Raw genomic sequence first — 115,343 nt, 5'->3', positions numbered from 1 at the left:
TTAATTTAAAAAGCCGATTTTTTGACATTATCGATACGGAGAACGGTTTCTTTCACTATGAAAAATTGCTGAATGAAATGCTCTCTGCCATTAAAGCCCTTACCGGAGCGGGTGATATAACTCTGTACGTCTTTAATGAATGGAAGCAGGAGTTTTTTGCAGAAGCTTCCACGAACCCGGATGCTTTGCTTTCACCTGCTTTTTCAAATGATTTAAAAAGATGGGCTAACAATAACAGAGAGTTGCAGAGTTTAAGCACGGAGATTAAGGAAGAACAAATAATGATTCCTCTTGTAAAGAGAGGCCAGCTGCTGGGATGCATGATTTTAACAGGTGAATCACGCTGTTTTCATTCCTATACAGAAAAAGTAATTCAGGAGCTTAGCGAAGAATGCGGGCAATTTCTTGATAAAGCTCAGAGTCTGGCCAAAATTGCATCAGAAGAAAAACGTTATAAACAGCTGTATAGAGTTACGGAGAAATTCCATTCCTCAATGGATATGGATATGGTGCTGGGGGAGATTATTTATACTCTGCAGGAAATGTACCCCACTTTTACCTATTATCTTCTGCTGTCTCAGGATAACAATAATCATGGGGATCTGCCCATCAGAGACCTTGAATATGACAGCGAAAACATCGCGGCCATGCAGGCATATGTCACAGGAGCTGTTCAATTTGAAGATTCCCTGCAGGAAATGCGCTCTATCTTATATGCCCCTTTAAAAGGGAAGCAGGGGGTTTATGGAGTGCTTCAGGTCATTGCGCCTAATACCATCATATTCCCTAAAAATGAAATTGAATTTATCACGCTTCTGGCCAATACTGCAGGCAGTGCACTGGAGAATGCGCAGCTTTATCAGCAATCCAAGCGATTGATAGCGGACCTTCAATTAATTAACGAAACTTCCCACCGCCTGAATTCGAATTTGCGCCTGACAGAAACCATGAACTTCATGGCAGATCAGATTCTGCATTCCTTTGATGCTGAAGAAGCGGGTTTCATCTTGATAACTTCTGATAGTGCGGATGTGAATATAATCCAGGGCAGTACTGAATTTTTTCAAACCAAAGAGGCAGAAGTCTATATTCAGTATATAAGGAAAAAGATCATCAAGGAGAAAGAGTCTCTTTTTATTGGGGATTTTTCTTTACAGTTCGAGGGTACGGCCAGCTTTTATAAATCGATCATGGCTGTTCCAATGACCCAATCTGGAGTATTAAAGGGATTTGCCCTTGTCATGCATACTTCACCTTATCATTTTTCATTTGAAACTTTCAAGCTTCTCCAGTCTTTGATTCATCATTCCACGCTCGCCTTTACCAATTCAATGCTTAGAGAAGAGCTTGAAAAGATGGTTGTAACGGATCACTTAACGAAGCTATATTCCCGAAATTATCTGGATGATCGGATTCATCAGTCCATGAATGAAGATCATGAAGGAACATTTATGCTTGTAGATATAGATGATTTTAAATTGGTAAATGATACATACGGACATCAGGTTGGCGATGAAATCATTATTCAAGTTGCCGATTTAATTAACAGAAATATCCGCAGCACTGATATTGGCGCAAGATGGGGCGGAGAGGAGCTGGCTCTTTACCTGCCCGGTGTTTCATTGCCTGCGGGAGCACTTATTGCTGAACGGCTTGTCAGAAAGGTATGTCAAATCACAGATCCCCAGGTAACCATTTCATGCGGTGTTTCGTATTGGAGCAGGGGGAAAAAAGATTCATATGCTGCGCTTTTTAAGAGGGCTGACAGGGCATTATATACCGCCAAAAATACAGGGAAAAATAAAGTGATCATTGAGTCGGCTGCAGATTCATATATCTAGGGACTGCCTTTGGAAAGGCAGTCTTTATTGATACTTTTCCAAAACAAAATACTTTCAAAAAATATACTATTATCATATGCTGAAAAGAGAAGTTTATTATAGATAATAATGTAAGCGTTTGCAACGAAAAGGAGAGGTAATATGGATAGGAAACATCGGTTTAACTTCGAGACGCAGGTCATCCATGAAGGATACGATGCTGAAAGGTTCAAGGGGAGCCTCGCACCGCCAATATTCCAGACGTCAACTTTTACATTTGAGACAGCACAGCAGGGGGAAAAACGTTTTTCCGGTGAAGAAGAAGGCTATATCTATTCCCGTCTGGGCAATCCAACAGTTAAAATGCTTGAAGAAAGAATGGCTGCACTGGAAAATGGGGAAGCAGCCCTTGCTTTTGGGTCTGGTATGGCTGCAGTCTCAGCTGTCCTGTTTGCTTTAACCAAAACAGGTGATCATATTTTATGTTCTCAGGGAGTTTATGGATGTACATTTGGACTCCTGGAGATGATGAAGGAAAAATTTCAAATCAGCCATGATTTTTCAGCTATGGAGTCAAAGCAGCAGCTGCTTGATGAAATTAAACCGGAGACTGCCTGTATATATGTTGAAACACCAATAAATCCGACAATGAAATTAGTGGATCTGAAAATGGTTGCAGAAGCAGCGAGAGAGAAAGGAATTCCAGTTGTAGTGGATAATACCTTCTGTTCGCCATATTTGCAGAATCCGATCGAACTGGGATGTGATATTGTCATTCATAGTGCGACAAAATACATTGGGGGCCATGGTGACGTAGTTGCCGGGCTTGTAATAGGCCCTAAAGAATTTTTGGATAAAGTCTCCATGACGACTCAAAAAGACATTGGAGGCATTATTTCACCTTTTGATGCCTGGCTGCTTCTGCGGGGATTGAAAACACTTGCAGTCAGGCTCGACAGGCATTGTGACAATGCGGAACGGCTTGCATCATACTTGCTGGCACATCCAAAAGTAGAAAAAGTTTATTTTCCTGGAGACAGCAATAATGCAGATTTTGAAATTGCGCAAAAACAAATGAGGAGACCTGGCGGGATGATTTCTTTTACTCTAAAGGGGGGGAAAGAGTCTGCCCAGGAATTTATGAACCGGCTGAATCTTATTAAAATTGCCGTGAGCCTTGGAGATGCTGAGACATTAATTCAGCACCCTGCTACTATGACTCATGCAGTGGTTCCAAAGGAATCACGTGAAAAAATGGGCATTGAAGATTCGCTGCTGAGGCTTTCAGTTGGGCTTGAGTCAGTTGAAGATATCAGGGATGACCTGTCCCAGGCACTCGAAGGAGTCTAATAGTAAAAGGAGATGGCCTCAGATACGGTCATCTCCTTTTTGCCATTCTGTTAAAGGAATGATATAAGCACTTCCGAGAAGTCTTCCAGGTATTTTTGGTCAAGTTCATCAAACCGGTTTTTTTCTGGAGAATCAATATCCAGCACACCAAGAAGATTGCCCTCTTTGACTAGCGGAATGACGATTTCAGACTGTGAAGCTGCGTCACAGGCGATATGTCCAGGAAATTGGTGGACATCTTCAACACGGACTGTTTCCATTTGCTTGGCAGCTGTCCCGCAAACGCCTTTACCAAGGGGGATTCTTACACATGCCGGCAGACCCTGAAATGGCCCGAGAACTAGCTCGCCTTCTTCCATCAGGTAAAATCCTACCCAGTTTGTACGGTCCAGGAATTGATTAAGAAGTGCTGATGCATTGCTTAGATTTGCAATGCTGTTCGTTTCTCCTTCAAGAAGAGCAGAGAGCTGTTTAATCAATAATTGATAATTTTCTTCACGGGTTCCCTTGTATGATTCGACACTAAACATCACAATTCACCTTACTTTCTCATAGATATATGAATTTCCTGGCAGATGAACAGGAAATTAGATAGACATTGTCGAGAACTTTAAAAAGGATAAGACGATTTTAGCAAGAATGTTTAATTATCACAACAAATCCGTTTTTGATTAAACCCATAATTTATTATTCGCTCATATGTGCAGGAACAGAGACGTTACAAAAGAAAGCGAGGCGGGAAAGATGAAAAAAAATTCAAAAGAGGCAATTGTGTCGGCCGCTATATCCTTATTTAATACGAAAGGTTTCTCAGGGACTTCCATCCGTGATATTGCAGGCAAAGCGCAGACGAATCCAGCGAATATCGCATACTATTTCGATAATAAACACGGGCTGCTTGAATATTGCTTTACTGAATTTTTTGAAGGGTATATTCAGGAGATAGAGAAGGGGTTTTCATTTCTTGAGCAGGGGGCGGCTTTTAGCCTGAAAAAAATTGCGCAAAATATCATGGTTTATCAATTTGAACATAGCCATTTAACAAGATTGATACTTCGGGAAATTTCTATAGATTCCCAAGTGGTAAGGGAAATCATGTCCACTTATTTAGCAAAGGAGAAGTTTTATTTTGGCAAGGTGCTGGAAAGGGGAATGAAAACAAAAGAGTTTCGTATCCATACAGCCAATTATATGATTGTCCAGCTGAAAGGACTCCTGTCCATGCCATTTTTGAACACACATTATATGGCTGAAGTTCTGCATGTATTTCCCCATGAAAAATATTTCGCAGACAAATACACGAAGGAGATCTTCAATTGGGTTGATGGAGTCCTGTGCAATCATGCCGGAAAACCTTATGCTGCTGTGCTCTAAAAGCATTTATAGGTGTTTCATCCAATCAAGGCCCTGACCCATTTCCTTTGCCTGATGAGAATCGGACCCATAAATCAGTGAAATGCCTTTTTGGGCCGCTGCTTCTGCAGCCCAATCGGGAGGATAGGACTCTTTGCATAACGGCTTGGAGAAACCGGCTCCGTTATAGTCGAGTTCATAGCCTTGATTTTGCACCTCATCAAGGATTTGGTATATTTCCTCTCTAAATTCCCGATCAGCGGGATATTTTTTTTGGAATTTTTTCACCAGGGTTATATGCCCAATCCTTCTTGGTTTATACGGCCCCAAATCTGCTTTTATAGATAAAAGCAGGGTGCGGAAATAATTCATATAAACTGCTTCAATAGAACCGTATTCTTCGATCATCTTTGCAAAAACATCGGGACTGTAGTCCAGGCATTCGTAGCGGCTTCCATGCTTTAGAAAGTGTACAGATAAAATAGAGTCATCCATATATCTCCCGTTCATTTCAAGAAATTTGCGGATCTCCTGTTCAAAGCCTTCAATATAATCCACTTCAAGCCCCGCATTAATCCTGATTTTCCCTTGATAAGCAGCTTTCACCCTTGATATATCAATAAAATATTTCTCAAGATGCTCCTTGCGCATCGCACTGTCGCAAGCAGGTGCGGGATCCTCAAAGCCCTCAGGGAGCGGAGCATGTTCAGTAAATGAAATTTCTTTAAAACCCAGATTTATTGCTTTTTCAACATAATCTTCCAATGCGTCCTTTGTCCCATGCGGACAATAGGGAGTGTGGATGTGTCCGTCTTTTAGCATATGGAGAACTTCCTTTCAGCAAATGTTTATCGCAGTCTAAAGGGCAGTTAAACTCTAAGGTATCTTAGAAGGAATCGAGAGAGTCAAACTGCCCGTAAAGGCCCGAAAGAAGTACAAACTAAGAACGCCATGTCCTGTGGCAAGGTCTTTGTGACACACTTCCTGAGGACCTCAACTAACAAACAGTTGGGAAGAAACCGCGCTGTTTGAAGTTTCATTTATCCAGTACTCAAGTCACTTTTTAACATATCTCTTAAATAAAGAAGGAAATCTTTTATAAAAAGCGAATTGTTTGTATTTGAACAGCTCATATAGTTCAATAAAAAAATACGGATGTTCCAAGTATTTTCCGAAAATAGCAATTTAGACAAGATATAAAAGAAGAAATTCATAAAAATATGAAATAAATAGTCAAAAAATGTCGTTTACATGGTATCATAAAAGCATTGAAAATAACATGTGAAAATGAAAAAACGCCCGCGGGCATTTGATATTTCTTAAATAAAAACTTTACATATACATATTGGCTCGGGAACAGAACAGGGGGCTTTAAAATGGAATACATCATTGGAGTTATAGTCATTCTTTTATGCCTATATCTCACGGGTTATTTTTTAAAGAAAAAACATTATAAGGAAATTGACAGGCTGGAAACATGGAAAATGGACATAACGGACCGCCCAGTCCTGGATGAGATGTCGAGAGTGAAAAAGCTTAATATGACGGGCCAGACAGAAGAATTATTTGAGCGCTGGAGAAATGAATGGGATGAGATCGTAACATCACAGCTCCCGGATGTGGAGGAATTGTTATTTGATGCTGAAGAGAGCATCGATAAATACCGCTTTAAGAATTCTCAGGAAATCCAGCAGAGAATAGAGAAGAGATTAACTGAGATTGAAGAAAGCATAAAAAATCTGCTGAGTGAATTAAATGAGCTGGTAGGCAGTGAAGAAAAAAATAGAGCGGAAATTGAAGAACTGAAAGAAATGTATCGCCAATGCAAAAAGTCTCTGCTTGCGCATCGCCATACATTCGGTAAATCAGAAAAAATTCTTGAAGAACAGCTGGATGAAGCATTGGCCAAATTTGAAGAATTCGATGAGAAAACCGAGAAGGGCAATTACCTTGAAGCTCGTGAAACCCTTTTAGTGATCAAAGCTCTGCTTGAGGATTCTCAGGCTAAAATGGAATCTATTCCCAACCTGATGGTTGAGTGTCAATCCAAGATCCCTTCCCAGCTGGAAGAGTTAAGGGATGGGTACAAGGAAATGCTGGATCAGGGGTATCTGCTTGATCACCTTCAACTAGATAAAGAACTTGAGAGGCTTGAAGAACAAGTAAAAGGATATGCCGGCTCCATTGATCAAGCGCAAATCGAGGAAGTTCAAAAAGGAGTCGAAGAGATTAAAGATAATATTGAACTTCTGTATGATCTGCTCGAAAAGGAAGTACATGCCAGACATTACTTGAGTCAGCAGGATGAGGCAACAAGAAACATGCTTTATAATAATAAAGATATGAATAATCAGCTTAAGACAGAGATAACGGCTATCAGGAATAGCTATCATGTTCCAGACAAGGATCTGGAAATTCAAATCCACCTGGAGAAAAAAATAACTCAGCTCTTCAAAAAGTTCGAAGTGCTGGAGCATAAGCTTAATAGCGGGAGTACTCCCCATACAGTCTTGAGAGAAGAACTTGCTGAAATCAAGGAACACATTGAGGAAATTTCAGATGAGCAGACAGCCTTTGCGGAAATGCTCCAGGCCTTAAGAAAAGACGAGATGTCTGCAAGGGAAAAGGTGAAAGAGTTAAGCAAGAAAGTGGCAGAAACGATAAGGCTTATCTCCAAAAACAATGTGCCCGGAGTTTCCCAGGAATATAAATATTTGATCCAGGATGCGAAAGAAAGCATAGATAATGTGCTGGCTAAACTCGATGAGAAACCATTGAATATTCCTGCGGTTCAGCAATATCTTGAAGTTGCTGTGCTTACTGTCGATAAGGCTGCTGATTCAGTGGGTGATATGATTGAGACGATCCTTTTAGCAGAGAAAGTCATTCAATATGGAAACCGATACAGAAGCAGATATCCATCTATTGATAAAGGGTTAAAGGAAGCAGAAGCTTCATTCAGAAGCTATGAATATAAATCAGCACTGGAGCAGGCTGCAGCTTCGATCGAAGAGGTCGAGCCGGGTGCGATCAAGAGAATAGAAGAAATGATTACTGAGCACTAAAAAACCAGATCCGGTTGGATCTGGTTTTTTGTTTAGTCATTTACTGCAATTGGCTTTTTAGATTCTCCGAAAGCCATTGCCAGGAAGTAACCTATAACAGCTCCTGCAATGGCAGGCACTATCCAGCCGATTCCTTCAGCAAAGAATGGCAGGAATTGCAGTGAGTCTGTGATAACGGATACATCCATTCCAGCAGTTTTTAGCCCATCCACAAAACTAATTAAGCCTGTGGGAATTAAAGCCCCTATATATACCGAAGAGTATCCATTAAATGCATTGTGCATAAAGGAAAGCAGGATCAGTACGATGGCCAGAGGATAAATTATGATTAAGATTGGCAATGAAAGTTGAATCAGCTGAGTTAAACCAATGTTTGCAACCACCATGCTGAACAGCGAAAGAATGATAACAATGATTTTATAAGGTACTTTTGGAAGCAGCTTATGAAAGTACTGCGCACAAGCGGAAACGAGTCCGACAGATGTTGTTAGGCATGCTACCGTAATGGCCAATCCAAGGATCAATGCTCCAGCAGGACCAAATAGGTACTGAGAAGCAGCGGATAGGATAGCGCCGCCATTATCAAGTTGACCTATAGCTTCCATACTTGATGCCCCAATATATGCAAGGGACAAGTATACTGCCGCAAGACCAGCAGCTGCTATAAGTCCGGCTGTAATGCATATTTTCATCAGTGAATGTTTATTTGTCACACCCATGCCCTGTATTGAACCAATAACAATAATACCAAATACTAAAGCTGCAATTGTATCCATAGTCAGGTAGCCTTCAATGAAGCCTTTAAAGAACGGCCCCTCTTCATATGCCCCCATTGGCGCTTTTAATTCGCCCATTGGAGTAATGAAGCTTTTAATCACCAGGACAGCAAGGATTATGAGGAGTGCAGGTGTGAAAATACTCCCGATTCTATCCACTAACTTCGATGGATTCAAAGAAAGCCATGCTGTAATGCAAAAGAAGACAATGGTATAAGCCAATAAAGTATAAGTACTATTGGAAGCGGTTTCAGACAAGAACGGAGTGATCCCTATTTCAAAAGCAACAGTTCCGGTACGCGGAATTCCGAAAAATGGCCCGATAGCTAAGTACATAATAATCGTAAAAATAATTCCATATAAAGGGTGTACCCGGCTTGCAATAGTCTGTAAATCGCCATTTTTGGCAATGGCAATAATGCCTAATAGAGGCAATCCGACCCCTGTAATTAAAAATCCGATAATAGCGGTCCATACATTCGTGCCGGCAGATTGTCCCAGGAATGGAGGGAAAATCATATTCCCCGCCCCAAAGAATAGAGCAAATAACATGAGTCCGACGGCGAGAATTTGTTTTGGTGCCAATGTTTTATTCTCCATATATATCCTCCTGAAAATGGTTCCATATCTTAATGTTTAGAACATTTTCATATTAGCACAGGTGCTAAAAAAAATGTCGAAAAAATTCGAAGTCTTAATATTAAGTATTTTATAATAATAAACTGGAGCTGTCCTTACTCACAGTGCAATGTTATCAGCTTTCCACTGGGGCAGCAATTCATTCATTTGGTTAAACTGTACAAACTTGAATAATTTAATAGTAAAGAAAAAAACAAAAGCTTTAATTACATTTCCAATTTTACGTGGTTATGATATGATTTACAGTTGGCTAAAGGGTTTTCTTAACGGAAAGGAGAAGTCCGTGATATATTTTGATAACAGTGCAACGACAAAACCATATAAAGAAGTGCTTGAATCTTTTATAAAGGTTTCTTCAGAATACTTTGGGAATCCCTCTTCCCTGCATGGATTCGGCGGAAAAGCTGAGAGGCTGCTGATGCAGGCACGTGAGCAAATTGCTCATCTGCTAAATGTTAAGCATAATGAGGTGTATTTTACATCCGGAGGGACAGAGAGCAATAATCTTGCAATAAAAGGAACGGCTCTAATGCATAGAAAAAGAGGCCGCCACATTATCACAACTGGATTGGAACATGCTTCAGTGAAGGAAGCGATGGATCAGCTGAAGGAATTGGGCTGCAGCATCTCCATCATTGCACCGGATAAAAACGGTATTGTCCATGCTGAAGACATTGAAAAGGAAATTACACCGGAAACTATTTTAGTCTCTGTCATGCATGTAAACAATGAAATTGGTTCCATTCAGCCAATAAAGGAAATTGGAGAGATGCTGAAGAAGCATTCGCGAGTGGTATTTCATGTAGATAATGTCCAGGGAATCGGCAAGGTTCCTCTTGATCTTTATCAAGCAAGCGTGGATCTGTGTACGATATCGGCTCATAAATTCCATGGTTTGAAGGGGAATGGGGTTTTGTTCATTCGTGATGGTCTTCGTCTTTCACCGTTATTATCCGGGGGCAATCAGGAATGGAAAATGAGAAGCGGCACAGAAAATGTAGCTGGCATTGTAGCAATGGCAAAGGCGCTAAGGCTGACAATAAATAATATGGAAAGGCGTTTGAGCCAAATTTTATCCATTAAAAGGTATATTTTTGAGGAAATGAATAAAATCGAGGGTATTACTGTCCATACTCCCGAAAAAAACTCTGCTCCTCATATTGTGAATTTTTCCATAGAAGGATTCAAAGCAGAGGTATTTGTCCACGCTTTAGGAGAGCGCGGGATATATATATCAACTACAAGTGCCTGCTCTTCAAAGAAAGCTGCTGCCAGCAGCACCTTGATGGCTATGGGAATCCCTGAAAAAGATGCAAAAAGTGCAGTCAGGATCAGCTTATCTTATGATAATACAATGGAAGAGGCAGAGGTTTTTATTGAGGCAGTAAAAGAGAACGTTATTAGGCTAAGAGAGGTTATGAAATCATGATAAATTATGATCGTATACTTATACGATATGGAGAAATCTCCACAAAAGGCAGAAACCGGAATATGTTTGTGGATAAATTAAGAAAAAGCATATTCGATGTGCTCAATGAATTTCCCGGGATCAAGATAGAATCTACAAGAGACCGGATGTACGTTGTTTTGAATGGTGCAGATGGCAGAGAGATTTCTGATCGCCTTAGGGGCATCTTTGGCATACAGTCTTTCAGTCCTGCTGTTAAAACCACTAAAGATATCGAAGAAATGAAGGCTGCCGCGTTAGGGTTGTTCTTAAAACATTTTGAAGAAGGAAAGACTTTCAAAATTACGGCTAAGAGAGCGGATAAAAGTTTCCCTTTAAATACAGATGAACTTAACCATGAATTTGGCGGACACCTCCTGCAGAATGTGCCGGGGCTAAAAGTGAACGTGAAAAAACCGGATATAAATCTGCAAATTGAAGTTCGCGAAGAGGCGGCTTACCTATCATGCGAAACTATTCAGGGGGCTGGCGGACTTCCTGCAGGTTCCAGCGGAAAGGCCATGCTTATGCTCTCTGGGGGAATTGACAGTCCGGTAGCTGGTTACTTGTCCATGAAGAGAGGATTGGAAATTGAAGCTGTCCATTTTCACAGCCCGCCTTTCACGAGTGAGCGTGCAAAGCAAAAAGTAATTGATTTAACTGAAAAACTTGCTAATATTGCTGGAACCGTTGTACTCCATATTGTCCCATTTACAGAGATTCAGCAGCTGATCCATCAGCAGGTACCGTCGAATTATACGATGACGGCTACAAGACGATTAATGCTCCGGATCACTGATGAAATACGCAATAAAAATGATGGTCTAGCCATCATCACTGGGGAAAGCCTAGGACAGGTAGCCAGCCAGACACTCGAGAGCATGTTTGCCATTAATGATGTGACTGCAACACCTATCCTTCGTCCTCTTATCACAATGGATAAATCAGAAATCATCGAGATTGCTCAAAGCATCGATACTCACGATATATCCATCAGGCCATTTGAAGATTGCTGTACCGTTTTTGTCCCATCATCCCCAAAAACAAAACCAAAGCGCGACAAAGTCCGTCGCTTCGAAAGCTTTGTTGACTTCGAACCGCTCATCGCAAAAGCAGTTGAGGATACCGAAAAGATGGTTATTAAACCTCAATCGCGCAATGAAGAGTCTTTTGGGGAGCTATTTTGATCTAAATGCAGGTTAATTGTTAAATGGCGGATACAGGTTTTATTTCGCTGAGTTAATTGTAGCGGAGCACCTGCGGGAGGAGAGGGAGCGGGAGACCCGGCAGGCGAAGCCGGGAAGCTTCCAGTTCCTCCCCGCGGAAAGCAAGTGACCGCCGCGGAAATCAACGGTCTTCATCTATATGCCAAAACAGCAATTGTTAAATTTAACTTCAAAAATAATACAACAATTACCAATTAATTAGTGTATATGGCCATGTGATTCTACACATTCTATACTCACAAGGAGGTGAAAATCACATGGCAAACAACAACAGCTCAAACCAACTTCTAGTTCCTGGAGTACAACAGGCTCTTGACCAAATGAAGTACGAAATCGCTACTGAATTCGGTGTAAACCTTGGTGCTGAAACTACTTCTCGCGCTAACGGTTCTGTAGGTGGAGAAATCACTAAGCGTTTAGTTCAAATGGCTGAACAGCAATTAGGCGGTTTCCAAAGATAATTAAATAATATGGCTACAAGGAGCAGGAATCATTCCTGCTCCTTATTTTTGCGCAAAAATTATTTTTCAAAAAATAAATAATTTAAAATTTTATAATAATTTAGTATAATAATTTCTATAGAGTTCACATCCAAGTTCAGACACCAGCATATGAAATTGTCAGGGGGAGATTTGATGAAACGGGAAGAATTAATTGCACCGGAGAAATACAATCTCGTATCAGAAATGGAGCGGTTTGCCGGAGATAAGGACAAACTTGCAATAAAGTGGGAAAATGAACTGGGAGAAAAGAAAGAGATTACATACAGTGAACTGATCCTAAATGCAAATAGAATTGGAAACGTTTTCTTGGAAAATGGTCTGAATAAAGGGGATGTTATTCTGATCATTGTTCCAAGACTGATTGAAGCGTATCAGGTTTACATTGCATCACTAAAAGCCGGAATTGTCGTCATACCAAGTTCAGAAATGCTTCGGTCAAAAGATCTGCAATACCGAATTAATCATGGGGATGTAAAAGGTATTGTAAGTTACTATCCATATGTTGATCAATTTAAAGATATTAAGGAAGCTGCAGCACTGCCGAAGTTTGTGATAGGCGGAAACGCAGATGGCTGGACTCAGCTGGATGAGGAAATGAAAAAGGCTTCCGATGACCTTTCATTGGCTGATACATCCCGGGATGACATGGCGTTCCTTTCATATACATCAGGAACAACAGGAAATCCTAAAGGTGTAGTACATACACATGGCTGGGCATTTGCTCACCTAAAAACAGCAGCACCGAACTGGCTATGCATTAATGAAGGCGATACAGTATGGGCAACAGCAGGCCCTGGCTGGCAAAAATGGATCTGGAGCCCATTCCTCTCTGTTCTGGGTTCTGGTGCTACCGGACTTGTCTACAATGGAAAGTTCGAGCCGAAGAAATACCTGCAGCTGTTAGAGGATTACCAGGTAAACGTACTTTGCTGTACGCCGACTGAATACAGGCTGATGGCAAAGGCAGATAATATTCATGAATACAAGCTGCCGGCGCTTCATAGTGCTGTTTCAGCCGGTGAACCGCTAAACCGCGAAGTGATTGATACATTCAAAAAACATTTTAACGTAAATGTCCGTGATGGGTATGGACAAACAGAAAATACCCTGCTTGTCGGCATTACGAAGGATATGGAGCTAAAAGCAGGTTCAATGGGCAAACCGACCCCAGGCAACAGAGTTGACATTATTAATGAAGAAGGTAAGGTATGTGCTGTTGGTGAGGTAGGAGATATCGCTGTCCATGTCGAAACTCCTGCGCTCTTCAAAAATTATTATAAAGATCCGGAAAGAACAGCTATGCAATTCCGCGGTGATTACTATATTACCGGAGATAAAGCAAAGAAAGATGAAGATGGCTATTTCTGGTTTGAGGGACGCGGGGATGATATTATTATCAGTTCAGGCTATACTATTGGACCTTTCGAGGTGGAAGATGCGCTTGTAAAGCATCCATATGTAGCTGAATGTGCAGTTGTGGGGAGTCCGGATGAAGTGCGCGGATTAATCGTTAAAGCATTCGTTGTATTAAGGGAAGGTGTGGACCAAAGCGAACCTAACCTTGTTTCCCAGCTGCAGGAACATGTAAAAGAGCTGACAGCTCCTTATAAATACCCTCGGAAAATTGAATTTCTGTCAGAGCTTCCTAAAACTACTTCAGGAAAAATCATGCGTGTGGAATTACGGAAAAAAGAAGCGGAAACTGCTTCCGCACAAAACTGAATGTGTAAAAAATGCAGGCGGGAATTCCGCCTGTATTTTTGTTATACTATGGTAAATGTGAACTTTTAGGTTATCGCAGTCTTAAGGGCAGTAAGACCCCCACTTTAACACTCAGTGTGATAAATGAGGTGGGGGGCAAACTCCCCGTAAAGGTCCGATAGAAGAACAAAGACCAAGAACGCCACGTCCTCCCAAAAGCTGCCGCATTCGGTCGTGCGATGTATCGCTGCCGCAGCTTTCCTTGGCCTGTGGCAACGTCTTTGTGACCCACTTCCTGTGGGCCTCAACTAACTATCAGTGGAAAAAGGACCCAAACTAATTGAAGTTTCACTCTATTAAAGGAGAAAAGATTTATGGGAACGCTTTGGCATGGGGGCTCAATTTATACCCTTCAGCAGGAAGGTCATCAGATAGAGGCCGTTTATACAGAAGGAAGCCAAATTATTGAAATTGGCGTCTTGAGAGATTTAAAAAGCAAATATAAAGAAGAGATTCAAAATGAGATAGATCTGCAGGGAAGCACCATGCTGCCGGGATTTGTGGATAGCCATATGCATCTAATCGGGCATGGTGAAAGGTTAATAAGGCTCGACTTATCTAAACACACATCAAAGCAGGAAGTTCTTATGGCTGTAAAGGAATTTTCAGAGACCATAGAAGAGGGAGAGTGGGTCATTGGGGAAGGCTGGAATGAAAATTTATGGGATCAGCCGGAGCCTATTTATGCTTCAGAGCTTGATCAATTTGTTCCGAAGCATCCTGTCATGCTGAAACGTGTGTGCAGACATGCCCTTGCAGTGAACTCCCTTGGATTAGAAAAAGCAAATATTACTGAAGATACTGAATGTCCCCCAGGAGGAGTAATCGATAAAGATGAATCTGGGAAACTAAATGGACTTTTGAAGGACCAGGCCCAGGAGCTTTTATTTAATGTGATGCCGACTGTATCAGATAGCTATTTAAGGAAGTCGCTTCATGCGGCTATTAAAGATGCCTATAAGCTTGGGCTGACAGGAGGACATACTGAGGATCTCAATTATTATGGAGGATTCAGCCAAACTTATCAGGCTTTCAAGCAGGTAATAGAGGAGGATGGTCTATCTTTCCGTGCACATCTGCTTGTTCATCATGAGGTTGCGGATGAAATGAAGGAATCAGGCGGAGGGTATTTAGAGGGAAGTAACTATATAGAGTTTGGAGCTATGAAGATATTCGCCGATGGAGCCCTGGGCGGAAGAACAGCTTTATTAAGCCATCCGTATGCAGATGACCCATCCACTTCGGGAGTTGCCATTTTTTCACAGGAGCAGCTTGATGGATTAGTGGAGAAAGCCCGCAAGCATGAATTGCCTGTTGCCGTCCATACGATTGGGGATTTGGCATTTGAAATAGCATTAAATGCGATAGAAAAGCACCCACTGGAAGGTTTGGGGCGAGACAGGCTCATTCATGCACAAATTCTGCGCAAAGATCTTATAGACAGGGCTAAAAAGCTGCCTTTAATTCTTGATATCCAGCCTAGATTTACAGCTTCAGATTTTCCATGGGTGATTGACCGGATTGGTGAAGAACATATGGAGTACTGTTACGCATGGAAGACACTTCTGAAAGAAGGGATACATTGTGCAGGAGGTTCTGATGCACCTATTGAGCCGGCCAATCCGTTTCTTGGAATTCATGCGGCTGTTACAAGAACAAATATAGATGATCCGCATAATACGGTCTTTTACCCAAGTGAAGCGTTAACTGTTTATGAAGCAGTAAGCTTATTCACAAAAGGCAGTGCATATGCTGCATCCCATGAAAATGATAGAGGTATTATAAAAGAAGGATATCTGGCAGATTTCACCATATTGAATGAAGACATCTTTAAAATGCCAATAGGGCAAATTGCCGCTATTTCAGTTAACAAAACCGTTATTGACGGAATAATAGTATACGAAGCATAAGTGAAAGTGCCAGGCGCCTATTCTGCAGGTGCCTGGCATCGTTTTGGCAGGAAAATGATTGCAAATACTTTTATGTCAGAAGTATAATATAAATATTTCGATACTAGAAGGAATTGAGGAAACGGCAATGAAAAATAATGAAGTGCAAACGGGAGCTCTATACGCAGGGTTTGCTTACTTTTTATGGGGCATTCTCCCGGTTTATTGGAAGTTTTTAGATCACGTTCAAGCAGATGAGATCTTGGCAAACAGGATTTTTTGGTCGTTTTTCTTTATGCTGATGATTTTGCTGGCATCGAAGAAATGGAATGATTTTGCTGCAACGCTGAAAGGATTTAAAACAAATAGAAAGCAGCTCTATGCCCTTATAATCGCCTCCCTTCTGATCAGCACCAACTGGTTTTTATATATTTGGGCGGTCAATACCGATCAGATGATTGAGGCTAGTCTTGGCTATTATATTAATCCGCTCGTAAGTGTGATTCTGGGCATGGTAGTTTTTAAAGAGAAACTATCAACGGCGCAATATATATCTTTTGGATTTGCGTTTGCAGGGGTTATGATTTTGACTGTCAGCTACGGGCGGTTTCCCTGGATAGCCATTGTCCTCGCTTTATCCTTTGGCCTTTATGGGCTTGCCAAAAAGCTTATAAAGGTAGATTCAGCAGTTGGTTTAACGCTTGAGACACTTGTAGTGACCCCAATAGCATTTATTTATATGGTTATTCTTTTCATGGATGGCAAACAGGCATTCCTGCATGTTTCGCTAAGCTCCGACTTGCTCCTAATAGGAGCAGGCGCAGCCACAGCAGTACCGCTATTGTACTTTGCTAAAGGGGCACAAAAGATACCGATGTCCATGCTTGGTTTTCTGCAGTATATTGCGCCGACAATTACTCTGATTCTGGGGATTTTCGTTTATCATGAGCACTTTACAAAACTTCACTTGCTTTCCTTTATGTTTATTTGGCTGGCCTTAACGATTTACTCTGTTTCTAGGACAAAACTCTTTGTCCATTGGGAAACAAAATTAAAGCGCGGAAAAGGCATAGGCATATAGAAAAAGAGTTTCGCACCACCATGCGAAACTCTTTCTTTATATATTAGAAGGTATAAGTTTTGAACGTCGAGCTGTCTAACTCCAGCGCCTACCCCTAGAGGTGTCGGGGGTGGGCAAGGCGCTTTCGCTTTTCTTATAAAAATGTCCTCTTAACCTTTTCCCAAAAGGAATTGTCTTTCAGTTTTACGGTTTTAATGATTTTGTCGCTAAGTTTAATATCAATCTTTTCTACATGCTGGATGCTGAGGGCTTCGTTATCCATTCCCATTGTAGGATGGTCGTTGCCATCTTGAACCACCTTTAGGGTAAGCTTTCTGTTTCCGCTCAGGAGAAAGGAAGATCCGAGTGTGCGATAGCGATTATTATTCAGTGAAGCGAGTTCGCTCACCTGCATGCAGGGAAGCAGCGGGTCAACAACAGCTCCATTTACAGATTTATTATAGGCTGTGCTTCCAGTTGGGGTGGCAACAATCATTCCGTCCCCGCGGAACGTTTCAAAATGAAAATCATCGATAAAGACATCGATTACTAAAGTTTTAATGATGGCAGAACGGATGCTGAATTCATTTAAGCACTGAAACGATGTCTGGTCATCAACCGTAACATCAATAGTGGGGTAGCGTCTTACTTCTACTTGTTCATTCGTCATTGCCTCTACCATCTTGGCAGTATCATCGAGATGGAAATCACAGTACAGGCTCAGGCTGCCAGTCGTTGAAATTCCGGCATACAAACAATCATCCCTATAGCCAGTTTTGCGGACAGCCTGCAAAAACGTTCCGTCTCCCCCGATGCTTACAATGATATTTGCTTGTTTGAAGTCATTCACTATGGTAAAGGCATGCTCCTCAGCCAGGCTATAAAGCGGTGCTACTTTTTCCATTGTTGCTTCATCTTTTTTATGATAAAAGTATATATTGCGTCTTTCAGGCATATTCATTCCTCCAAACAGTAATAAAGATTGTGGAATCCCAGGGGGGAAAATGTCCTTGATGATTTTCTTTCCCAAATAATTCATATTTTGCTATGATTATGGTTGCCTGAGTTCAGTTTACCTTTTTTTGAAACATTTTAAAAGTTTATACGTATGAAGAATATGTGACGAATCGGTTTTCTGGGAATCATAATCAGTCTAACAAGGCACAAGGCGGCTGATTATGTAAAGGAGAAAGCATATTAAAAGGAGGATTTCACAATGAATGGAAAACGTTGGGCTGCACTAGGAATAGCAGCAGGTCTGTTTGTTTTTTCCGTTGTGCTGAACTTTGTAACTGCATTTGCATTTACAGATTTTGAAAGCTCGGTAAATGAACTGTTTGCAGGAAGCAATGAAGCATTTTTGGAAGAAGTCATTGAAGAGGGAAATGCACAGAAAAAGATAGCCGTGCTTGATGTAAATGGAGTGATTCAGGATACAGGAGATGCAGCTTCGTTATTTGCAAGCCCGGGATATAATCACAAAGGATTCATGGATAATCTTGAATATGTGAAAGAAGACAGCACAGTAAAGGCGATTGTCATTAAGGTTAATTCTCCAGGCGGAGGGGTAGTGGAAAGCGCCGAAATTCATGATAAGATTGTGGAAATTCAAAAAGAAACAAAGAAGCCGGTATACATATCAATGGGGTCAATGGCTGCATCCGGAGGCTATTATATATCCGCTCCGGCTGACAAGATATTTGCGAGCCCCGAGACATTGACCGGTTCGCTGGGTGTTATCATGCAGGGCTATAATTATGCAGGGCTTGCAGAAAAGTATGGTGTCGAGTTTGTAACGATTAAGAGCGGGCCGTATAAAGATATTATGAGCCCTACCAGGGATATGACAGATGAGGAAAGAAAAATCCTTCAATCCATGATTGATAATTCATATGCAGGGTTTGTTAAAGTCATCTCGGAAGGCCGCGGACTAACTGAGGCACAGGTTAAAGAAATTGCTGATGGCCGTATTTATGACGGACGTCAGGCGAAAGAACTGAATTTAATCGACGGTTTTGGCTATGACGATGATGTAATTGACCAATTAAAGAAAGACCATAAATTAGATGGTGCCCAGGTTGTAAAGTACACTGAGAATTTTGGGTTCGGCTCCATGTTCAGCATGGGAGCACGAAAAATCATGGGTGATGACCTGGAAATGGCAGGGATGATGAAATTGTTATCTCAGCCAAACTCACCGCGTTTAATGTATCTTTATGCTGAATAGGGAGGTGGAGAGAAAATGACTTCAAATGAACAGAATGAAAGAGAGCTTGCCCGTCCTGTTTCATTACAGGGTGAAGGCAGGGATGAGCCAGCCCCTGATGAAGCAGATCCAGCTGTTAATGAAACGATCACACAAGCAGAAACCCTCCCCATTCAGAAAACTGAGAAACCATTCAGGTTTGCCGGGTTTTGGATGAGATTTTGGGCTTATCTTTTAGATTTAGTTGTGGTTGGCAGTGTTGACCGGATATTGATTAATCCAATTTTTAGAGCGCTTGATATTCCTCTGCATGAAAGCAATTTGTTTGCTCCAATTTCCATAGCTACTGCCATTACGTTTTATGCCTATTTTGTGCTGATGACAAAGTTTTTTGGCCAGACGCTCGGTAAAATGGTATTTGGTTTAAAGGTAGTAAATCTTAAAGGAAAGAAACTGACATGGAGCACAATTCTGTTCCGGGAATGGATCGGCCGTTTTATATCAGCGACCATTTTTGTCGGGTATGTGATTGTAGCATTCCTGCCGAAGAAACAGGGACTGCATGATCTTTTTGCAGATACCTCTGTAGTTCATGAAAGGCAAAATGAACAAGTCTATAACTGAGAAAAGGAAGCCTGTCACCGTTTGGTGGCAGGTTTATTTTTTTTCAGTTGGGCATAATACAATGCTGAAAGGGGATGAAAAAAGTGAAGTGGCTTCTGATTGCCGTAATTGTCCTCATACTTCTTTTAATTCTAATCATGGCAACAAAACTAAAGATATATATTCATTTTTATCATGGAAATGATAATGACCATTTAAAAATTCAATTCAAAGCCTGGTTCGGCCTGATCAGATACAAAATAGAAGTCCCTCTAATAAAAGTTGATGATAACTCGCCAACTATTGTTGTTAAGGATAAAACAGCGGCTGGACCACAGGATGATGCTCCTAAACAAGATACACAGCAATTCTCCGCGAGAGATCTTATTAATAGTTTGCATGATACGAAATCAATGATAAATCATATCGTGTCTCTTCACAAAATAATACGGAAATTTCTAAAGCGTGTGACCATCCGGAATCTTGAATGGCATACATTTGCTGGCCTTGGGGATGCAGCCCATACGGGGATGCTTACTGGAGCTCTCTGGGCGATAAAAGGGAGCATTCTTGGATTAATAAGTCATTATATGAAGCTGAAAACGCCTCCCAGTATCACTGTCACTCCCCATTTCCAATTTTCCGTCTCACAAACAGCCATTTCATGTATGATTCATTTTCGTGTCGGGCATGCTATGTTAGCAGGAATTAAACTGATCAAATATTGGAAAGGCGAACGGCCCGACTTCAGGACAAAGCCGCTTTCTGCCTTATCTGATGATGGTACTAAAACTGTATAAAAAAGGAGGAGCAATGAATGTCTGACCATCCTATTCAAGGTCTTATGACAACTGCCATGGAAAACCTGAAAGAGATGATTGATGTTAACACCATAATTGGGGATCCAGTAGAAACCCCTGATGGAAGTGTAATTTTAACCGTTTCAAAGGTCGGCTTTGGCTTTGCCGCAGGAGGAAGCGAGTTCATGCTTGATGGACAATCAGGCGAGGAAAAGGGCCACCCGTTTGGCGGCGGAAGCGGCGGCGGTGTCTCCATCACTCCAATCGCCTTTTTGATTGTCAATTCTCAAGGGGTGAAAATGGTTCATCTGGATGAAAGCACTCATTTATATGAGAAAATTCTTGATCTTGCTCCACAGGCCGTCGATAAAATTCAGCAAATGTTCAACAAGAAAGATGGAGGAAACGGCAATCAGCAAAGCCAGCCTCAGAATCAAAACAATGATGAGTACAGCGGCAAGAAACAAGACCTTGATATCTAAGAAAAGGAAGTTAACTTTCCCAGGGAGAGTTAACTTTTTTCTTGGAATACAGCCTTAATAATTGCAAAAAAGATTCTGAAAAGATATGATTTACACTGTACATAAGTGATTAAGGAGGACGATTTAAATGGCATCTATTACGTTCAAAGGAAATCCTGTAACATTGCTGGGCAATGAAGTAAAAGTTGGAGATAAAGCTCCTGAATTCAAGGTGCTGGCTAATGACCTTTCTGAAGTAACACTTGCTGATTCAAAAGGGCAGGTGCGTCTAATCAGCGTAGTTCCTTCTATTGACACGGGAGTTTGTGATGCGCAGACACGCCGTTTTAACGAAGAAGCTTCCAAGCTTGACAATGTTAAGATTCTTACGGTAAGCGTGGATCTTCCATTTGCTCAAAAACGCTGGTGTGCAGCAGCAGGCATTGAAAATGTTCAAACCGTTTCCGATCACCGTGACCTTTCTTTCGGAGAAGCTTATGGGGCTGCCATCCAGGAACTTCGCCTATTGGCTCGTGCTGTTTTTGTTGTCGATTCAAATGACACAGTTACATATGCGGAATATGTAAGTGAAGCAACAGATCATCCAAACTATGAAGCAGCCGTTGAAGCTGCTAAGCAAGCGAAATAATTATACGAATATTGAAAGCTCCGGATTTGTTCCGGAGCTTTATTTTTTATGCTGTTGGCCTCCTGATTGATTCAGATGTTATTCTAGCTGTTTTTCGTAAGAAATTAGCTGCAAACTAATTTTAACCAATTGATTGGAGCGGAGGGCACTTGATTCTCGAAAATGCTACCGCATTTTCTTCGTGCAGTGTAGTTCGAGGAAGCTTATTCAATGTTCTCCGGGATGAGAGGGAGTTGAGAGACCCTGCATGGGAAGCCGAGGAGGCTCTCATTCCTCCCCGCGGTAAGCAAGTGCCCAGTGCTGAAATCAGCGGGCATCATTTATAAGATAAACAACATTCTATAGGATTTTTCACTTCTTCACTCTGCACCAAACTTGTGAATGAAACAAAAGCCCGTTAAAATAGGAAAAAGAATAAGGACGGGAGGAATAAGCTGTGAAAATAACTCCGGTTGAGGATTTATTTACGATTTTAAATGAAACGGCTACAATTATGCAGGAAGAACTGCATTCTACATACCTGGAAGCTCTTGCTGAAACAGGAGAGAATTTATTCCATGAAAGCATTCTTCAGGATGAGCTTAGCGAATTAACAGTTAAAAGGCTTAGGAAGAGTTATGAATCCATTAACTTAAGCAGCTGCACAAAAGAAGAGATTAGAAAATCCTTTCAGCTTGCCATATTAAAAGGCATGAAAGAAAACGTCCAGCCAAATCATCAAATGACTCCTGATGCAGTAGGCATGCTAATGGGGTATCTGGTCGAAAAATTCATTCAGGAAAAAAGTTTTCGCCTGCTGGATCCTGCAGTAGGAACAGGAAATTTATTGACAACCGTTATGAATCACCAAAAGGATAAAACCGTTGAGGCAACTGGGATTGAGATTGACGATTTATTAATTAAGCTTGCTTATATAAATGCCAATTTACAGGAACATCCCATTCAATTTTTTAACCAGGATAGCCTTGAGCCCCTGTTTATAGAAGCTGCTGATGCTGTAGTGAGTGATCTGCCTATTGGCTATTATCCGAATGATGTCCGTTCAGCTGAGTATAAGTTAAAAGCAGATGAGGGACATTCCTATTCCCATCACTTATTTATTGAGCAGAGCATGAATCATGTCAAATCTGGAGGATATTTATTTTTTATCATTCCAAATGGGCTGTTTGAAAGTGAACAGGCACCAAAGCTGCATGAATTCATTAAGGAAAATGCCTATATTCAAGGTTTGGTCCAGCTTCCGCTTACCATGTTCAAAAATGAAAAAGCGGCCAAAAGCATATTTATCCTTCAGAAAAAAGGGGATGGAGTCACTCCGCCTAAGCAGGCTCTGCTGGTCAACTTGCCCAGCTTATCCAAAACAGCAGAAGCTGAAAAAATTCTCAAGAAAATTGATGTCTGGTTTAAAGAAAGCAAATAAGGATAAACGAAAAGAAGCCGAGCATTTTGCCGGCTTCTTTTTTAAATGTATTAATATAGGGAAGTATCAGAAAATATTTAATTTATCATGTAAACGATACCATTGCAAGGTGCTTCTTGAAATGTATTGCTTACAGTGTTTAAATGGAAAATTGAGAGATATTAATTGTGGACGATGCACAAAATAAAGTTGTATTACTTCTAGTGTCGTATCACACATTGTTATATAAAAGTATGGGTTTGGAGAGACAATGAAGTCTCTTTGAACATCTTCTAAAGGAGCGGTAGCTTTATGGCAAAAATCATAGCAATCAATGCCGGCAGTTCTTCGTTAAAATTTCAATTATTTGACATGCCGAATGAAGAAGTTATTACGAAAGGATTAATCGAGCGTATTGGGCTGGATAACGCAGTCTTCAATATTTCTGTAAATGGCGAAAAAATCAAGGAAGTAACTGATATTCCTGATCATGCAGTTGCGGTTAAAATCCTGCTTGATAAATTAACAAATCTTGGGATTATTAAATCTCTTGATGAAATTGAAGGCATTGGCCATCGTGTAGTACACGGCGGTGAGGCATTTAACGATTCTGTAGTCATTACGGAAGAAGTGCTTTCGAAAATAGATGAACTTTCTGAACTTGCACCCCTTCACAACCCGGCAAATATTACGGGAATTAAAGCATTCCAGCAGGTTCTTCCAAATGTGCCTGCAGTGGCCGTATTTGATACAGCATTTCATCAGACAATGCCTGAAAGCTCATTCCTATATAGCTTGCCATATGAGTATTATGAGAAATATGGCATCCGAAAGTATGGATTCCATGGCACTTCACATAAATATGTATCAGAGCGTGCTGCAGAAATGCTTGGCCGTCCGCTTGAACAGCTTCGCCTCATTTCCTGCCATTTAGGAAATGGAGCGAGTATTACTGCAATTGAAGGCGGAAAGTCAATCGATACTTCAATGGGATTCACTCCGTTAGCGGGTGTTACAATGGGTACGCGTTCAGGTAACATTGACCCTGCACTTATTCCATTCATTATGGAAAAGACGGGGAAGAATGCAGATGAAGTTCTTGACGTTCTTAATAAAAAGAGCGGTATGCTGGGTGTTTCCGGTTTCTCTAGTGATCTTCGCGATATTGAAGTTCAAGCTGTTGAAGGAAATGAAAGAGCAGAATTGGCTCTTGAAGTATTCGCAAACAGAATCCATAAATATATCGGATCCTATGCATCCCGAATGTATGGCGTAGATGCGATCATCTTCACAGCCGGAATCGGTGAAAATAGTGATGTCATCCGTGATCGTGTTCTGCAGGGGCTGGAATTCATGGGCGTATACTGGGATCCTGCATTAAATAAAGTACGCGGTGAAGAAGCGTTCATTAACTACCCTCATTCACCAGTTAAAGTCATGATTATCCCAACAAATGAAGAAGTCATGATTGCACGTGATGTATTAAGATTGTCTAAATAACAATCATAACAAAGCAAGGGCTTAACGCTCTTGCTTTTTTGTTTTATTGAGATTAAGTGCCCGCCAGGCGGAAGGAGAATTCATCATCTGACTTATGCTATACTGAGTCCAAGAAAAAATGTTTTGGGAGGTATTGCGATGCCATTGAACGAACGGGAAGAAAGTGTTTTGACCGGTATTCAGGAATGGGAGAACAATCTGTTGAATTATGAGCCCAATGATTTGGAAATGGTTTATGATAAATCATTGGAAAGGTCTTTCTCACTATTGCCTGAAGAAGTTCAGCAGCAGTTTTTTTCAGCAATGGATAGCTGGCTGTTTCATCTTCATGCGCTTATTCAAGGCTCACAGCTTCAAATGGATGCGAAAGAACGCATTTTGACGGCAGGCCGTGTTTTTCATTCTGATATTGAGACGATTGAAGACCTTAAGCAATTGACTATCGACCAGCTTCAATACATAGCTCAACAGCAGATTGCCCGGCATCGTCTTTATTCTTTTGCGCAAGGCGGCATTGCAGGTTCAGGCAGCTCACTCATGCTGGGTACAGATATTCCTGCTATGGCGGTTATTAATCTTCGTGCGGTCCAGCTGATTGCGATGACCTATGGTTTTGAAGTCAATACACCATTCGAAATGATGAGTTCTCTTAAGGTTTTTCACGCTGCAACACTGCCGCCGCGCATGCAGGGCAGCGCTTGGGAAGAATTAATGAACGAGCTGAAGAATCAGGAAGAATTCTATTTTTATGAAGGAAAAGAAGAATTGACTGATATAACCTGGATTGAGCAGCCAATGAAGCAGCTTTTTAAAGCGATGGCTATTTACTTTTTTCGGAGAAAATCCGTTCAAGGAATTCCTTTCATCAGCATGGCCATTGGAGCCGGAACTAATTATCAGCTGACAAGAAAGGTAACAGATTTCGCTCATAAGTATTATCAAATGAGATATTTGCATAGAAAAAATAATCAGCGGTAAACTCCCGGATAACTATGATTTTTAAGTAAAGGTGATGCCAAATGAGTACATTCGAGCATAAAAAAGAAGCGCCAAAAGAAATTAGGTGCAAAGTGGTCACCGTGAGTGATACGAGAGATAAGGAAACGGATAAAAGCGGAAAGCTGATGATCCGCCTGCTGGAAGAGGCAGGACATGTTATAGCTGACTATGAAATCGTCAAGGATGAAGGAAGTCTCATTCGCAAGGCCGTATTAAAAGGGTGTGGAAACCCCGGCATTGATGCTGTGCTTACAAATGGAGGCACTGGAATTGCGTTAAGAGACGTCACTATTGAGACAGTAAGAGAATTATTTGAAAAAGAAATTGACGGATTCGGCGAATTGTTCAGGATGCTAAGCTATACGGAAGATATCGGGTCTGCGGCCATTCTTTCACGAGCTGCTGCAGGCACAGTGCAAAATAAAGCCGTTTTCTCAACACCAGGATCATCCGGGGCAGTTCGCCTTGCGATGAATAAGCTGATTTTGCCTGAACTCGGGCATATTGTCAGGGAACTAAGAAAAGATTTATAAAGGGCAAAAAACCTTTCCGATGCGGAAAGGTTTTTTTTAAGAAGATAGGGAATTATAATTTTTGAACTTTGAGAACTGTCTAGCGCATGCAGCCTCCCCCTCAAGTTGAGGCCCCCAGGACAAAGAAGGCCTCGGCAGCATTAAACATTACACGACTGAAAGCGGCAGCTTCTTGGAGGACGAGGGGTTCTTAGTCTGCATTCCTTCTTGGGCAAGGCGCTTCCGCTTTTTTATGAATGCATTTTCCCTGTAATATCCTGATTCGTTCGATACCATAGCCACAGATCATTTATGACTGATGCCAGTTCTGAAATTTCACTGTTAAGTCTGCATGATCTTTCGAAATTACCCTCATCTGATAGCTCAGCCTGTTTCCTGTTGATACCCGCTTCAAGCTCAGCAATACGATCTGGAATCCTGCCTCTTATTTTTTCCCAATGAAACAGGATCAACTGCTGTGTTTTTGGTGAATATTCATCCCAATCCCGGTCAAAGGCGGGTATAGGAATGCCAAGACGGTGATTATGTGAAAAATGCTCCTCCATTATGAATCCCCCAAACGATAATCTTGTCTTTATTTTACTATAAAGGTGTTTATGGTGCATGGATGTTTTAGTATTGAATCTTTTTTTGCAGATACTACTATGGAACTAATGGAAATACGTGAACTTGGTTCACAAGTACTGATTTGATGGAAAAGCTATGGGCTTGGTTTACAGATTTAATAGAAATCGGATAACATATTAATTATTAAGAATATTTAAATAATTTAAAAGGGGGAGAATATGAAAAGGTTTATAACACGCTTAACAGTTTTTGGCCTGGTGTTGAGTTTGCTTTTGCCTTATCCCATTGCAGCCTTAGGAGAAGAATTGGGCATAACAGATAGCAGCAGCTCAGAAGAACATGTCTTTAAACATAAAAAACCATTAGAATATCCAACTTTGTCAAAAGCAAAGCGCCCCGAGGATGCAGGCTTTTCTTCCAAAAAGCTCAGCGAGGTTGATAAGCTGATCGAGGGAGAAATAGAAAATGGTTTTCCAGGAGCAGCTTTGGTCGTAATTAAAGATGGAAAGATAGTTAAAAACTCCGCATATGGTTCAGCCAAAACCTTTGATGAATCAGATCCATTAAATCATCCGCTGAAAATGAAGACAAAAACCATGTTTGATTTAGCATCAAACACGAAAATGTATGCCGTTAATTTTTCACTGCAGCATCTTGTCAGTGAAGGAAAGATCAATCTTGAAGAAAAAATTCAGCATTATTTTCCTTCATTTAAAGATTCAGCGGACGATGAAATAAAAGGGAAAGGTGAACTCCGGATAATCGACTTGCTTCATCATACTGCCGGATTTCCTTCAAGCATCCATTATCATAATCCTGAAAGGGCGGGAGAATTGTATTCCCAGGAACGCAGTAAAACGCTTTCCATGATTTTAAAAACTCCCCTTCAGTATGAACCTGGCACCAGACAGGTTTACAGTGACATTGACTATATGCTGCTGGGATTTATTATTGAAAATATAACGGGAATGCAGCTTGACGATTATACTGAGAATCATATCTATAAGCCTCTAGGGTTAAAGCAAACATTATTTAATCCGCTCCGCAAGGGATTCAAAGAAAAGGATTTCGCTGCAACTGAATTACACGGCAACACCAGGGATGGGGTCATTTCCTTCCCTAATATCCGGACCTATACTCTCCAGGGAGAGGTCCATGATGAGAAGTCTTTTTATTCAATGGATGGAATATCCGGGCATGCTGGCCTCTTTTCCACAACTTCAGATCTTGCTGTACTGATGCAGGTGATGCTTAATGATGGGGGCTATGGAAATGTAAAGTTATTTGATAAAAGAACAATTGATAAGTTTGTAGAACCATATGATATGAATCCTACATATGGGTTAGGCTGGCGTCTGAACGGAGATTCAAGTATGGAGTGGATGTTCAGCCAGTATGCCGGGAAAAAGGTATTTGGGCATACTGGCTGGACAGGAACGGTAACGGTGATAGACAGGGAAAATAATTTAGCTATCGCACTCCTGACAAATAAAAAACATTCTCCAGTCATCGATCCATTAAAAGATCCGCATAAGTTTCAAGGTGACATATACAGCATCAGTCAGTATGGAAGTGTAATTTCAGCGGTTTATGATGCATTAAATGACTAAACTATTACAGGCAAAAGCCAAAATGGGCCTTTTGCCTTTTTTTATTGGGGAAATTATATTTATTTTTATACATTTTTTAGAATAAGTATTGATTTTTAAAGAAAAGGTTGTTAAAGTAAGAGAATAATAAATGAATAAAAACATAATTTATCTGTATATTTATACGTATAATCTAAGGAGGAAATATAAATGTCACAAAATAAAGTTGTTCTTGCATACTCGGGCGGTTTGGATACATCAGTTGCGGTTAAATGGCTGCAGGATCAAGGTTATGCTGTTGTTGCCTGCTGCCTTGACGTTGGTGAAGGAAAAGATCTGAACTTTATCCAGAAAAAAGCTTTAACTGTTGGAGCTGTCCAATCATATGTGATTGATGCAAAAGAGGAATTTGCTAATGAATATGCATTAATAGCGCTGCAGGCACATGCCTTATATGAAAATAAGTATCCATTAGTCTCTGCACTTTCACGCCCGCTGATTGCCAAAAAGCTTGTTGAAGTAGCAGAAAAAGAAGGTGCAGTAGCAGTCGCGCATGGATGTACCGGCAAAGGAAATGACCAGGTTCGTTTTGAAGTGGCAATACAGGCCCTAAACCCTGATCTTCAGGTGTTAGCTCCGGTTCGTGAGTGGAGCTGGTCACGTGAGGAAGAAATTGAATATGCAAAACAAAACAATATCCCCATCCCAATTAATCTGGATTCTCCATACAGCATTGATCAAAACCTATGGGGCAGAAGCAATGAGTGCGGAGTCCTGGAAGATCCATGGGCAGCTCCTCCGGAAGATGCATACGATCTTACTGTTTCTCTTGAAAAAGCACCTGATACACCTGATACGGTTGAAATCGGCTTTGAAAAGGGTGTACCAGTCAGCTTGAATGGCAAAAGTATGAAGCTTTCCGAGCTTATTGCCGAACTGAATGAGGTTGCAGGCAAGCATGGAGTTGGGCGTATCGATCATGTGGAAAATCGGCTTGTCGGAATCAAGTCCCGTGAAGTTTACGAGTGTCCGGGAGCAATGACACTTCTTAAAGCACATAAAGAGCTTGAGGATTTAACGATGGTAAAAGAAATGGCCCACTTTAAACCGGTTATTGAGAAAAAAGTGGCTGAGCTTATATACGAGGGATTGTGGTTCTCTCAGCTTAACAATGCTTTAACAGCTTTCCTGAAAGAGACACAAACCTTTGTTACAGGAACAGTAAGAGTGAAGCTGTTTAAAGGCCATGCGATTGTTGAAGGAAGAAAATCGCCTTATTCCCTGTACGATGAAAAGTTAGCAACTTATACTTCTGATGATGAATTTGACCATAATGCGGCAGTGGGCTTTATTAAGCTTTGGGGATTGCCTACAAAGGTGCAGAGCATTGTTCAAAACAGCAAGAAGGTGACAGTGTGAAAAAATTATGGGGAGGCAGGTTTACAAAATCTGCTGAAGAATGGGTAGATGAGTTCGGAGCGTCGATTTCATTTGACCAGGAATTGGTTATGGAAGATATCGAAGGAAGCATGGCCCATGTTGCCATGCTTTCTAAAACAGGAATCATCACAGAAGACGAAGCTCAAAAAATCAAAACAGGCCTTCAGCAGCTTAAAGAGAAAGCAGCTAAGGATGAACTGGCTTACTCAGTAAAGCTTGAAGATATCCATTTAAATCTTGAGAGTCATTTGACCGAACTGTCTGGGCCTGTCGGCGGTAAACTTCATACCGCAAGGAGCCGAAATGACCAGGTGGCAACAGATATGCATTTATACTTGCGCAAGCAGGTGGAGCAGATTGTTGAATTGATCCAGGAAATGCAGGAAGAGTTAATCATCCAGGCTGAAAATAATGTGGAAACCATCATGCCCGGCTATACTCATCTGCAGCGGGCCCAGCCGATCTCTTTCGGCCACCATTTAATGGCCTATTTCTGGATGCTTGAGAGGGACAAAGAGCGTTTTTCTGAAAGCTTAAAGAGAATAAACTTATCTCCTCTTGGAGCAGGGGCTCTGGCTGGCACCACTTTCCCAATTGACCGTGAGTATACGGCTGAACTTCTAGGATTTGAAGGGATCTATGAGAACAGCCTGGATGCGGTCAGCGACAGAGACTTTATTCTTGAGTTTTTATCCTCAAGCTCAATCCTGATGATGCATCTGTCCCGTTTAAGTGAAGAATTCATCCTTTGGTCAAGCCAGGAGTTTCAATTCATTGAACTGGATGACAGCTTTGCAACCGGCAGCAGCATTATGCCGCAGAAGAAGAATCCGGATATGGCGGAACTCATCCGCGGTAAAACGGGACGTGTATACGGTAACCTCATGGGGCTGCTGACAGTACTGAAGGGTCTGCCGCTAGCATATAATAAAGATATGCAGGAAGATAAGGAAGGGATGTTTGACACTGTAAAGACAGTCACAGGTTCGCTGAAAATCTTTGCAGGGATGATCCGCACCATGAAGATTAAAACAGAGCAAATGGAAAAAGCAACTAAAAATGATTTTTCCAATGCTACTGAATTGGCGGATTATCTATCTGATAAAGGCATTCCATTCAGAGAAGCGCATGAGATTGTCGGGAAACTGGTTCTTGTCTGTGTACAAAAGGGATGCTTCCTTGGAGATTTGCCGCTTGATGATTTCAAGAACGCCCATTCATTGTTCGAAGAAGATATTTATGAAGTACTGAATCCTTATACAGCTGTCAAAAGAAGAAATAGTGCAGGCGGGACAGGATTCAAACAAGTAAGCATCGCGATTGATAAAGCGAAGGAATCTCTCGGCATTAAAGTGATTGCCAATAAATAATGAAAAAATGGCGCTGCAAAAGGCAGCGCCATTTTTTCTATTTTTCATCTTCTTTATCCGTTCTGACAACGAGGACATCACAGCGGGCATAGCGGGTAATATGTTCAGATACACTGCCGATGATGAAACGTTCAACTGCGTTCATGCCTGTTGCACCGCAAATGATCAGGTCGACGTTGTGCTTTCTTGCAATATCTTTTGGGATTTTCACTTTTGGGGAACCATAATCGACTTCATATGTTACATTCTCGATGCCTGCATCCATTGCCGTTCTTTTGTATTTTTCCATTAATTCAGTAGCGAAACGGTCAGCCCTTTCAGCTATTGTACGGTCATAGGCTTCAACAGTAGCAAAGGTGCGGGTATCAATGATATGTGCCAATACAAGAGAAGCGTTATTGCGCTTCGCAATTTCAATCGCTTTTTTAAAAGCCCATTCTGCTTCCGTTGAACCATCTACAGCGACTAATATGTTTTTATACTTCATGCCCATTTGTATCTCCTCCTTTACCTATATTATACAGCTGTTAAATCTGAATATCTGTAACAAAAAATCGAACAATAGTAAGGCTGATAAAAATATATTAAAGGAGCAGATGAGGATGGAAAAGCGAGAACCACAAGCAGGATCCGCATATTTTTTTGATGAGCAGGGTACAAATGAAGTTAGCGCACAAATCATGAATGCCTATAACAGCGGTGTTATTGATCAGCCGAATGCTGAGTTTGACATGGAGGCTCACGAACGGAATGAAGGCCATCTCCAATAAGTAAAAGAAGCAAAGCTCTCATAAATCATGAGAGCTTTTTAGCTGAGGATTAAGAATGCCGGAAAAAGAAAAAATGGGCAAAGCAATTGTATACTTTTCCATCAAATTGCCATATAAAGTTAATAGGTACATCACTTACAATACGGAGGTATGCAGCATGCGTATCGGAGTTCCAAAGGAAGTAAAAAACAATGAAAACAGGGTTGCTATGACCCCTGCTGGGGTTATGAATCTCATTCAATTTGGACATGAAGTCTACATCGAAGCAGATGCCGGGACAGGTTCCGGTTTTTCGGATAACGACTATATAAGTGCTGGTGCACATATTGTTCAAACTCCAGAAGAGGCATGGTCAATGGATATGGTCATGAAGGTAAAAGAGCCGATACCAGGCGAATATGTATATTTTCGGGAAGGGTTAATTCTCTTTACATATCTGCATTTGGCTGCTGAACCTGATTTGACAAGTGCTTTAATTGATAAGAAAGTAGCTGGCATCGCTTATGAAACAGTCCAGCTTCCCAACCGGAGTTTGCCTCTATTGACTCCAATGAGTGAAGTAGCCGGGAGAATGGCAGCTCAGGTAGGTGCCCAATTTTTAGAAAAAATACATGGAGGGAAAGGAATCCTGCTATCGGGGGTACCAGGTGTACAGCGTGGAAATGTTACCATTATCGGCGGCGGGGTTGCTGGAACCAATGCTGCAAAAATGGCAATAGGCCTTGGGGCAAAGGTCACAATGATTGACTTGAATCCCGACCGCCTTCGGCAGCTGGATGATATCTTCGGAATAGATGTAACAACTCTGATTTCTAACCCTTACAATATCGCTGAAGCTGTTAAGGATTCAGATCTCGTGATTGGAGCCGTACTTATTCCGGGAGCAAAAGCACCAAAGCTTGTCACAGAGGATATGATTAAATCGATGAACCCGGGCTCTGTAATCGTGGACATTGCGATCGATCAGGGTGGAATATTCGAAACAACTGATCGAATTACAACACATGATAATCCCACATATGAAAAGCATGGCGTAGTTCATTATGCAGTGGCTAATATGCCTGGAGCAGTTCCCAGAACATCCACTCTTGCACTGACCAACGTGACAGTGCCTTATGCAGTACAAATTGCGAATAAAGGCTACAAGCAGGCATGTCTGGATAATGAGGCTTTATTAAAGGGAGTTAATACATTAAATGGTTATGTGACATACAAAGCGGTAGCTGAAGCCCATAGCCTTGACTATTCAGATACGATTACGCAATTGGAACAGCAATAGAAAAAGCTTCAGGTGCCCGCTTATCGGCTCGAGATAGACACTTATCTGAATGCTGAATTTATACACTTATTTCATAAAAAATCCGGGGCTGAATAGCTCCGGATTTTCTGTGGGATTTTATAAATTTCTATTTAATAACCTGAAGCTCTTTCGGGAACTTGGTTAAAATTTCAACTCCGTCTGCTGTTACAGCAAGGTCATCTTCAATCCGCACTCCGGCAACGCCTGGGACATAGATTCCTGGCTCAATGGTGAATACCATACCTTCTTCAAGCAAAAGTGAGTTTGTTTCTGTTAATGAAGGATATTCATGAACGCTCACACCTAGTCCATGGCCCAATCGATGCGGGAAATATTCGCCGTAGCCGGCTTCTGCTATCAGGTTTCTAGCTGTCAGGTCAATATCTGCGCAAGTGACTCCCGGCTTGCTCGCTTCAACAGCTGCAAGCTGAGCTTTTAAGACGGTATCATAAATTTCTTTTTGTTTATCATTGATATCACCATAAGCTACAGTTCTAGTAATATCTGAGCAGTAGCCATTCCAGACAACTCCGAGGTCAAACAGGACTAAATCCCCTTTTTGAATCTTCGTCATTCCTGGTGTGCCATGAGGAGAAGCTCCGTTAGCCCCCGTCAGGACCATGGTAGAGAAAGACATTTCATTAACGCCTTTTTTCTTTAACGCATATTCTACTGCAGCCAGAACATCCAGTTCCGTTTTTCCTTCCTGGATCTCGGCACAGCCTGTTTCAATCGCAAAATCAGCCAGTTCACATGCTTCGCGAATGATTTCCAATTCTTTTTCATCTTTAACCATACGAAGCTGACGAAGCTTTTCTTCTGCCGAAGCGAATGAAGCGCCGCTGAACAGAGCAGAAATGGCTTCATACCGCTCTACATTCATATGCTCTTTTTCGATTGCTGCTTTATTTACCTTACCAACTCTTTTTTGTATGGATGTCTGGATAAATTCCCAAGGGTTCTGAATATCGCTGTAGCCAATAATTTCATGGCTCCATCCTGCTTTTTTGGCATCTTCTTTTTCCATGGCCGGACATACGAGGAAAGGCTCTTCTTCCTGGAAAACAGCCAGCCCAAGCAAGCGTTCATGTGGATCGCTTAAAAAGCCGCTTAAATAAAAAACATTATCCGGTGATGTTACAAAGGTGACCTGGATATCATTTTCCCTCATCCACTGTGACAATTTCTGCAATCTGTTATTCATAGTGAACCTCCTTATGTACTGATACTTTGAGAGTAGCAACTAAATAAGAAAATGTAAACTTTTTAAAGATTGCCAATTCGGGTATATATTATAAAGAAAGCAGGAATAACTTGTTTTTCGTTGAAGTAACTTACATAACTTAAATTAGAGAGGAGCATAAAATTGAAAGTATCATTTCATGGCCATGCCATAGTGAAAATCGAATCACAGGGAAAAACCATCTTAATAGATCCTTTTATTACCGGGAATGACTTGACAGACTTAAAAGCTGAGGATCAAAAGCCAGATGTCATCATTGTCACCCATGGACATGGTGACCATCTTGGGGACACGATTGAACTGGCAAAGCGCAATGACTGTCTTGTCATTGCCAACTTTGAGCTTGCCACCTATCTGGGCTGGCAGGGGGTTAACGCGCATGGAATGTCGATCGGCGGCGGATATGATTTTGACTTCGGAAGAGTAAAGCTGACACCAGCATTTCATGGAACAGGCCTCGAGACAGAGAATCAGGAAATCATTTATTTGGGAATGCCAGCTGGTGTTCTCATCACTTTAGAAGGAAAAACGATTTATCATGCAGGGGATACAGGGTTATTCTCTGACATGAAGTTAATTGGCGATCGGCATCCGATAGATTTGGCATTTCTGCCGATCGGAGACAATTTTACTATGGGTCCGGATGATGCAGCATACGCAGCAGAACTCCTTGGCGCCAAAAAGGTGGTTCCGATTCACTTCAACACGTTCCCGCCAATAAGGCAGGATCCGCATAAATTCATCAGCATGCTGGAAACAGGAGTCGGGCAGGTGCTGGAAGCAGGAGATTCAATCGAATTATAATATGAAAACGCAGCTTCTGAAGGAGGCTGCGTTTGTCTTTATGACTAAAAATCAATCATTTTCCCAGCCTGTCCGCATACATTTTAGGGAGGATAGGATAAAGGAGGAAGCTAGATTGAATAAAAATCGATATTTGCTATGTTTGCTGCTGTGCGGATTGATGCTTTATTATGCCGCTCCTAGAATGGGTGTGTTTAATGGAGGGACTGAAGGGGTCTTTGCCATCAGCTGGCTGGCCCTTGCCCTTTTTGTCATTGCCGGAAACCTGACTGCATTGCTGTTTGCCCCGAAAAAAGCGGCTGCTTCGGGAAAACAGGCGGGCAAAATGGCAGACAGGAAGCGGGTGCGTTCCTTCGGCAGATAAAGTGAAACTTCAATCAGTGGGGTTTTACTGCCCGTTAGACTGAGATAATTTAAGATTGGCGAAGTCAATTGTATCAAGGCCTCTTTACCCTTATAATGAAAAATAAGGAATAATTTGTAGAGGGTGAAAGTCTTGGCTACTAAGCATGAGCAAATATTACATTACATTGATGAACTGCCAATTGGAGAAAAGATATCGGTCAGACAGATCGCCAAGGCGCTCGCAGTGAGTGAAGGGACTGCATACAGAGCAATTAAGGATGCTGAAAATAAGGGATATGTCAGTACAATAGAACGTGTTGGGACAATAAGAATTGAGCGGAAAAAGAAAGAAAATATTGAGAAGCTTACTTTTGCCGAAGTTGTTAATATCGTTGACGGCCAGGTGCTCGGAGGAAGAGCCGGTCTCCATAAAACACTGAACAAGTTTGTTATTGGAGCGATGAAGCTTGAAGCGATGATGAGGTACACGGATGCCGGAAACCTGCTGATTGTCGGAAACCGGACCCAGGCACACGAATTAGCTTTGAAGGCTGGGGCTGCTGTGTTAATTACTGGGGGCTTTGATACAGAAGACCATGTCAAAAAGCTTGCTGACGACCTGCAGCTTCCTGTGATCTCAAGCAGCTATGACACCTTCACAGTGGCAACTATGATCAATCGGGCTATCTATGACCAGCTGATCAAAAAGGAGATTGTACTTGTTGAAGATATCCTGACTCCTCTGGAAGAAGCGATTTTCCTGAAAACAACCGATACAATTGCAGATTGGCTAACGTACAATCGTGAAACCGGCCATAGCCGATTCCCGGTTGTCGACAGTAATCTAAGAGTGCAGGGAGTTGTCACTTCAAAGGATATTATGGGACATGATAAAGAAACGCTTATTGAAAAAATTATGACCAAAAACCCTATGACGGTTGGCGGAAAAACGAGCGTTGCTTCTTCCTCGCATATGATGGTATGGGAAGGGATTGAATTGCTTCCTGTGATAGATGAAGCCAATAAGCTCGAAGGGATTGTTAGCCGTCAGGACGTGCTGAAGGCGCTGCAGATGATCCAAAGGCAGCCGCAGGTGGGTGAAACAATTGACGACATAGTCACCAACCAGCTGGTTATGACTCGGGGAAAAACAAAAGGGGATGACGTTTATCGCTGTGAGGTTACTCCCCAGATGACCAACCACCTTGGAACCATATCCTATGGAGTCTTTACAACCATTGTTTCGGAAGCTGCAAACAGAGTGTTAAGAAGCTATAAAAAAGGTGATCTCGTAGTTGAAAATATGACGGTCTACTTTATTAAGCCTGTTCAAATCGACAGTATGCTTGAAATCTATCCAAAAGTATTGGAAGTAGGACGGAAGTTCGGAAAAGTGGATGTGGAAGTTTTTAACGAAGGTGTCCTTGTAGGCAAGGCGATGATGATGTGCCAGCTTATTGACAGACATTAAAATAAGAAAAGCGGAAGCTCCTTGCACAAAGGCGCAGACTAAGAACCACATCCTCCCAAAAGCTGCCGCTTTCGGTCGTGCGATGTTTATGTGGACGAAGACTTCCTTGTCCTGGGGCCTCACCCCAAGGGGGCAGGCTGCTTGCGCTAGAAAGTAATCACGTTCAAGGATATCCTTTCTTACTAATGAAGAAAAAGCCGCTCACATTTTGAACGGCTTTTTTTGCAGAGCTCTTTCGGAAGTACGGTTTAAATTTAACTTTTCCTTGCTTGCTCAACTTCTTTTGCAGCATGAGGCATGTAAAACTTATATGCTTTTATGCCGCCCCATATGCTTAATACTCCAACAAGGATAAACACAATTCCCACAATGAGAGCTGTTGTTGTATTGTATAAAAACAGCTGATTAACGCCAAATATGGCGACGAATGTTCCAAGCGCAATCCTGGACTTGGCTGATATCCATTGTCTTTCAGCCGGCTGTCTGCTTCTGAAGAATTTCACTTTGTAGAAAATATAGAAAGAAAAAGAGAGAATAATCAGGATAACAAAGATAGGCATTTCATAACCTCCAAGTTTCGACAATCTCTTATTATTTTACCTTCATTATTAAAAAATTGCCATAAGCGTGCTGTGTTTTCTTTTTCTTTTCACGATGATGTGGTAAAAATAAAGTAGTATTCAGAAAAAAGGAGCGCGCCATGAAACAAAAGATACTTGATGAAATTAAAAAATATGAAACAATCATTATTCATAGGCATGTCCGTCCTGATCCGGATGCATATGGTTCACAGGGAGGCCTTGCTGAAATTCTGAAGGCTTCATTCCCTGAAAAATCAATTTTCACTGTGGGGAAGGAAGAAGAAACACTTCATTATATGAGAAGGCTGGATGAGATATCTGATGATACATATAATGGGGCGCTGGTCATTGTCTGTGATACAGCAAATGCGGAACGGATATGTGATGATAGATATGGAACGGGTAATAAACTGATCAAAATTGATCATCACCCGAATATGGATCCGTATGGAGATATGATGTGGGTTGATACGGATGCAAGCTCGACCAGTGAAATGATTTATGAGTTTTATCTTTTCGGCAAAGATCAGGGTCTGAAAATGTCTGATGAAGCTGCTAGATTGTTATTTGCCGGAATAGTAGGGGACACCGGCCGTTTCCTCTATCCAAGCACGACAGAAAAGACGTTTGCATATGCAGGTGAACTGATTCACTATAATTTTTCGCGGCCGGAACTGTTTGATAAGATGTACGAGCTGGACGCAAATATTGTTAAATTGAAGGGCTATGTGCTGCAGAACTTTGAAATGAGAGACAGCGGGGCAGCTGTCATGATCCTGAAAAAAGAGCTGCTCGAAGAATTTCAGGCAGTACCTTCTAAAGCTTCCCTGCTTGTAAGTATTCTTGGCGATGTGAAGGGAATAAAAGCTTGGGTTTTCTTTATTGAGGAGAGCGATCAAATCCGTGTGCGGTTCCGTTCGAAGGGTCCAATTATTAATGAAGTTGCAAGAAAGTATAATGGCGGAGGACATCCTCTTGCTGCCGGAGCTTCCATTTATTCATGGAAAGAGATGGAATCGGTTGTAAGAGATTTGGAGGATGTCTGCAAAGCTAACTAACATCTAATGCCCGGCAAAAGCCGGGCATTAATCCAGCATAATATTTAATTCAATTGAGACGGTTGTATAGATGACCAGTTCTTTAACTTCCACCCGGTATCTCTTTTCATTTACCCGATGTGTTTTATTTTCTATTATTTTCTTGATCAGTTCGCTGCTTTTGTAAACAGTATCGATGTCTTTGGCAACCATCATGCTAATATCCTCTTTTATTTCATCTTCCAGCTGAAAAACACTGAAGGAATCCAATTTATATTTTTCGCTGTTGACAATTTTAATGGATATATCCTGGACAGTCAGTTTTTTCTGGTTTTCTTTATTTAGTTTTTTGAATTCCTCCTGCCAGATTTCCTTATCTTTTTCCAATTCAAAAATAGCATCCTTTTGAAGCTTGATTTCTTTGCTGTATCTCTCCTGCCATTGTCCAAAAACAAATAAAAAAATAAACCAGCTGATGATGCCTCCTATGGCCATTCCTGCTAAAAAGCGCTGCCAGGATGGCAATCGGTAGTAAGGCGGTATCCTCATGCTGAAATGTTCTCCTGAGTCAGCCAGTTAATAAGCATGGCGCCTGTCTGGGCCCCTCCGAGAGCAGAAAGAATCAGCATGAACTGTTTAAATATATCCTTTGTCTGTCCGTCCATGACACCTCTTTCAAAGCTGTAAACTGTATCAAAGGTTCCTCCGATTGCTGCAATGATAGCCCAGATGCGTATCATATTAGAAATCTGGAAGATTTGATTTAAAGGAGGCTTTCCTGTCAGAAAAGCAGCCATACCTCCAATGATTGAACCTCCTATCAAAACACCGAAAGCAATAAAATAACTATCAATTAAAGTGGAAAAAAAGGGCTGGGTATTCATATCATCCATCCTCGCTGCAGGAATGGCCCTGCCAGAATTATCTTGATACTTCATCATATGGACAAACTTAGGAAAATATGTTTTTTAGCTGTAGTTAAAAAGAGAACATATTTTCTTTTTGGAAACGGGCGTTCTATAATGAAAATACAGAGAAAGTAAGGGTGTGAGAAACGTGTCATTTATTCACCTTCATGTATATAGCGCTTATAGCCTGCTATCGAGCACGGCAAGAGTAGAACAGCTTGTGTCAGGCGCCAGGGAAAACAGGTTTCCTGCCCTGGCTTTAACGGACCGGAATGTCATGTACGGAGCTGTTGCTTTTTATAAAGAATGTCTTAAGCAGTCCATAAAGCCAATCCTGGGACTCTCTGTGGATGTATTAAGCGAGGTATCCGAAGGGGAAGCTTATCCGATGGTCCTTTTGGCTAAAGACAGGCAGGGTTTTCAGAATCTATTAAAAATCACAAGCACAGTCCAGACAAAATCGCCTGAAGGCATCCCTGTTAAATGGCTTAAGCACTATGCAGGAGGATTGTTTGCTTTAACTCCCGGCCTTGATGGGGAAATAGAACACTATCTTGAGGCAGGTGAATACGGCCAGGCAAAAAGAACAGCTGAACTTTTCAGCAGTCTTTTCGATCCGCATTCCTTCTTTTTAGCTATACAGGATCATGGACTGCGTGAAGAGAAAAAAAACCATGAACTTCTGGTTCAGCTTTCCGGGGAAACCGGGATTGGCCTGGCGGCTTCAAATGGTGTCTGTTACATAAAGAAAGAAGATGCTTTTGCCCATGAGTGCCTGCTGGCCATTAAAAATGGAGAAAAGCTTCAGGATGAAGCGAGAGAGCGGCTGAAGAGTGATGAGTATTATTTAAAGTCATCCGGGGAAATGGCAGAATTGTTATCGGGTTATCCGGATGCTTTGGAAAATACGATTAAGATAGCAGAGCAATGCAATGTAATGCTTGAGCTGGATAAACAGAACCTCCCTAAATACCCTGCTGTAAAAGGGATGAGTGCCGATGAGCTATTGGCAGAAGTTTGCTGGAAGGGTTTTGCTGACAGATATCCGGATGCAGATGGTGAGCATAGGGAGCGTTTGCGGTATGAGCTGAATATAATTAATAACATGAAGTTCAGCGATTATTTTCTAATCGTTTGGGATTTTATGAAGTTTTCGAGAGAAAATGGGATTTTAACCGGTCCGGGGCGGGGATCTGCTGCCGGTTCGATGGTTGCTTATGTCTTATATATTACAGATGTGGATCCAATTGAGCATCAGTTATTATTTGAGCGGTTCCTTAATCCAGAAAGAATTTCCATGCCTGATATTGATATCGATTTCCCGGATCACAGAAGGGATGAGGTGATTCGGTATGTGTCCAGGAAATATGGAGAGCTCCATGTTGCTCAAATTCTTACGTTTGGAACATTGGCAGCTAAGGCGGCACTACGTGATGTCGGCAGGGCATTTGGGCTTAATCCGAAAGAGCTGGACATGCTTTCAAGAAAAGTACCTTCCAAATTGGGCATCAGTCTCAAAGAGGCTTACAAAGAATCAGAGCCTTTAAGAAGATTCACCGAGGAATCCGATTTAAATCGCAAACTTTTTGAAACGGCTATCAAACTGGAAGGTCTCCCAAGGCACACATCCACTCATGCTGCCGGTGTTGTAATCAGCGAGCACCCGCTGGTTGAGGCCATTCCCATTCAAAAGGGACATGAGAATGTTTATTTGACCCAATACTCAATGGAGCATCTTGAGGATGTCGGCCTATTAAAAATGGATTTTCTCGGTCTTAGGAACCTGACACTAATCGAGAATATCTTAAGCTCTATTCAGAGAAAGACAGGCACACAGATTGATATAAAAAACATTCCCCTGGATGATGAGGCAGTATACAGTCTTTTGGGAAGAGGAGATACTACAGGCATTTTCCAGCTTGAGTCTGAGGGGATGCGAAGTGTTCTGACAAGGCTTCAGCCAACACGCTTTGAAGATATTGTGGCTGTCAATGCCCTTTACCGCCCCGGCCCAATGGAAAATATCCCGCTGTTTATTGATAGAAAGCACGGGAGGAAGCCGATTATATATCCGCATCCTGATTTGAAGCCTATTCTTGAAAATACGTATGGTGTCATCGTGTATCAGGAACAAATTATGCAAATCGCTGCAAAAATGGCAGGGTTTTCACTGGGTGAAGCCGATTTGCTTCGGAGAGCAGTCAGCAAGAAGCAAAAAGAAGTGCTTGACCGTGAGCGTGTCCATTTTGTAGGGGGAGCGGTGAAGAAAGGCTATAGTGAACAAGCTGCTCATGATATATATGATCTGATTGTCCGGTTTGCAAACTATGGATTTAACCGGAGCCATGCGGTTGCATACAGTTTCATAGCTTATCAGCTGGCATATTTAAAAACTCATTATCCGCTTTACTTTATGGCTTCACTGCTGACTTCAGCAGTAGGCAATGAAGGCAGGATTGCCCAGTATATCGGAGAACTGAAACAGATGGGTTTGGCGCTCAGCCCGCCATCCATAAATAAAAGCGGCTATTCATTTCTGGTAGAGAAAGATTCAATCAGGTATAGTCTTGCAGCCATAAAAGGCGTAGGTGCTGCAGCTTTAAGGGATATTTTTCAGGCTAGGAAAAATAAGCGCTTTGAAGATCTGTTTGATTTTTGCATAAGGGTTTCAACAAAAGCTGTTAATCGCAAGGTCCTCGAATCCCTGGTTCATTCAGGCAGTTTTGATGAATTTGGGGAAGATAGAGCTGTTCTGCTTGCAAGTCTGGATGTGGCTGCGGAACATGCCCAGCTTGTTATGCCGGAAGACGATCAAGCTGATTTTTTTGAGGATGATGAATTTTTTCCTAAGCCTAAATATACCGAAGTAGATCCGATCCGTTCCGAGGACAAGCTGAGATTTGAAAAAGATGTGCTGGGCCTGTATTTATCAGATCATCCGGTTTCAATTTACGAATCATCTTTTCATCTGCTGGATGCCAGTCCGCTGCTTGAACTCGAAAGAAATGCAAATAAGGCAAAAACAGTTGCATATTTATCCGAGGTGAAAAAGATCCGTACGAAAAAAGGAGAGCCAATGGCATTTCTATCCTTGAGCGACCAGACGGGGGATATGGAGGCAGTTGTTTTTCCAAAGGTGTTTAACCGATTTTCAATGCTATGCTCCCAGGGAAGCATTGTCTTTGCGGAAGGAAGGATAGAGGAACGGGACGGAAAGAAGCAGCTGATTGTCCAGCATCTTGATGATGTGAAGGAAGCAATTGAAAAAATGCAAAACAAGGATCCGGTTTTATATTTAAGGATTACCGAGGATCGGGAAACATCTGAAAATCTTCGTTCGCTTAAAGAGTTATTTAAGAAAAATGAAGGCCGGGTTCAGGTGGTTTTATATTATGAAAGCTCCCGAAAAACCATCCGCCTGGGTGAAGAGGACCTGATCTCGCCATCAGAAGATTTCCTTCATTTGCTTATGAAAGTGCTTGGGCAGAATAACGTCATTTTAAAGTAATTAGCCTTTACAACAATAACAATTATGGTATATTTGTAAGAAGAAAAATAAACTGGTCTGACCACTGAAGCGAAAGATAAGCCCTGCGCCACCTGATAATCTGGCAGAGCGGCAGCAGATATTTGTCCGTCGATCTATGTTTATATATATAAATCCTATCCGGAATATGAGGAGTGAAAATTTTGACCTTACGCGAAGAAGCACTGCATATGCATAGAGCTAATAAAGGGAAATTGGAATCTAAATCAAAAGTACAGGTGCGAAATGCCAAAGACTTAAGCCTTGCATACTCCCCGGGGGTTGCTGAGCCCTGCAAGGAGATTTATGATAAGCCGGAAACGGTCTATGAATATACGATGAAAGGTAATATGGTCGCGGTTGTTTCAGATGGAACAGCTGTGCTGGGATTAGGAAATATCGGACCGGAAGCCGCCCTTCCTGTAATGGAAGGTAAGGCTGTACTATTCAAAAGTTTTGCAGGAGTGGATGCATTTCCAATTTGCCTCAATACGACCGATGTTGATAAAATCGTTGAGACTGTAAAACTTCTTGAACCTACATTTGGAGGCGTAAACCTTGAAGATATTGCTGCTCCAAATTGCTTTTATGTAGAGGAGCGGCTAAAAAAGGAAACAAATATTCCTGTTTTCCATGATGACCAGCATGGCACGGCCATTGTGACTGTTGCAGGTCTTGTGAATGCCTTGAAGCTTTCGGGAAAGAAAATGAATGAAATTAAGGTTGTGGCAAACGGTGCGGGTGCGGCCGGAATTGCCATCATTAAACTTCTTTACAGCTATGGTGTTCGCGATATTATTATGTGTGACACGAAGGGTGCCATCTATGAAGGCCGCCCACAGGGAATGAATGAGATAAAAAATGAAGTAGCGAAATATACGAATCGTGAGAATGCCAAGGGAAGCCTGGCTGATGTTATTAAAGGTGCAGACGTATTCATCGGGGTTTCTGTGGCTGGAGCGTTAACGGCAGAGATGATTGGTGCTATGAATCAGGCCCCGATTATTTTCGCTATGGCCAATCCAACTCCTGAAATTATGCCAGAAGAAGCGAAAGCTGCTGGAGCGATGGTAGTTGGTACAGGAAGATCCGACTTTCCGAACCAGGTCAATAATGTGCTGGCTTTCCCTGGAATTTTCAGAGGAGCTCTGGATGTCCGTGCAACTCATATCAATGAGAAAATGAAAGTAGCTGCTGTAGAAGCCATTGCCAATTTGGTTCATCAGGATGAACTGAATGCGGATTATGTCATCCCTGGGCCATTCGATCCCCGTGTCGCACCTGCAGTTGCGGCCGCTGTGGCAAAGGCAGCTATGGAAACAGGTGTTGCCCGCATTAAAGTGGATCCTGAAGAAGTAAAGGAAAAAACGAAGCAACTTGCTGTAATTGGAAAAGGTGAGTGACTCCATACGTGAATCCACCTCAAAATAACACGAAGGTATATATCGGCATTGTCAAACAGCTTAGGTCCATGATTGAACATGACGGACTTAAGCCTGGAGATCGATTGCCTTCTGAAAGAGAGCTGTCAGAGCGCCTGGGTGTCGGGCGCTCTTCCGTACGGGAAGCATTAAGAGCCCTTGAACTTCTTGGCTTAATAGAGACAAGGAGGGGCGAGGGGACTTTTATGAGGGATTTTAGAGGGCATCAGCTCGTACAGCTGCTCAGCACGTTTATTCTTCAGGATAAGAAATCCATAAGAGATGTTAAAGAAACCAAGTTTCTGATCGAACTTGATTGTTTATGGCTAATCATTCAAAAGGCTGGGGAAGATCAGCTTCTTAGGTTCAAAAAGTGGTCTCTTGAAGCAGACTACTCAGATGATGACTTTTTCCTGGAAATTGTCACACTTGCAGATAATCATCTTTTCCTCCGCATCTGGATTATCCTTAAAGATTATTATAATTCTTTGGATCTGGAGACAATGATGGTAACTAAGGAACAATATGCAAGGCTGATTGAGACATTGATTTCCAGAAATGAATCCGAAGTTATTCGTGTATATAGAAATCTGAGAAAATTGTCGAAAAGCTAACGACAATTTTTTGCAGATTTTATAGCTGATATCCTCTATATTTAAATAATCAGACAAGCATAAATGGAGCCTAGGAGAGTTAGGCATTCATTTTTAAATCGGTGGTCTGACCACTATTGAAATTAATGGAAATGATTCAGCGAATATCAGGGAGGTTTCATCTTGCTTAAAGATATTTTCACTAAGACGAAGAAGAAGAAATATGCAACCATTCCATCGGAAACGGCAAAGCAGGATGTGCCGGAAGGAATCATGACAAAGTGTCCGAACTGCAAGAAGATCATGTATACAAAAGAATTGGTTAAGAACCTTAAAGTGTGTTTCCATTGTCAATACCACCACACCATGAATTCAAAAGAGCGCTTGGAAAGCTTTTTGGATGCCAGTAGCTTTGAGGAAATTAACGCAAACATGATATCTGAAAATCCTCTTAATTTCCCGGATTATATTGAAAAGCTGGAAAAAGATCGGGAAAAAACAAAAATTAATGAAGCGGTAGTGACTGGGACAGGCACTGTAAATGGCCAAAAAATAGCAGTGGCCGTTATGGATTCTACATTCAGAATGGGAAGCATGGGCTCAGTAGTAGGAGAAAAAATTACCCGTGCCATTGAAAAAGCTGATGAATTGGGAGTTCCTTTTATTATATTTACCGCTTCAGGCGGAGCAAGAATGCAGGAAGGCGTTTTGAGCCTGATGCAAATGGCTAAGACAAGTGTAGCCTTAAAAAGATTCAGTGATAATGGAGGTCTGATTATCTCCATCATGACTCATCCGACAACAGGCGGTGTGTCTGCAAGCTTTGCTTCACTGGGAGATTACAATTTGGCGGAACCTGGTGCTTTGATTGGCTTTGCGGGGCGCAGAATCATAGAACAAACGATCCGTGAAGAACTGCCGGAAGACTTCCAGACAGCAGAATTCTTATTAAAACACGGTCAATTGGATGCAGTCATCCCCAGAACAGAGTTAAAGGACAAGATATCAGCCATTTTATCGATACATCAACCAGGAGGTGACTTCCAATGGCAGGAGAATTAGAATTTGAACGTCCGGTTATGGAGCTGAAAAAAAAGATTGCTGAATTAAAAGAGTTTACAAAAACAGCCGATGTAGACCTATCCTCTGAGATAGAGAAGCTGGAAGCGCGCTTGGAGAAATTAGAAACCGATATATATGAAAATATGAAACCGTGGGATCGTGTACAGATTGCAAGACATCCTGGAAGGCCAACCACCCAGGACTATATCTCCTATCTTTTTGAGGATTTTTTCGAGTGTCATGGAGATCGTGCTTTTGGGGATGACGAAGCCATTGTTGGAGGCATTGCAAAGTTTAGGGGCCTTCCGGTTACTGTCATTGGGCATCAGCGCGGAAAAGACACAAAAGAGAATATCCGCAGAAATTTTGGAATGCCGCATCCCGAAGGGTACCGCAAAGCATTAAGACTCATGAAGCAGGCAGATAAATTCCGAAGGCCGATCATTTGTTTCATTGATACAAAGGGTGCCTATCCTGGGAAAGCCGCAGAGGAACGCGGACAGAGCGAGGCAATCGCAAAAAACCTGTTTGAAATGGCCAGCCTTAGGGTGCCTGTTATCTGTATCGTCATCGGTGAAGGGGGAAGCGGCGGAGCGCTGGCTCTCGGTGTGGGAAACCATATTCATATGCTTGAAAACTCCACTTATTCGGTTATTTCTCCAGAAGGAGCTGCTGCCATTCTCTGGAAAGATGCCACGCAGGCCAAAAAGGCTGCAGAATCCATGAGAATTACTGCTCCGGATTTAAAAGAATTAGGTGTTGTAGATGAGATTATCGAAGAGGTAAAGGGCGGAGCCCACAAAGATGTAAAGGTGCAGGCTGCAGAAATCGGAGAGGTCCTTTATCAATCATTGAAGGATTTGATGAATCTTTCTGAAGATCAGCTTATCGACCACCGGTACAACAAGTTCAAATCCATTGGTGAATATTCGTTTTTAAAGGAATTTATTGGGGTAAAATAAAAGCGTGCCTTCGGGCACGCTTTTATTTTTTGCCTATTCCATTGCACAAGCCATCTATGTCAGCGGGAGGCTTATACTGCAGGCTTGTCAAAAGAAAAATGATGTAAATTCCGATGTGGAAAACTGTCAGCTCCAGCACCTGCCCCCTCCCAAAAGGCAAAAAACGCCTTTCCCTGAGGATCATCTTGTGCTTGAGGCCAACAGGATGAGGGTCATGCAGACATTGCCACAGGACGCGGAGTTCTTAGTCTGCCTTCCAAAAGTGGGCGAGGTGCTTCCGCTTTTCTTGTATAAAACGCTTTCAGTTACCCGACAATTCTGTATTTCCTTGAATTTGCCTGATTAAGTTGAGATGCTCCCTTCTTCATGGTATTTTAGAAATATTCAATAGCGTTTTGTTCAATAATAAGATAAGCAGACTATGCTCTGCTTTACATAAAGAGCCTATATTACATGTAAAATTCCTGGGCAGGCGAGTCCATGATTTATAGGCTGTTAAAAAACAGCGCAGCAGACAACACGCTTTCTTATTTTTATATAAATTACATTCGGGGTGATTATTGTGAAGAAAATAGGAGTATTAACAAGCGGCGGCGATTCTCCTGGCATGAATGCAGCTGTACGAGCAGTTGTCCGTAAAGCGATTTATCATAATATTGAAGTGTATGGTGTTTATGGCGGATATTCCGGCTTAATGTCAGGGAATATTAAGAAGCTTGACCTTGGTTCGGTTGGTGATATCATCCATCGCGGCGGCACAGTCCTTCATTCGGCAAGAAGCGAAGAGTTCAAAACAAGAGAAGGCCAGCAAAAAGGCATTGAACAGATGAATAAGCACGGCATTGAAGGTCTTGTGGTAATTGGAGGGGACGGTTCATACCGTGGAGCAAAAGCTTTGACAGAGCAGGGATTTCCCTGTGTGGGCGTACCTGGCACCATCGATAATGATATTCCGGGAACCCAATATACTATTGGCTTTGACACAGCTTTAAATACGGTTATTGATGCAATTGATAAAATCCGTGATACGGCTACTTCCCATGAAAGAACGTTTATCATTGAAGTAATGGGAAGAGATGCAGGAGACATCGCTTTATGTGCAGGATTAGCAGGCGGTGCGGAAACAATCCTCATTCCTGAAGCAGGCTATAGTATGGATGAAATTGCAGAGAGACTTAAAAAGGGACATGAACGCGGCAAAAAGCATAGTATCATTGTGGTAGCAGAAGGAGTCTGCAGCGGAGTGGAATTTGCCAAGCAAATAAAGGAAACAACAAACTTTGATACACGGGTGTCTGTACTTGGCCATATGCAGAGGGGCGGATCCCCAACTGCATTCGACCGGGTGCTGGCAAGCCGCCTTGGAGCACATGCAGTAGAACTTCTCCTTGAAGGCAAAGGCGGACGTGCAGTAGGAATTCAAAATAATAAACTTGTTGACCATGATATAATAGAAATATTGGATAGAGAGCATACACTTGACCTGGACCTATACAAACTTTCGAAAGAGCTGTCTATTTAATTTTGTCACATATAAACCAGCACGATGCGCCCAAAGGGCCCTGTGCTGACAAGATAACTGTCTAGCTCCAGCGCCTACCCCCTCGAGGTCACAAGCTTGTCTTGTTTCGGCTCCTGGGGACTCAGGGTCTTATGCCTGTCGTCTCTGGGCAGTCGCCTCCACATTTCGAGAAATCCTCTCAAAAAGGCAAAGAACGCCTTTCCGGGAGGCTCGTCTTGTGCTTGTCGGGGGTGGGCAAGGCGCTTCCGCTTTTCTTGTAATCAAGCTGCATCAAATCAGGAGGTAAATTAAAATGCGTAAAACGAAAATCGTTTGTACTATTGGACCTGCCAGTGAAAGTGTTGAAAAGTTAACACAGCTTATTGAAGCAGGCATGAATGTTGCCCGGTTAAATTTTTCTCATGGTGATTTCCAGGAGCATGGACAGCGAATTCAGAACATCCGTGAAGCTGCGGAAAAGACCGGCAAGACAGTAGCGATCCTCTTAGACACAAAAGGACCGGAGATCCGCACAAACAATATGCTTGAAGGTGCGATAGAACTGAGAGCTGGGGAAAACATTATTATCTCCATGAACGAGGTTGAAGGAACAGCAGAAAAGTTTTCTGTTACATACGCAGGGCTAATTGAAGATGTACACACAGGAAGCAAAATTCTGCTTGATGACGGTTTAATTGGACTTGAAGTGACAAAAATCGATAAAGCCAGCAGTGAAATTCACACAAAAATCTTAAATAGCGGAACACTTAAAAATAAAAAAGGCGTCAACGTTCCGGGTGTATCTGTGAATCTTCCTGGCATAACGGAGAAAGATGCTCAGGACATTATCTTCGGAATCGAACAGGGCGTAGATTTCATTGCTGCTTCTTTTGTCCGCAGAGCGTCTGATGTTTTGGAAATCAGACAGCTGCTTGAAGAGCACAACGCCTCTTATATCAACATCATTCCTAAGATTGAAAATCAGGAAGGTGTAGATAACATTGATGAAATTCTTGAAATTTCTGACGGTCTTATGGTAGCGCGCGGAGACCTTGGTGTCGAAATTCCAGCAGAAGAAGTTCCGCTTGTGCAAAAGAAATTAATTAAAAAGTGCAATGCACAGGGTAAACCTGTTATTACTGCAACACAAATGCTGGATTCCATGCAGCGCAACCCCCGTCCAACACGCGCAGAAGCGAGTGATGTAGCAAATGCCATTTTTGATGGTACTGATGCTATCATGTTATCCGGTGAAACGGCTGCAGGCTCTTATCCTGTCGAGGCTGTTCAGACGATGCACAACATTGCATCAAGAGCAGAATCTGCCTTAGATCATAAAGAAATTCTATCAAACCGCAGCAAAGATAATGAGCATAACATTACAGATGCCATTGGACAATCAGTGGCACATACAGCTCTAAACCTGGATGTTAACGCAATTATTACACCGACTGAGAGCGGCCATACAGCAAGAATGATTTCAAAGTACCGTCCAAAAGCTCCTATTGTTGCCGTTACTTCAAACGATTATGTATCACGGCGCTTATCTTTAACATGGGGTGTTTATCCTCAAATTGGCCAAAAAGCGTCTACTACAGATGATATGCTTGATATTGCAGTTGAGGAAAGTGTGAACAGCGGAATTGTTGCATCAGGAGATTTAGTGGTTATTACAGCTGGTGTGCCTGTTGGTGAAGCTGGTACCACCAATTTAATGAAAATTCATGTGGTGGGGGATATCCTGGCTAAGGCACAAGGAATCGGGCGCAAATCAGCCTTTGGAAAAGTCGTTGTGGCGAGAAATGCAGAGGAAGCATTGGCAAAAGTAACAGAAGGGTCTATTCTGGTTACAATCGGTTCTGACCGTGAAATGGTCCCTGCTATTGAAAAATGCAGTGCACTTATTACAGAAGAAGGCGGACTTACAAGCCATGCAGCTGTTGTAGGCCTTAATATTGGCATACCTGTCATTGTAGGGGTTGAAAAAGCAACAACCCTTCTCAAAGATGGACAGGAAGTTACAGTCGATTCTCAGCGCGGCGTAATTTATAACGGCCACGCAAGCGTGCTGTAAGGGTTAAAAAAGGAAGGGGCTGCCCTTCCTTTTTTTGATGCCTGGGCAGACAAATTGTTATATTATCAGTTCCATGTTTGGTATAATAAAGGTAAGTCTTATACAAAATAGAGGTGGCTTGATGCGCTACATTCTCTTGCTGATGATAATCGTTCCTGCTGCTGAAATTGGTGTTTTACTTCTATCAGGGAACACAATTGGGCTATGGCCTACTCTTGCGGTTATCTTGTTTACAGGCGTTCTCGGTGCTTATCTGGCCAAAAAACAGGGCCTTGATACAATCAGAAAAATACAGGATCAGCTTCGCTGCGGGCAAGTGCCTGGAGATGCCATTCTTGATGGGGCCTGCATCCTTATTGGAGGCACCCTGCTACTTGCACCGGGATTTATTACAGATGCATTAGGATTTGCATTGCTTCTCCCTTCTGCAAGAAAAGTATTTAAAAACATCCTGTATTTAGGTCTGAAAAAATGGATGAACAAGGGAACGATCACGATAATCAGGTGAAAATAGCTATATATAAAGCCGCTCCTTTAAATTGGAGCGGCTTGTTTCTTTTATTGGGCATTGTATTTTCCGACGCCTTCACATCTTTTGGTTAGGCAAGTGCCAAATAGGCAATCCATTACATAGCCTGATTGAAGGCGATGCTCACATTCAGGTTCTTCAGCTTAATCTGCTTCATCATTGCCTTTTATAAACAACCAGATATCCCTGAATACTCCAGCTTTATGAAGAGTTGTGATGAGTACAAGAGTAACCGGCCCGGCGATTAAGCCCAGAAATCCAATCAGTTTAAAACCGACAAATAAAGCAATCAGGGTAGCTAAAGGGTCAAGTCCAATGCTTGATGAAAGGATCTTTGGCTCCATAATCTGCCGCTGTACCAATACGATGATATAAAGAATGCCAAGTCCGATTGCCCTGCTCATTTCTCCGCCGATTGCCTCATAGATGATCCATGGCACAAAAATCAGCCCTGTTCCGAGATAGGGAATGATATCGACAAGGCCAGTCACAAGTGCAATTGTAATAGCGTAATCGACACGCAAAATCAGCAGTCCGGCAAGTATGATAACAGTCGTGATGGATACTAAGGTAGCCTGCGCTTTGACAAAGCCAAACAAGGCCTTCTGCAGATCGGCAAATACAGTTCTGCCGCTCTTTTTTGCACGGCTGGGCAGTATGCGGCTGAAGAGGCCTGAAAGCCTATGCCAATCCTTGCTGATGAAAAAAGTGGCCAGCAGCGAGAATATCAGGACAGTTGCTGCATTGGGAAACCAGGAAAGGATATTTGGGATTTTCTCGAAGAATGCCTGGATAAAATCTCCCAGGGTGGAGCCAAATTGCTTTCCGACATTTTCTATGTTTGTCATTATGGTATCCTGCTGGCCTGTGCCAAGATTATTAAATAAACTTGCAAGCTGGTTATAAAGAGGAATGATTTGCCCAGCAAAGAACTGCTCAATGAAGTCAATTAAAGTATCGAGGTGCTGCGGTACGACTTTTGCCAAATAATCTGCACCTGATACGATCTCTGCCACCAGTAATGTGATTAATCCAGCAAAAATGGCAAAGATAAGAATCAAAGCAATGAGGACTGCAAGAGCCCTTGGGATTTTCCATTTAACTTCCATCATGTTGACAAAGGGATTTATGAGAAAGGCAATGGCCAGTCCGATAATGAAAGGGTAAGTCACTTTGGATAAATATAAGAAAGCATAGAGACTTAAGATCACTACTCCAATGACAAAGAAAAATCTTACGGTCCGATAGATATATGCCGGGTTCAAGTAATAGCCTCCTTATTTAATTAGAACAGACTAAGTCATTGCAGCTGCCGTTTTTATGTAATGTTATTAGTCATATCATACATCAATTTTGATGAAGCTAAAAATAATTAGCTATTGTCTAGTAATACTTATTCTATTTATTAAAATCAGGTAAAGAACTCAGAAATTATTAAAATGAATTAAATTATGTTACGATAATATAGAAAGCTGGCAGGTGAATTAGCAAATGTTTTCCCAATCGCTCATTTTTTTGATTCTGTTGCTGGGTATTGGTGTAATAGCAAAAAATCAATCATTGATCATTGCTGTCTTTGTATTGATTGTCCTTAAAGCAGCCGGCCTCGATTCAAAAGCCTTTTCATTCCTGCAGTCCAAAGGGATTAACTGGGGCGTAACCATTATTACAATCGCTGTCCTGGCACCAATAGCAAGCGGTGAAATCGGCTTCCGGGATTTAGGCGGAGCGTTCAAATCCCCTTATGCATGGGTTGCCCTTATCTCAGGGGTTGCAGTTGCGCTTTTGGCAAAAGGCGGCATCGTTCTGCTGGCGGAAGACCCTCATATAACAACTGCTCTTGTTCTTGGGACCATTCTTGCTGTTTCCCTTTTTAAAGGTGTTGCCGTCGGTCCTCTAATAGGGGCAGGAATTGCGTATATGGCAATGAAAATCTTTGAACTCTTTAAATGATCGATACTGTGCTCATGATCGATTTTTTTAAGAAGAAAGAAAACTTGGAACTTTAATATCTGTCTAGCGCAAGCAGCCTATCCCCTCAAGTGTCGGGATGGGCAAGGCGCTTCCGCTTTTCTTATTGCCCTTGGGCATTATTGTAAATAAACTTTTTTTGGAAAATAATATTTTTTAACATTTTAAGTGCTTTTCGTTCACAAAAGTCAGATAATTGTTTATAATAGGACTTGTAAGCGTAACCTATTTTACGGTACCTATTATATTCAGTTAAGCTCTATTAAAATGTTATTAATATATTTTTATTTTTTCTATTCAGAAAAAATGTAAGCATTTTCTTTTTTTTAAAGAGTACCGAGCAACCGCTCGATGGAATGCACGCCAAAAGAAAGTTTATTTCTTCCGTATATCAGGGAGTGCCCTTTCACTAAATGGAAGTTTCACCTTTCATGGTTTTGGTCTGTAGATCGGCTAATACAGCCGGCTTTGCAATGGCTGTCCAGCAGCCCTATAAAAGTGTTCATAGTAAAGATAAAACAGAATGTGGACATGACAAGGAAGCTTTTCTGAAAAATGAAAAATCAGGTTCGGCTTACTTATGTTTAATGTACAGACAAAAATGGGTATGGGGAAATTTTATTATGTAAAGGAGAGATTCGGTATGACAGTAACACGCGGTCTTGAAGGGGTAGTAGCTACTACTTCGTCTATCAGCTCCATCATAGACGATACATTAACCTATGCAGGCTACAATATTGATGATTTGGCTGAAAATGCAAGCTTTGAAGAGGTTATTTATCTTTTATGGCACAGAAAGCTTCCTACTCAATCCCAGCTGGATGAGTTAAAGAGTCAGCTTGCAGCAAACTACTCTCTTCCAGAGGAAGTTCTGAACCATTTTAAAACATATCCAATCGACAAAGTGCATCCAATGGCTGCTCTGCGTTCTGCAGTGTCTCTTTTGGGACTTTATGATGAAGAAGCAGACCAGATGGATGTAGAAGCAAATTATAAAAAAGCAATTCGCCTTCAAGCTAAAATGCCTGCTATCGTAACGGCATTTGCTAGAGTAAGAAAAGGCCTTGAGCCAATTGCTCCTAGAACAGATCTTGGATTTGCAGCCAACTTCCTATACATGCTTACAGGCAAAGAGCCTGAGCCAATCGCAATTGAAGCATTTAATAAAGCGCTGGTTCTTCATGCTGACCATGAACTAAATGCTTCCACCTTTACTGCACGTGTATGTGTAGCCACATTGTCAGATATCTATTCCGGAGTTACAGCTGCAATTGGCGCTTTAAAAGGGCCGCTGCATGGCGGTGCCAATGAAGCCGTAATGAAAATGCTTACTGAAATAAGCACTCTTGAAAATGTGGAGCCATATATCCGTGAAAAGCTTGAAAAGAAAGAGAAAATCATGGGCTTTGGGCATCGTGTATACCGTCAGGGCGACCCTCGTGCCAAGCACTTAAGAGAAATGTCCAAAAAGCTTACAGAACTTACAGGGGAACCACACTGGTACGAAATGTCCACGCAAATTGAAGCGATTGTTACCGGAGAGAAAAAACTTCCGCCAAATGTCGACTTCTATTCTGCATCCGTATACCACAGCCTGGGAATCGACCACGACCTGTTTACGCCGATTTTCGCTGTAAGCCGCGTTTCCGGCTGGCTGGCTCATATTCTCGAACAATATGAAAATAATCGTCTGATCCGCCCGCGTGCTGACTATACTGGCCCGGGAATGCAAAAATACGTTCCAGTAGAGCAAAGAGGTCTTTAAAAAGCAGAAAAAGCAGATTAATAGAACTAAAATTACTACTCAGCATTTTACTTTTTATCAAAAAATTGCTGTAATAGAGAGAGCAGGAAAAAGGTTAGGGGCAAATGCCTTCTAACCTTTGATTCTGATATACTGATGCAGCATCGTGCCGTAAACTATATAAATAAAAAGGCTGATGCTCGCACTTTTCAAAATGGAGGGTATAACAATGCAAGGTGAAAAAATCACAGTTACTAATGGTGTATTAAACGTACCAAACAATCCAATCGTTCCTTTTATCGAAGGAGACGGAACAGGTCCTGATATTTGGGCAGCAGCTTCCCGTGTATTGGATGCATCTGTTGAAAAAGCATATAAAGGTGAGCGCAAGCTTGTCTGGAAAGAAGTGTTAGCAGGAGAAAAAGCTTTCAATCAGACTGGTGAGTGGCTTCCTTCGGAAACACTTGATTTGATCAATGAATATCTTATTGCGATTAAAGGACCATTAACTACGCCAATCGGCGGCGGCATCCGTTCCCTGAATGTTGCGCTTCGCCAGGAGCTTGACCTATTCGTGTGCCTGCGTCCGGTCCGCTGGTTTGAAGGAGTTCCTTCTCCAGTTAAGCGCCCTCAGGATACTGACATGGTTATTTTCCGTGAAAATACTGAAGATATCTATGCCGGCATCGAGTATGCAAAAGGCTCTGATGAGGTTAAAAAGCTAATTTCATTCCTTCAGGATGAAATGGGCGTTAATAAGATCCGCTTCCCGGAAACCTCAGGCATCGGCATTAAGCCTGTTTCAGAAGAAGGAACTAGCCGTCTTGTACGCGCTGCCATTGAGTATGCAATCAAAGAAGGCCGCAAATCTCTAACACTTGTACATAAAGGCAATATCATGAAATTTACTGAGGGTGCCTTTAAAAATTGGGGTTATGAGCTTGCTGAAAGGGAGTACGGAGAAAAAGTATTCACTTGGGCTCAATATGACCGCATTAAAGATGAGCAGGGTGTTGAAGCTGCGAACAAAGCACAGGCAGAAGCAGAAGCAGCCGGCAAAATTATCGTTAAAGATGCGATTGCTGATATTTTCCTTCAGCAGATCCTTACCCGTCCAAAAGAGTTTGATGTTGTTGCGACAATGAACTTGAACGGCGATTATATTTCTGACGCACTTGCTGCACAGGTTGGCGGCATCGGTATTGCTCCAGGAGCTAACATTAACTATGAAACTGGACATGCGATCTTCGAAGCAACTCATGGTACAGCTCCAAAGTATGCTGGCCTTGATAAGGTTAACCCTTCTTCTGTTATTCTTTCAGGTGTATTAATGCTTGAACACCTTGGATGGAACGAAGCTGCAAACATGATCGTTAAATCTATGGAAAAATCTATTGCTTCAAAAGTCGTAACATATGATTTTGCCCGTCTAATGGATGGAGCAACTGAAGTGAAATGCTCTGAATTTGCAGACGAATTAATTAAAAATATGGAGTAAAAAAACAAAAGCGCCTTTAATAAAAGGCGCTTTTGGCTAATATACTATTTCTGCAGTGTTATTTAGATTGCTTCTTAGGGAAACTTCTGCAGCTGGACAGCTGGCGATTTTTGTAAGTGATGAATGTGTAAAGCTAATAGGATGACTGTTTTAATAAAACAGCTCTTACATAAGGAATGCAAATTCCTGATACTTTCATTTCCTAAAGGAGGAACTGCTCATGTCATTGAAACGCAAAAAGATTTCTGTAATCGGTGGGGGATTTACTGGAGCAACAACCGCATTTTTGCTTGCCCAAAAGGAACTTGGAGACGTTGTACTGGTCGATATACCGCAAATGGAAAATCCGACAAAGGGTAAAGCTCTTGATATGCTTGAAGCAAGTCCTGTTCAAGGATTCGATGCGAACATCACGGGTACGTCCAGCTATGAAGATACAAAGGACTCTGACATTGTCGTTATTACAGCAGGCATAGCCAGGAAGCCAGGCATGAGCCGGGACGACCTTGTGCAAACGAACCAAAAGATTATGAAAAGTGTAGCTCAGGAGATTTTAAAACATTCCCCAAACAGCTATATTGTTGTTCTGACTAATCCAGTGGATGCGATGACCTATACAGTCTTCAAAGAATCAGGCTTCCCCAAAAACCGTGTAATTGGCCAATCGGGTGTTCTTGATACTGCCCGTTTCCGCACATTTGTGGCCCAGGAACTGAATTTGTCTGTTAAAGACATTACAGGATTCGTACTTGGCGGACACGGTGATGATATGGTTCCGCTAGTCCGCTATTCATATGCAGGCGGCATTCCTTTGGAAACATTAATTTCAAAAGATCGTCTTGATGCCATTGTTGAGCGCACGCGTAAAGGCGGCGGGGAAATCGTCAACTTATTAGGCAATGGAAGTGCATACTATGCTCCGGCTGCTTCCCTTGTGGAAATGTGTGAAGCTATCCTTAAAGATCAGCGACGCGTACTGCCTTCCATTGCTTACCTGGAAGGGGAATATGGCTACGAAGGAATCTATCTGGGTGTGCCTGCAATCCTTGGAGCAAACGGTATTGAAAAAGTAATCGAACTTGAACTGACAAGCGAGGAAAAAGCTGCCCTCGATAAATCGGCAGAGTCAGTTCGCAAGGTAATGGAAGTGTTAGCATACTAAGGAAAGATGGCTAGTGTTTTCAATTCAGCTGTCTCAGTTTAATCGCTGAGTTGATTGGAGCGGAAGTCACTTGATCCTCGAAAATGCTATCGCATTTCCTTCGTGCGGTGTTGATTCAAGGGAGATTATTCAATGTCCTGGTGAGAACCCACAGGCGCAAAGCGGCGAGGAGGCTCACCGCCCGCCCCGCAGAAAGCAAGTGACCCGTGCTGAATCAGCTTGCAGAATTCTTAAGCCAGTCAATGATTTCGGAAATAGATAGTAAAAAAATTCGGGGTCGACTCTCCGAATTTTTTTACTGGAAGCCCTTTTGGGAAATAGTATAAAATGATATCATATAAAAAATAGACTGAATAATTTAAAATATTTTACAGTCTATTTTTTACAGCAACTATGTAAACGGTTACAATACTTGGAGGTGCTAAGATATGCTGCTTGGAAAAAAAAGAAAACTGGGAAGAACCATTGATGAAATATCTGTTGGCGAAAAACTGACGCTTACAGAAAAAATAGAAGATAAGGACCTATTGCTGTACCTGGGCTTAACGAACGATGCAAACCCTTTATATATCCAGCATGACTATGCCTCACAAACACCTTATAAAAAACCGATTGTGCCAAGTGTTATGCTGAATGGCATCATTAACTCTGCCATATCAAAATATTTGCCGGGGCCAGGAAGTCATGTTTTAAAGCAGGAGATCGAGTATGTGAAGCCTGTCTTTCATTATGGCACAGTTCAATTTTTATTCGAGGTAATAGAAGTGAACACCTCAAGTCACACCGTACAAATTAAGGTACAGGGGACAAATGAAGAGGAGCAGACGGTTATTAACGGACAGCTCCTTATATGCCCGCCATACAAGCCTCAGCCGATGGATGGGAATGCTCTGGATAATTTCTGATAGTAAAAAGATGTGCAGAAAACGCACATCTTTTTTTTATGAATCCAGTCCTATCCCACAATTGATCCGAAAAAAAATCATGAAATATATTATAATAAAGGTATATGGTAAATAGGGGTTTGATAGGCAGGAGGGATACCTGCTTTTAAAAAGATCGCTGACACTCCAATGGTGCTGTTTCAGCTGAGGTTTCAAACAGGGGTAATTCATTCACTCGGAGGATCGTATGGATAAGAAAATTCTAGTTGTAGATGATGAACAATCTATCGTAACTTTACTTCAATATAACCTGCAGCAGGCGGGCTATGAAGTGATCACAGCCATGGATGGCCAGGAAGGAAAAGATCTGGCCATTTCTGAAAAGCCGGATCTAATTGTACTTGATCTTATGCTTCCAAAGCTTGATGGAATTGAAGTATGCAAACAGCTTAGACAGCAGAAAATTGGGACACCTATTTTGATGCTGACTGCCAAGGATGATGAATTTGATAAAGTACTTGGACTTGAACTTGGTGCGGATGATTACATGACAAAACCCTTCAGCCCCCGCGAAGTGGTTGCCAGAGTTAAAGCCATCTTAAGGAGAACTCAATTTGTGCCTGAGGCTGCTGAGGAGAAAACAGAAGATGGCGATTCTTTGAGGATTGGCGGCCTGAAGATATTTCCACAGCATTATGAAGCTTATTTTGAAGAAGAACTCCTTGAATTAACTCCGAAGGAATTTGAATTGCTATTATATCTTGCCAAGAATAAGAGCCGTGTTCTTACAAGGGATCAGCTTCTTAGCGCAGTCTGGAATTATGATTTTGCGGGAGATACAAGAATCGTTGATGTACATATTAGCCATTTAAGAGAGAAGATTGAAACAAACACTAAAAAACCTGTATATATAAAGACCATTCGCGGACTGGGCTACAAATTGGAGGAGCCTAAAGGAGAATGAACACCTTTCGCACCCGCCTGCTATTCGCATTGCTCACTTTAATTCTGGTTGTTTTAATTGCGTTAGGCCTTCTTTTAGGCCAGCTTTTTAAAAGCTATTATCTAAAAACATTTGATGCACGGCTGCAAAAAGAGTCTGAACTGGTATCGAGCTATGTTGAGGGCAACGGAGGCATTGGATCCCTTAGCCTTGATAAGGTCAATGAGTTCGGAGCCATTCTTGATTTGCGTGTAACTGCTACTGATGGCCAGGGCAGAATACTAATGGACAGCAGCGTCAAAAGTGAGACAACACAAAGCAGGCATCAGGAAATTATATTAGAAGTATTAAAAAAGGAATCTGCAAATGAATCAGGATTGGAAGTGGCCGGAGGGTTTAACCTGCACTATTATTGGCAGCCTGTCATGATAAATGGCGAGAAGGAGGGCTATATCTTCTTAAGCACAAAGATGGCTGAATTCCAAAAGGCTTACCAGCAGATTTGGTGGATTTTGACTATCAGCCTGGGCCTTTCTTTATTTGTTATTATTCTGCTTGGATCAAGAATTACGGCACGGTATACAAAACCTATCGAGTCAGCCACAAAGGTTGCAATTGAACTTACAAAGGGAAACTACCGGGCAAGAACATATGAAGATCAGGAAGACGAAACAGGTATGCTGAGTAAGTCTATCAATGTATTAGCAAGGAATCTTCAGGAAATGGTGAAGTCCCAGGAAATGCAGCAGGATCGGCTTGGGGCTCTCATTGAAAACATGGGAAGCGGCCTGATTCTTATTGACAGCAGAGGCTATATTAATTTAATGAACCGGCCATACAAAGAGGTTTTCAATGCAAATCCTTCTGAATATCTTTACAAACTCTATTATGAAGTGATTGAGCACAAAGGTATTACCGAAATGGTTGAAGAAATTTTCATGACTGAGCAGAAAGTAAAAAAACAGCTTATTATTCCCGTTAATATCGAAAGGCGTTACTTTGAAGTATATGGAGTCCCGATTATTGGCACGAATGATGAATGGAAAGGGATTTTACTTGTTTTTCATGATATTACAGAACTGAAAAAGCTTGAGCAGATGAGGAAGGATTTTGTAGCAAACGTTTCTCATGAATTGAAAACACCTATAACCTCTATAAAGGGTTTTTCGGAAACTCTTTTGGATGGAGCGATGGAAGACAAACAGGCTCTAAATGATTTCCTCAGTATCATTTTGAAGGAAAGTGATCGGCTTCAATCTCTTATTCAGGATTTGCTGGATCTATCGAAAATAGAAAAGCAAGGATTCAGCCTTTCCATTCAGCCGCTGGATCTGACTGATGTGCTCGAAGATGTAATGGCCATTATGAAAGGGAAAGCAGCAGAAAAGGAAATTGTTTTTGAATATCAGAGAGATGAAAAACCGGTATATATTGAAGGTGATGTTCACCGGCTTAAGCAGGTGTTTATAAATACCATATCAAATGCAATTTCATATACGCCGAATCAGGGGGTCATCTATATTTCGGCGGCAAAGACCGGAAGCACAGTTTTGACTGAAATAAAGGATACGGGGATTGGAATTGAAGCCAGTGAAATCCCTCGTATTTTTGAACGTTTTTATCGGGTGGATAAAGCTAGAAGCAGGAATTCCGGCGGTACAGGACTGGGCCTTGCCATCGTAAAGCATCTGGTTGAAGCACATAAAGGATCCATCTCAGTAAAGAGTGAGGTCGGCAAAGGCACCTCCTTTATAATTGAACTTCCTAAAATGAATAATGAAAAAAATGGATGAAGTGGCAGGTTTAACTTTACATTAATTTTACAGCAGATTTATGCCCCCTTTACATTCCGCTGATAAAATCATAATTGTTAAACCCCTTCATCCAAGGAGCCATAGAAAAAGGTGAAAGCTGACCCCGCTTTCGCCTTTTTCATTTTTGCTGATTTTCCTTCTTTCTTTAACTTTTGTCATATTTATGAAACCTTTACGTAAATAAATCGTATGAAAAGTTATAGAAAGAGTGCTAGGGAAGGGGAGAGGAAATGGTCAGCTTAAAGCGGATTTATACAATCGCAGGCCTAATTCTGGCAATTGTTATGTTAAGTATAGTTGCCTTTACAACATGGTACACCGTCGATGAATCGGATCAGGCAGTCATTTTAACATTTGGGAAAGTGGAGGAAGGCATTACGGAGCCGGGACTTCATTTCAAACTGCCATGGCCTGTCCAAAGCGTGGAGAAGCTTTCAAAAGAAACTTTTTCGCTGCAGTTTGGATATGAAGAAAAAGATGGACAAATAAAGGATTTTCCTGATGAGACAAAGATGATAACCGGTGATGAAAATATCGTTCTGGCAGATCTGGTTGTACAGTGGAAAATTACGGATCCGGAAAAATATCTTTATAATGCTGAAGACCCAGAAGAAATCCTATATGATGCTACTTCCTCATCCTTAAGAAGTATTATAGGCGGATCTAAAATTGATGATGCGCTAACTTCAGGAAAAGCAGAGATTGAAGCTGATGTCAGAGAGCTCCTAACCTCTTTAATTGAAAAATATGATATTGGCATATCCGTTCTTGCAGTCAAACTGCAGGATGTGGAACTGCCGAATGATGATGTCAGAAAAGCCTTTACGGATGTAACGGATGCGAGGGAAACCGCCAATACCAAAAAAAATGAAGCAGAAAAATATAAGAACCAGAGAATGAATGAAGCAGAAGGTGAGAAGGAGGCTCTTGCCTCCAAAGCGGAAGGTGAAAAAGCGGCGCGCCTGGAGAGAGCACGTGGAGATGTGGCGGTATTTAATAAATTGTATGGAGAATACAAGAATAATCCTGACATCACAAGAGAGCGGCTTGTCATTGAAACGCTGGAGCAAGTCCTTCCAGGTGCTGAAATTTACATTATGAATGACGATGGAAATACAATGAAATATTTCCCGATCAGGCCGCTTGAGAAAGAACAGACCAAACCGAAAGAGGAAGCTGGTGCGGATAATGAGTGATCAAAATGTCGTAAATATCAATGAGCGGGGCGGGAATTTCAAGTGGAGAAGTTATACCAAACTTGGACTCATCCTTGTGCTTGTCATTGCCGCACTCGCAATTCTTTTCAGCAACCTTTTTATTGTAAAGGAAGGGGAGTACAGGGTCATCCGGCAATTTGGTGAGGTGGTCAGGATTGAGAGCGAGCCTGGATTAACATACAAAATACCATTTATTCAAAGTGTTTCCACGCTCCCAAAATACCAAATGACTTATGACGTGTCCGAAGCTGAAATCAATACAAAGGATAAAAAGGTCATGATTATTGATAATTATGCAGTATGGAAAATTGATGACCCTAAGAAAATGATCTCAAACGCCAGATCATTGGAGGGGGCGGAGGCCAGAATGGAAGAGTTCATCTACTCCGTGACCCGCTCCGAATTGGGCCGGCTGAATTATGATGAAATAATTAATGATGAAAAGTCATCAAGGGGATCATTGAATGATCAGATTACTACTAAAGTGAATGAATTGCTTTCTAATGATAACTATGGAATCACAGTAACAGATGTCCGAATTAAACGAACAGATTTACCTTCTGAAAACGAACAGTCCGTGTACACCAGGATGATTTCAGAGCGCCAGTCAACAGCCCAGGAATACCTGTCCAAGGGTGATGCCCAGAAGAATATCATCATTGCTGAAACGGATAGGAATGTCAGGGAAATGCTGGCCAAGGCCCAGGCAGATGCTGAAACGATCCGCGCGGAAGGAGAAGCGGGAGCTGCGAAAGTCTACAACGAAGCCTTCTCAAAGGATCCTGAATTTTATTCCTTATACCGCACGCTTGAATCCTATAAAAAGACCATTAATGGCGAGACTGTAATTGTTCTCCCTTCGGACTCACCATATGCCCGACTGCTGATGGGGTATACGGATTAATTACTTTTAACCCCAAAGCCGTTATTTTTCTTTCTCTATCTGCTCATGATAGAATAAAGGAAAATGTCGGCTTTTTTATTGTGGGCAAGGCGCTTGCGCTTTTCTTAAGAGGAGGAGATATTAGTTGGATAAAAAAAAGCTTGTTCTGATTGATGGCAACAGCATCGCTTATCGGGCATTTTTTGCTTTGCCGCTTTTAAACAATGATAAAGGAATACATACAAATGCTGTCTACGGATTTACCATGATGCTGCAAAGGATTCTCGAGGATGAAAAACCAACTCATCTCCTTGTGGCATTTGATGCCGGAAAAACAACCTTCCGCCATAAAACCTTCAGCGAGTATAAAGGAGGAAGGCAGAAAACTCCGCCTGAGCTGTCCGAACAGTTCCCTTATATAAGAGAGCTGCTGGATGCTTACGGAATTTCCAGATATGAACTGGAAAACTATGAAGCTGATGATATCATCGGAACTTTGTCGCTTCAAGCTGAAAAAGATGGATGTGAAGTAAAAGTTATATCAGGGGATAAGGATTTGACACAGTTAAGTTCCGATGCTGTAACAGTCAGCATTACCCGTAAAGGAATTACTGATATTGAAGAATATACACCAGCTCATATAGAAGAAAAATACGGAATCACGGCTGACAGAATTATTGATATGAAAGGCCTAATGGGAGATAGTTCAGATAATATCCCAGGTGTTCCAGGAGTGGGAGAAAAAACAGCCCTTAAATTGCTCAAAGAGTTTGGAACCCTTGAAGAGCTCTTGGAGTCAGTTGATAAGGTGAGCGGAAAAAAACTGAAGGAAAAGCTGGAAGAATTCAGGGATCAAGCTTTAATGAGCAAAGAGCTTGCCACTATCACGAGAGAAGCCCCTGTTGAAATTAGAATTGAAGACATTGAATATGAAGGTTTTGAAAAAGAAAAAGTCATAAGCATCTTTAAAGAATTAGGCTTTAACTCTTTACTGGAAAAGCTTGGCGGTGACACAGAAGCGGTCGAAGAAAATCTTGAAGAAATTGAATTTATCATTGCAGATGAAATTAAGGAAGAGATGTTTACTGATGAAAATGCATTTTATGTCGAGCTTCTAGAAGATAATTACCATTATGCAGACATCATTGGTTTTTCCGTTGCGAATGCTAAGGGGAATTTCTTCTTCTCCAAAGATACGGCTTTAGAGTCAGATGTTTTTAAAAGATGGGCTGAAGATGAAACCAAAAAGAAGACAGTCTATGATGCCAAAAGATCGGAAGTCTCACTCCGGCATCATGGTGTTCATTTAAAAGGTGCTGATTTTGACCTTTATATTGCTTCTTATCTTATTAACCCGTCTCAGACTATTGAAGATATGGCCTCTATAGCAAAAAATCATGGCTATAACGCGATTCAATCTGATGAAGCTTTTTACGGAAAAGGAGCAAAAAGACGGATTCCGGAAGAAAAGGAACTTGCCGGGCATTTGGCAAGGAAAGCAGCGGCCTTGATGACATTGAAGGAAAAACTGGATAGTGAATTGAAGGAAAACCAGCAATCCGAGCTGTTTTATGACCTGGAAATGCCGCTGTCTCTGATATTGGCTGATATGGAATCAACCGGTATTAAAGTGGATCTTGAGCGCCTGAAAACAATGGGACAAGACCTGCTCTCCAAATTGGATGAAATCGAAAAGCGCATACATGAGCTTGCCGGGGAAGCCTTTAATATCAATTCTCCAAAACAGCTCGGAGTGATCCTTTTTGAAAAATTAGGGCTGCCCGCCATTAAAAAAACAAAAACAGGTTATTCCACATCTGCTGATGTCCTGGAGAAACTTGAGAACAGCCATGAAATTATCCGGGACATCCTGCATTACCGCCAGCTTGGCAAACTTCAATCCACTTATATTGAAGGCCTGCTTAAGGTGGTTAACTATGAAACAGGCAAAGTCCACACCAGATTTAATCAGGCTCTTACACAGACAGGTAGGTTAAGTTCAACAGATCCAAACCTGCAGAATATTCCGATCCGTCTGGAGGAAGGGCGAAAAATCAGGCAGGCATTTGTCCCTTCAGAACCTGGCTGGGCCATTTTTGCAGCAGACTACTCGCAGATTGAACTGAGAGTACTGGCTCATATTGCAGATGATGAAAAGCTGATTGAAGCATTTATTGAAGATATGGATATTCACACGAAAACGGCAATGGAAGTATTCCACGTTAATGCCGATGAAGTTACGTCCAATATGCGGCGCCATGCAAAGGCAGTTAACTTTGGAATTGTCTACGGAATCAGTGATTATGGCCTTTCCCAAAGCCTGGGCATCACACGGAAAGAAGCGGGTAAATTTATTGACCGCTATCTGGAAAGTTATCCTGGCGTTAAGCAGTATATGGATGATATTATCCATGATGCTAAACAAAAAGGATATGTCTCGACCCTTCTTCACAGAAGAAGGTATCTGCCTGAAATCACTAGCCGAAACTTCAACCTTCGAAGCTTTGCGGAACGAACCGCCATGAATACACCGATCCAGGGAAGCGCGGCAGATATAATTAAAAAAGCCATGATTGATATGGCTGACCGCCTAAGAAAAGAAGAACTCAAAGCCCGCCTTTTACTGCAGGTTCACGATGAACTGATCTTTGAAGTGCCAGAGGATGAAATAGAGACGCTCAAAAAAATCGTACCGGACGTTATGGAAAATGCAGTAGAATTAAAAGTTCCGCTTAAAGTGGATTATTCCTTTGGGCCAACGTGGTTTGATGCGAAATAAAAGTTGATCTTGAGGAATTTACTTTGCAAGTAATTCACCTAAAATGATTTTTCTTGTTGTGATATGCTAAGTGCTATTAAAGATCGTGTTAATTGGAGTGGAAGGTGCGAGACTCCTGCGGGAGTGGCGAACCCACGGAGACCCCACAGGCGCATAGCGCCGAGGAGGCTCCCGGAAGCCCCGCGGAAAGCGAGTGCCTGCAGCGGAAAGTTACACCCCAGCAAACAGGATTCAAAATATATCATAAAGCAAAGTCCCAAGCATTTTTAACTGATTTACAAAGGAGGGAGGACCATGCCGGAACTTCCAGAAGTTGAAACGGTCAGAAGAACATTGCAGGAATTGGTGATCGGCAAAACCATTGCACATGTTTCGGTTTTCTGGCCCAAAATGGTTAAGCATCCGGAAGAGGCTGGCCAATTCAAGGATGCTTTAGCAGGTCAAATTTTTCAGGACATTGGCAGGCGAGGAAAGTTTTTAATACTCTATACCAATGATTATGCCCTTGTGTCCCATCTGAGAATGGAAGGCAGGTACGGACTTTTTTTAGAAGAAGATCCTGTTGAAAAACACACTCATGTGATTTTTCATTTTACAGATGGCACTGAGCTCAGATATAAGGATGTCCGTAAATTTGGAACGATGCACTTATATGCAAAGGGCGAAGAATTTACGACTCTTCCGCTGGCACACCTTGGACCGGAACCATTTGCGGAAGAGTTTACAGCAGACGACCTTGCTGCGAGACTTGCACGGACCTCCCGCAATATCAAAACTGCACTTCTCGATCAGAAAACGATCGTAGGGTTAGGAAATATTTATGTCGATGAAGCATTATTCCGTTCACGAATACATCCTGAAAGAGCGGCAAATAGCTTAACAAGGAGTGAATTGGAGACACTTCACAAAGAGATTGCGGATACTTTGAGGGAAGCGGTTGAAAAGGGAGGGAGCACCATACGCTCCTATGTTAATTCCCAAGGGCAAATTGGCATGTTTCAGCTCGAACTTTTTGTGTATGGGCGAAAAGGGGAAGATTGCAAAGTCTGCGGAAGCACGCTTGAGCGGATCGTGACAGGAGGCAGGGGGACAGTTTACTGTCCGGCCTGCCAGAAAAAATAATAATGCAGAATAGAGCTGAAATGCGTTTCGAATAACATTGGATGGGCTTCTTCCATATACTATCTTAGCGATTGACAGGAAGGAGCTCTATTCTATGGCGAATACATTCTCTCTTTTGATACTTGCTTTTGCTGTCAGTCTTGACAGTTTTAGTGTCGGTTTAACCTATGGCTTAAGGAAAATGAGCATACCATTTAAATCGATCAGTATAATCGCTTGCTGTTCAGCTTTAATATTAATGGCTGCCATGACAATTGGCCATTTTATAGAAGCCTTTTTATCTCCGGCTTTAGCTGAAAGTTTAGGGGGAGTTATACTTATTTTTCTCGGTGCCTGGGTACTTTATCAATTTTTCAGGCCGGAAAAAGTTAAGGATGTCCTGCCGCATGAAAAAACGATTGTGAACCTGGAAATCAAATCTCTTGGGCTTGTCATTAATATCCTGAAAAAGCCGATGTCCGCTGATTTTGACAAATCCGGAACCATCACAGGAATTGAAGCACTTATGCTCGGGCTTGCTTTATCCCTTGATGCTTTCGGAGCTGGAATCGGTGCAGCCATGCTTGGATACTCACCTTTCTACCTGGCAATGACTGTCGCCGTTATGAGTTCTCTGTTTGTGTTTATGGGAATGCAAGTAGGATCCCTCTTCTCCAAAAGCGGATGGGTTCATAAGTTTTCATTCATCCCTGGAATTATTTTAATCGTAATCGGGATATTAAAAATCTAGCATTTTATATGAAAGGAACACACTATGTCACTGATTGTAGGTTTGACAGGCGGGATTGCAAGCGGGAAAAGCACCGTTTCATCTCTCCTAATCGAAAAAGAGTACACTGTAATCGACGCGGATATAGAAGCCAGATTAGCTGTTGAAAAAGGAGAAGAAGCTTATCAGGAAATTGTCCGTCATTTTGGGGAAAGCATTCTCCTCAAAGACGGTTCAATTGATCGTGCAGAACTGGGCTCCGTTATTTTTCATTATGAAAATGAGCGGAAAGCCTTAAATAGCATTGTACATCCTGCCGTCCGCAAAAGAATGACAGCCAAAAAGGAACAAGCAATCAGCCGTAATGAACAGCTGATTATTTTAGATATACCGCTTTTATTTGAAAGTAAATTACAATACATGTGCGACAAAACATTATTAGTTTATGCAGATGAAGGTATACAGCTGCAGAGGCTGATGCAAAGAAATCAGCTTTCCGAAAAAGAAGCAATGGCAAGAATCCGTTCCCAAATGCCTTTAAGGGAAAAGAAGGCATTGGCCGATGCTGTAATTGATAATAATGGCAGGATTGAAGAAACAGAGAAACAATTGTGGAGTATTTTAAGAAAATGGAATGCTATCTAAGGGCCTGTTACAGGCTCTTTTTTTTGTTGCATTTAATACCCAATTAGTATGACAAAAATAAACATTATGTTTCAGTATTTTTGCACATTCCCCCATAAAACCTGCTGAAAGTAAAGAGCTCATATTTCTGAATTGTTAAACATTAAAAAATCCGCATTTAATCCATCACAAATGATTTTTAATATGTTATACTAATTACATCTTAGGGAACAAAAGTATAACACTAATGCGGAAGGGGCCGTAACATGAAGGCGAGAATAGCGATTAACGGTTTTGGAAGAATTGGACGTATGGTTTTTAGAAAAGCCATCCTTGATGAAAATCTTGAAGTGGTTGCCATAAATGCAAGTTATCCAGCTGAAACTTTGGCACACTTGATTAAATATGATACAAACCACGGACAATTCGAAGGAAGTGTTGTTCCGGAAGACAATGCTATTGTAGTGAACGGCAAAAGTGTTCAGCTTGTCAGCAACAGGAATCCTGAAGAACTTCCGTGGAAAGAATTGAACATCGATATCGTCATTGAAGCTACAGGAAAGTTCAATTCACGTGATAAAGCAGCTCTTCACCTTGAAGCCGGGGCTAAAAAAGTAATACTTACTGCTCCTGGAAAAAATGAAGATGTGACTGTTGTTATGGGCGTAAATGAAAGCGCATTAAAAATTGAAGAACATGATATTATTTCAAATGCATCATGTACAACAAACTGCCTTGCACCTGTTGCAAAAGTCCTTGATGAACAATTTGGCATTGAAAACGGACTTATGACAACAGTTCATGCATATACTAACGACCAAAAAAATATTGATAACCCGCATAAGGATTTGCGCCGGGCCCGTGCTTGCGGACAGTCCATAATCCCGACTTCCACTGGTGCCGCAAAAGCATTGTCGCTGGTATTGCCTCACTTAAAGGGCAAATTGCATGGAATGGCACTCCGTGTCCCAACGCCTAACGTATCTTTAGTTGACCTCGTGGTGGACTTAAAGCGCGACGTTACAATAGAAGAAGTGAATGCGGCTTTTGCAGCTGCTTCACAGGGATCGCTGCACGGTATCCTTGATATTACTGACGAACCATTGGTTTCAATTGATTTCAACACAAATGAACACTCTGCCATCATTGATGGATTATCAACAATGGTAATCGGCACCAGCAAAGTGAAAGTACTTGCATGGTACGATAATGAGTGGGGCTATTCTTGCCGCGTTGTAGATTTAACAAAATTTGTTGCACAGGAACTTTTTCAGGCATCTGCAGTAAAAATTGGTTAATTGCCAGTTTCTCTTAATATAAAACTACCCATACCCTTAAGCCTGCCATTCCCCGGCAGGCTCCTTTTATTGGACAGAATTAAATCCTGAGAAGGACAAAGCCTTCAAGGATTTTGCCAAAAAAAATGTAAAACAATGTGTTGCAAAAAGAAATTAAACAAAGTATACTAATCCTCGTGAACTTCTCCGAGGTTTTGGTATGGTAGCTACTTAAAGGGTTAGGACCTCTCTGGACTAACTTTCCCCCGTGGTAGTTATGGACCAGTTTAAATCTGGAATTTCATTAATTAATAGCTTAAAAGTTTAAAGGGGGAAATTTGAATATGGAAACTATGGGTCGTCACGTAATCTCAGAACTTTGGGGATGCGATTTTGAAAAGTTAAATGATATGGATTTTATTGAGCAGACATTCGTAAATGCTGCATTAAAATCTGGTGCTGAAATTCGCGAGGTTGCATTTCATAAGTTTGCGCCACAGGGTGTAAGCGGAGTGGTTATCATCTCTGAATCTCATTTAACTATTCACAGCTTCCCGGAGCATGGCTATGCCAGCATTGATGTGTATACGTGTGGAGATCTTGACCCTAACATCGCTGCAGACTTTATTGCAGAATCGTTAGGAGCTCAAACGCGTGAGAATATCGAAATTCCTCGCGGTATGGGTCCAGTTCAAGTTAAACAAGCTCAGGTACTTTAATAACAGAATGATCTTAGGCAATCCAGAGGTGTATTTAATACACCTCTTTTTATTTTGCCCGGAGTATAAAACTTCAATTTGTTGTTTTTAATCTTCTAAATGAGTTATTCACTGAGTTGATTGGAGCGGAAGGTGCGAGATCCTCGAAAATGCTCATTCAAGGAAGTTTATTCAAATTCCTGAGGGAGTAGCGTACAATGGAATACCCCGCAGACGCAGAGCGTCGGGGGCGTCGGCAGTCCCGAGGGAAAGCTTGAGTGCCTGCAGCGGAAATTAACGGGCATAATATGTAAGATAAACAAGAATCTATGAGACATTTGTAAAAAATAGTACAATAAGGATACATAATAAATAACGGAGGAAAGAGGATGTCTATTTTCAGGCAGTTTGCCAGCCGCTATAAAAAGCAGTGTGAAACAAATGAAAACCACTCTGATCCTGAGCTCACTACAAGATATTATAGAACTAATACAGCTCAAATGATGCAAACGATCGAAGATTTATTTAAAGCAGACCAAAATGTGAACATTCTCAGCATTTCCAGAGAACGCGGCGAGATAGCAGCAGAAATTAAGAAAATTAAATCTTGTTTTGCCATTGTCACAGTCGTGACTGTCAGGCCTTTCGAAACGGCGGTAGATATCAATATCTCAACTGAGCAATCCTCTCCGGCAGGTGTCCACCCAATCCTTAAGAGAGAAGCTCTTTCCATTTATGAAAAGGTGAATAAACGGCATGATTTTCTCGGTTCTGCAAGAAACGCAGATAAATAGTAGTACTTGTACTGACAACTCCTTTTTTATAAGATAAGAGTAACAAATAAAATTCGGTAATTGGTCTAACGCCAGCAAAATAACTTACTTATAAAAGAATTCGGAGCTGATTGTATGAGATGCCCTTCATGCCAAAACAATAATACCCGTGTTCTCGATTCCCGTCCTGTTGATGACAGCAGGTCCATTCGGCGCAGAAGGGAATGCGAGAAATGCGGATACCGGTTTACGACTTTTGAAAAAGTGGAAGAAATTCCTTTAATCGTTGTGAAAAAAGAAGGCACCAGAGAGGAATTCAGCCGGGAAAAAATACTGAGAGGCCTTATTAAAGCATGTGAAAAGAGGCCGGTTGCCCTAAAGGACCTGGAGGACATTACTTTTGAAGTGGAAAAAGAGCTCCGCAGCAACGGTGTCTCCGAAATAAAAAGCGATGAAATTGGCGAAATGGTCATGGACAGGCTCGCAAATGTGGATGATGTGGCATATGTCCGTTTCGCATCGGTATACAGGCAATTTAAGGATATCAATGTTTTTATTGATGAACTCAAAGAATTAATCAAAAAAGAACAATCTTAAATCAGGTCAGCTGTCGCTGTCTCTGATTTCTAATGAAATAGTTTGATGGGCTGAAGGACTTCTTTGGCTCTTTTTTTACGGTATATGCTTTTGAGATTAATAAGTGTAATAAATATTCTTAATAGAAAAAGGTGAACACCATGGCCCAGCATTGGCAGGAGATGCTCCCCATTGATCGATATACAGTAGCAGCTAGCGGGCTTTTGCATGATTATGACCGAAAAGTGCTGACGCTGTTATACCAGCCGCTCATTGGCTCTGTATGCTTCAGTTTATATATGACATTATGGGCGGAACTTGAAGAAAATAGGCTATGGTCATCTTCTAATTCACACCATAGTTTAATGAATTTTATGGACATGGGGCTTAAGGATATATATGAAGCCCGCCTCAAGCTTGAAGGGATAGGACTTTTAAAGGTATACGTAAACAAAGATGAGGAGACAAGGTCATTTATTTATGAACTGCTCCCCCCGCTGACACCTGAACAATTTTTCCTTGATGGCATGCTCAATATTTATCTTTATAAGAAATTGGGCAGAAACCAATTTATGAGGCTGAAGCGCTTCTTCTCAGATCAGAAGGTGATGACAGCCACAGGGTATGAGGAAGTAACCAAGGCTTTTCAGGATGTATTTAAATCAGGACACCCAGGTACTTTTGAGGTTGGCGATGAAGTGGTGCAGCTGATGAATGAATCAGAGGGGGAAGGGTATATTGGAAGGCAGGAGCAGGAAGGCATTCAAATCGGGAATGAAGATTTTAATTTTGAACTGCTTCAGGCAGGGCTGAATGAATCGCTTGTACCGAAAAAGGCCATTACAGTTAAAGTAAAGGAATCCATCAGCAATCTTGCCTTTTTGTACGGAATCGACCCTATTCAAATGAAAAATATCGTCATCAGTGCTGTAAATGAAGATAATGAGATAGACATTGAGGAGTTAAGAAAATCTGCACGGGATTGGTATCAAATCCAAAATCAGGACCAGCTGCCTTCCCTGATTGACAGGGTTCATCCTGCCATCCATCAGACTCATAAAAAACAGCCTGAAACCCAGGAAGAAGAATTGATCCGTTATTTGGAGATCACCTCACCAAGGCAGCTTTTAAAGGATATATCCGGAGGGGCAGAGCCATCGAAAGGTGATCTGCAGATTATTGAAGATGTCATGTTCCAGCAAAAGCTTTTGCCCGGGGTAATTAATGTGCTGATTCAATATGTTATGCTCAAAACAGATATGAAATTGACCAAAGGCTACGTAGAAAAAATAGCTGGCCACTGGGCAAGAAAGAAAATAAAAACACCCCAGGAAGCTATTGATTTAGCTAAGAAAGAACACCGGCAATACCTGGATTGGGCGGAAGGAAAGAAAACAGCCAGCACAGCTGGAAACAAAAAGAAGCCGATCAGGACGGAGATGCTGCCGGACTGGTTTGATGAAAAAGGCAGTGCAGCCGCCAAAAAGAAAGAGTCTCAGAAGCAAAACAGCGAAAAGGAACAGTATGAGCTGGAAATGAAAAAGAGGGAGCTTAACGAAAAATTAAAAAAACTGCGATCACAGGAGGTGACTGATTGATGGAGAAAATCAATGAAACATTAAGACGCCTTGCGGGCAATGAAGGTTTTCAAAAAAGGTATGAGAAAATGAGAAACCAAACGCTTAATCACCCTGAAGTGAAGGCATTTATCCAAACTCATCGGGATGAATTGACATCTGAGATGGTTGAAAAGAGCCTTAGCAAACTCTTTGAATATACACAGCAGAGCAAGGAGTGCAATAAATGTCCTAGCTTGGAGGGCTGTGTGAACTTTATGCAGGGCTATCATCCGGAGCTTGTGATTCAAAGAGGGTCAGTCGATCTGAAATATGATAAGTGCCCGCGCAAGGTCATGCACGATGAGCAGCGGAGAAACGAAAAATTAATTCAGAGTTTATATGTACCATCTGATATCCTTCATGCCACTTTTGATTCCATATATGATGATGACGATCGCATTGAGGCCGTTGATAAAGCGGCATCTTTTGTTATGGACTACCAGCCGGGATCCAAGGGAAAAGGAATTTATTTTTATGGAAAATTCGGTGTAGGCAAATCTTATTTGCTTGGTGCTATCGCTAATAAGCTTGCAAGCCAGAAAGTATCCTCCATGATTGTATACGTTCCTGAACTATTCAGGGAATTGAAAAATTCAATTGGAGATCAAACTCTGAACAGTAAAATAGAAACCATTAAAAAAGCACCGGTTTTAATGTTCGATGACATTGGTGCAGAAACCATGTCCAGCTGGACAAGGGATGAGATTTTAGGGCCGATTCTGCAGTTCCGCATGCAGGAAAGCCTCCCAACCTTCTTTACTTCCAATTTCGACCTGCAGGGTCTCGAACATCATCTCTCCTACAGCCAGCGCGGAGAGGAAGAGAAAATGAAGGCAAGGAGAATCATGGAGCGTATTAAATACCTTGCTGAACCAGTGCTTGTGGAAGGACCGAACAGAAGAGCATAACATATTAAGCTGCCGATAAAACTTCCGGCAGCTTTTATTATAAAGTAAGAATCATACCTTGGGACTTTGATAACTGTCTAGCTCTACAGGGAAAGCTTCGGCAGAATATCCATCGCACGATTAAAAGCGTTATCCTTTAGCCCCCACGAGACGCCGGGGGTGGGCAAGGCGCTTCCGCTTTTCTTATAGTTTAATGCACTAAAAGGCTAATCCTACTTCTAACTTGGCCAAGTCCGCCATATACATAGAACAGAGATTTGTATAAAGGGGGGATTTGGTTGATCGAAATCATTTTCCAAAGCAGCACGGATGCGAGGAATTTTTATGAGCATCTTTATGAGCAGCTGCAGTCTTTTTGTCAATGTGATAATAATATTCTTCATTTTGAAGATCAACATATAGTCAGAGTCTCTGCAGAAAATAACGGCGATGTCCTGAATATTGTTAAGGAAGTATTTTTTCAATTTATAGTGAACCAGAAGCAGGATGATTGGTTTAAACGGATACTGATGGAGCATTATTATTATGAGGATGAAGGTGAACAGCAGCAGATTCTTGAAATTATTCACTCTATTTTGGAAGGAAGCCGGGAGGATCTTGCCGCGTTTGTCAGTGGCCTGGATGTAAAAGAAAGCTTGAAGAGTGCAATTGATCAGTTGTTCCAGAATAACATTTCCTTTTCTTTTGATTCTTTCGTAAAATTCCGAATGCGGCCGCTTATGAATGAAATGACCAAATACGTTGAAGTTTCCATCGATGAATATAAAATGGAGCAGGAATATCAGATGTTTATTCATACATTGAGAGATTTCCTGTCAGGAAAGCAGCCAAAGATTAATACGATTCATGTCGTTATGGATGAAGGTGTTTATTTTTATGATGAGCACTTGTGCGAAATTAAACGAGGAGAGCTATTAAGAATGATTGACCGCAAGCTATTATCCAATCATCCTGTATATGTGGATTCCGTTACGATTGCGCCTCTGCTTTCAATTGCACCTTCCGCCATTTATCTGTATTCAGATGATTTCGAGCAGCCGCTGGTCAGAACAATCCGCAATATTTTTGAAGAAAGACTTGAATTAAGCTCTATTGAAGCCTTCTATAACTTTCAAAACGCCCATTCTTATGCCAATGAAGAAAAATGTAAAAGATACCCTTGATTTTCCTGAAATAACAAACTATAATAACGTACATATTATAAAAATCGAGCAAAAGTTGCGATGAGGATATGGGTATTCTAATACGGTTTAAAGAGAGGGAAGGCAGGGCTGAAACCTTCCTAACACGATTCGAATGCTTACCGCCTCTGAACTCCAGCCAGGAAATGGGCTGGCGGGAAAAGACCGTTATCTTACTACAGAGTCGTTTTTCTTCTAAGAGAACGAGAAGTAGGGTGGAACCGCGTGTTAAATACAACTCGTCCCTTTTTTAGGGACGGGTTTTTTTATTTTTTTAAGTGTATAACGCGTTTTAGGAGGATTGGAGTTTCACTTTATAAATAAGGAGGAAATATCATGTCAGAAGTTGTTAAAGTTTCGTTTCCAGATGGAGCTGTAAAGGAGTTTCCAAAGGGAACGACAACAGAAGATATTGCAGCTTCAATCAGCCCGGGCCTGAAGAAAAAGGCAATGGCCGGCAAGCTGGATGGAGAAATGTATGATCTTCGCCGTCCAATCGAAAAGGATGGAGCTATTGAAATTGTAACACCGGACTCAAACGATGCGCTGGAGGTTCTTCGCCACAGTACTGCCCATCTAATGGCGCAGGCAATCAAGCGTTTATATAAAAATGTAAAGCTTGGGGTAGGTCCTGTCATTGAAGGCGGATTTTATTATGACATCGACCTGGAAGAATCACTTTCACCAGAAGACCTTCCTGTGATTGAAAAAGAAATGAAGAAAATCATTAATGAAAACCTTGACGTTGTCCGCAAGGAAGTCAGCCGTAATGAGGCGGTTCAGATGTACAAGGAAATTGGTGATGAATACAAGCTTGAACTGATTGAAGCCATTCCTGAAGATGAAACAGTGACAATCTATGAGCAGGGCGAGTTCTTTGATCTCTGCCGCGGAGTCCACGTTCCATCGACTGGCAAACTAAAAGAGTTTAAGTTATTAAGTATTGCTGGCGCCTACTGGAGAGGCGACAGTGACAATAAGATGCTTCAGCGCATTTATGGAACAGCTTTCTTTAAGAAAGAAGACCTGGCCGAGCATTTGCGTCTCCTTGAGGAAGCGAAAGAGCGTGACCACCGTAAAATCGGCAAAGAGCTTAACTTGTTCATGAATTCGCAAAAAGTTGGACAGGGCTTGCCGATGTGGCTTCCAAAAGGGGCAGCAATCCGCCGCAATATCGAGCGCTATATCGTTGATAAGGAAGAAAGACTGGGCTATGACCACGTATATACTCCGATCATGGGAAGTGTAGATCTTTATAAAACATCCGGGCACTGGGATCATTATCAGGAAGACATGTTCCCTGTCATGGAAATGGATAACGAGCAGCTTGTTCTTCGTCCTATGAATTGCCCGCATCACATGATGATCTATAAGAATGGCATCCACAGCTACCGTGAACTGCCAATCCGTATTGCTGAGCTTGGAACAATGCACCGTTATGAAATGTCAGGAGCACTATCGGGCCTTCAGCGTGTACGCGGCATGACTCTGAACGATGCTCATATCTTTGTCCGCCCTGATCAGATTAAGGAAGAGTTTAAGCGCGTAGTACACCTGATTCTTGAAGTATATAAAGACTTCGATATCAATGATTACTCATTCCGTCTTTCCTACAGAGATCCACAGGATACTGAGAAGTACTTTGATGACGATGAAATGTGGGAAAAAGCACAGGCCATGCTTAAAGAAGCCATGGATGAAATCGGTCTTGACTATTTTGAGGCAGAAGGAGAAGCAGCTTTCTACGGCCCGAAATTGGATGTTCAAGTTAAAACTGCGCTTGGCAAGGATGAGACATTATCCACTGTCCAGCTGGACTTCTTGCTTCCTGAACGTTTTGACTTGACTTATGTAGCTGAAGATGGAAAGCCTCATCGTCCCGTCGTTATCCACCGTGGTGTCGTTTCCACTATGGAGCGTTTTGTGGCATTCTTGATTGAAGAGTATAAGGGAGCGTTTCCAACTTGGCTTGCCCCGATTCAGGTCCAGGTCATTCCGGTTTCTCCTGATATTCACTTTGATTATGCAAAACAAGTCCAGGAGCAGCTTCAGGCAGAGGGCTTCCGCGTAGAACTGGATGACCGCAATGAAAAAATCGGCTATAAGATCCGCGAAGCGCAAATGCAAAAGACTCCATACATGCTTGTTGTTGGGGACAATGAAGTAGCTGAAAAAGCTGTAAATGTCCGTAAATATGGAGAGCAAAAATCAGAAACGGTTTCATTTGAAGATTTCATCTCAGCACTAAAAGCTGAAGTTAAACGATAACTATGAAAAAGGGCTGCATGACCTGCGGCCCTTTTTTTGTGAAGTCTTCGTGACAACATGCAGAATCTGTAATATCCAAGTCAGCTGGTGCAAACCAGAAATATGGCATTAAATTCATTTTGAAAAAATATTAAAATCATATTGCCAAAAGCGCTTAATTTTGTTATGCTTTTCTTCGTTGTGATAAAAGTTATTCGTTTGACACAAAATCATACTTTGTGATATAGTAGCTAAGGTAAATTGAATACAGTTTGAGGAAAAGAAGAAGCACCCGCTTCTCACCTGATTGACGCAAAGTGCAGTTGGCAGGTTTTACGTGAACATTTTCTGTTTATAAACGTAAGTGTGGGTGTTTTCATCCGCACTTTTTTATTTGGTTAAAACAGCTCTGCTTCCGCTCCGGAAGAGAAATGTTGTATAACTTGCGATTCAGCTTTGGTCCGGTGGAGCTGGCAGCTATAAAGCTGTCTGCTCCAGCAGGCGCTTGCGCTTTTCTTGACCCAAACGTTGTGTTCGCATTAAACCTTGGAGGTGTCTAGCTATTAGCAAAGATATGTTGTTAAACGAGGGCATTCGCGCCCGCGAAGTCCGTCTTATCGACCAAAACGGCGAGCAGTTAGGTATTAAATCAAAATTCGACGCACTTGAAATTGCTTCTCGTGCCAATCTGGATCTTGTTCTGGTTGCACCGAGTGCGAAACCTCCGGTAGCCCGTATCATGGACTACGGAAAGTTCAAATTCGAGCAGCAGAAGAAAGATAAAGAAGCTCGCAAAAACCAGAAGATTATCAGTATTAAAGAAGTTCGTCTTAGCCCGACTATTGAAGAGCATGACTTTAATACAAAGCTTCGCAATGCTATTAAATTCCTTGAAAAAGGCGATAAAGTAAAAGCATCGATCCGATTTAAAGGTCGTGCCATTACGCATAAGGAAATTGGCCAACGTGTTTTAATCCGATTTGCACAAGCATGCAATGAAGTTGCAGTAGTGGAATCACATCCAAAAATGGATGGCCGAAGCATGTTTATGGTCTTAGCACCGAAAAACGACAAGTAAGAGGAGGAATTCCCAATGCCAAAAATGAAAACTCACCGCGGCGCTGCTAAGCGTTTCAAAAGAACAGGTTCTGGTAAACTGAAGCGTTCTCACGCTTATAGAAGCCATATGTTCGCAAACAAATCTCAAAAGCAAAAGCGTAAGCTTCGCAAAGGAACTCTTGTTTCTTCAGGCGATTACAAGCGCATCCGTAACTTACTAGTAAATCTTAAGTAATATCTCGAAATTAGGAGGGAAATAATATGCCACGTGTAAAAGGCGGTACAGTTACTCGCAAACGTCGTAAAAAAGTCATTAAATTAGCTAAAGGTTATTTCGGTTCAAAACATACATTATATAAAGTTGCTAACCAGCAGGTTATGAAATCCCTAATGTATGCTTACCGCGATCGTCGCCAGAAAAAGCGCGACTTCCGCAAACTTTGGGTTACTCGCATCAACGCAGCAGCTCGCATGAACGGTCTTTCTTACAGCCGTTTAATGCATGGTTTAAAGCTTGCTGGCATCGAAGTTAACCGCAAAATGCTTGCTGAATTAGCAATCGCTGACGAAAAAGCATTTGCTGAATTAGCATCAGTTGCAAAGCAGCAGCTTAGCAAGTAAGTAATAATTTTTCATAAAATAGCCATTCCCTTAAATGCGGGAATGGCTTTTATTTTGCTCTAAATGGACAGATGCTTTCGTTTCATTTAAGCTCAATAAAGACTTAATACATAATAAAGGAGAAAGCTCATGGTCAAGACAATTGCTCTTATGTATCTGATTATGAATGTGGCTGGTTTTTATCTGATGAAGCTTGATAAGGAGAAGGCGAAACGGAATCAGTATCGAATCAGCGAAAAAAATCTCTGGATCACAGCCATTTTGAGCGGGGCTGCGGGAATGACTCTCGGAATGAAGACTTTCAGGCATAAAACAAAGCATGTGCAGTTTAAATGGGGACTGCCTATTCTGGCGATGCTTGAAGCAGGCTTGCTTGTGTACCTGGTTATTCTCTTGTCATAAACAATCAGGGCTATCCATAAGCTTTAGGGAACAGCAGGAAAGACATCGGGGAGAGGTGAAGGCATGAATGATCAATTGATTCTATTGTTTGCCATGGCTGAGACTGCTGGAATTCTTGCTCCCATTGTTTTTATCTTTTTTCATATCATCAGGCAGTTTCTATTCATTCCGGTACCGCTTGTCTGCATAACTGGAGGAGTTCTGTTCGGAAGTTTTTTTGGTTCTGTTTTCTCCGTTGCAGGTCTGATGATCAGCAGCATTCTTTTTTATTTTTTGATCACAAAAATGCCGAGGACACATGAAAAGCTTTCATTGCTAAAAACGAGGTGGTTCGGGGAATACCGGAATTTGACTGTCGGTCAGGTTGCGGTTTTAAGGCTCATCCCATTTATTCATTACCATTTATTGAACTTTTGTCTTATGGAAAGGAATAAGGGTTTTGATCAATATTTAAAAAATTCTTGGATCACCAATTTGCCGCTGGCTGTTTTTTATACCGTTTTTGGTGAATTCATCAGCCGATTCACTCCTTCAATGATTATTCTGATTTTGATTTCCCTTTCTGTTTTAGTATTTGTGCTGAGGGAAAAGGTGACTGTCATCAAATGGAAGGAATTCTTTAAAGCAGCATAAAAAAACGTTCGGGGCTGCCGAACGTTTTTTATTATAAATGGTCTTTAATTTCATCTCCTGGTGAAGCTGTTTTATGCATAAATTCCTTCACAGGGCTTTTCCAGTCAATTTTTGCAGTGGGATAAGCCTCGGTTATCTTTCTTTCTATAAAAAGAAAATCCTCCCTTACCATCCCTTTAAGGGCCGATGTATTATGCGGCCAGATGAAAATGGAGACCACATCAAAAGCATTGTCCGTGGTTCCCAGATATTTTTCGCCCTCAAATAAAACCCCTTTATACGTAATTAGGAAGTTTTTCCTGACATTATCCTGGTCATCCCAAAAATAATATCGTTTCTGTTCGTGGGCAAGCTCGAGCTTTCTCTTAGAATTCAGCAGATATTTTACCGCGGTGTATATAAGAAAAAGAATCAGAGCAAACAATAGCATACGCAGGAGCCACATATTAACCAGCCCTCCATTATTATTTTCCTTACTTTACGGATGAGATTAAAAAAAGTTTCAACTTTTTTGCGATTTGTTATAATTTTTTTGATAGGCTAATTTTGTATGTTAATCATTTATTTCATATAGGATGGTGGAAAATGAATTATCAGCTATTATTTCAAATGCAAAAAGGGCTGGACAGCCATATAGAATCAAATCACGGTTTAGAGGAAGAAGATTTATTTGAACGTAAGGTGCTTGCGCTGCTGGTTGAATTGGGAGAGCTTGCAAATGAGACAAGATGCTTCAAGTTTTGGAGCCATAAGCCATCCTCACCTCAGGAAACAGTATTGGAAGAGTTTGTAGACGGTATACATTTTATTTTATCACTTGGAATTGAATGCGGATTTGACGCTGAAAAGGAATATGCTGCTCCACTGGAAAAGGCGGAGTCAGTGAATGGCCAGTTTTTGTCTGTCTATACTGGAATCGGACAGTTTCGGACAAGCCGTTCCCTGGACGATTATAAAGAGCTTATTGCTGCCTATTTACAGCTAGGGGAAATGCTTGGTTTTAACTCTTCACATATAGAAAAAGCATATATAGATAAGAATGAAGTAAATTATAAAAGGCAGGCTGAAGGATACTAATCCTGCAGGTGGAGAAAATATCCGTCTGATAATTCTTTATATTAAATCGCATGTTCTGTATAATAGGGTTGAATAAATATTAAGGGAGTCGAAATGATGGCTAAATTAGATGAAACGCTAACCATGCTTAAAGACTTAACGGATGCCAAAGGAATTCCGGGAAATGAGCGCGAACCGCGCGAGGTTATGAAAAAATACATAACAGCATATGCTGATGAAGTGACAACAGATGGGCTGGGAAGCCTGATTGCTAAAAAATCCGGCAAAGAAGGCGGCCCTAAGATCATGGTTGCTGGCCACTTAGATGAAGTTGGATTTATGGTAACAAACATTGATGATAAAGGCTTCATCCGATTCCAGACAGTTGGGGGCTGGTGGTCACAGGTTATGCTTGCACAGCGTGTGACGATTGTAACGTCCAAGGGAGATATCACCGGGGTAATTGGTTCTAAGCCTCCGCATATCCTGTCACCGGATGCGCGGAAAAAGCCTGTTGAAATTAAAGACATGTTCATTGATATTGGTGCTTCCAGCCGGGAAGAAGCGAAAGAATGGGGAATAAAGCCTGGTGACATGGTGGTTCCATATTTCGAGTTTACGGTTATGAATAATGAAAAGATGCTATTGGCAAAGGCTTGGGATAACCGCATCGGCTGTGCAATTGCCATTGATGTGCTTAAGCAATTGAAAGATGCTGATCATCCAAATGAAGTATATGGTGTAGGAACGGTTCAGGAAGAGGTTGGACTTCGCGGAGCCCGCACTTCGGCCCAAAAAATCGAGCCGGATATCGCATTTGGTGTAGATGTGGGAATCGCAGGTGACACACCAGGGATTTCTGAAAAAGAAGCCATGAGCAAAATGGGCAAAGGGCCGCAAATTATCCTTTATGATGCATCAATGGTCTCGCACAAAGGTCTTCGTGATCTAGTAACAGATACTGCGGATGAACTGAATATCCCTTATCAATTTGATGCCATCGCTGGCGGCGGAACAGATTCAGGAGCCATTCATGTTACTCATAACGGAGTTCCATCACTTTCCATCACTATTGCAACACGCTATATCCATTCCCATGCAGCAATGCTTCACCGCGATGACTATGAAAATGCCGTTAAGCTTATTGCTGAAGTGATTAAGAAGCTTGATCGGGAAACAGTGGACAGAATTACTTTTGAATAAGAAAGCGGAAGGCGCCCGCTGATTGGCTTAGACCTGAGAGTGATGGTGCCTGAGCTGGACAGTTATCGAAGTTCAAAGTTTTTTCCTTTCTTATTAGCAGAATTAAAAAACTCCGGAGCTATACCGGAGTTTTTCCATTTTATTTAAGGCCGCTCTCCAAAGTTTGAAGCATTTCCAGCTTATCTTCCTCTGAAGAGTTTTTCCAAATTACTTCAAACAAAACACCTAATCCAGGCAGCATTTTCTCTTCCCCGTTTTGAATGGCATCTACGATCGTATCTTTCAGTTCGTCTTGAGAGTTCCCTGAAACATTGTGTAAAATGGCATTGCGCAGGTTTAAATTCACTTTAATGCACTCCTTCCAGATTTAATTCGTTATTATCTTCTCTAATTTCGCTTTTATTATGTATTTCAAATAGGCTATAATGAGAAAACTGTATAAGAAATTCCGGTTGTGCGGGATTTTCTATAAAAGGGGAGACCGTGTTGAAGCATATACAATCTGCAAAAAACCCAAAAATTAAAGAATGGAAGAAACTTTTAACCAAAAAAGAGCGGGACAAAACAGAAACCTTTTTGGTTGAAGGCTTTCATCTAGTGGAAGAAGCACTCAAAGCCAATCAAATAGCTGAAATAATCATTAGTGAAAATAAAGACATACCTCCCGGATGGGATTATGGCGACATCCCTGTAACAATGGTTACAGAAGAAATCATCGGACAGCTGGCGGATACGGAAACGCCGCAGGGAATCTTTGCTGTCTGCAGTCAGGAACGATCCTCTGAGGAAGTGAAAGGAAAACAGTTTTTATTAATTGATGCCGTGCAGGATCCAGGCAATCTGGGTACGATGATCAGGACGGCTGATGCTGCTGGTATCGATGCCGTTATTGTGGGTGAAGGAAGCGTTGACGCATATAACCCAAAGGTGCTCCGCTCTGCACAGGGCAGTCACTTCCATTTGCCGGTTTTAAGAGGGAATCTGTCTGACTGGATCAGCAGACTGAAAGAAAGTAAAGTCCCTGTCTATGGAACCGCTTTGGAAAATGCCCAGGAATACACGATGTATGAGTCCTCTGATTCCTTCGCGCTGCTCGTTGGAAATGAAGGAAATGGGGTGAATAAAGAGCTTCTGGCTAATACAGCAGCAAACCTTTATATACCGATATTCGGGAAAAGCGAATCACTAAATGTGGCGGTGGCTGCCGGAATTCTTCTTTATCACTTAAGAAAATAGAAAATGGGCGGCAATTTTTTGAAAACCGTTTGAAACAGCCTCAAGAATGTAATATAATTAACAGCAAAATTATAATAACAAAACGATGACGGAGACCATTACCTTGCAGTCAGCCTTTTCAGGGAGAAAATGCCTAAGACTGAAAGCATTTTTACAGGAAATGCAAGGGAACATTCACCTCCTGAGTTGGCATCGGGACCATTGAAAAGTATTGTTGGCGCTCTGGTGAGCTGTCCAGCTGCAGCGGCTAGCCCCTCAAGGTTTACTTGTGGGACATAGACAGGATGTGCTGACTTCAACGTTCGCCCCAGGAAGTGGCGGCTCTTAGTTGAAGTTCATCCTAAGCCACTTCTGCTTTTCCATGTAAAGATGTACCGGCATAAGCCGTTATCCCAATGAAGTGAACACGTGCATGAAGTACATATATGTGTTAAAAAGGGTGGTACCGCGAAACCTCGTCCCTTTATGGGGATAGAGGTTTTTTATTTTGGCTAAAAAAGTAAAAATATTCATTTCAAGGAGGATATTTAGATGCAAGAGCGTTTAAAGGAACTGCAAACTGAAGCGTTGGAAAAAATCAGCACTGCTGCTGATTTAAAAGAATTAAATGACATCCGTGTTTCTTACCTGGGCAAAAAGGGTCCAATAACGGAAGTTCTAAAAGGAATGGGGAAACTGTCTGCGGAAGAGCGCCCTAAAATGGGAGCACTTGCTAACGAAGTAAGAGACAGTATTGCTGCGGGAATTGAAGAAAAGCAGAAGCATCTTGAGGAAGCGGCAGTACAGGAAAAGCTGTCTGCTGAAAAGATAGATGTTACTCTTCCTGGACGTCCTGTCAAGTCAGGAAACCATCATCCGCTGACACGTATTATTGAAGAAATTGAAGACTTGTTCATTGGAATGGGCTATACAGTAGCTGAAGGCCCTGAAGTTGAAAAAGATTATTATAATTTTGAAGCATTGAACCTCCCTAAAGGCCACCCTGCCCGCGATATGCAGGATTCCTTCTATATTACAGAAGAGATTCTTCTTCGTACCCATACTTCGCCAGTACAGGCAAGAACAATGGAGAAACATGAAGGCAAAGGGCCGGTTAAAATCATCTGTCCGGGAAAAGTGTATCGCCGTGACAATGATGATGCTACACACTCCCACCAGTTCATGCAAATAGAAGGGCTTGTTGTAGATGAAAACATCCGAATGACCGATTTGAAAGGGACACTGGAAGTGTTTGCGAAGAAAATGTTCGGGGATGACAGGGAAATCCGTCTTCGTCCAAGTTTCTTTCCGTTTACAGAGCCATCTGTGGAAATGGATATTTCCTGTAAAATCTGCGGTGGAAAAGGCTGCAGTGTATGTAAAGGCACTGGCTGGATTGAAATTCTTGGCGCCGGAATGGTTCATCCCAATGTTCTTGAGATGGCAGGCTTCGACTCTAAGAAATACACAGGCTTTGCATTCGGGATGGGACCTGAGCGAATTGCCATGCTGAAGTATGGTGTGGATGATATTCGCCACTTCTATACAAATGATGTACGTTTCTTAAAGCAATTTTCAATTCACGAGTATTAGAAAAGCGGAGGCGACTGTTCAACCCCGACAAGCATAAGGCAAGCTGACAGGAAGGTTGTTCTTTAACCTTCACGGCAGAATGACTTATGACCTCGAGGGGTTAGGAGTCGGAGCTGGACAATAAAAGAGGAGGATCATAAATGTTCGTTTCATATAAATGGCTGCAGGAATATGTTGATTTATCAGGCGTTACACCTGCAGAGCTTGCAGAAAAGATTACAAAAAGCGGTATTGAAGTTGAAGGCGTAGAGGTTTTGAATGAAGGAATCAAAGGTGTTGTTGTAGGGCATGTCCTTGAAAGAGAACAGCACCCAAATGCTGATAAGCTGAATAAATGCTTAGTTGATACAGGAGCTGATGAGCCTGTACAAATCATATGCGGTGCCCCAAATGTGGATAAGGGACAGAAAGTGGCCGTGGCTACCGTTGGAGCTGTGCTTCCAGGCAATTTCAAGATTAAGCGTGCGAAGCTCCGAGGCGAAGAATCAAATGGAATGATCTGTTCGCTTCAAGAGCTGGGCATTGAAAGCAAGCTGATTGCAAAGGAATACTCTGAAGGCATTTATGTTTTCCCTAATGATACAGAAGTTGGCAAGGATGCTCTTGAGCAGCTTAATCGTGACGACCAGATCCTTGAGCTTGGGCTGACTCCGAACCGTTCTGACTGCTTAAGCATGTTGGGTGTTGCCTATGAAGTAGCAGCCATTTTAGGAAGAGAAGTAAAGATTCCTGAGCCGCAGGCTGATACTTCTTCTGAAAAGGCTTCTGATTATATTGAAGTTCAGGTTGAAGCAAAAGAAGATAATCCTCTTTACGTTGCGAAGGTTGTAAAAAATGTAGAAATAGGTCCATCTCCTGTATGGATGCAGGCTCGTTTAATGGCGGCGGGCATTCGTCCTCACAATAACGTGGTGGACATCACAAACTACATTCTGCTTGAATACGGCCAGCCGCTTCATGCTTTTGATTATGACCGGCTGGAATCAAAGCAAATCCTTATCCGCAAAGCAAGAGATGGTGAAGTGATTGTCACTCTTGATGATGCCAAGCGTGAGTTAAACTCAGATCACCTTTTAATAACAAATGGGGCAGAACCCATTGCACTTGCCGGTGTCATGGGCGGGGCAAATTCTGAAGTACAGTCGGATACTAAAAATGTACTTATCGAATCAGCTTATTTTAAAGGGGCAACGGTTAGAAAAGCTTCAAAAGATCATGGCTTAAGAAGCGAAGCAAGTGCCCGTTTTGAAAAAGGTGTAGATCCGAACAGAGTTAGAGCTGCTGCAGAAAGAGCTGTTCAATTACTTGCACAATATGCTGGCGGGGAAGTGCTTGAAGGATCTGTGGAAGCAGATGCACTGCAGGTGGAACCTGCTGTAGTGTCTGTAACGCTTGAAAAAATCAATCGTGTACTTGGCACTGAATTATCCATGAAAGAAGTAGAGGATATATTTGCCCGTCTTCAATTTGAAACAAATACTGATAACGATACGATTACTGTTACAGTTCCAACACGCAGAGGCGACATTACGATTGAAGAAGACCTTATTGAAGAAGTTGGCCGCTTATTTGGCTACGACAATCTGGCATCCACTTTACCGGTTGGATCTTCTACACCAGGGCATCTAACTGAATACCAGAACAAACGCAGAATGGTCCGCCGCTACCTTGAAGGTGCAGGACTTTACCAGGCAGTAACCTATTCTCTAACAAATGAAGCAAAAGCGACTCAATATGCACTGGAAGAGCGCAAACCTGTGCAGCTGGCAATGCCTATGAGTGAAGATCGAAGCCTGCTCCGATTAAGTATTGTTCCGCAGCTTCTAGAAGTATTAAAATATAACTCTGCACGCCAGAACGACAGTCTGGCTGTTTATGAAACAGGAGCGGTGTTCCTCTCCAATAATGGAGAAGAGGATCTGCCAGAAGAGCGTGAGCACCTTGCTGGAGCGGTTACTGGCTTATGGCACAGCCACCCATGGCAGGGAGAAAAGAAGCCGGTTGATTTTTACGCTGTAAAAGGAATTCTTGAGGGATTATTTGATAAGCTGGGACTATCCGATAAGGCTGAATTCCATCAGGCACAAAAGGATGGGATGCACCCTGGAAGAACAGCAGAAGTATTGCTTTCCGGGGAATCAGTGGGATTTGTCGGCCAAATCCATCCGACTGTGGAAAAAGAGCTTGATTTGAAAGAAACATATGCGTTTGAGCTTTCCTTAAAAGCAATCCTCGAAGAAGAAGTTTCACCTTTGCAGTATGAAGCTATCCCGCGTTTCCCTTCCATCACAAGGGATATTGCCCTTGTAGTAGATAAGGGAACAGCAGCGGGCGAGCTTAAAGGAATCATTAAAGAAGCTGGCGGCAAGTTATTAAAAGACGTTCATGTTTTTGACCTGTACGAAGGCGAACGGATGGAGCCGGGCAAAAAGTCAATTGCTTTCTCCCTTAAATACTTCGATCCTGAACGTACACTAACGGATGAAGATGTTACAAAAGCACATGATAAAGTGTTGGATGCTGTGAAGGAAAAAGCCGGAGCGGTATTGAGAGGATAAAATGAAGAAGGCAGCCCGAGGGCTGCCTTTTCATTTTTCATTATTTGGCCGTTAAAAGAGCTCATTTGGCAATAAAACTCTCATTTTGGCTGATAAATATATATTCCAAATAGGTTATGGTTCTCTTAAACAGTAAAACAGCAGCCAATCTCCTTAAATTGGCTGCTTCATTATCAATTATACTTCCTGCTATAAAGCTTCATCGCCTTTTCAGTATTTGCAAAGTGCAGTTTTACAAAAGAAGGCAATGCTTCACGCCCTTTTTCTCTGATCAGCCGGGCTGCTGCTTCATCAACCTTCGGACCTGCGCCTTTAGTGAGCCGGAAACCGGCCCTTGTGCTAAGATTTTCAAAGTGGCGCACAAACGCATAGCGGGCCAGGATAGATGCTGCTGCAACTGCCAGGTGGATTCCTTCCGCTTTTGTGCTGAAAAAGACTCGCTCCCTTTGAATGGTCTGCTGGTTTTTCAAATAGTTGAAGTAAACCTCTTCCTTTGCAAACTGGTCAATCAAAATGGCTTCAGGCTTTTCAGGAGCAATTTTCCCTAAAACATGCCCGATTGCCTGATTGTGCAGTAATGCTTTGATCTTACCCTGTGACATCCCTGATTGCTGAAGCTTATTGTATTTTTCATTATGCAGGGTTAACAGGCTGTGGGGAACGATATCCTTTATCTGTTTTGCGATTTCAATGATTTTCTCATCTCCCAGATTTTTGGAGTCCTTAACTCCGAGCTCCTTCAGCAAAGGGATTTGATCTTTTTTTACGTAAGCTGCAACAACCGTGATGGGGCCAAAATAATCGCCGGTACCCACTTCGTCTGATCCTATTACAGAAAGGGAACTGATATTTTCCGGCAAGTTGGCAGCTGCAGGGCTGTTTTTTTTGCTCGGCTGTGCACTGCGTGCGGTATCTCCCCATTTTTTTGCCTCTGTTTCACTTCCGCTGCCCTGAAAGAGGACTTTCCCTGATTTATAGGCAGTGATTGAACATCCTGGCACCTTTGCAGCAAATACGCTTCCAGGAGGCTGCTTGTCATTTAGTCTGCCTGAATAATAGACCATCATTTCTGAGATTTCATTTGCTTTTTTTAAAAGTACTACTTGGCTCATATTAATTCTCCTCATCTTTGTTAACTGTTTGAATCTGCTGCTTTTTTGGGGGGGAGTAATACAAAGATTCCGCATAATCTTGAACTTGGATAACTGTCTTTCGCAAGCAGCCTACCCCCTCGAGGTCACAAGCCAAACCTCCCAAAGAGACAGAGAACGCCTTTCCGGGCGGCTCGTCTTGTGCTTGTCGGGGGTGGGCAAGGTGCTTCCGCTTTTCTTAAGAACTGAGCTCTTTTGACATGCTTTGACTTCCCACCAATATACGTTCATGTTATGATATTGATTAGGATTCTTTAAAAAAGGAGGGCATGGACGTTGTCAGAGATACAAAGAAATCGCACAAGTGTAGATATTTATGGACAGCAATATGTAATAGTAGGCTCAGAGAGCTCCAGCCATGTTCGCCTTGTCGCTTCGCTGGTTGACGATAAAATGCGTGAGATCAGTTCGAAGAATCCTTCACTCGACGTTAGTAAGTTAGCCGTGCTAACCGCAGTCAATGCTGTTAATGATTATATAAAGCTAACAGACCGTCTGGAACGGCTGGAAAACGAATTAAATAGAGTAAAGGACGGAAAGTAGTCATGCTGGATCTTGCAATTATCATTATTTTGGTTTTGGGCTTTTTTATAGGATTGAAAAGAGGATTTATCCTCCAATTAATTCATTTGACTGGATTCATTATTGCTTTCATTGTAGCCCGTATGTATTACGGCGAGCTAGCACCTAAGCTTACCTTATGGGTGCCATATCCCAGCTTTAGCAGTGACTCGGCGATTCAGACGTTATTTGAGAATGCAGATCTTGAAGATGCTTACTATCGCGCCATTGCATTTGTCGTGATTTTTTTTGCGGTAAGAATTTTACTGCAGATTATTGGAAGCATGCTTGATTTTGTTGCCCATCTTCCTGTCCTAAAACAGCTGAATGTTTGGGCTGGCGGCATTCTTGGATTTATCGAAGTCTATCTTATCATGTTTATTCTATTATACATAGCCGCACTGGTTCCAATAGAAGTGCTGCAGGGGCCGATCAATAATTCCTTTATGGCAGAATTAATGGTTAAGAATACGCCTGTTCTCTCTAACCAGCTCAAAGAAATGTGGGTTGAATATATGGCTGCGTAACTTCTCTATTTCTAGAGAAGTTTTCTTTTTGAAAGGCTGTTAATATAAGTTTTGTGGATTTAAGCCGCAAACTAACTAAATCCACTGTACTGCGGGAGGAGAGGGAGCAGGAGACCCCATTGGCGAAGCCGGGGAGCTCTGTGCCTCCCCGCGGAAACAACGGGCAATATTTAAAAGTTAAACTTAGCAAGAGGCTTTTAGAGATAGCCATAATTTGAAGTTCCAACGCAAAATAAGAGATAATACGGATACGAATACAGATACAGGCAGGTGGTTTTCGTGAGTATAAATAAAAAAGATGTTGTGAGGCTTTTAGAAACAATCGCTGTTTATATGGAATTAAAAGGAGAAAACCCTTTCAAAACAGCTGCGTTCCGAAAAGCGGCACTGGCCCTTGAATCAAACGATGAAAGCTTGACTGAAATAAAAGACTTTACAAAGCTATCCGGCATCGGGAAAGGAACCGCTGCTGTTATTGAGGAGTATATAAAAGAAGGAAAGTCCTCTGTTCTGGATGAATTAAAAGAAGAAGTGCCTTCTGGATTAATTCCTCTTCTTCAGCTCCCTGGACTGGGCGGCAAGAAAATTGCCAAGCTATATAAAGAGCTGGGCGTCGAAAATGCCGCAGATCTTGAGGATGCGTGCCGCAATAAAAAGGTCCGCGGACTTGCAGGCTTTGGGGAAAAATCGGAAGAAAAAATACTCGCTGCCCTTGAAAACGCAGGAACAAGACCAGAGCGGCTGCCGCTTGCATACATGCTGCCTATAGCAGAAGGCATAGAAGCGGCCCTGGAGGAAATGAAGGATATAGAAAAATACTCAAGGGCAGGAAGCTTAAGGAGAATGAGGGAAACAATAAAAGACCTCGACTTTATTATAGCTACAGACAATCCTGCTTCAGTCAAAGAGCAGTTATTAAGTTTATCCGGGATTAAAGAAGTGATTGCCGCAGGAGATACAAAGGTTTCCGTTGTTTTTGAACATTCCTATGATATATCGGCTGATTTCCGTTTAGTTCAGCCGCATGAATTTGCCACAACACTCCATCATTTTACTGGATCAAAGGATCATAATGTCAGAATGCGCCAGCTTGCAAAAGAGCGCGGGGAAAAAATCAGTGAATACGGAGTTGAAAACACAGAAACAGGTGAAATCCTTACTTTTAAAAATGAAGAGGAATTTTACGCCCATTTTGGACTGCTATTCTTCCCTCCTGAAATCAGAGAAGATGGGAAAGAAGTGGATGAATATAAGCAAGACATGGAATTAATATCTCTTGAAGATATTAAGGGTGACCTACATATGCACTCAACCTGGAGTGATGGCGCCTATTCTATTGAGGAAATGATTGAAGCATGCCGGGCCCGCGGCTATAAATATATGGCTATAACAGACCATTCTCAGTATTTGAAAGTGGCGAACGGTTTGACTGCTGAAAGACTTCGCAGTCAAAAAGAAGAAATAAAGCGGCTTAATGAGCAATTCGATGATTTCACGATTCTGTCAGGAGTGGAAATGGATATTCTGCCCGATGGATCACTTGATTATGATGATGAACTTCTAGAAGAATTGGACATTGTCATTGCTTCCATTCATTCTTCTTTTTCACAGCCGAAGGAAAAAATCATGGCTCGCTTGAAAACAGCGCTGAAGAATGCCCATGTTGACATAATTGCCCACCCTACGGGAAGATTGATCGGCCGCAGGGAAGGCTATGAAGTAGACATGGAATTGCTCATTGAGCTTGCAAAGGAAACAAATACAGCCCTTGAGCTGAATGCAAATCCGAACCGGCTGGACCTTGCTTCCGAGCATATCAGACAAGCTCAGGAAGCCGGTGTGAAAATAGTGATTAATACGGATGCACATAAAATAGACACTTTAAATCACATGGAAATCGGCGTTTCTGCGGCAAAGAAGGGATGGATCAAGAAGGAATCCGTTCTAAATGCCATGGAAACAGAAGATTTGCTCAAATTTCTGAAAGAACGCCAGTAGGAAATTGGGCATGAAAGGGGAAAATCCTCATGCAAGAAAGAGTATTGAAGATACTTGAGTTCAATAAAGTGAAGGAACAGCTGCTTGAGCACGTTTCTTCATCCTTGGGAAGAAAAAAGGCCTTAAATATTCGTCCCTCCACTGACTATGAAGAAGTTATCCGCAGGCAGGAAGAGACAGATGAAGCCGTGACAGTTCTTAGAATTAAGGGGAATGTACCGCTTGGAGGCATTTTCGATATTCGCCCTCATGTGAAGAGAGCGGTCATTGGAGGGATGCTTAGTCCCCAGGAACTTAACCAGATATCCAGCACGATTCATGCAAGCAGGCAGATGAAAAGATTCATCGAGGAATTTGCCGAAGAAGAAAGCAGCCTGCCGATCCTGCTGGGATATACAGATAAAATTATTGTACTGGCTGACCTGGAAACGTCTATCCGCAATGCGGTTGACGACAATGGAGAAGTGCTTGACAGTGCAAGCGAGTCTCTCCGTTCTCTGCGAAATCAGCTGCGCACGAAAGAATCACGTGTTAGAGAGCGCCTGGAGAGCATGATTCGCTCCTCCAGTGCCCAAAAGATGCTTTCTGATGCGATTATTACAATCCGCAATGACCGTTTTGTCATACCTGTAAAGCAGGAGTACCGGGGACATTACGGCGGCATTATCCATGACCAAAGCTCATCTGGCCAGACATTATTTATTGAGCCCGCGTCCATTGTCCAGCTGAACAATGAATTGCAGGGAATCAGGGTAAAAGAACAGCAGGAGATCGAACGGATTCTCATTGCTCTGTCAGTACAGGCCGCTGAAAACAGCAGTGAACTGGAGACCATTGTAGATGTGCTTGGGGAAATAGATTTTATGTTTGCTAAAGCCAGGTACAGTAAACGCATAAAGGCCTCCAAGCCGAAAATTAATAATGAAGGGAAAATTTCATTATTTAAAGCCCGGCATCCGCTTATTCCTATTGATGAGGTAGTGGCAAATGATATTAAGCTCGGAGCTGAATATTCTACCATTGTCATTACGGGACCAAATACCGGCGGTAAAACAGTTACATTAAAAACAGTGGGGCTTTGTACATTGATGGCTCAGGCAGGTCTGCAGATCCCGGCGCTGGATGGTTCTGAAACGGCTGTTTTCGGAAATGTTTATGCTGATATCGGGGATGAACAGTCAATTGAACAAAGTTTGAGTACTTTCTCTTCGCATATGGTTAATATCGTGGATATTCTTGACCAGGTTGACTTCAATAGTCTGGTATTATTCGATGAGCTTGGTGCAGGTACAGATCCGCAGGAAGGTGCTGCCCTGGCGATTTCTATTCTTGACGAAGTATACAAGCGGGGGGCAAGAGTTATCGCCACAACTCATTATCCTGAACTGAAAGCCTATGGCTATAACAGAGAAGGAGTTATCAATGCCAGTGTTGAATTTGATATTGAAACGCTTAGTCCAACCTATAAGCTGCTGATTGGGGTTCCAGGCCGAAGCAACGCCTTTGAAATATCAAAACGGCTTGGGCTCAAGGATCAAGTGATTGAGACCGCAAGATCCTATATTGGAGCAGATACAAATCAGGTTGAAAATATGATTGCATCCCTTGAAGAAAGCCGAAGACAAGCAGAGGCTGACATGGAAGAAGCCAATGACTTTTTGAAAAGTGCAGAAAAACTTCATAAAGATCTGCAAAAGCAAATGGCAGAATTTTATGAGGAAAAAGATGCAATGCATGAGAAAGCAGCAGAGAGAGCCGAGGATATCGTTGAGAAAGCCAAGGCAGAAGCAGAAGAAATTATCCGCGATTTAAGAAAAATGCGCATGGAGAAGCATGCTGAAGTGAAGGAACATGAGCTGATAGAAGCAAAGAAACGCCTGTCCGAAGCTGCACCGCAGATGAGCTCAGCCAAGAATAAATTAAAGCCAAAGAATAATAAACATGTGTTTGAAGCAGGCGACGAGGTAAAAGTTCTGAGTTTTGGACAAAAAGGGCATTTGCTTGAAAAGGTGTCTGACAATGAATGGCAGGTTCAAATCGGCATCTTGAAAATGAAAGTTGCTGAAAGGGATTTAGAATATGTTAAGAGTCCAAAACCTGTTGAAACAAAACCGGTGGCAACAGTTAAAGGCAAAGATTTTCATGTGAGCCTTGAACTTGATTTACGGGGTGAACGGTATGAAAACGCACTTTTAAGAGTGGAGAAATATATAGATGATGCCCTTTTGGCTGGATATCCCCGTGTCTCCATCATTCATGGTAAAGGGACTGGTGCTTTAAGGCAGGGTGTTCAGGAATATCTAAAAAATCACAGGTCAGTTAAAAAAATTCGATTTGGTGAAGCAGGAGAAGGCGGCACAGGGGTTACTGTCGTTGAATTTAAATAAGCTTTGACACCCGCTCCCCTTTGTTTTTTATTAGGGGGGAGGGTACTTAAATTCCAGCGGGGAGAATGGAAATGAAAGAATTTTGGGAAAATGAATTTATTCAGACAGCTGCTTATTATAGTGTAGTCATTTTATGTATGATTGTTTTTTTAGCTATTTTTGAATTAGTTACCAAGTATCGCAATTGGGAAGAAATCAAAAATGGAAATATCGCTGTAGCAATGGCGACCGGCGGAAAAATTTTTGGGATTGCCAATATCTTCAGGCATTCCATCATGCATAATGATACCTTGCTGACAATGATTACCTGGGGAGTTTTTGGATTTTTTCTTTTATTGATCGGCTATTTCATTTTTGAATTTTTAACACCTAAGTTTAGAATTGACGAAGAAATTGAAAATAATAATAGAGCAGTCGGTTTTATTTCCATGGTGCTGTCTATCGGATTGTCTTATGTCATCGGTGCAGGTTTATCATAAGGAGAGAATTAACATTGGAAAAGTTAGCAAAGGTTCTGCTGGTTCTTAGCGGAGTGTTTCTTCTTATAGGAGCCATTTATATATTTTTCATAGCATAATATTTTTGTGATATAGAGATATGGAAAAATCGCCAGTATATATGGCGATTTTTTTATTATGTCCATTAAAAAGAATATCCCCGATAGGCTGGACAGCCCTCTGAAAAAATATCTTCCTGAGTGTAAGGTCTTATTCTAATTGTCATAGAACCAGCATTATATTATAATAAGGTTGAACAATTAGAATCTTCTAAAAGTTCAGAGGATGTCCATCGTTTTTCTAAAAGTTAGCAAGTATAACTTTGAACTTCGATAACTGTCTAGCTCCAGCGCTTACCCCTTCGAGGTCACAAGCTTGTCTTGTTTCGGCTCCTAGGGACTCGGGGTCATACAGACGCTGCCACAGTACGTGGCGTTCTTAGTGTGTGTTCCTTTTGTGGGCAAGGCGCTTGCGCTTTTCTTATGGGCATGAAACAAAGGAGGGACAAAATGGCAGAAGCAAACCCATGGCTTAAGCAATATCCGGCAGAAATCCCCTCAACCTTGTCATATCCCAAACAGCCGGTACAGGATTATTTGAAGAGTGCTGCAGAAGAATTTCCGGAGAAAATAGCCATCCACTTTATGGGAAAGGAATTCACATATAAATATATATATGAATCTTCCCTGAAGCTTGCTGCATATTTGCAGAATCTTGGAATTGAAAAGGGGGACCGCGTAGCGATCATGCTTCCGAATACTCCTCAGTCCGTTATCAGCTATTATGGAATTTTGATGGCAGGCGGGGTTGTTGTCCAGACAAATCCGCTGTATATGGAACGGGAATTGGAATATCAAATGAAAGATTCGGGAGCAAAAGCAATCATTACAATGGATATATTATATCCGAAAGTGAGCAAAGTGGTGCCGCAGACAGAATTGAATCATATAATTGTAACCGCTGTCAAAGAGGTTCTTCCATTCCCTAAAAATCTAATATATCCTTTTATCCAGAAAAAACAGTATGGCATTGTCGTAAATGTAAAACATGAAGGGCATAACCATTTGCTGACGGAAATTTTAAAGTGGCCGGCTGAACCGATGAAAATGCATGACTTCGATTTTGAAGAAGACTTGGCATTATTGCAATACACAGGCGGCACAACAGGTTTTCCAAAGGGTGTCATGCTTTCGCACAGCAATCTTGTATCCAATACAGCTATGTGTAAAGCCTGGCTTTATAAGTGCAGGCGCGGCGAGGAAACAGTGCTGGGCATACTTCCGTTCTTTCACGTGTATGGAATGACAACAGTTATGATCTTATCTGTTATGGATGCTCACAAAATGGTCCTCCTTCCGAAATTTGATCCGGAAACGACCCTGAAAACTATTCATAAGCAGAGACCAACCTTATTCCCCGGTGCCCCAACGATTTACATTGGGTTATTGAACCATCCGGATATAAAAAAATATGATTTATCTTCCATAGACTCTTGCATCAGCGGATCTGCTGCCCTGCCCGTTGAAGTCCAGCAGAAATTTGAAGAAATAACAGGAGGAAAACTTGTCGAGGGCTATGGTTTGACGGAATCTTCACCTGTTACACATGCGAATTTCTTATGGGATCGCCCCCGTGTCAAAGGCAGTATAGGTGTCCCGTGGCCTGATACAGATGCAGCCATTTTTTCACTGGAAACGGGAGAAGCGCTTCCGGCAGGAGAAGTTGGCGAAATTGCAGTTAAAGGTCCTCAGGTAATGAAAGGATATTGGAACCGCCCGGAAGAAACAGCACAGGCTTTAAGAGATGGCTGGCTGCTTACAGGTGACTTGGGCTATATGGATGAGAATGGATACTTCTATGTAGTGGACAGGAAGAAAGATATGATTATTGCAGGGGGATTCAATATTTATCCTCGTGAAATAGAGGAAGTGCTATACGAGCATCCAGCCGTACAGGAAGTGATTGCTGCAGGTATACCTGACCCATATCGCGGAGAAACAGTAAAAGCATATATTGTGCTGAAAGAGGGCAAAGAAGCAACGGAAGAAGAGCTGGATGAGTTTGCAAGAAAGCATCTTGCAGCATATAAGGTTCCAAGGCTATATGAATTCCGCAAGGAGCTTCCTAAGACAGCTGTTGGAAAAATACTGAGAAGGGCATTAGTAGATGAAGAAAAAAAGAAATTCAAAGAAGAAGAGGAAAAGCGGGCTTAACTTCAGAGACCGATTTTCAATCGGCTCTTTATTTTTGAGCCATTAAGCTTGTCCAGACATAAAAGAAATGTAATAATAAAATATATTTCTAGGGATAATTTCTTGACACAAATGAATTGTCCTACTATTATAAAAATATGAATGATGATTCATTCATTTTAGATTGATTTTTAAAATTAAAAATAAACGAAGCTGATTGGCCAATCCCGGCAGCAGGAATGATATTACTCCAGCCCTGCTGCTTCTAAAAAATCAATGCACCAGTTTATTCTGAAAGGAGGGAACCGCTTGAAAAAAACAAAGCCTAAATACCGGCAAATTATTGATGCGGCTGTAATCGTGATCGCTGAAAATGGATATCACCAGGCACAGGTATCAAAAATTGCCAAACAGGCTGGTGTCGCTGATGGCACCATATACTTATATTTTAAAAACAAAGAAGATATATTAATATCCCTCTTTCAGGATAAAATGGGCTACTTTGTTGAGAAAATTGAAGAAAAAATTGCAGGAAAAGAAAAAGCTGCAGAGAAATTATTAATGATGGTAGAATCACACTTTAGAATGCTCTCGGAAGACAGGCATCTGGCAATTGTTACCCAGCTCGAATTGAGGCAGTCCAATAAAGACCTTCGCCATAAAATTAATGAGGTGCTCAAAGGATACCTTGCTTTAGTGGAAAGAATTCTTGCTGATGGCAGGGAGAGCGGTGAGTTTCCAGCTGATCTGGACATTAGGCTGGCGCGCCAGATGATTTTTGGCACCATGGATGAAACAGTGACCACATGGGTAATGAATGAGCAAAAATATGATCTTACTGCATTGGCAAAGCCTGTTCATAAACTTTTGATCGGAGGGTGCGGAAAACTTTGAGGCAGATAAAGTGCTCCATAATATAATCAGGAGGGATAAGATGGAATATCTAAAATGGTCCCATCAGGACTTCGTGGCGACGATTACTATTGAACGTCCGCCCGCGAATGCTCTTTCGTCAGGTCTATTGAAAGAGCTTTCAGCTGTCCTGGATGAAGTTGAAGATAATGAAGAAATTAGGGTAATCCTTATTCATGGAGAAGGCAGATTCTTCTCAGCAGGTGCTGATATTAAAGAATTTACAACCATTGAAAGCGGTGAAGATTTTTCAAGCTTGGCGACTTATGGACAGGATCTCTTTGAAAGAATGGAAAAATTCCCTAAACCAATTATTGCAGCGATTCATGGAGCGGCATTGGGCGGCGGCTTGGAGCTTGCCATGGGCTGCCATTTCCGTCTCGTAGCTGAAAACGCAAAGCTGGGCCTTCCAGAGCTTCAGCTTGGATTAATTCCTGGTTTTGCCGGAACTCAGCGCCTTCCCCGATATGTAGGTGCTGCGCGTGCAGCAGAAATGCTTTTCACAAGTGACCCAATTACCGGGCTTGAGGCCGTGCAATATGGTCTGGCTAACCATTCCTATCCTGAGGAGCGGCTGTTGGACAATGCGTATAATATGGCGAAAAAGATTGCCAAGAAGAGCCCTGGTTCGATCAAGGCGGCCATTGAGCTCTTAAACTACGGAAAGACGGGGCAATTCTACGAAGGTGTTAAAAAAGAAGCAGAATTGTTTGGAGAAGTATTTGTTTCTGAAGATGGCAAGGAAGGCATATCTGCGTTTATTGAGAAGCGTGAACCAAGCTTTACCGGAAAATAGTGTTTTAAAAAGTTTTGTGCCGAAAGATTACATTCATCCTCATAATCTATTATAATAAACTTGTATGAGGATGATTTAATCTTCAGAAGATTCATTGGTTAAATTATGGTCTGTGAGCGAGCGCCCGCTCAATTCTAAAAAGCGGGCTGATCCAAGCAGATTAGCCTTTCTGTATGCGTTAAATATTTTCAATCTTTCGAAGTGAAGAAATGTTTTAATTAATGGCTTTGTTTTATAGACAATGCTTAATTACTAGGAGGGAAATCATGAACATCTACGTATTAATGAAGAGAACATTTGATACTGAAGAAAAAATTACAATCTCCGGCGGCAAAATCAATGAAGATGGCGCTGAATTTATCATTAATCCATATGATGAATATGCAATTGAAGAAGCAATCCAGGTTCGGGATGCGAATGGCGGAGAAGTGACGGTTGTTTCCGTGGGAACAGAAGAAGCTGAAAAGCAGCTCCGTACCGCTCTTGCGATGGGTGCCGATAAAGCTGTATTAATTAATACAGAAGATGATCTTGAAGATGGAGATCAGTACACGACTGCAAAAATCTTATCCGAATACTTGAAAGACAAAGATGCTGATTTAATCATTGCAGGAAATGTAGCAATTGATGGGGGTTCGGGACAGGTTGGACCTCGTGTAGCAGAAATTTTGGGCATTTCTTATGTAACAACTATTACAAAGCTTGATATCAATGGCAGCTCTGCGACAGTAGTGCGCGATGTTGAAGGGGATTCGGAAGTAATTGAGACATCACTTCCATTATTGGTTACTGCCCAGCAGGGTTTAAATGAGCCGCGCTATCCATCTTTGCCGGGAATTATGAAGGCAAAAAAGAAGCCGCTTGATGAGCTTGAGCTTGACGATCTTGATCTTGATGAGGACGATGTTGAAGCCAAAACAAAAACAATTGAGATCTATTTGCCGCCTAAGAAGGAAGCAGGAAAAGTTCTTGAAGGCGAGTTGGAAGATCAAGTTAAGGAACTAGTAAAACTTCTTCATACTGAAGCCAAAGTTGTCTGATCATCAATAACTGATAATAATAACGCAGGGGGTAAAACATATGGCTAGAAAAGTATTAGTGTTAGGTGAAGTCCGTGACGGTTCATTGCGTAATGTATCCTTCGAAGCTGTTGCAGCTGGTAAGACTGCGTCAGAAGGCGGAGAAGTTGTAGGTGTTTTAATTGGTGATTCTGTAAGCGCTTTAGCTAATGAAATGATTCACTATGGTGCTGACCGTGTTGTAACTGTTGAAGATGAAAAGCTGAAGCAATATACTCCTGACGGTTTTTCACAGGCTTTAATGGCTGTAATTGATTCCGAAAGTCCCGAAGGCCTGATTTTTGGACATACAGCATTAGGGAAAGATCTTGCTCCTAAAATCGCTGCCAAGCTGGAGTCAGGTTTAATCTCTGATGTAACGAGCCTTGAAGAGGCAGGCGGCAACCTGGTGTTCACACGTCCGATTTATTCAGGCAAAGCATTTGAAAAGAAAATTGTTACAGATGGCCTCCTCTTTGCAACAATTCGTCCAAACAACATAGCTCCATTGGAGAAAGATGAATCAAGATCAGGAGATGTTGCTTCTGTTGCCGCAGAAATCAAAGATCTTCGCACAATCATAAAGGAAATTGTCCGCAAAGCCAGTGAAGGCGTTGATTTATCCGAAGCTAAGGTTATTATTGCCGGAGGCCGCGGCGTTAAGAGCGAGGAAGGCTTTGAGCCATTAAAAGAACTTGCTTCGGTTCTAAATGGAGCAGTGGGTGCATCACGCGGAGCTTGTGATGCTGATTATTGCGACTACTCTCTGCAAATTGGCCAAACCGGTAAAGTTGTAACACCTGATCTATATATTGCATGCGGTATCTCCGGCGCTATTCAGCATTTAGCTGGGATGTCCAACTCAAAAGTAATCGTAGCCATTAACAAAGATCCGGAAGCCAATATTTTTAAAGTAGCTGATTACGGTATTGTTGGAGATCTGTTTGAGGTTGTTCCGCTGTTAACTGAAGAATTCAAAAAGCTTAAAGTAAACGCATAAGATAGTATAAATAATGGGCGGCTGATGGCCGCCCATTATACATAGAGCCAACAGGGAAAGAAAGAGAATAATCTGCTCCAAATAGGGTAAATTACGATCGAGCAGATTGTTCGCAACATATAATAAACGATGATATACTGTCGTTAGTATTTGAGTTAAATTTTAGGAGGCATATCAAATGGCTATTACACACGCAACTGACCAAAACTTCACTGCTGAGACTGGTTCGGGATTAGTATTGGCAGATTTCTGGGCTCCTTGGTGCGGCCCTTGTAAAATGATCGCTCCTGTTTTAGAAGAGCTTGATTCTGAAATGGGCGATAAAGTGAAAATTGTAAAATTAGATGTTGATGAAAACCAGGAAACTGCTGGCAAGTTTGGCGTAATGAGCATTCCGACATTAATCGTTCTAAAAGACGGTGAAGTTGTAGATAAAGTGGTTGGTTTCCAGCCGAAAGAAGCTCTTGCTGAATTACTTTCAAAACACGCTTAATTTATAAGGAATTTTCCCGGTGTCCCCAGAGGACATCGGGATTTTTTTTGTCATATGTGTTTTGTTGTTATGCTGCAGGTTTCCAGGCTGATATAATAAGATGGTAATAATGTGCCATCTGCATTTTAGAGGCTAAATAATATTGGTTTGCTGCCAGAGCAAACTAGCTTTATTTCTAGCTTGCACCCCAAAATGAGCAGATCAAATAATGTATAAATAGAACTTCAGTAAAAAGTTTTAACCGGGGAGGTGAAGTGCCATGAATGATACGATAAAAAATAAACTGATGCTGCTTCCTGCCCAGCCGGGCTGTTATTTGATGAAAGACAGGCAGGGAACCATTATATACGTGGGGAAGGCAAAAATCCTGAAAAACCGTGTAAGATCCTATTTCACAGGCTCACATGACGGAAAAACATTAAGACTTGTTAATGAGATCGTAGATTTTGAGTACATTGTCACTTCTTCAGATATGGAAGCATTGATCCTTGAGATGAATCTGATCAAGAAATATGATCCGAAATATAATGTAATGCTGAAAGACGATAAAAGTTACCCTTTTATCAAATTGACGGCCGAACGCCATCCCCGTCTGATTACAACCAGAAAAGTAAAAAAGGACAGGGGAAAATACTTCGGACCTTATCCCAATGTGCAGGCTGCCAATGAAACAAAAAAGCTGCTCGACCGAATTTATCCTCTCCGCAAATGTTCAACTCTTCCGGACAGAGTTTGCCTTTATTATCATTTAGGCCAATGTCTTGCGCCATGCGTGAAGGCCGTAAGTGAAGACCAGTATAAGCAAATGACAGATGAGATTGCAAAATTCTTGAATGGCGGATACAAAGAGATTAAAAAAGACCTGACTGCAAAAATGACAGCAGCTGCAGAAGAATTGGACTTTGAAAGGGCGAAGGAGCTCAGGGATAAAATTGCCCATATCGATGCAACGATGGAAAAGCAAAAAATGACAATGACAGACTTTACAGACCGGGATGTATTTGGATATGCGGTTGATAAAGGATGGATGTGTGTTCAGGTATTTTTCATCAGACAGGGTAAACTCATTGAACGGGATGTATCAATGTTCCCTATTTATAATGAGCCGGAAGAAGAAATCTTAACTTTCCTCGGCCAGTTTTATATAAAAACAAACCACTTTAAACCGCGTGAAATATTGGCACCGGATTCGGTTGATGCTGTAATGGCAGAACAGCTTCTGGATGTTAAAGTGCTAAAACCGCAGCGCGGACAAAAAAAGGACCTGGTGAAGCTTGCTTATAAAAATGCAAAAATTGCTCTCCAGGAGAAGTTTTCTTTAATTGAGCGTGATGAAGAACGGACAATTAAGGCTGTAGAAAATCTGGGGGATCAGCTTGGAATCTATACTCCTCACCGGATAGAAGCATTTGATAATTCAAATATCCAGGGAACGGACCCTGTTTCAGCCATGATCGTCTTTATTGATGGCAAACCAGAGAAAAGAGAATACCGTAAATATAAAATTAAGTCCGTTAAAGGCCCTGATGACTATGAATCCATGAGAGAAGTGGTCCGGCGCAGATATACAAGGGTATTGAAAGAAGAGCTGCCGCTTCCGGATTTAATTATGATTGATGGGGGAAAAGGGCATGTTGAAGCTGTACGGGATGTGCTTGAAAATGAGCTCGGACTGGATATTCCGATTTCAGGCCTGGTGAAGGATGAAAAGCACAGGACTTCTCAGCTCTTATTTGGTAATCCTCTTCAAATTATTCCGCTTGCAAGGAACAGCCAGGAATTTTATCTGCTTCAGAGAATTCAGGACGAGGTGCATCGTTTTGCGATTACTTTTCATCGCCAGCTTCGTGGAAAAAGTGCCTTTCAATCTATTCTTGATGATATTCCCGGAATAGGAGAAAAACGAAAGAAACAGCTGCTGAAAGCATTTGGATCTGTAAAGAAAATGAAAGAAGCACCAATTGAGGAGTTTAGGAAAATAGGCATTCCTGAGAATGTTGCTGATGAATTGAAGTTGAGGCTTGAGGAACAAAGTGGAAATCCTAAGTCATAAATGGATATAGACAGAAAATTTCAGATATGTTATACTAATTCAAACTTTATATCAATATCACTTTATAGCGATAAAGCGTATGTTCATTTAGTTCAAACAAAGTTTCTGGACTGTGAACCGAATCGTTAAGTGAAGGTAGAGGTGCGAACTTCATCAGTAAAAGCTTGGAGAAGAATGAGCTTCCATGAAAAGCTTTGAAAGGGTACGTTCGCCGAAGTGGAGAAAATCTCATCATTTTTTCTGCTGGTTCTGCATTGAACAAATGCAGGATTGTCAGGACAATGCCGTCCTGGAGAGCTATCTCACTGTGTTTGCTCATTTTTATACTTTGGCTGCACAGCAATGGGATAGTAAACTATTCCATTGCTTTTTTTATTGCCCAAAAGGGTATTTTAAAGTTAAGGCCATTGTCAAATACAGCAGAGTGAACTGTCATGCTTCACTTACATAGGACGGCAAATCACAAAGTTACTAGTTCTTTAGAAAGAAGGGAAAGCTGTGGGAATCATTGTGCAGAAATTCGGGGGCACCTCCGTGGGGACTGTAGACAGAATTCAAAATGTTGCCAATCGGGTAATTGAAGAAAAAAATCGGGGAAATGATGTTGTTGTGGTTGTTTCGGCAATGGGCAAAACAACTGATCAGCTGGTAGGCATGGCCAGGGAAATCTCCCCCTCACCTAATAAAAGGGAAATGGACATGCTGCTAACAACCGGCGAACAGGTGACCATCTCTTTATTGGCGATGGCTTTAAATGCGAAAGGTCATCCCGCCGTTTCTTTTACAGGGGGGCAGGCAGGTATTAAAACAGAAGCAGTCCATGGCAATGCGAGGATAGTGAATATTGATCCGGGCACCATTCAAGGTGAATTAAACAAGGGGAAAATTGTGATTGTGGCAGGCTTCCAGGGGATGACAGAAGATGGTTCCATCACCACACTTGGACGAGGCGGTTCTGATACAACGGCTGTTGCACTGGCTGCAGCACTTAAAGCTGATAAATGTGATATTTATACTGATGTTACCGGGGTATTTACATCAGATCCCCGCTATATAAAGAATGCCAGAAAATTGTATTCAGTATCTTATGATGAAATGCTTGAACTGGCCAATTTGGGGGCAGGTGTGCTCCATCCAAGAGCAGTCGAATTTGCTAAAAATTATGGACTTCCCCTTGAAGTGCGTTCAAGCCTTGAGAAGGAAGCCGGAACAATCATTGAGGAGGAAGTAAAAATGGAACAAAACTTAGTCGTGCGCGGTGTGGCTTTTGAGGATGATATAACAAGGGTGACGATTCTTGGCCTTCCTAATTCACTGACTGGATTGTCTACTATTTTCTCGGCGCTTGCCAAAAATCGCATTAACGTTGATATCATTATCCAGAGCATGACAGAGGCTCAGACGACAAACCTTTCATTTTCAATAAAGAATGAAGATCTCACAGATACAGTAAAAGTGCTGGAAAAGCATAGAGAACAATTAAATTATGACAGAATTGAGTGGGAATCCGGCCTTGCTAAAGTTTCGATTGTTGGCTCAGGCATGATTTCCAATCCGGGTGTGGCTGCAGAAATGTTCGAAGTACTTTCCGCGAATGAAATAACGGTGAAAATGGTAAGCACATCAGAAATTAAAGTATCGGCGGTTGTTGAAAACAGCAAAATGATTGATGCAGTTGATGCTTTACATGATGCATTCAAGCTGTCGGTTTCTCCGGTTAAGGCTTAATTCCAGGAATATCAAACAATAAGCTATCAAAATTGATAGCTTATTGTTTGTACATATGATATTACTCAGCAGGATCCTTTTTGTCCCACTTCACTGTAATAAGGATTTTGCCAGTTTTTTTGCGGGGATGTTCGAATGCCTCACAAATGACTTCTTTTTGAAGTTCAATCTGCTGGGCTATAAATCCGGCTTCAAGCTGAAAGGAGCAGTTATGGTTCTTTTTGCAGCGTTCTGCAATCAGCTGGCTTGATAATTCCATTTCAATTTCATGTTTCGATTCGTTTGCGATGGAAAGATTTCCCCAGCCGGCATTTATAAAAAACTCGGCAATCTGGCCGGCTGTTTCCAGAGGATACATGCGTGCGATCCTTTTGCCGGCCCAATATAAAATTTCCGGTGCTTCATTTCCCAAAAGGTCATGCAGCAGCACTTCCCGGATTAGTTCATAGCCAAAAACCGGAACTGACTGTATGTGATTTTCATTAGTGGATTTCGCAGATGCTAATTCGCTCAATAGTCTCCCCTCTTTCTATGATTCTATTATATACAATATGCTGAGGGAGTTAATATCAATTCGGGAAAAAATAGAACGATTTGCATAGAAATAATTACTATTTCAGTATACTGGAGAGCAGCAACTAGGTCAGATTGAACCACAGAATAATATATGTTTTTTAGCCGTAAATATTTTTTAAAAATTTTATTAATATGGAACATTTTATGTATCCGTTTTCTTGACGCTCTATTATCTTGGGAGTAAAATGGACATGTCACATAATTGTAAGAAAATGAATAACATTTTCGAGATGATGTCCTGAGCGGGGGCTCAGCATCATTTTTTTAAAATCAGGGGGGGAAAGTTTATGGCAGGTAATCGTGAGTTTTTTAATCGCAGATTGCATTCATTACTTGGGGTTATACCGGTTGGTTTGTTTTTGGTGCAGCACCTTGTAGTGAACCATTTTGCAACAGGGGGAGAGGAATCTTTTAATAATGCAGCGCATTTCATGGAAAGTCTTCCATTCAGAATATTCCTTGAAACGTTTGTAATCTATCTACCTTTGCTGTTCCATGCAATCTATGGACTTTATATTGCTTTTACTGCAAAAAATAACGCAAGCAGATATGGATACTTCCGCAACTGGATGTTTATGCTGCAGCGTGTTTCAGGTGTCATTACACTGGTTTTTGTTGCATGGCATGTTTGGGAAACACGTGTACAGGCTGCATTTGGAGCAGAAGTTAACTTTCAGATGATGGAGAACATCCTATCTAATCCATTTATGTTCTGGTTCTATATTATTGGAGTCATTTCTGCGATTTTCCACTTTGCTAATGGGCTTTGGTCATTCCTTGTCAGCTGGGGAATTACAGTATCTCCTCGTTCACAGGTTATTTCCACTTATGTAACGATCGGAATTTTCATTGCATTATCTATTGTTGGTGTACGTGCTCTTACAGCATTTATTTAAAGCCAATAAAAGACTATTAGACTTCGGGTTTATAACGTGCCAATAATATTGCAGCTTTGAGAGCGGTCTGGCTTTAAGCGCGATAGGCAGGCGCTCTGCGCTTTTCAAAGTTGTATTAGTAATTAGGGAGTGAGTCACTATGGGTAAAGGAAAGGTTATAGTTGTCGGCGGCGGTTTAGCCGGTTTAATGGCGACAATTAAAGTTGCAGAATCCGGGACTCCGGTTGAATTATTTTCTTTAGTGCCGGTTAAACGTTCTCACTCTGTTTGTGCCCAGGGCGGCATCAACGGAGCGGTAAATACAAAAGGGGAAGGCGATTCTCCTTGGATTCATTTTGACGATACAATTTATGGCGGAGACTTCCTGGCAAACCAGCCGCCTGTTAAAGCGATGGCAGAGGCAGCACCAGGAATTATTCACTTATTTGATCGTATGGGTGTTATGTTCAACCGTACACCTGAAGGGCTGCTTGACTTCCGCCGCTTTGGTGGAACACAGCATCACCGTACAGCATTCGCTGGTGCTACAACAGGTCAGCAGCTTCTTTACGCGATGGACGAGCAGGTCCGCCGCCATGAAGTTGCAGGATTAGTAACAAAGTACGAAGGCTGGGAATTCTTAGGGGTAGTAATCGACGATGATGGAGCTTGTAAGGGTGTCGTTGCCCAGAATCTGACTTCTATGGAGATTAAGTCTTTTGCTGCTGACGCCGTTATTATGGCATCCGGCGGACCGGGAATTATCTTCGGTAAATCCACTAACTCTGTTATTAACACAGGCTCAGCTGCCTCGATTGTTTATCAGCAGGGTGCTTATTATGCAAATGGAGAATTTATTCAAATTCACCCAACCGCTATTCCTGGAGACGATAAGCTTCGCCTAATGAGTGAATCTGCACGTGGTGAAGGCGGACGAGTTTGGACATATAAAGATGGAAAACCATGGTATTTCCTTGAGGAGAAATATCCTGCTTATGGAAACCTGGTGCCACGTGATATTGCAACCCGTGAAATTTTTGACGTGTGTGTTAACCAGAAGCTTGGCATTAATGGGGAAAACATGGTCTATCTTGATCTTTCCCATAAAGATCCTAAAGAGCTTGATATTAAGCTTGGCGGAATTATTGAAATCTATGAAAAATTCCAGGGTGAAGACCCTCGTAAAGTGCCAATGAAAATCTTCCCTGCTGTCCACTATTCAATGGGCGGACTATGGGTTGACTATGATCAGATGACGAATATTCCTGGCTTATTTGCTGCAGGTGAATGTGATTATTCACAGCACGGTGCCAACCGTTTGGGTGCTAACTCCCTTCTATCAGCCATTTACGGCGGTATGGTAGCAGGTCCGAATGCTGTCAAATATATCAGCGGTCTTGATAAGAGTGCTGAAGATCTGCCATCATCATTATTTGACCGCCACGTAAAACAGGAAGAAGAAAAATGGAATAATATCATGTCTCTTGATGGCACAGAGAATGCATATGTCCTTCATAAAGAGCTTGGTGAATGGATGACAGACAATGTTACGGTTGTCCGCCACAATGACAGGCTTTTGAAAACAGATGAAAAAATTGTTGAACTTATGGAGCGCTATAAAAACATCAATATTAATGACACTGCGAAATGGAGCAATCAGGGTGCCAGCTTTACGCGCCAATTGCAGAATATGCTTCAATTGGCTCGTGTTATTACTATTGGTGCCTACAACCGTAATGAAAGCCGCGGTGCACACTATAAGCCGGATTTCCCGGAGCGTAACGATGAGGAATTCATGAAAACAACAATGGCGAAGTTTGTCGATGCAAATTCCGCTCCTGCATTCCATTACGATGACATTGATGTAAGCTTAATTAAACCGCGTAAGCGAGACTATTCCAAAAAGAAAGGGGAGAATTAATCCATGCAAGAAACAAAAACAAAAACAGTCCGTTTTGTAATCAGCCGCCAGGATACTCCTGATTCAGCCCCTTATCAGGAAGAGTTTGAAATAGATTACCGTCCAAATATGAATGTTATTTCTGCCCTTATGGAGATTCGCCGTAATCCGGTCAACGTGAAGGGTGAACATACTACTCCAATAGCATGGGATATGAACTGCCTGGAAGAAGTCTGCGGTGCATGTTCAATGATTATTAATGGAAAACCCCGCCAGTCCTGCACGGCACTTGTAGATCAGCTGGAACAGCCGATTCGTCTTGAGCCGATGCGCACGTTCCCTGTAGTCCGTGACCTGCAGGTCGACAGAAGCCGTATGTTCGACTCCCTGAAAAAGGTTAAAGCGTGGATCCCGATCGATGGTACTTATGATTTGGGACCTGGACCGCGTATGCCTGAGAGAAAGCGCCAATGGGCATATGAATTATCAAAGTGCATGACATGCGGTGTTTGTCTGGAAGCATGCCCGAATGTAAACAGCAAATCTGACTTTATTGGGCCAGCTCCTTTATCACAGGTTCGTTTGTTCAATGCTCACCCAACTGGTGAAATGAATAAAGCAGAACGCCTGGAGCAAATCATGGGTGATGGCGGACTAGCCAACTGCGGAAACTCTCAAAACTGTGTACAGTCCTGTCCGAAAGGCATTCCTTTAACAACATCCATTGCGGCACTTAACCGCGATACAACATTCCAGTCTTTCAAAAACTTCTTTGGAAGCGACCAGATCTAAAAATCTTAAAACCCCTTTCCTTTTTGGAGAGGGGTTTTTTAGGCTATATTCGTATAATTTGTTTCTTTGAGCAGCTAATTAAATTTAACCACTGAGTTGATTGGAGTGGGAGGCGCGAGATCCTCGAAAATGCATCCGTATTTTCTTCATGCGGTGTGGATTCAAGGAAGTTTATTCGACGTTCTGCGGGAGTAGAGTACCAAGGGAGACTCCGCGGATGCTAAGCGACGAGGAGCGTCGGCAGCCCCGTGGGAAAGCTCGAGTGCCTGCAGCGGAAATCAACGGGCAGAATGAATTTTTCATAATTTGAGTAGAGGCATTATATTTTAACACATGCGGAATGGTTTTCAAATAATTCAAAAAACACTATAATGGAATACAACAGAGTGAGCGCTCATTCATAAATAGCCGGGAGGAACCAACATGAAAAAATTGAGCTATATTGACGATTTTAAAAAATGGGAAGCAGAATTTATTTTCTTCCATCCAGTAAAAGTCAGATTTTCTGAAACAGATATGTTTGGACATTTGAACAATACCGTTCCATTTACATATTATGAAGAAGCACGGATAGAATTCTTCAAAAGCAAAGGCTTTATGCAGGACTGGGTAAAACATGATAATGAAACCATACCAGTCGTAGCAGACCTCCAATGCGATTTTATCTGCCAGGTTTTCTTTGATGAAGAGATACAAATTTATGTAAAAGCTGCTTCGATAGGTAATTCTTCTGTTGATCTTCATTATATGGGCAAGAAATCAGACGGTTCAGTTTGCTTCACCGGCAGGGGCACGATGGTGCACATATCAAAGGTGACAGGCAAGGGTGTGCCTTGGACCGCAGAGATGAAAGAAATGCTGAAAAGCGGGGTTAAAGTACGAGCCTAGCGGCACAAATGGCACATTTTTGAAAATAACTTTCTCCTTTCACTAAATATAGTCACTTCGGCTGTTTTGCTGACATATGATATGGTGACTAAATATATACCCATCCCGCGGTTCATAGCTGGCGAAAGGCAAGGAGGGTTACAATACTTGAAGGAGAATGAATATACTCACAAGCCGTTACTCACCAAACGAGAAAGAGAAGTATTCGAATTGTTAGTACAAGATAAAACAACAAGGGAAATCGCTGGTGAATTGTTTATAAGTGAAAAAACGGTTCGGAACCACATTTCCAATGCCATGCAAAAGCTTGGTGTAAAGGGGCGATCACAAGCTGTTGTAGAGCTCCTTCGAATGGGAGAGCTAGAACTTTAATTTAGACCGGCTATCCTTCTGGGAAGCCGGTTATCACATTTATAAAGGGATTTTTTCATTATTTGGTTTTATTTCTATCTTGAAATTTATACGGAAAAAGGTGAAAATAAATGCACAAGGGCAGAAAACGTCGTAAAAGCTTAAATGGGAGTGTTTAAGAATGAAGCTTGAAGATCCTAAAACAAATGAAATAAATGATGTTGTAGCTGAAATTGAGAAAGACTTAAGATACATATCCGGCATTATCAAGCAGAAGGGAAGGGAAATTCTAAGTGATTTCACCATTACCCCTCCTCAGTTTGTTGCATTGCAATGGCTTTTTGAAGAAGGCGATATGACCATCGGTGAACTATCAAACAAAATGTATCTTGCATGCAGCACGACAACAGATCTTGTTGACCGAATGGAGAAAAACACCCTTGTGAAGAGGGTTAAAGACCCAAATGACCGAAGAGTGGTCAGGATCCACCTGCTTGAAGAGGGAGAACGGATTATTGAAGAAGTTATAAAAAAACGCCAGGATTATCTAAAAGAAGTTCTGAAAAATTCATCACATAATGAGGTCTTGTTCTTAAAAGATAACTTAATGAAATTACACCATGATATGCGAGGAGAATGAGGCGGTACTTGTGAAACAACCTATAGGAATTATTGACTCCGGAGTCGGAGGCTTAACAGTCGCAAAAGAAATCATGCGGCAGCTGCCAAATGAAGATATTGTTTACCTTGGAGATACAGCCCGATGCCCCTATGGCCCCCGGCCTGGTGACGAGGTAAAATCTTTTACCTGGCAAATGACGAAATACTTGCTTGACAGAAATATTAAAATGCTGATCATTGCCTGTAATACTGCTACTGCTGTAGCCCTGGAAGAAATACGCAGGGAACTCACGATACCGGTTATCGGTGTCATTTTTCCTGGGGCCAGAACAGCTATAAAAGTAACAAAAAATCATAAAATTGGTGTCATTGGCACAGAAGGCACAGTCAAAAGCAAGGCATATGAAAATGCGCTGATACAGTTAAACAGGAAATCTGATGTGCATAGTCTGGCATGCCCTAAATTCGTTCCTCTTGTAGAGAGCGGTGAGTATGAAGGATCTGTTGCCAAAAAAATCGTGGCTGAGACTCTTCAGCCTATTAAAGGCAAAGGAATGGATACACTTATTCTCGGATGTACCCATTATCCTTTATTAGAACCAATTATAAAAAATGTAATGGGAAAAGACGTAAATGTCATCAGTTCCGGTGAAGAAACAGCAAGGGAAGCAAGTACCATTCTGCATCACTATGGAATGCTAAAAGCTGCTGCAGAGAACCCTGAATATAAATTTTGCACAACGGGCTCAACAGCCATTTTTTCTAAAATTGCTTCAAAGTGGCTGGGGTTTCCTGTAAATACCGTAGAAAAAATATCGCTTTAATAACTGCAGACATCTTCTGAACTTTTTCAGAAGGTGTTTTTTTCTTTTAGGATTACATTTTAAAAAAGCTTTGGTATCATGAGAATGAAAGACAAAATATATTAGTTGAGTTGGTGATCAATTTGCTGGCACAAGCCGAAAACTATCTTAAAAAATATTTTGGATATACCTCTTTCCGCCCTGGTCAACAGGAGATTATTCAAAATATCCTTTCTCAAACCAATACTCTTGGCATTCTCCCAACTGGAGGCGGAAAGTCAATCTGCTTCCAAATACCCGCTCTTGTACTCCCCGGAACGGCCATTGTAATTTCTCCATTAATTTCCCTGATGAAAGATCAAGTAGATGCTCTTAGCCTTGCCGGCATCCCGGCTGCTTTTATCAACAGCACGCTGTCTTCTGCCGAGTATCAGCATGTTGTGGCCGGAATACGCAATGGTGAATATAAGCTCGTGTATGTGGCCCCGGAACGATTTGGTTCCAAGGCCTTTTTGGAATTATTAAATGGTATTTCAATTAGTGCTATCGTCTTTGATGAGGCGCACTGCATCTCTCAATGGGGCCATGATTTTAGACCAAGTTATCGTTCTGTTGTCGCAGAGCTTAACAGCTTGAACCAGAAACCTGTAATCGCTGCTTTGACAGCAACAGCAACCCGTGACGTCGCAGATGATATTCGCAGGCTTTTAAATATCGGAGAGGAACATACGTTCATTACCGGTTTTGCAAGAGAGAATTTATCTTTCCACGTTTTGAAAGGTGTTAACAAAAGAGACTTTTTATTGCAGACCATCAAGAAACATAAAAACGAAGCGGGAATTATATATACTTCAAGCCGCAAGGAAACGGACCAGCTGTACCAATTTTTAAAAAGCAAGGACTGCTCACCTGCCAAGTATCATGCAGGCTTAAAGGAAGAAGAACGAAAAGAAGCACAGGATGCCTTTGTATACGATGAATCAGACATTATGATCGCCACGAATGCTTTTGGAATGGGGATTGATAAATCCAATGTCAGATATGTCATCCACTATAATCTTCCGCGGAACATTGAAGCCTATTATCAGGAAGCAGGAAGGGCTGGCAGAGATGGCGTGGATAGCACATGCTACCTGTTGTTTGCCCCTCAGGATATCCAGCTGCAGAAGTTTTTGATAGATGAAAGCAGCCTGAATCAACAAAAAATGGAGCAGGAATACAGCAAGCTTAAGGATATGGTTAATTACTGCCATACAGAAAAATGCCTCCAGTCCTATATCATTGAATATTTTGATGAGAATGCTGATCCCCTTCGATGCGGCAAATGCAGCAGCTGTCTGGATGAACGGACAAGCATGGATATTACTCAGGAAGCTTTAATGATTTTCTCATGCATTAAGCGGATGGGAGAAAGATTTGGCATTACTTTGACAGCCCAGGTTTTGAAAGGCTCCAATAACAAGAGAATCCGCGAAATGAACTTTAATAAACTTTCAACATTTGGCTTGCTGAAAAACCGCAAAGAAAAAGAGATTGCTGATATGATAAACTATCTGCTGGCTGAGGATTATCTGGTTTTAACAGATGGAAAATATCCGACAGTAAGGCTGTCTGCCAGTGTGGTTCCTGTGTTGAAGGGGCAGAAAAAGTTATTTATGAAAATAAGTGAGCCGGTGCCTGTTCAGGAGACAGAGGAAAACAATGAGCTGTTCGAGATGCTGAGAAAGCTCAGGAAAAAGATTGCAGATGAGGAAAATGTCCCTCCTTTCGTAGTATTTACTGATGCATCATTAAAAGACATGAGCCGCTATTTTCCCGTCAGCAAGGACATGATGTTAAATATTAAAGGTGTAGGGCAAATGAAGTTTGAAAAGTATGGGGAAGACTTTATCCAGGCTATCAGAGAATATGCCGAAGTGCATGATATTTCGCCCAAGCAGGCTGCAGAAGCACCTTCAAAAACAGAGGAACCAATAGATGATCGCCCAAGCTATCAGATTTCCTTTGACTATTACAAGGATGGAGACTCAATAAAAGAAATAGCAAAAAAGCGAAATTTCTCACCGATAACAATTCAAGAGCATATATTTCGCTCTATCAGAGAAGGCAATGTAATTGATTGGTCAGATATTTTCAATGAAACGGAAGAAAAGCTGGTTTTAGAGGCTGCTGAAAAAGCTGGAAGAGACAAACTTAAACCAATCAAAGAAGAACTTCCGGAAGAAATAGATTATTTTAAAATCAAAGCCGTACTGGTAAAAGATGAACTGCTGAAACAAATATGACAGAGAAGCTCCTTATGGGGCTTCTTTTTTTAATGGATGCCATTTTACACCTCTCTTTCGGTTGTGTCCAAATTTGTCAAAAATCTATTAACACTTTTATCCCAAAAGCCGGTCTAAATTTCAGATAGGCTCGTATACATGTAGTACAAACTGTCTCAGGGGGGATTATGTATGTCTATAAATAAAAAAACGTCAATAGTGTCAGCTGTGCTGGTATCATCTGTTCTATTATCAGGCTGCGGATTGTTTGGAAGCCAGGGGAAGGAAAAAGTCGATCCGCCAAAAGCAGTATCTTATACTGATGAAGGCGAGAGTGTTGCCGAAGAAACAGCTGGAAAAGAAACAGCCGAAAATGAAGAGGGGGTTACGGCAAATCTTAAAACAGAGCTTTACTTGATTGATAAGAACGGGTATGTCGTTCCCCAGACTATTGACCTGCCAAAAACTAATTCAGTTGCAACACAGGCGTTAGAGTACCTGGTAGAAAACGGACCCGTTACAGAGCTTCTTCCTAATGATTTCCGTGCAGTCCTTCCGGCTGATACAAAAGTTTCTGTAAATATTAAAGATAAAGTTGCAACCGTCGATTTTTCAAAAGAATTTAAGGAATATGCTAAGGAAGATGAAAAGAATATTCTCCAATCAATTACTTGGACACTTACACAATTTGATTCCATTGATAAAGTTAAGCTGACATTAAACGGACATGAATTAAAGGAGATGCCTGTGAATGGCACTCCAGTCAGTTCGGCGTTGAGCAGAGCCAATGGAATAAACATGGATACAACGGAAGTAGTG

Annotated in this window: 104 protein-coding genes, 1 riboswitch and 1 other annotated feature (2 of these 106 only partly in view); of the genes, 89 read left to right on the top strand and 15 right to left on the bottom strand. The window is 41.8% G+C overall.

Features of this window, described 5'->3' with window-relative positions; translation table 11 throughout:
* Nucleotides 1-1,841: the 3' portion of a sensor domain-containing diguanylate cyclase gene (locus ACR42H_RS22020; protein ID WP_113882576.1), read on the top strand. Its footprint begins 28 nt before the window's first position; 1,841 of the gene's 1,869 nt are visible here — the last part of the coding sequence; its start codon lies beyond the left edge, outside the window; it ends in the stop codon at nt 1,839-1,841.
* Between the two features lie 141 nt (nt 1,842-1,982).
* A complete protein-coding gene (gene megL, locus ACR42H_RS22015) occupies nt 1,983-3,170 on the top strand; it encodes a methionine gamma-lyase (RefSeq protein ID WP_436373251.1) in 1,188 nt (395 codons plus the stop codon).
* Between the two features lie 50 nt (nt 3,171-3,220).
* Here megL and ACR42H_RS22010 read toward each other — a convergent pair whose 3' ends face one another.
* Nucleotides 3,221-3,700, bottom strand: coding sequence for a GAF domain-containing protein (locus ACR42H_RS22010; protein ID WP_436373249.1), 480 nt, complete (start codon nt 3,698-3,700; stop codon nt 3,221-3,223).
* Nucleotides 3,701-3,914: 214 nt separating this feature from the next.
* Between ACR42H_RS22010 and refZ the strand changes: the two genes are divergently transcribed.
* Nucleotides 3,915-4,544, top strand: coding sequence for a forespore capture DNA-binding protein RefZ (gene refZ / locus ACR42H_RS22005; protein ID WP_113882579.1), 630 nt, complete (start codon nt 3,915-3,917; stop codon nt 4,542-4,544).
* Between the two features lie 6 nt (nt 4,545-4,550).
* Here the strand turns inward: refZ and hisJ are convergent, their stop codons facing one another.
* The gene (gene hisJ, locus ACR42H_RS22000) at nt 4,551-5,345 is read right to left on the bottom strand and encodes a histidinol-phosphatase HisJ (protein ID WP_436373247.1); all 795 of its coding nucleotides are present in this window, start codon (nt 5,343-5,345) and stop codon (nt 4,551-4,553) included.
* Between the two features lie 554 nt (nt 5,346-5,899).
* Here hisJ and ezrA point away from each other — a divergent pair.
* Nucleotides 5,900-7,588 carry a septation ring formation regulator EzrA gene (gene ezrA, locus ACR42H_RS21995; RefSeq protein WP_436373245.1) on the top strand — a complete coding sequence of 563 codons (1,689 nt, stop codon included), beginning with the start codon at nt 5,900-5,902 and terminating at the stop codon, nt 7,586-7,588.
* Nucleotides 7,589-7,620: 32 nt separating this feature from the next.
* Here the strand turns inward: ezrA and brnQ are convergent, their stop codons facing one another.
* Nucleotides 7,621-8,964 carry a branched-chain amino acid transport system II carrier protein gene (gene brnQ, locus ACR42H_RS21990; RefSeq protein WP_436373243.1) on the bottom strand — a complete coding sequence of 448 codons (1,344 nt, stop codon included), beginning with the start codon at nt 8,962-8,964 and terminating at the stop codon, nt 7,621-7,623.
* Between the two features lie 322 nt (nt 8,965-9,286).
* On the opposite strand from brnQ, the gene ACR42H_RS21985 reads away from it, so the two are divergent.
* The 6 genes from ACR42H_RS21985 to rarD all read left to right on the top strand — a co-directional run bounded on the left by ACR42H_RS21985 (nt 9,287) and on the right by rarD (nt 16,910).
* Complete coding sequence (locus ACR42H_RS21985) at nt 9,287-10,432, top strand: cysteine desulfurase family protein (RefSeq protein WP_113882852.1); 1,146 nt, start codon at nt 9,287-9,289, stop codon at nt 10,430-10,432.
* A complete protein-coding gene (thiI, locus tag ACR42H_RS21980; protein WP_436373240.1) occupies nt 10,429-11,637 on the top strand; it encodes a tRNA uracil 4-sulfurtransferase ThiI in 1,209 nt (402 codons plus the stop codon). Before ACR42H_RS21985 ends, thiI begins: the two co-directional genes overlap by 4 nt.
* Before the next feature lie 296 nt (nt 11,638-11,933).
* Nucleotides 11,934-12,137 (top strand): alpha/beta-type small acid-soluble spore protein, encoded by a 204-nt coding sequence (locus tag ACR42H_RS21975; RefSeq protein WP_035330326.1) that lies wholly within the window; start codon nt 11,934-11,936, stop codon nt 12,135-12,137.
* 174 nt (nt 12,138-12,311) lie between these two features.
* On the top strand, nt 12,312-13,901 hold the full coding sequence (mbcS, locus tag ACR42H_RS21970; protein ID WP_436373238.1) for an acyl-CoA synthetase MbcS: 1,590 nt from the start codon (nt 12,312-12,314) through the stop codon (nt 13,899-13,901).
* 353 nt (nt 13,902-14,254) lie between these two features.
* Entirely contained in the window at nt 14,255-15,850 is a 1,596-nt protein-coding gene (locus tag ACR42H_RS21965; RefSeq protein ID WP_436373236.1) for an amidohydrolase, read from the top strand.
* Between the two features lie 127 nt (nt 15,851-15,977).
* The gene (rarD, locus tag ACR42H_RS21960; protein WP_113882586.1) at nt 15,978-16,910 is read left to right on the top strand and encodes an EamA family transporter RarD; all 933 of its coding nucleotides are present in this window, start codon (nt 15,978-15,980) and stop codon (nt 16,908-16,910) included.
* 133 nt (nt 16,911-17,043) lie between these two features.
* Here the strand turns inward: rarD and ACR42H_RS21955 are convergent, their stop codons facing one another.
* The gene (locus ACR42H_RS21955) at nt 17,044-17,844 is read right to left on the bottom strand and encodes an NAD kinase (RefSeq protein ID WP_113882587.1); all 801 of its coding nucleotides are present in this window, start codon (nt 17,842-17,844) and stop codon (nt 17,044-17,046) included.
* A 261-nt stretch (nt 17,845-18,105) separates the two neighbouring features.
* Here ACR42H_RS21955 and sppA point away from each other — a divergent pair, with 261 nt between their 5' ends.
* From sppA to ACR42H_RS21910, 9 genes are all read left to right on the top strand, one after another.
* Nucleotides 18,106-19,116: a signal peptide peptidase SppA gene (gene sppA / locus ACR42H_RS21950; RefSeq protein ID WP_113882588.1), complete on the top strand. Its 1,011-nt coding sequence runs from the start codon at nt 18,106-18,108 to the stop codon at nt 19,114-19,116.
* Nucleotides 19,117-19,131: 15 nt separating this feature from the next.
* Nucleotides 19,132-19,719, top strand: a complete 588-nt coding sequence (locus ACR42H_RS21945; protein WP_113882589.1) for an RDD family protein — start codon at nt 19,132-19,134, stop codon at nt 19,717-19,719.
* 83 nt (nt 19,720-19,802) lie between these two features.
* Nucleotides 19,803-20,498: a DUF2953 domain-containing protein gene (locus ACR42H_RS21940; RefSeq protein WP_113882590.1), complete on the top strand. Its 696-nt coding sequence runs from the start codon at nt 19,803-19,805 to the stop codon at nt 20,496-20,498.
* Between the two features lie 17 nt (nt 20,499-20,515).
* Entirely contained in the window at nt 20,516-20,980 is a 465-nt protein-coding gene (gene ytfJ / locus ACR42H_RS21935) for a GerW family sporulation protein (RefSeq protein ID WP_113882591.1), read from the top strand.
* A 127-nt stretch (nt 20,981-21,107) separates the two neighbouring features.
* A complete protein-coding gene (gene tpx / locus ACR42H_RS21930) occupies nt 21,108-21,608 on the top strand; it encodes a thiol peroxidase (protein WP_436373232.1) in 501 nt (166 codons plus the stop codon).
* 436 nt (nt 21,609-22,044) lie between these two features.
* Nucleotides 22,045-23,028 (top strand): class I SAM-dependent methyltransferase, encoded by a 984-nt coding sequence (locus tag ACR42H_RS21925; RefSeq protein ID WP_258746013.1) that lies wholly within the window; start codon nt 22,045-22,047, stop codon nt 23,026-23,028.
* A 291-nt stretch (nt 23,029-23,319) separates the two neighbouring features.
* Entirely contained in the window at nt 23,320-24,507 is a 1,188-nt protein-coding gene (locus ACR42H_RS21920) for an acetate kinase (protein ID WP_436373230.1), read from the top strand.
* Nucleotides 24,508-24,645: 138 nt separating this feature from the next.
* A complete protein-coding gene (locus tag ACR42H_RS21915; protein ID WP_113882595.1) occupies nt 24,646-25,485 on the top strand; it encodes an EcsC family protein in 840 nt (279 codons plus the stop codon).
* 41 nt (nt 25,486-25,526) lie between these two features.
* Nucleotides 25,527-26,039 (top strand): MogA/MoaB family molybdenum cofactor biosynthesis protein, encoded by a 513-nt coding sequence (locus ACR42H_RS21910; protein WP_436373228.1) that lies wholly within the window; start codon nt 25,527-25,529, stop codon nt 26,037-26,039.
* A 230-nt stretch (nt 26,040-26,269) separates the two neighbouring features.
* Here the strand turns inward: ACR42H_RS21910 and ACR42H_RS21905 are convergent, their stop codons facing one another.
* On the bottom strand, nt 26,270-26,584 hold the full coding sequence (locus tag ACR42H_RS21905; RefSeq protein WP_113882597.1) for a hypothetical protein: 315 nt from the start codon (nt 26,582-26,584) through the stop codon (nt 26,270-26,272).
* Nucleotides 26,585-26,824: 240 nt separating this feature from the next.
* Between ACR42H_RS21905 and pbp4b the strand changes: the two genes are divergently transcribed.
* The 3 genes from pbp4b to argH all read left to right on the top strand — a co-directional run bounded on the left by pbp4b (nt 26,825) and on the right by argH (nt 31,005).
* The gene (gene pbp4b / locus ACR42H_RS21900; RefSeq protein ID WP_436373225.1) at nt 26,825-28,216 is read left to right on the top strand and encodes a penicillin binding protein PBP4B; all 1,392 of its coding nucleotides are present in this window, start codon (nt 26,825-26,827) and stop codon (nt 28,214-28,216) included.
* Nucleotides 28,217-28,405: 189 nt separating this feature from the next.
* A complete protein-coding gene (locus ACR42H_RS21895) occupies nt 28,406-29,614 on the top strand; it encodes an argininosuccinate synthase (protein WP_113882599.1) in 1,209 nt (402 codons plus the stop codon).
* A complete protein-coding gene (gene argH / locus ACR42H_RS21890; protein WP_436373223.1) occupies nt 29,611-31,005 on the top strand; it encodes an argininosuccinate lyase in 1,395 nt (464 codons plus the stop codon). Before ACR42H_RS21895 ends, argH begins: the two co-directional genes overlap by 4 nt.
* A gap of 37 nt (nt 31,006-31,042) precedes the next feature.
* Here argH and ACR42H_RS21885 read toward each other — a convergent pair whose 3' ends face one another.
* Nucleotides 31,043-31,498 carry a universal stress protein gene (locus tag ACR42H_RS21885; RefSeq protein ID WP_113882601.1) on the bottom strand — a complete coding sequence of 152 codons (456 nt, stop codon included), beginning with the start codon at nt 31,496-31,498 and terminating at the stop codon, nt 31,043-31,045.
* Nucleotides 31,499-31,607: 109 nt separating this feature from the next.
* Between ACR42H_RS21885 and ACR42H_RS21880 the strand changes: the two genes are divergently transcribed.
* Complete coding sequence (locus tag ACR42H_RS21880) at nt 31,608-31,775, top strand: hypothetical protein (protein WP_436373221.1); 168 nt, start codon at nt 31,608-31,610, stop codon at nt 31,773-31,775.
* Nucleotides 31,776-31,932: 157 nt separating this feature from the next.
* On the top strand, nt 31,933-33,054 hold the full coding sequence (ald, locus tag ACR42H_RS21875) for an alanine dehydrogenase (RefSeq protein ID WP_113882602.1): 1,122 nt from the start codon (nt 31,933-31,935) through the stop codon (nt 33,052-33,054).
* A gap of 127 nt (nt 33,055-33,181) precedes the next feature.
* On the opposite strand, the gene ACR42H_RS21870 is transcribed toward ald, so the two are convergent.
* Nucleotides 33,182-34,279, bottom strand: a complete 1,098-nt coding sequence (locus ACR42H_RS21870) for a M24 family metallopeptidase (protein WP_113882603.1) — start codon at nt 34,277-34,279, stop codon at nt 33,182-33,184.
* Nucleotides 34,280-34,441: 162 nt separating this feature from the next.
* On the opposite strand from ACR42H_RS21870, the gene ACR42H_RS21865 reads away from it, so the two are divergent.
* From ACR42H_RS21865 to ACR42H_RS21855, 3 genes are all read left to right on the top strand, one after another.
* A complete protein-coding gene (locus tag ACR42H_RS21865; protein ID WP_113882604.1) occupies nt 34,442-35,122 on the top strand; it encodes a metal-dependent hydrolase in 681 nt (226 codons plus the stop codon).
* 115 nt (nt 35,123-35,237) lie between these two features.
* Complete coding sequence (locus ACR42H_RS21860; protein ID WP_113882853.1) at nt 35,238-35,486, top strand: hypothetical protein; 249 nt, start codon at nt 35,238-35,240, stop codon at nt 35,484-35,486.
* 132 nt (nt 35,487-35,618) lie between these two features.
* Nucleotides 35,619-36,938, top strand: coding sequence for a CBS domain-containing protein (locus tag ACR42H_RS21855; protein ID WP_113882605.1), 1,320 nt, complete (start codon nt 35,619-35,621; stop codon nt 36,936-36,938).
* Between the two features lie 254 nt (nt 36,939-37,192).
* On the opposite strand, the gene ACR42H_RS21850 is transcribed toward ACR42H_RS21855, so the two are convergent.
* On the bottom strand, nt 37,193-37,498 hold the full coding sequence (locus tag ACR42H_RS21850; protein ID WP_113882606.1) for a YtpI family protein: 306 nt from the start codon (nt 37,496-37,498) through the stop codon (nt 37,193-37,195).
* Nucleotides 37,499-37,638: 140 nt separating this feature from the next.
* On the opposite strand from ACR42H_RS21850, the gene ACR42H_RS21845 reads away from it, so the two are divergent.
* Nucleotides 37,639-38,577 carry a DHH family phosphoesterase gene (locus ACR42H_RS21845; RefSeq protein WP_436373218.1) on the top strand — a complete coding sequence of 313 codons (939 nt, stop codon included), beginning with the start codon at nt 37,639-37,641 and terminating at the stop codon, nt 38,575-38,577.
* A gap of 27 nt (nt 38,578-38,604) precedes the next feature.
* On the opposite strand, the gene ytrI is transcribed toward ACR42H_RS21845, so the two are convergent.
* Together ytrI and ACR42H_RS21835 are read right to left on the bottom strand one after the other, a co-directional pair.
* Entirely contained in the window at nt 38,605-39,105 is a 501-nt protein-coding gene (gene ytrI, locus ACR42H_RS21840) for a sporulation membrane protein YtrI (protein WP_113882608.1), read from the bottom strand.
* Nucleotides 39,102-39,497, bottom strand: coding sequence for a YtrH family sporulation protein (locus tag ACR42H_RS21835; RefSeq protein WP_019383072.1), 396 nt, complete (start codon nt 39,495-39,497; stop codon nt 39,102-39,104). Before ACR42H_RS21835 ends, ytrI begins: the two co-directional genes overlap by 4 nt.
* Nucleotides 39,498-39,612: 115 nt before the next feature.
* Between ACR42H_RS21835 and dnaE the strand changes: the two genes are divergently transcribed.
* From dnaE to ACR42H_RS21795, 8 genes are all read left to right on the top strand, one after another.
* The gene (gene dnaE / locus ACR42H_RS21830; RefSeq protein ID WP_436373215.1) at nt 39,613-42,972 is read left to right on the top strand and encodes a DNA polymerase III subunit alpha; all 3,360 of its coding nucleotides are present in this window, start codon (nt 39,613-39,615) and stop codon (nt 42,970-42,972) included.
* A gap of 182 nt (nt 42,973-43,154) precedes the next feature.
* Nucleotides 43,155-44,393: an NAD(P)-dependent malic enzyme gene (locus tag ACR42H_RS21825; RefSeq protein ID WP_436373213.1), complete on the top strand. Its 1,239-nt coding sequence runs from the start codon at nt 43,155-43,157 to the stop codon at nt 44,391-44,393.
* Nucleotides 44,394-44,461: 68 nt separating this feature from the next.
* Nucleotides 44,462-45,025: a FadR/GntR family transcriptional regulator gene (locus ACR42H_RS21820; RefSeq protein ID WP_436377043.1), complete on the top strand. Its 564-nt coding sequence runs from the start codon at nt 44,462-44,464 to the stop codon at nt 45,023-45,025.
* A gap of 162 nt (nt 45,026-45,187) precedes the next feature.
* Nucleotides 45,188-46,066 carry an acetyl-CoA carboxylase, carboxyltransferase subunit beta gene (accD, locus tag ACR42H_RS21815; protein WP_113882612.1) on the top strand — a complete coding sequence of 293 codons (879 nt, stop codon included), beginning with the start codon at nt 45,188-45,190 and terminating at the stop codon, nt 46,064-46,066.
* A complete protein-coding gene (gene accA / locus ACR42H_RS21810; RefSeq protein WP_436373210.1) occupies nt 46,051-47,028 on the top strand; it encodes an acetyl-CoA carboxylase carboxyl transferase subunit alpha in 978 nt (325 codons plus the stop codon). Before accD ends, accA begins: the two co-directional genes overlap by 16 nt.
* 562 nt (nt 47,029-47,590) lie before the next feature.
* The gene (pfkA, locus tag ACR42H_RS21805; RefSeq protein WP_113882615.1) at nt 47,591-48,550 is read left to right on the top strand and encodes a 6-phosphofructokinase; all 960 of its coding nucleotides are present in this window, start codon (nt 47,591-47,593) and stop codon (nt 48,548-48,550) included.
* 292 nt (nt 48,551-48,842) lie between these two features.
* Nucleotides 48,843-50,603: a pyruvate kinase gene (gene pyk, locus ACR42H_RS21800; RefSeq protein WP_113882616.1), complete on the top strand. Its 1,761-nt coding sequence runs from the start codon at nt 48,843-48,845 to the stop codon at nt 50,601-50,603.
* Between the two features lie 121 nt (nt 50,604-50,724).
* Nucleotides 50,725-51,111, top strand: coding sequence for an FxsA family protein (locus ACR42H_RS21795; RefSeq protein WP_113882617.1), 387 nt, complete (start codon nt 50,725-50,727; stop codon nt 51,109-51,111).
* A 164-nt stretch (nt 51,112-51,275) separates the two neighbouring features.
* On the opposite strand, the gene ytvI is transcribed toward ACR42H_RS21795, so the two are convergent.
* The gene (gene ytvI, locus ACR42H_RS21790; protein WP_113882618.1) at nt 51,276-52,397 is read right to left on the bottom strand and encodes a sporulation integral membrane protein YtvI; all 1,122 of its coding nucleotides are present in this window, start codon (nt 52,395-52,397) and stop codon (nt 51,276-51,278) included.
* Between the two features lie 226 nt (nt 52,398-52,623).
* On the opposite strand from ytvI, the gene ACR42H_RS21785 reads away from it, so the two are divergent.
* The 26 genes from ACR42H_RS21785 to ACR42H_RS21660 all read left to right on the top strand — a co-directional run bounded on the left by ACR42H_RS21785 (nt 52,624) and on the right by ACR42H_RS21660 (nt 80,476).
* Nucleotides 52,624-53,085, top strand: coding sequence for a DUF441 domain-containing protein (locus ACR42H_RS21785; protein ID WP_113882619.1), 462 nt, complete (start codon nt 52,624-52,626; stop codon nt 53,083-53,085).
* 661 nt (nt 53,086-53,746) lie between these two features.
* Complete coding sequence (citZ, locus tag ACR42H_RS21780) at nt 53,747-54,868, top strand: citrate synthase (RefSeq protein WP_113882621.1); 1,122 nt, start codon at nt 53,747-53,749, stop codon at nt 54,866-54,868.
* A 208-nt stretch (nt 54,869-55,076) separates the two neighbouring features.
* On the top strand, nt 55,077-56,345 hold the full coding sequence (gene icd / locus ACR42H_RS21775; protein ID WP_113882622.1) for an NADP-dependent isocitrate dehydrogenase: 1,269 nt from the start codon (nt 55,077-55,079) through the stop codon (nt 56,343-56,345).
* A gap of 220 nt (nt 56,346-56,565) precedes the next feature.
* Entirely contained in the window at nt 56,566-57,507 is a 942-nt protein-coding gene (mdh, locus tag ACR42H_RS21770) for a malate dehydrogenase (protein ID WP_113882623.1), read from the top strand.
* 428 nt (nt 57,508-57,935) lie between these two features.
* Nucleotides 57,936-58,412 (top strand): MaoC/PaaZ C-terminal domain-containing protein, encoded by a 477-nt coding sequence (locus ACR42H_RS21765; RefSeq protein ID WP_113882625.1) that lies wholly within the window; start codon nt 57,936-57,938, stop codon nt 58,410-58,412.
* Between the two features lie 226 nt (nt 58,413-58,638).
* Complete coding sequence (locus tag ACR42H_RS21760; RefSeq protein ID WP_113882626.1) at nt 58,639-59,355, top strand: response regulator transcription factor; 717 nt, start codon at nt 58,639-58,641, stop codon at nt 59,353-59,355.
* Nucleotides 59,352-61,127, top strand: a complete 1,776-nt coding sequence (gene pnpS / locus ACR42H_RS21755) for a two-component system histidine kinase PnpS (protein WP_436373206.1) — start codon at nt 59,352-59,354, stop codon at nt 61,125-61,127. Before ACR42H_RS21760 ends, pnpS begins: the two co-directional genes overlap by 4 nt.
* 251 nt (nt 61,128-61,378) lie before the next feature.
* Entirely contained in the window at nt 61,379-62,344 is a 966-nt protein-coding gene (hflK, locus tag ACR42H_RS21750; RefSeq protein ID WP_113882628.1) for an FtsH protease activity modulator HflK, read from the top strand.
* Nucleotides 62,337-63,269, top strand: coding sequence for a protease modulator HflC (gene hflC / locus ACR42H_RS21745; protein ID WP_113882629.1), 933 nt, complete (start codon nt 62,337-62,339; stop codon nt 63,267-63,269). The genes hflK and hflC overlap by 8 nt, the downstream gene beginning before the upstream one ends.
* 124 nt (nt 63,270-63,393) lie before the next feature.
* Nucleotides 63,394-66,027: a DNA polymerase I gene (gene polA / locus ACR42H_RS21740; protein WP_436373203.1), complete on the top strand. Its 2,634-nt coding sequence runs from the start codon at nt 63,394-63,396 to the stop codon at nt 66,025-66,027.
* A 294-nt stretch (nt 66,028-66,321) separates the two neighbouring features.
* Nucleotides 66,322-67,149, top strand: coding sequence for a DNA-formamidopyrimidine glycosylase (gene mutM, locus ACR42H_RS21735; RefSeq protein ID WP_113882631.1), 828 nt, complete (start codon nt 66,322-66,324; stop codon nt 67,147-67,149).
* Nucleotides 67,150-67,243: 94 nt separating this feature from the next.
* Entirely contained in the window at nt 67,244-67,879 is a 636-nt protein-coding gene (gene ytaF, locus ACR42H_RS21730) for a sporulation membrane protein YtaF (RefSeq protein ID WP_436373201.1), read from the top strand.
* Nucleotides 67,880-67,903: 24 nt separating this feature from the next.
* Nucleotides 67,904-68,503: a dephospho-CoA kinase gene (gene coaE / locus ACR42H_RS21725; protein ID WP_436373199.1), complete on the top strand. Its 600-nt coding sequence runs from the start codon at nt 67,904-67,906 to the stop codon at nt 68,501-68,503.
* A gap of 245 nt (nt 68,504-68,748) precedes the next feature.
* Nucleotides 68,749-69,780 carry a glyceraldehyde-3-phosphate dehydrogenase gene (locus ACR42H_RS21720; RefSeq protein ID WP_113882634.1) on the top strand — a complete coding sequence of 344 codons (1,032 nt, stop codon included), beginning with the start codon at nt 68,749-68,751 and terminating at the stop codon, nt 69,778-69,780.
* 323 nt (nt 69,781-70,103) lie between these two features.
* Entirely contained in the window at nt 70,104-70,478 is a 375-nt protein-coding gene (gene speD, locus ACR42H_RS21715) for an adenosylmethionine decarboxylase (RefSeq protein ID WP_009333223.1), read from the top strand.
* 368 nt (nt 70,479-70,846) lie between these two features.
* On the top strand, nt 70,847-71,251 hold the full coding sequence (locus ACR42H_RS21710) for a hypothetical protein (RefSeq protein ID WP_113882635.1): 405 nt from the start codon (nt 70,847-70,849) through the stop codon (nt 71,249-71,251).
* A gap of 114 nt (nt 71,252-71,365) precedes the next feature.
* On the top strand, nt 71,366-71,827 hold the full coding sequence (nrdR, locus tag ACR42H_RS21705; protein WP_113882636.1) for a transcriptional regulator NrdR: 462 nt from the start codon (nt 71,366-71,368) through the stop codon (nt 71,825-71,827).
* A 140-nt stretch (nt 71,828-71,967) separates the two neighbouring features.
* A complete protein-coding gene (locus tag ACR42H_RS21700; protein ID WP_436373196.1) occupies nt 71,968-73,404 on the top strand; it encodes a replication initiation and membrane attachment family protein in 1,437 nt (478 codons plus the stop codon).
* Nucleotides 73,404-74,333, top strand: coding sequence for a primosomal protein DnaI (dnaI, locus tag ACR42H_RS21695; protein ID WP_436377041.1), 930 nt, complete (start codon nt 73,404-73,406; stop codon nt 74,331-74,333). The genes ACR42H_RS21700 and dnaI overlap by 1 nt, the downstream gene beginning before the upstream one ends.
* 278 nt (nt 74,334-74,611) lie before the next feature.
* Nucleotides 74,612-75,496 carry a putative sporulation protein YtxC gene (gene ytxC / locus ACR42H_RS21690; protein WP_436373194.1) on the top strand — a complete coding sequence of 295 codons (885 nt, stop codon included), beginning with the start codon at nt 74,612-74,614 and terminating at the stop codon, nt 75,494-75,496.
* A gap of 354 nt (nt 75,497-75,850) precedes the next feature.
* Nucleotides 75,851-77,782 carry a threonine--tRNA ligase gene (gene thrS, locus ACR42H_RS21685; RefSeq protein WP_113882640.1) on the top strand — a complete coding sequence of 644 codons (1,932 nt, stop codon included), beginning with the start codon at nt 75,851-75,853 and terminating at the stop codon, nt 77,780-77,782.
* A 253-nt stretch (nt 77,783-78,035) separates the two neighbouring features.
* Nucleotides 78,036-78,159 (top strand) — a sequence feature (ribosomal protein L20 leader region).
* A gap of 176 nt (nt 78,160-78,335) precedes the next feature.
* Nucleotides 78,336-78,839: a translation initiation factor IF-3 gene (gene infC, locus ACR42H_RS21680; protein WP_113882641.1), complete on the top strand. Its 504-nt coding sequence runs from the start codon at nt 78,336-78,338 to the stop codon at nt 78,837-78,839.
* 15 nt (nt 78,840-78,854) lie between these two features.
* On the top strand, nt 78,855-79,055 hold the full coding sequence (rpmI, locus tag ACR42H_RS21675) for a 50S ribosomal protein L35 (protein ID WP_009333215.1): 201 nt from the start codon (nt 78,855-78,857) through the stop codon (nt 79,053-79,055).
* A 26-nt stretch (nt 79,056-79,081) separates the two neighbouring features.
* Nucleotides 79,082-79,441, top strand: coding sequence for a 50S ribosomal protein L20 (rplT, locus tag ACR42H_RS21670; protein WP_009333214.1), 360 nt, complete (start codon nt 79,082-79,084; stop codon nt 79,439-79,441).
* Between the two features lie 129 nt (nt 79,442-79,570).
* Entirely contained in the window at nt 79,571-79,843 is a 273-nt protein-coding gene (locus ACR42H_RS21665; protein ID WP_436373190.1) for a DUF1294 domain-containing protein, read from the top strand.
* 63 nt (nt 79,844-79,906) lie between these two features.
* Nucleotides 79,907-80,476 (top strand): TVP38/TMEM64 family protein, encoded by a 570-nt coding sequence (locus ACR42H_RS21660; RefSeq protein WP_113882643.1) that lies wholly within the window; start codon nt 79,907-79,909, stop codon nt 80,474-80,476.
* Nucleotides 80,477-80,507: 31 nt separating this feature from the next.
* Here ACR42H_RS21660 and ACR42H_RS21655 read toward each other — a convergent pair whose 3' ends face one another.
* Complete coding sequence (locus tag ACR42H_RS21655; RefSeq protein ID WP_113882644.1) at nt 80,508-80,921, bottom strand: sigma-w pathway protein ysdB; 414 nt, start codon at nt 80,919-80,921, stop codon at nt 80,508-80,510.
* 140 nt (nt 80,922-81,061) lie between these two features.
* Between ACR42H_RS21655 and ACR42H_RS21650 the strand changes: the two genes are divergently transcribed.
* Together ACR42H_RS21650 and ACR42H_RS21645 are read left to right on the top strand one after the other, a co-directional pair.
* A complete protein-coding gene (locus ACR42H_RS21650; protein ID WP_436373188.1) occupies nt 81,062-81,553 on the top strand; it encodes a dUTP diphosphatase in 492 nt (163 codons plus the stop codon).
* A gap of 96 nt (nt 81,554-81,649) precedes the next feature.
* Nucleotides 81,650-82,735, top strand: coding sequence for a M42 family metallopeptidase (locus tag ACR42H_RS21645; RefSeq protein WP_113882646.1), 1,086 nt, complete (start codon nt 81,650-81,652; stop codon nt 82,733-82,735).
* Between the two features lie 139 nt (nt 82,736-82,874).
* Here ACR42H_RS21645 and sspI read toward each other — a convergent pair whose 3' ends face one another.
* Nucleotides 82,875-83,081: a small acid-soluble spore protein SspI gene (sspI, locus tag ACR42H_RS21640; RefSeq protein ID WP_009333207.1), complete on the bottom strand. Its 207-nt coding sequence runs from the start codon at nt 83,079-83,081 to the stop codon at nt 82,875-82,877.
* Between the two features lie 140 nt (nt 83,082-83,221).
* On the opposite strand from sspI, the gene ACR42H_RS21635 reads away from it, so the two are divergent.
* From ACR42H_RS21635 to pheT, 3 genes are all read left to right on the top strand, one after another.
* On the top strand, nt 83,222-83,971 hold the full coding sequence (locus ACR42H_RS21635) for a TrmH family RNA methyltransferase (protein WP_436373185.1): 750 nt from the start codon (nt 83,222-83,224) through the stop codon (nt 83,969-83,971).
* A 531-nt stretch (nt 83,972-84,502) separates the two neighbouring features.
* Complete coding sequence (gene pheS, locus ACR42H_RS21630; protein WP_436373183.1) at nt 84,503-85,543, top strand: phenylalanine--tRNA ligase subunit alpha; 1,041 nt, start codon at nt 84,503-84,505, stop codon at nt 85,541-85,543.
* Between the two features lie 140 nt (nt 85,544-85,683).
* Nucleotides 85,684-88,101 (top strand): phenylalanine--tRNA ligase subunit beta, encoded by a 2,418-nt coding sequence (gene pheT / locus ACR42H_RS21625; RefSeq protein WP_436373181.1) that lies wholly within the window; start codon nt 85,684-85,686, stop codon nt 88,099-88,101.
* Between the two features lie 173 nt (nt 88,102-88,274).
* Here the strand turns inward: pheT and rnhC are convergent, their stop codons facing one another.
* The gene (gene rnhC, locus ACR42H_RS21620; RefSeq protein ID WP_436373179.1) at nt 88,275-89,213 is read right to left on the bottom strand and encodes a ribonuclease HIII; all 939 of its coding nucleotides are present in this window, start codon (nt 89,211-89,213) and stop codon (nt 88,275-88,277) included.
* 315 nt (nt 89,214-89,528) lie between these two features.
* Between rnhC and zapA the strand changes: the two genes are divergently transcribed.
* The 13 genes from zapA to ACR42H_RS21555 all read left to right on the top strand — a co-directional run bounded on the left by zapA (nt 89,529) and on the right by ACR42H_RS21555 (nt 105,454).
* Nucleotides 89,529-89,795 carry a cell division protein ZapA gene (gene zapA, locus ACR42H_RS21615; RefSeq protein ID WP_113882650.1) on the top strand — a complete coding sequence of 89 codons (267 nt, stop codon included), beginning with the start codon at nt 89,529-89,531 and terminating at the stop codon, nt 89,793-89,795.
* Nucleotides 89,796-89,797: 2 nt separating this feature from the next.
* Nucleotides 89,798-90,340, top strand: a complete 543-nt coding sequence (locus tag ACR42H_RS21610; RefSeq protein ID WP_113882651.1) for a CvpA family protein — start codon at nt 89,798-89,800, stop codon at nt 90,338-90,340.
* Nucleotides 90,341-90,619: 279 nt separating this feature from the next.
* Nucleotides 90,620-92,338: a DNA polymerase/3'-5' exonuclease PolX gene (gene polX, locus ACR42H_RS21605; protein ID WP_436373176.1), complete on the top strand. Its 1,719-nt coding sequence runs from the start codon at nt 90,620-90,622 to the stop codon at nt 92,336-92,338.
* A gap of 29 nt (nt 92,339-92,367) precedes the next feature.
* Nucleotides 92,368-94,725: an endonuclease MutS2 gene (locus tag ACR42H_RS21600; protein ID WP_436373174.1), complete on the top strand. Its 2,358-nt coding sequence runs from the start codon at nt 92,368-92,370 to the stop codon at nt 94,723-94,725.
* Between the two features lie 71 nt (nt 94,726-94,796).
* The gene (locus ACR42H_RS21595; RefSeq protein WP_113882855.1) at nt 94,797-95,204 is read left to right on the top strand and encodes a DUF350 domain-containing protein; all 408 of its coding nucleotides are present in this window, start codon (nt 94,797-94,799) and stop codon (nt 95,202-95,204) included.
* A gap of 527 nt (nt 95,205-95,731) precedes the next feature.
* Nucleotides 95,732-97,435 carry a long-chain-fatty-acid--CoA ligase gene (locus ACR42H_RS21590; protein WP_436373172.1) on the top strand — a complete coding sequence of 568 codons (1,704 nt, stop codon included), beginning with the start codon at nt 95,732-95,734 and terminating at the stop codon, nt 97,433-97,435.
* A 288-nt stretch (nt 97,436-97,723) separates the two neighbouring features.
* Complete coding sequence (locus tag ACR42H_RS21585) at nt 97,724-98,308, top strand: TetR/AcrR family transcriptional regulator (protein ID WP_436373170.1); 585 nt, start codon at nt 97,724-97,726, stop codon at nt 98,306-98,308.
* A gap of 40 nt (nt 98,309-98,348) precedes the next feature.
* A complete protein-coding gene (locus ACR42H_RS21580) occupies nt 98,349-99,122 on the top strand; it encodes an enoyl-CoA hydratase (RefSeq protein WP_436373168.1) in 774 nt (257 codons plus the stop codon).
* A 266-nt stretch (nt 99,123-99,388) separates the two neighbouring features.
* Nucleotides 99,389-100,162, top strand: a complete 774-nt coding sequence (locus tag ACR42H_RS21575) for an electron transfer flavoprotein subunit beta/FixA family protein (protein ID WP_113882657.1) — start codon at nt 99,389-99,391, stop codon at nt 100,160-100,162.
* A gap of 40 nt (nt 100,163-100,202) precedes the next feature.
* Entirely contained in the window at nt 100,203-101,180 is a 978-nt protein-coding gene (locus ACR42H_RS21570; protein ID WP_113882658.1) for an electron transfer flavoprotein subunit alpha/FixB family protein, read from the top strand.
* A 178-nt stretch (nt 101,181-101,358) separates the two neighbouring features.
* Nucleotides 101,359-101,673 (top strand): thioredoxin, encoded by a 315-nt coding sequence (gene trxA / locus ACR42H_RS21565; RefSeq protein ID WP_113882659.1) that lies wholly within the window; start codon nt 101,359-101,361, stop codon nt 101,671-101,673.
* Nucleotides 101,674-101,932: 259 nt separating this feature from the next.
* Nucleotides 101,933-103,726: an excinuclease ABC subunit UvrC gene (gene uvrC / locus ACR42H_RS21560; RefSeq protein ID WP_436373165.1), complete on the top strand. Its 1,794-nt coding sequence runs from the start codon at nt 101,933-101,935 to the stop codon at nt 103,724-103,726.
* Nucleotides 103,727-103,854: 128 nt separating this feature from the next.
* A riboswitch (Lysine riboswitch) is annotated at nt 103,855-104,034 on the top strand.
* Nucleotides 104,035-104,224: 190 nt separating this feature from the next.
* On the top strand, nt 104,225-105,454 hold the full coding sequence (locus tag ACR42H_RS21555) for an aspartate kinase (protein WP_436373163.1): 1,230 nt from the start codon (nt 104,225-104,227) through the stop codon (nt 105,452-105,454).
* A gap of 61 nt (nt 105,455-105,515) precedes the next feature.
* Here the strand turns inward: ACR42H_RS21555 and ACR42H_RS21550 are convergent, their stop codons facing one another.
* The gene (locus tag ACR42H_RS21550) at nt 105,516-105,968 is read right to left on the bottom strand and encodes a YslB family protein (RefSeq protein WP_113882662.1); all 453 of its coding nucleotides are present in this window, start codon (nt 105,966-105,968) and stop codon (nt 105,516-105,518) included.
* A gap of 349 nt (nt 105,969-106,317) precedes the next feature.
* Here ACR42H_RS21550 and ACR42H_RS21545 point away from each other — a divergent pair, with 349 nt between their 5' ends.
* From ACR42H_RS21545 to ACR42H_RS21505, 9 genes are all read left to right on the top strand, one after another.
* Complete coding sequence (locus ACR42H_RS21545; protein ID WP_113882663.1) at nt 106,318-106,926, top strand: succinate dehydrogenase cytochrome b558 subunit; 609 nt, start codon at nt 106,318-106,320, stop codon at nt 106,924-106,926.
* 139 nt (nt 106,927-107,065) lie between these two features.
* Nucleotides 107,066-108,826 carry a succinate dehydrogenase flavoprotein subunit gene (sdhA, locus tag ACR42H_RS21540; protein WP_113882664.1) on the top strand — a complete coding sequence of 587 codons (1,761 nt, stop codon included), beginning with the start codon at nt 107,066-107,068 and terminating at the stop codon, nt 108,824-108,826.
* Nucleotides 108,827-108,829: 3 nt separating this feature from the next.
* Nucleotides 108,830-109,597, top strand: a complete 768-nt coding sequence (gene sdhB / locus ACR42H_RS21535) for a succinate dehydrogenase iron-sulfur subunit (RefSeq protein ID WP_009333186.1) — start codon at nt 108,830-108,832, stop codon at nt 109,595-109,597.
* Nucleotides 109,598-110,020: 423 nt separating this feature from the next.
* Nucleotides 110,021-110,485 carry an acyl-CoA thioesterase gene (locus ACR42H_RS21530; RefSeq protein ID WP_436373160.1) on the top strand — a complete coding sequence of 155 codons (465 nt, stop codon included), beginning with the start codon at nt 110,021-110,023 and terminating at the stop codon, nt 110,483-110,485.
* 147 nt (nt 110,486-110,632) lie between these two features.
* Nucleotides 110,633-110,857 carry a helix-turn-helix domain-containing protein gene (locus ACR42H_RS21525; RefSeq protein ID WP_009333184.1) on the top strand — a complete coding sequence of 75 codons (225 nt, stop codon included), beginning with the start codon at nt 110,633-110,635 and terminating at the stop codon, nt 110,855-110,857.
* A 160-nt stretch (nt 110,858-111,017) separates the two neighbouring features.
* Nucleotides 111,018-111,476, top strand: a complete 459-nt coding sequence (locus ACR42H_RS21520; RefSeq protein ID WP_009333183.1) for a MarR family winged helix-turn-helix transcriptional regulator — start codon at nt 111,018-111,020, stop codon at nt 111,474-111,476.
* A 10-nt stretch (nt 111,477-111,486) separates the two neighbouring features.
* Nucleotides 111,487-112,281, top strand: coding sequence for a glutamate racemase (gene racE / locus ACR42H_RS21515; RefSeq protein WP_113882666.1), 795 nt, complete (start codon nt 111,487-111,489; stop codon nt 112,279-112,281).
* A 122-nt stretch (nt 112,282-112,403) separates the two neighbouring features.
* Nucleotides 112,404-114,545: a DNA helicase RecQ gene (gene recQ / locus ACR42H_RS21510; RefSeq protein ID WP_436373157.1), complete on the top strand. Its 2,142-nt coding sequence runs from the start codon at nt 112,404-112,406 to the stop codon at nt 114,543-114,545.
* Nucleotides 114,546-114,716: 171 nt separating this feature from the next.
* On the top strand, nt 114,717-115,343 hold the 5' portion of the coding sequence (locus tag ACR42H_RS21505; protein WP_113882668.1) for a GerMN domain-containing protein. It continues 441 nt past the right edge of the window; only the first 627 of its 1,068 coding nucleotides appear in the window; the start codon lies at nt 114,717-114,719; the stop codon falls past the right edge of the window.

The organism is Cytobacillus sp. BC1816, assembly GCF_051353635.1.
In the GTDB taxonomy this organism is placed as follows: domain Bacteria; phylum Bacillota; class Bacilli; order Bacillales; family Cytobacillaceae; genus Cytobacillus; species Cytobacillus oceanisediminis_C.
This window is presented reverse-complemented; position numbering and strand designations above follow the sequence as displayed.

Coding starts and splice junctions, on each gene's coding strand:
- megL (WP_436373251.1), top strand. CDS start 1,983: ATGGATAGGAAACATCGGTTTAACTTCGAGACGCAGGTCATCCATGAA.
- ACR42H_RS22010 (WP_436373249.1), bottom strand. CDS start 3,700: ATGTTTAGTGTCGAATCATACAAGGGAACCCGTGAAGAAAATTATCAA.
- refZ (WP_113882579.1), top strand. CDS start 3,915: ATGAAAAAAAATTCAAAAGAGGCAATTGTGTCGGCCGCTATATCCTTA.
- hisJ (WP_436373247.1), bottom strand. CDS start 5,345: ATGCTAAAAGACGGACACATCCACACTCCCTATTGTCCGCATGGGACA.
- ezrA (WP_436373245.1), top strand. CDS start 5,900: ATGGAATACATCATTGGAGTTATAGTCATTCTTTTATGCCTATATCTC.
- brnQ (WP_436373243.1), bottom strand. CDS start 8,964: ATGGAGAATAAAACATTGGCACCAAAACAAATTCTCGCCGTCGGACTC.
- thiI (WP_436373240.1), top strand. CDS start 10,429: ATGATAAATTATGATCGTATACTTATACGATATGGAGAAATCTCCACA.
- ACR42H_RS21975 (WP_035330326.1), top strand. CDS start 11,934: ATGGCAAACAACAACAGCTCAAACCAACTTCTAGTTCCTGGAGTACAA.
- mbcS (WP_436373238.1), top strand. CDS start 12,312: ATGAAACGGGAAGAATTAATTGCACCGGAGAAATACAATCTCGTATCA.
- ACR42H_RS21965 (WP_436373236.1), top strand. CDS start 14,255: ATGGGAACGCTTTGGCATGGGGGCTCAATTTATACCCTTCAGCAGGAA.
- rarD (WP_113882586.1), top strand. CDS start 15,978: ATGAAAAATAATGAAGTGCAAACGGGAGCTCTATACGCAGGGTTTGCT.
- ACR42H_RS21955 (WP_113882587.1), bottom strand. CDS start 17,844: ATGCCTGAAAGACGCAATATATACTTTTATCATAAAAAAGATGAAGCA.
- sppA (WP_113882588.1), top strand. CDS start 18,106: ATGAATGGAAAACGTTGGGCTGCACTAGGAATAGCAGCAGGTCTGTTT.
- ACR42H_RS21945 (WP_113882589.1), top strand. CDS start 19,132: ATGACTTCAAATGAACAGAATGAAAGAGAGCTTGCCCGTCCTGTTTCA.
- ytfJ (WP_113882591.1), top strand. CDS start 20,516: ATGTCTGACCATCCTATTCAAGGTCTTATGACAACTGCCATGGAAAAC.
- tpx (WP_436373232.1), top strand. CDS start 21,108: ATGGCATCTATTACGTTCAAAGGAAATCCTGTAACATTGCTGGGCAAT.
- ACR42H_RS21920 (WP_436373230.1), top strand. CDS start 23,320: ATGGCAAAAATCATAGCAATCAATGCCGGCAGTTCTTCGTTAAAATTT.
- ACR42H_RS21915 (WP_113882595.1), top strand. CDS start 24,646: ATGCCATTGAACGAACGGGAAGAAAGTGTTTTGACCGGTATTCAGGAA.
- ACR42H_RS21910 (WP_436373228.1), top strand. CDS start 25,527: ATGAGTACATTCGAGCATAAAAAAGAAGCGCCAAAAGAAATTAGGTGC.
- ACR42H_RS21905 (WP_113882597.1), bottom strand. CDS start 26,584: ATGGAGGAGCATTTTTCACATAATCACCGTCTTGGCATTCCTATACCC.
- pbp4b (WP_436373225.1), top strand. CDS start 26,825: ATGAAAAGGTTTATAACACGCTTAACAGTTTTTGGCCTGGTGTTGAGT.
- ACR42H_RS21895 (WP_113882599.1), top strand. CDS start 28,406: ATGTCACAAAATAAAGTTGTTCTTGCATACTCGGGCGGTTTGGATACA.
- ACR42H_RS21885 (WP_113882601.1), bottom strand. CDS start 31,498: ATGGGCATGAAGTATAAAAACATATTAGTCGCTGTAGATGGTTCAACG.
- ACR42H_RS21880 (WP_436373221.1), top strand. CDS start 31,608: ATGGAAAAGCGAGAACCACAAGCAGGATCCGCATATTTTTTTGATGAG.
- ald (WP_113882602.1), top strand. CDS start 31,933: ATGCGTATCGGAGTTCCAAAGGAAGTAAAAAACAATGAAAACAGGGTT.
- ACR42H_RS21870 (WP_113882603.1), bottom strand. CDS start 34,279: ATGAATAACAGATTGCAGAAATTGTCACAGTGGATGAGGGAAAATGAT.
- ACR42H_RS21850 (WP_113882606.1), bottom strand. CDS start 37,498: ATGCCTATCTTTGTTATCCTGATTATTCTCTCTTTTTCTTTCTATATT.
- ACR42H_RS21845 (WP_436373218.1), top strand. CDS start 37,639: ATGAAACAAAAGATACTTGATGAAATTAAAAAATATGAAACAATCATT.
- ytrI (WP_113882608.1), bottom strand. CDS start 39,105: ATGAGGATACCGCCTTACTACCGATTGCCATCCTGGCAGCGCTTTTTA.
- ACR42H_RS21835 (WP_019383072.1), bottom strand. CDS start 39,497: ATGATGAAGTATCAAGATAATTCTGGCAGGGCCATTCCTGCAGCGAGG.
- ACR42H_RS21820 (WP_436377043.1), top strand. CDS start 44,462: ATGATTGAACATGACGGACTTAAGCCTGGAGATCGATTGCCTTCTGAA.
- accA (WP_436373210.1), top strand. CDS start 46,051: ATGGCAGGAGAATTAGAATTTGAACGTCCGGTTATGGAGCTGAAAAAA.
- pyk (WP_113882616.1), top strand. CDS start 48,843: ATGCGTAAAACGAAAATCGTTTGTACTATTGGACCTGCCAGTGAAAGT.
- ACR42H_RS21795 (WP_113882617.1), top strand. CDS start 50,725: ATGCGCTACATTCTCTTGCTGATGATAATCGTTCCTGCTGCTGAAATT.
- ACR42H_RS21785 (WP_113882619.1), top strand. CDS start 52,624: ATGTTTTCCCAATCGCTCATTTTTTTGATTCTGTTGCTGGGTATTGGT.
- citZ (WP_113882621.1), top strand. CDS start 53,747: ATGACAGTAACACGCGGTCTTGAAGGGGTAGTAGCTACTACTTCGTCT.
- icd (WP_113882622.1), top strand. CDS start 55,077: ATGCAAGGTGAAAAAATCACAGTTACTAATGGTGTATTAAACGTACCA.
- mdh (WP_113882623.1), top strand. CDS start 56,566: ATGTCATTGAAACGCAAAAAGATTTCTGTAATCGGTGGGGGATTTACT.
- ACR42H_RS21765 (WP_113882625.1), top strand. CDS start 57,936: ATGCTGCTTGGAAAAAAAAGAAAACTGGGAAGAACCATTGATGAAATA.
- ACR42H_RS21760 (WP_113882626.1), top strand. CDS start 58,639: ATGGATAAGAAAATTCTAGTTGTAGATGATGAACAATCTATCGTAACT.
- pnpS (WP_436373206.1), top strand. CDS start 59,352: ATGAACACCTTTCGCACCCGCCTGCTATTCGCATTGCTCACTTTAATT.
- hflK (WP_113882628.1), top strand. CDS start 61,379: ATGGTCAGCTTAAAGCGGATTTATACAATCGCAGGCCTAATTCTGGCA.
- hflC (WP_113882629.1), top strand. CDS start 62,337: ATGAGTGATCAAAATGTCGTAAATATCAATGAGCGGGGCGGGAATTTC.
- mutM (WP_113882631.1), top strand. CDS start 66,322: ATGCCGGAACTTCCAGAAGTTGAAACGGTCAGAAGAACATTGCAGGAA.
- ytaF (WP_436373201.1), top strand. CDS start 67,244: ATGGCGAATACATTCTCTCTTTTGATACTTGCTTTTGCTGTCAGTCTT.
- coaE (WP_436373199.1), top strand. CDS start 67,904: ATGTCACTGATTGTAGGTTTGACAGGCGGGATTGCAAGCGGGAAAAGC.
- ACR42H_RS21720 (WP_113882634.1), top strand. CDS start 68,749: ATGAAGGCGAGAATAGCGATTAACGGTTTTGGAAGAATTGGACGTATG.
- speD (WP_009333223.1), top strand. CDS start 70,104: ATGGAAACTATGGGTCGTCACGTAATCTCAGAACTTTGGGGATGCGAT.
- ACR42H_RS21710 (WP_113882635.1), top strand. CDS start 70,847: ATGTCTATTTTCAGGCAGTTTGCCAGCCGCTATAAAAAGCAGTGTGAA.
- nrdR (WP_113882636.1), top strand. CDS start 71,366: ATGAGATGCCCTTCATGCCAAAACAATAATACCCGTGTTCTCGATTCC.
- ACR42H_RS21700 (WP_436373196.1), top strand. CDS start 71,968: ATGGCCCAGCATTGGCAGGAGATGCTCCCCATTGATCGATATACAGTA.
- dnaI (WP_436377041.1), top strand. CDS start 73,404: ATGGAGAAAATCAATGAAACATTAAGACGCCTTGCGGGCAATGAAGGT.
- thrS (WP_113882640.1), top strand. CDS start 75,851: ATGTCAGAAGTTGTTAAAGTTTCGTTTCCAGATGGAGCTGTAAAGGAG.
- infC (WP_113882641.1), top strand. CDS start 78,336: ATGTTGTTAAACGAGGGCATTCGCGCCCGCGAAGTCCGTCTTATCGAC.
- rpmI (WP_009333215.1), top strand. CDS start 78,855: ATGCCAAAAATGAAAACTCACCGCGGCGCTGCTAAGCGTTTCAAAAGA.
- rplT (WP_009333214.1), top strand. CDS start 79,082: ATGCCACGTGTAAAAGGCGGTACAGTTACTCGCAAACGTCGTAAAAAA.
- ACR42H_RS21665 (WP_436373190.1), top strand. CDS start 79,571: ATGGTCAAGACAATTGCTCTTATGTATCTGATTATGAATGTGGCTGGT.
- ACR42H_RS21660 (WP_113882643.1), top strand. CDS start 79,907: ATGAATGATCAATTGATTCTATTGTTTGCCATGGCTGAGACTGCTGGA.
- ACR42H_RS21655 (WP_113882644.1), bottom strand. CDS start 80,921: ATGTGGCTCCTGCGTATGCTATTGTTTGCTCTGATTCTTTTTCTTATA.
- ACR42H_RS21650 (WP_436373188.1), top strand. CDS start 81,062: ATGAATTATCAGCTATTATTTCAAATGCAAAAAGGGCTGGACAGCCAT.
- ACR42H_RS21645 (WP_113882646.1), top strand. CDS start 81,650: ATGGCTAAATTAGATGAAACGCTAACCATGCTTAAAGACTTAACGGAT.
- pheS (WP_436373183.1), top strand. CDS start 84,503: ATGCAAGAGCGTTTAAAGGAACTGCAAACTGAAGCGTTGGAAAAAATC.
- pheT (WP_436373181.1), top strand. CDS start 85,684: ATGTTCGTTTCATATAAATGGCTGCAGGAATATGTTGATTTATCAGGC.
- rnhC (WP_436373179.1), bottom strand. CDS start 89,213: ATGAGCCAAGTAGTACTTTTAAAAAAAGCAAATGAAATCTCAGAAATG.
- ACR42H_RS21610 (WP_113882651.1), top strand. CDS start 89,798: ATGCTGGATCTTGCAATTATCATTATTTTGGTTTTGGGCTTTTTTATA.
- ACR42H_RS21600 (WP_436373174.1), top strand. CDS start 92,368: ATGCAAGAAAGAGTATTGAAGATACTTGAGTTCAATAAAGTGAAGGAA.
- ACR42H_RS21595 (WP_113882855.1), top strand. CDS start 94,797: ATGAAAGAATTTTGGGAAAATGAATTTATTCAGACAGCTGCTTATTAT.
- ACR42H_RS21590 (WP_436373172.1), top strand. CDS start 95,732: ATGGCAGAAGCAAACCCATGGCTTAAGCAATATCCGGCAGAAATCCCC.
- ACR42H_RS21580 (WP_436373168.1), top strand. CDS start 98,349: ATGGAATATCTAAAATGGTCCCATCAGGACTTCGTGGCGACGATTACT.
- ACR42H_RS21575 (WP_113882657.1), top strand. CDS start 99,389: ATGAACATCTACGTATTAATGAAGAGAACATTTGATACTGAAGAAAAA.
- ACR42H_RS21570 (WP_113882658.1), top strand. CDS start 100,203: ATGGCTAGAAAAGTATTAGTGTTAGGTGAAGTCCGTGACGGTTCATTG.
- trxA (WP_113882659.1), top strand. CDS start 101,359: ATGGCTATTACACACGCAACTGACCAAAACTTCACTGCTGAGACTGGT.
- uvrC (WP_436373165.1), top strand. CDS start 101,933: ATGAATGATACGATAAAAAATAAACTGATGCTGCTTCCTGCCCAGCCG.
- ACR42H_RS21545 (WP_113882663.1), top strand. CDS start 106,318: ATGGCAGGTAATCGTGAGTTTTTTAATCGCAGATTGCATTCATTACTT.
- sdhA (WP_113882664.1), top strand. CDS start 107,066: ATGGGTAAAGGAAAGGTTATAGTTGTCGGCGGCGGTTTAGCCGGTTTA.
- sdhB (WP_009333186.1), top strand. CDS start 108,830: ATGCAAGAAACAAAAACAAAAACAGTCCGTTTTGTAATCAGCCGCCAG.
- ACR42H_RS21530 (WP_436373160.1), top strand. CDS start 110,021: ATGAAAAAATTGAGCTATATTGACGATTTTAAAAAATGGGAAGCAGAA.
- ACR42H_RS21520 (WP_009333183.1), top strand. CDS start 111,018: ATGAAGCTTGAAGATCCTAAAACAAATGAAATAAATGATGTTGTAGCT.